108 protein-coding genes, 2 tRNA genes and 5 pseudogenes (1 of these 115 cut by a window edge) are annotated in these 109,797 nt (G+C 71.1%); 69 read left to right on the forward strand and 46 right to left on the reverse strand.

Annotated elements, in window-relative coordinates:
- The 6 genes from QM699_RS02730 to QM699_RS02755 form a co-directional block, all read right to left on the reverse strand.
- A protein-coding gene (locus QM699_RS02730) for an FUSC family protein (RefSeq protein WP_415009695.1) crosses the window boundary here: on the reverse strand, positions 1–57 show its 5' portion. It extends 906 nt beyond the left edge of the window; only the first 57 of its 963 coding nucleotides appear in the window; the start codon lies at positions 55–57; its stop codon lies off the left edge, out of view.
- Positions 58–170: 113 nt separating this feature from the next.
- Positions 171–899: an NYN domain-containing protein gene (locus tag QM699_RS02735; protein ID WP_415009696.1), complete on the reverse strand. Its 729-nt coding sequence runs from the start codon at positions 897–899 to the stop codon at positions 171–173.
- Positions 899–2,134: a lytic murein transglycosylase gene (locus tag QM699_RS02740; protein WP_415009697.1), complete on the reverse strand. Its 1,236-nt coding sequence runs from the start codon at positions 2,132–2,134 to the stop codon at positions 899–901. The genes QM699_RS02735 and QM699_RS02740 overlap by 1 nt, the downstream gene beginning before the upstream one ends.
- A gap of 113 nt (positions 2,135–2,247) precedes the next feature.
- Positions 2,248–4,467 (reverse strand): PAS-domain containing protein, encoded by a 2,220-nt coding sequence (locus QM699_RS02745; protein ID WP_415009698.1) that lies wholly within the window; start codon positions 4,465–4,467, stop codon positions 2,248–2,250.
- Entirely contained in the window at positions 4,464–5,591 is a 1,128-nt protein-coding gene (locus QM699_RS02750; protein WP_415009699.1) for an FIST N-terminal domain-containing protein, read from the reverse strand. The genes QM699_RS02745 and QM699_RS02750 overlap by 4 nt, the downstream gene beginning before the upstream one ends.
- Before the next feature lie 154 nt (positions 5,592–5,745).
- Positions 5,746–6,447, reverse strand: a complete 702-nt coding sequence (locus QM699_RS02755; protein ID WP_415009700.1) for a response regulator — start codon at positions 6,445–6,447, stop codon at positions 5,746–5,748.
- 233 nt (positions 6,448–6,680) lie between these two features.
- On the opposite strand from QM699_RS02755, the gene QM699_RS02760 reads away from it, so the two are divergent.
- Positions 6,681–6,754, forward strand: a tRNA-Cys gene (locus tag QM699_RS02760).
- A 36-nt stretch (positions 6,755–6,790) separates the two neighbouring features.
- Here QM699_RS02760 and QM699_RS02765 read toward each other — a convergent pair.
- The gene (locus tag QM699_RS02765) at positions 6,791–6,991 is read right to left on the reverse strand and encodes a hypothetical protein (protein ID WP_415009701.1); all 201 of its coding nucleotides are present in this window, start codon (positions 6,989–6,991) and stop codon (positions 6,791–6,793) included.
- Entirely contained in the window at positions 6,991–7,503 is a 513-nt protein-coding gene (locus QM699_RS02770; RefSeq protein WP_415009702.1) for a hypothetical protein, read from the reverse strand. The genes QM699_RS02765 and QM699_RS02770 overlap by 1 nt, the downstream gene beginning before the upstream one ends.
- A 120-nt stretch (positions 7,504–7,623) precedes the next feature.
- Here QM699_RS02770 and QM699_RS02775 point away from each other — a divergent pair, with 120 nt between their 5' ends.
- Both QM699_RS02775 and QM699_RS02780 read left to right on the forward strand, forming a co-directional pair.
- Positions 7,624–8,808, forward strand: a complete 1,185-nt coding sequence (locus QM699_RS02775; protein WP_415009703.1) for a TIGR03862 family flavoprotein — start codon at positions 7,624–7,626, stop codon at positions 8,806–8,808.
- A gap of 186 nt (positions 8,809–8,994) precedes the next feature.
- Positions 8,995–9,288 (forward strand): hypothetical protein, encoded by a 294-nt coding sequence (locus tag QM699_RS02780; RefSeq protein ID WP_415009704.1) that lies wholly within the window; start codon positions 8,995–8,997, stop codon positions 9,286–9,288.
- A gap of 46 nt (positions 9,289–9,334) precedes the next feature.
- Here QM699_RS02780 and QM699_RS02785 read toward each other — a convergent pair whose 3' ends face one another.
- Positions 9,335–11,146 (reverse strand): PHA/PHB synthase family protein, encoded by a 1,812-nt coding sequence (locus QM699_RS02785; RefSeq protein WP_415009705.1) that lies wholly within the window; start codon positions 11,144–11,146, stop codon positions 9,335–9,337.
- Between the two features lie 628 nt (positions 11,147–11,774).
- On the opposite strand from QM699_RS02785, the gene QM699_RS02790 reads away from it, so the two are divergent.
- On the forward strand, positions 11,775–12,155 hold the full coding sequence (locus tag QM699_RS02790) for a hypothetical protein (RefSeq protein WP_415009706.1): 381 nt from the start codon (positions 11,775–11,777) through the stop codon (positions 12,153–12,155).
- A gap of 379 nt (positions 12,156–12,534) precedes the next feature.
- Here the strand turns inward: QM699_RS02790 and QM699_RS02795 are convergent, their stop codons facing one another.
- Positions 12,535–13,572, reverse strand: a complete 1,038-nt coding sequence (locus QM699_RS02795; protein ID WP_415009707.1) for a LacI family transcriptional regulator — start codon at positions 13,570–13,572, stop codon at positions 12,535–12,537.
- Between the two features lie 306 nt (positions 13,573–13,878).
- On the opposite strand from QM699_RS02795, the gene QM699_RS02800 reads away from it, so the two are divergent.
- From QM699_RS02800 to QM699_RS02850, 11 genes are all read left to right on the forward strand, one after another.
- Positions 13,879–15,108, forward strand: a complete 1,230-nt coding sequence (locus tag QM699_RS02800; RefSeq protein ID WP_415009708.1) for an ABC transporter substrate-binding protein — start codon at positions 13,879–13,881, stop codon at positions 15,106–15,108.
- A 65-nt stretch (positions 15,109–15,173) separates the two neighbouring features.
- The gene (locus QM699_RS02805) at positions 15,174–16,067 is read left to right on the forward strand and encodes a carbohydrate ABC transporter permease (protein WP_415009709.1); all 894 of its coding nucleotides are present in this window, start codon (positions 15,174–15,176) and stop codon (positions 16,065–16,067) included.
- Between the two features lie 70 nt (positions 16,068–16,137).
- Positions 16,138–17,019: a carbohydrate ABC transporter permease gene (locus QM699_RS02810; RefSeq protein WP_415012681.1), complete on the forward strand. Its 882-nt coding sequence runs from the start codon at positions 16,138–16,140 to the stop codon at positions 17,017–17,019.
- 3 nt (positions 17,020–17,022) lie between these two features.
- A complete protein-coding gene (locus QM699_RS02815; protein ID WP_415009710.1) occupies positions 17,023–18,111 on the forward strand; it encodes an ABC transporter ATP-binding protein in 1,089 nt (362 codons plus the stop codon).
- Positions 18,112–18,217: 106 nt separating this feature from the next.
- Entirely contained in the window at positions 18,218–20,617 is a 2,400-nt protein-coding gene (locus QM699_RS02820) for a beta-mannosidase (RefSeq protein ID WP_415009711.1), read from the forward strand.
- A complete protein-coding gene (locus QM699_RS02825; RefSeq protein WP_415009712.1) occupies positions 20,614–21,369 on the forward strand; it encodes a sugar phosphate isomerase/epimerase family protein in 756 nt (251 codons plus the stop codon). The genes QM699_RS02820 and QM699_RS02825 overlap by 4 nt, the downstream gene beginning before the upstream one ends.
- The gene (locus tag QM699_RS02830; protein ID WP_415009713.1) at positions 21,369–22,502 is read left to right on the forward strand and encodes a Gfo/Idh/MocA family protein; all 1,134 of its coding nucleotides are present in this window, start codon (positions 21,369–21,371) and stop codon (positions 22,500–22,502) included. Before QM699_RS02825 ends, QM699_RS02830 begins: the two co-directional genes overlap by 1 nt.
- A 12-nt stretch (positions 22,503–22,514) precedes the next feature.
- Positions 22,515–23,546, forward strand: a complete 1,032-nt coding sequence (gene mgrA / locus QM699_RS02835) for an L-glyceraldehyde 3-phosphate reductase (protein ID WP_415009714.1) — start codon at positions 22,515–22,517, stop codon at positions 23,544–23,546.
- 48 nt (positions 23,547–23,594) lie between these two features.
- A complete protein-coding gene (locus QM699_RS02840) occupies positions 23,595–23,843 on the forward strand; it encodes a BrnT family toxin (protein WP_415009715.1) in 249 nt (82 codons plus the stop codon).
- Complete coding sequence (locus QM699_RS02845; RefSeq protein WP_415009716.1) at positions 23,840–24,130, forward strand: BrnA antitoxin family protein; 291 nt, start codon at positions 23,840–23,842, stop codon at positions 24,128–24,130. Before QM699_RS02840 ends, QM699_RS02845 begins: the two co-directional genes overlap by 4 nt.
- Positions 24,131–24,197: 67 nt before the next feature.
- The gene (locus QM699_RS02850) at positions 24,198–25,796 is read left to right on the forward strand and encodes a glycoside hydrolase family 43 protein (protein ID WP_415009717.1); all 1,599 of its coding nucleotides are present in this window, start codon (positions 24,198–24,200) and stop codon (positions 25,794–25,796) included.
- Between the two features lie 436 nt (positions 25,797–26,232).
- Here QM699_RS02850 and QM699_RS02855 read toward each other — a convergent pair whose 3' ends face one another.
- The 4 genes from QM699_RS02855 to QM699_RS02870 form a co-directional block, all read right to left on the reverse strand.
- On the reverse strand, positions 26,233–27,678 hold the full coding sequence (locus QM699_RS02855; protein ID WP_415009718.1) for an exopolyphosphatase: 1,446 nt from the start codon (positions 27,676–27,678) through the stop codon (positions 26,233–26,235).
- Between the two features lie 212 nt (positions 27,679–27,890).
- The gene (locus QM699_RS02860) at positions 27,891–28,289 is read right to left on the reverse strand and encodes a hypothetical protein (protein WP_415009719.1); all 399 of its coding nucleotides are present in this window, start codon (positions 28,287–28,289) and stop codon (positions 27,891–27,893) included.
- Positions 28,290–28,293: 4 nt separating this feature from the next.
- Positions 28,294–29,679 (reverse strand): TolC family outer membrane protein, encoded by a 1,386-nt coding sequence (locus tag QM699_RS02865; protein ID WP_415009720.1) that lies wholly within the window; start codon positions 29,677–29,679, stop codon positions 28,294–28,296.
- A 106-nt stretch (positions 29,680–29,785) separates the two neighbouring features.
- A complete protein-coding gene (locus QM699_RS02870; protein WP_415009721.1) occupies positions 29,786–30,436 on the reverse strand; it encodes a protein-L-isoaspartate O-methyltransferase family protein in 651 nt (216 codons plus the stop codon).
- Between the two features lie 149 nt (positions 30,437–30,585).
- On the opposite strand from QM699_RS02870, the gene QM699_RS02875 reads away from it, so the two are divergent.
- Positions 30,586–30,659 (forward strand) — tRNA-Gly (locus QM699_RS02875).
- 126 nt (positions 30,660–30,785) lie between these two features.
- The gene (locus tag QM699_RS02880; RefSeq protein WP_415009722.1) at positions 30,786–31,037 is read left to right on the forward strand and encodes a GlsB/YeaQ/YmgE family stress response membrane protein; all 252 of its coding nucleotides are present in this window, start codon (positions 30,786–30,788) and stop codon (positions 31,035–31,037) included.
- Between the two features lie 46 nt (positions 31,038–31,083).
- On the opposite strand, the gene QM699_RS02885 is transcribed toward QM699_RS02880, so the two are convergent.
- The 4 genes from QM699_RS02885 to dgcN all read right to left on the reverse strand — a co-directional run bounded on the left by QM699_RS02885 (position 31,084) and on the right by dgcN (position 35,013).
- Positions 31,084–32,031 carry a glutaminase gene (locus tag QM699_RS02885; protein WP_415009723.1) on the reverse strand — a complete coding sequence of 316 codons (948 nt, stop codon included), beginning with the start codon at positions 32,029–32,031 and terminating at the stop codon, positions 31,084–31,086.
- Positions 32,032–32,033: 2 nt separating this feature from the next.
- Positions 32,034–32,888 (reverse strand): D-amino-acid transaminase, encoded by an 855-nt coding sequence (locus QM699_RS02890; RefSeq protein WP_415009724.1) that lies wholly within the window; start codon positions 32,886–32,888, stop codon positions 32,034–32,036.
- Positions 32,889–32,891: 3 nt separating this feature from the next.
- Positions 32,892–33,857 carry an N-acetyl-D-Glu racemase DgcA gene (dgcA, locus tag QM699_RS02895; protein ID WP_415009725.1) on the reverse strand — a complete coding sequence of 322 codons (966 nt, stop codon included), beginning with the start codon at positions 33,855–33,857 and terminating at the stop codon, positions 32,892–32,894.
- 160 nt (positions 33,858–34,017) lie between these two features.
- A complete protein-coding gene (dgcN, locus tag QM699_RS02900) occupies positions 34,018–35,013 on the reverse strand; it encodes an N-acetyltransferase DgcN (RefSeq protein WP_415009726.1) in 996 nt (331 codons plus the stop codon).
- A 141-nt stretch (positions 35,014–35,154) separates the two neighbouring features.
- On the opposite strand from dgcN, the gene QM699_RS02905 reads away from it, so the two are divergent.
- Positions 35,155–36,126, forward strand: a complete 972-nt coding sequence (locus tag QM699_RS02905) for a glutathione S-transferase family protein (protein WP_415009727.1) — start codon at positions 35,155–35,157, stop codon at positions 36,124–36,126.
- A 77-nt stretch (positions 36,127–36,203) separates the two neighbouring features.
- Positions 36,204–37,383, forward strand: a pseudogene (gene bktB, locus QM699_RS02910) (beta-ketothiolase BktB).
- A 360-nt stretch (positions 37,384–37,743) separates the two neighbouring features.
- Here bktB and rlmB read toward each other — a convergent pair.
- Positions 37,744–38,526 (reverse strand): 23S rRNA (guanosine(2251)-2'-O)-methyltransferase RlmB, encoded by a 783-nt coding sequence (gene rlmB, locus QM699_RS02915; RefSeq protein WP_415009728.1) that lies wholly within the window; start codon positions 38,524–38,526, stop codon positions 37,744–37,746.
- A 351-nt stretch (positions 38,527–38,877) separates the two neighbouring features.
- Here rlmB and QM699_RS02920 point away from each other — a divergent pair, with 351 nt between their 5' ends.
- Positions 38,878–40,431 (forward strand): 2-isopropylmalate synthase, encoded by a 1,554-nt coding sequence (locus tag QM699_RS02920; RefSeq protein WP_415009729.1) that lies wholly within the window; start codon positions 38,878–38,880, stop codon positions 40,429–40,431.
- A 63-nt stretch (positions 40,432–40,494) separates the two neighbouring features.
- On the opposite strand, the gene QM699_RS02925 is transcribed toward QM699_RS02920, so the two are convergent.
- From QM699_RS02925 to QM699_RS02935, 3 genes are all read right to left on the reverse strand, one after another.
- Positions 40,495–41,397: an OmpA family protein gene (locus tag QM699_RS02925; RefSeq protein WP_415009730.1), complete on the reverse strand. Its 903-nt coding sequence runs from the start codon at positions 41,395–41,397 to the stop codon at positions 40,495–40,497.
- 158 nt (positions 41,398–41,555) lie between these two features.
- On the reverse strand, positions 41,556–42,728 hold the full coding sequence (locus QM699_RS02930) for a CCA tRNA nucleotidyltransferase (protein ID WP_415009731.1): 1,173 nt from the start codon (positions 42,726–42,728) through the stop codon (positions 41,556–41,558).
- On the reverse strand, positions 42,728–43,333 hold the full coding sequence (locus tag QM699_RS02935; protein ID WP_415009732.1) for a CoA pyrophosphatase: 606 nt from the start codon (positions 43,331–43,333) through the stop codon (positions 42,728–42,730). The genes QM699_RS02930 and QM699_RS02935 overlap by 1 nt, the downstream gene beginning before the upstream one ends.
- A 196-nt stretch (positions 43,334–43,529) precedes the next feature.
- Here QM699_RS02935 and QM699_RS02940 point away from each other — a divergent pair, with 196 nt between their 5' ends.
- A complete protein-coding gene (locus QM699_RS02940) occupies positions 43,530–43,769 on the forward strand; it encodes a DUF2188 domain-containing protein (RefSeq protein WP_415009733.1) in 240 nt (79 codons plus the stop codon).
- A 19-nt stretch (positions 43,770–43,788) separates the two neighbouring features.
- On the opposite strand, the gene wrbA is transcribed toward QM699_RS02940, so the two are convergent.
- Positions 43,789–44,388 carry an NAD(P)H:quinone oxidoreductase gene (gene wrbA, locus QM699_RS02945; RefSeq protein WP_415009734.1) on the reverse strand — a complete coding sequence of 200 codons (600 nt, stop codon included), beginning with the start codon at positions 44,386–44,388 and terminating at the stop codon, positions 43,789–43,791.
- A gap of 333 nt (positions 44,389–44,721) precedes the next feature.
- Positions 44,722–45,309: a dual specificity protein phosphatase family protein gene (locus QM699_RS02950; RefSeq protein ID WP_415009735.1), complete on the reverse strand. Its 588-nt coding sequence runs from the start codon at positions 45,307–45,309 to the stop codon at positions 44,722–44,724.
- Between the two features lie 157 nt (positions 45,310–45,466).
- On the opposite strand from QM699_RS02950, the gene QM699_RS02955 reads away from it, so the two are divergent.
- From QM699_RS02955 to QM699_RS02980, 6 genes are all read left to right on the forward strand, one after another.
- Positions 45,467–46,120, forward strand: coding sequence for a response regulator (locus tag QM699_RS02955; RefSeq protein ID WP_415009736.1), 654 nt, complete (start codon positions 45,467–45,469; stop codon positions 46,118–46,120).
- Positions 46,117–47,364 (forward strand): sensor histidine kinase, encoded by a 1,248-nt coding sequence (locus QM699_RS02960; protein WP_415009737.1) that lies wholly within the window; start codon positions 46,117–46,119, stop codon positions 47,362–47,364. Before QM699_RS02955 ends, QM699_RS02960 begins: the two co-directional genes overlap by 4 nt.
- A gap of 137 nt (positions 47,365–47,501) precedes the next feature.
- Positions 47,502–50,258, forward strand: coding sequence for an aconitate hydratase AcnA (gene acnA, locus QM699_RS02965; protein ID WP_415009738.1), 2,757 nt, complete (start codon positions 47,502–47,504; stop codon positions 50,256–50,258).
- Between the two features lie 172 nt (positions 50,259–50,430).
- Positions 50,431–51,084, forward strand: a complete 654-nt coding sequence (locus QM699_RS02970; protein ID WP_415009739.1) for a DUF1223 domain-containing protein — start codon at positions 50,431–50,433, stop codon at positions 51,082–51,084.
- 385 nt (positions 51,085–51,469) lie between these two features.
- Complete coding sequence (locus QM699_RS02975) at positions 51,470–51,706, forward strand: Lrp/AsnC family transcriptional regulator (RefSeq protein WP_415009740.1); 237 nt, start codon at positions 51,470–51,472, stop codon at positions 51,704–51,706.
- A gap of 116 nt (positions 51,707–51,822) precedes the next feature.
- Positions 51,823–52,083 (forward strand): hypothetical protein, encoded by a 261-nt coding sequence (locus QM699_RS02980; RefSeq protein ID WP_415009741.1) that lies wholly within the window; start codon positions 51,823–51,825, stop codon positions 52,081–52,083.
- Positions 52,084–52,103: 20 nt separating this feature from the next.
- Here the strand turns inward: QM699_RS02980 and ureG are convergent, their stop codons facing one another.
- The 4 genes from ureG to QM699_RS03000 form a co-directional block, all read right to left on the reverse strand.
- A complete protein-coding gene (gene ureG / locus QM699_RS02985; RefSeq protein WP_415009742.1) occupies positions 52,104–52,751 on the reverse strand; it encodes an urease accessory protein UreG in 648 nt (215 codons plus the stop codon).
- A 116-nt stretch (positions 52,752–52,867) separates the two neighbouring features.
- A complete protein-coding gene (locus QM699_RS02990; protein ID WP_415009743.1) occupies positions 52,868–53,518 on the reverse strand; it encodes an urease accessory protein UreF in 651 nt (216 codons plus the stop codon).
- Between the two features lie 14 nt (positions 53,519–53,532).
- Positions 53,533–54,024 carry an urease accessory protein UreE gene (locus tag QM699_RS02995; protein ID WP_415009744.1) on the reverse strand — a complete coding sequence of 164 codons (492 nt, stop codon included), beginning with the start codon at positions 54,022–54,024 and terminating at the stop codon, positions 53,533–53,535.
- The gene (locus QM699_RS03000; RefSeq protein ID WP_415009745.1) at positions 54,021–54,509 is read right to left on the reverse strand and encodes a hypothetical protein; all 489 of its coding nucleotides are present in this window, start codon (positions 54,507–54,509) and stop codon (positions 54,021–54,023) included. The genes QM699_RS02995 and QM699_RS03000 overlap by 4 nt, the downstream gene beginning before the upstream one ends.
- Positions 54,510–54,642: 133 nt before the next feature.
- Between QM699_RS03000 and QM699_RS03005 the strand changes: the two genes are divergently transcribed.
- The 3 genes from QM699_RS03005 to QM699_RS03015 are packed head-to-tail and all read left to right on the forward strand — an operon-like array spanning position 54,643 to position 56,591.
- Positions 54,643–55,074 carry a SufE family protein gene (locus QM699_RS03005; protein WP_415009746.1) on the forward strand — a complete coding sequence of 144 codons (432 nt, stop codon included), beginning with the start codon at positions 54,643–54,645 and terminating at the stop codon, positions 55,072–55,074.
- A gap of 3 nt (positions 55,075–55,077) precedes the next feature.
- Positions 55,078–56,085: a betaine--homocysteine S-methyltransferase gene (gene bmt, locus QM699_RS03010; RefSeq protein WP_415009747.1), complete on the forward strand. Its 1,008-nt coding sequence runs from the start codon at positions 55,078–55,080 to the stop codon at positions 56,083–56,085.
- A complete protein-coding gene (locus QM699_RS03015) occupies positions 56,082–56,591 on the forward strand; it encodes a DUF2380 domain-containing protein (RefSeq protein WP_415009748.1) in 510 nt (169 codons plus the stop codon). Before bmt ends, QM699_RS03015 begins: the two co-directional genes overlap by 4 nt.
- Positions 56,592–56,609: 18 nt before the next feature.
- On the opposite strand, the gene QM699_RS03020 is transcribed toward QM699_RS03015, so the two are convergent.
- On the reverse strand, positions 56,610–57,953 hold the full coding sequence (locus tag QM699_RS03020; protein ID WP_415009749.1) for an Nramp family divalent metal transporter: 1,344 nt from the start codon (positions 57,951–57,953) through the stop codon (positions 56,610–56,612).
- Positions 57,954–58,151: 198 nt separating this feature from the next.
- Between QM699_RS03020 and mntR the strand changes: the two genes are divergently transcribed.
- Complete coding sequence (gene mntR / locus QM699_RS03025; protein WP_415009750.1) at positions 58,152–58,607, forward strand: manganese-binding transcriptional regulator MntR; 456 nt, start codon at positions 58,152–58,154, stop codon at positions 58,605–58,607.
- A 26-nt stretch (positions 58,608–58,633) separates the two neighbouring features.
- On the forward strand, positions 58,634–59,809 hold the full coding sequence (locus tag QM699_RS03030; RefSeq protein WP_415009751.1) for an MFS transporter: 1,176 nt from the start codon (positions 58,634–58,636) through the stop codon (positions 59,807–59,809).
- A 54-nt stretch (positions 59,810–59,863) separates the two neighbouring features.
- On the opposite strand, the gene katG is transcribed toward QM699_RS03030, so the two are convergent.
- Positions 59,864–62,080: a catalase/peroxidase HPI gene (gene katG, locus QM699_RS03035; RefSeq protein WP_415009752.1), complete on the reverse strand. Its 2,217-nt coding sequence runs from the start codon at positions 62,078–62,080 to the stop codon at positions 59,864–59,866.
- Between the two features lie 227 nt (positions 62,081–62,307).
- Here katG and QM699_RS03040 point away from each other — a divergent pair, with 227 nt between their 5' ends.
- From QM699_RS03040 to ftsH, 14 genes are all read left to right on the forward strand, one after another.
- Positions 62,308–63,270 (forward strand): LysR substrate-binding domain-containing protein, encoded by a 963-nt coding sequence (locus QM699_RS03040; protein WP_415009753.1) that lies wholly within the window; start codon positions 62,308–62,310, stop codon positions 63,268–63,270.
- A 64-nt stretch (positions 63,271–63,334) separates the two neighbouring features.
- On the forward strand, positions 63,335–64,297 hold the full coding sequence (lipA, locus tag QM699_RS03045) for a lipoyl synthase (RefSeq protein WP_415009754.1): 963 nt from the start codon (positions 63,335–63,337) through the stop codon (positions 64,295–64,297).
- 172 nt (positions 64,298–64,469) lie between these two features.
- Positions 64,470–64,784: a hypothetical protein gene (locus QM699_RS03050; RefSeq protein WP_415009755.1), complete on the forward strand. Its 315-nt coding sequence runs from the start codon at positions 64,470–64,472 to the stop codon at positions 64,782–64,784.
- A gap of 166 nt (positions 64,785–64,950) precedes the next feature.
- On the forward strand, positions 64,951–65,244 hold the full coding sequence (locus QM699_RS03055) for a hypothetical protein (RefSeq protein WP_415009756.1): 294 nt from the start codon (positions 64,951–64,953) through the stop codon (positions 65,242–65,244).
- 81 nt (positions 65,245–65,325) lie between these two features.
- On the forward strand, positions 65,326–65,643 hold the full coding sequence (locus tag QM699_RS03060) for a hypothetical protein (protein ID WP_415009757.1): 318 nt from the start codon (positions 65,326–65,328) through the stop codon (positions 65,641–65,643).
- Positions 65,644–65,704: 61 nt separating this feature from the next.
- Positions 65,705–66,091 carry a tol-pal system-associated acyl-CoA thioesterase gene (ybgC, locus tag QM699_RS03065; protein ID WP_415012682.1) on the forward strand — a complete coding sequence of 129 codons (387 nt, stop codon included), beginning with the start codon at positions 65,705–65,707 and terminating at the stop codon, positions 66,089–66,091.
- Between the two features lie 128 nt (positions 66,092–66,219).
- Positions 66,220–66,921 carry a protein TolQ gene (gene tolQ, locus QM699_RS03070; protein ID WP_415009758.1) on the forward strand — a complete coding sequence of 234 codons (702 nt, stop codon included), beginning with the start codon at positions 66,220–66,222 and terminating at the stop codon, positions 66,919–66,921.
- A 1-nt stretch (position 66,922) separates the two neighbouring features.
- Positions 66,923–67,393, forward strand: a complete 471-nt coding sequence (gene tolR, locus QM699_RS03075) for a protein TolR (RefSeq protein WP_415009759.1) — start codon at positions 66,923–66,925, stop codon at positions 67,391–67,393.
- Positions 67,394–67,397: 4 nt separating this feature from the next.
- Entirely contained in the window at positions 67,398–68,567 is a 1,170-nt protein-coding gene (locus QM699_RS03080; RefSeq protein ID WP_415009760.1) for a hypothetical protein, read from the forward strand.
- Positions 68,564–69,886 carry a Tol-Pal system beta propeller repeat protein TolB gene (gene tolB / locus QM699_RS03085; RefSeq protein WP_415012683.1) on the forward strand — a complete coding sequence of 441 codons (1,323 nt, stop codon included), beginning with the start codon at positions 68,564–68,566 and terminating at the stop codon, positions 69,884–69,886. Before QM699_RS03080 ends, tolB begins: the two co-directional genes overlap by 4 nt.
- 50 nt (positions 69,887–69,936) lie before the next feature.
- Positions 69,937–70,530, forward strand: a complete 594-nt coding sequence (gene pal / locus QM699_RS03090; protein WP_415009761.1) for a peptidoglycan-associated lipoprotein Pal — start codon at positions 69,937–69,939, stop codon at positions 70,528–70,530.
- 40 nt (positions 70,531–70,570) lie between these two features.
- Positions 70,571–71,395 (forward strand): tol-pal system protein YbgF, encoded by an 825-nt coding sequence (gene ybgF / locus QM699_RS03095; RefSeq protein ID WP_415009762.1) that lies wholly within the window; start codon positions 70,571–70,573, stop codon positions 71,393–71,395.
- Positions 71,392–72,630 (forward strand): tRNA lysidine(34) synthetase TilS, encoded by a 1,239-nt coding sequence (gene tilS, locus QM699_RS03100; RefSeq protein ID WP_415009763.1) that lies wholly within the window; start codon positions 71,392–71,394, stop codon positions 72,628–72,630. The genes ybgF and tilS overlap by 4 nt, the downstream gene beginning before the upstream one ends.
- Positions 72,631–72,716: 86 nt before the next feature.
- Positions 72,717–74,633: an ATP-dependent zinc metalloprotease FtsH gene (ftsH, locus tag QM699_RS03105; RefSeq protein ID WP_415009764.1), complete on the forward strand. Its 1,917-nt coding sequence runs from the start codon at positions 72,717–72,719 to the stop codon at positions 74,631–74,633.
- Between the two features lie 27 nt (positions 74,634–74,660).
- On the opposite strand, the gene QM699_RS03110 is transcribed toward ftsH, so the two are convergent.
- Positions 74,661–74,882, reverse strand: a complete 222-nt coding sequence (locus QM699_RS03110; protein WP_415009765.1) for a hypothetical protein — start codon at positions 74,880–74,882, stop codon at positions 74,661–74,663.
- Positions 74,883–75,073: 191 nt separating this feature from the next.
- Here QM699_RS03110 and QM699_RS03115 point away from each other — a divergent pair, with 191 nt between their 5' ends.
- Positions 75,074–76,909 carry an ABC transporter ATP-binding protein gene (locus QM699_RS03115; RefSeq protein WP_415009766.1) on the forward strand — a complete coding sequence of 612 codons (1,836 nt, stop codon included), beginning with the start codon at positions 75,074–75,076 and terminating at the stop codon, positions 76,907–76,909.
- 263 nt (positions 76,910–77,172) lie between these two features.
- On the opposite strand, the gene gltA is transcribed toward QM699_RS03115, so the two are convergent.
- Positions 77,173–78,471, reverse strand: a complete 1,299-nt coding sequence (gene gltA / locus QM699_RS03120) for a citrate synthase (RefSeq protein ID WP_415009767.1) — start codon at positions 78,469–78,471, stop codon at positions 77,173–77,175.
- 73 nt (positions 78,472–78,544) lie between these two features.
- Positions 78,545–79,981, reverse strand: coding sequence for a glutamate--tRNA ligase (gene gltX / locus QM699_RS03125; protein WP_415009768.1), 1,437 nt, complete (start codon positions 79,979–79,981; stop codon positions 78,545–78,547).
- On the opposite strand from gltX, the pseudogene QM699_RS03130 reads away from it, so the two are divergent.
- Together QM699_RS03130 and QM699_RS03135 are read left to right on the forward strand one after the other, a co-directional pair.
- Positions 79,980–81,116 (forward strand): annotated as a pseudogene (locus QM699_RS03130) (ComEC/Rec2 family competence protein); the annotation flags it as partial. The gene gltX and the pseudogene QM699_RS03130 overlap by 2 nt on opposite strands.
- 25 nt (positions 81,117–81,141) lie before the next feature.
- Positions 81,142–82,119 (forward strand): annotated as a pseudogene (locus QM699_RS03135) (ComEC/Rec2 family competence protein); the annotation flags it as partial.
- A gap of 4 nt (positions 82,120–82,123) precedes the next feature.
- Here QM699_RS03135 and QM699_RS03140 read toward each other — a convergent pair.
- Positions 82,124–83,368, reverse strand: a complete 1,245-nt coding sequence (locus QM699_RS03140) for an LL-diaminopimelate aminotransferase (RefSeq protein WP_415009769.1) — start codon at positions 83,366–83,368, stop codon at positions 82,124–82,126.
- A 167-nt stretch (positions 83,369–83,535) separates the two neighbouring features.
- The gene (locus QM699_RS03145) at positions 83,536–83,838 is read right to left on the reverse strand and encodes a hypothetical protein (RefSeq protein ID WP_415009770.1); all 303 of its coding nucleotides are present in this window, start codon (positions 83,836–83,838) and stop codon (positions 83,536–83,538) included.
- Between QM699_RS03145 and QM699_RS03150 the strand changes: the two genes are divergently transcribed.
- From QM699_RS03150 to QM699_RS03180, 7 genes are all read left to right on the forward strand, one after another.
- A complete protein-coding gene (locus QM699_RS03150) occupies positions 83,794–84,852 on the forward strand; it encodes an FAD-binding oxidoreductase (RefSeq protein ID WP_415009771.1) in 1,059 nt (352 codons plus the stop codon). The genes QM699_RS03145 and QM699_RS03150 overlap by 45 nt on opposite strands.
- Positions 84,813–84,908 carry an FAD-linked oxidase C-terminal domain-containing protein gene (locus tag QM699_RS03155; RefSeq protein ID WP_415012684.1) on the forward strand — a complete coding sequence of 32 codons (96 nt, stop codon included), beginning with the start codon at positions 84,813–84,815 and terminating at the stop codon, positions 84,906–84,908. The genes QM699_RS03150 and QM699_RS03155 overlap by 40 nt, the downstream gene beginning before the upstream one ends.
- 98 nt (positions 84,909–85,006) lie before the next feature.
- On the forward strand, positions 85,007–86,668 hold the full coding sequence (locus QM699_RS03160) for a thiamine pyrophosphate-binding protein (protein ID WP_415009772.1): 1,662 nt from the start codon (positions 85,007–85,009) through the stop codon (positions 86,666–86,668).
- 191 nt (positions 86,669–86,859) lie between these two features.
- Complete coding sequence (locus QM699_RS03165; protein ID WP_415009773.1) at positions 86,860–87,732, forward strand: hydantoinase/oxoprolinase family protein; 873 nt, start codon at positions 86,860–86,862, stop codon at positions 87,730–87,732.
- Complete coding sequence (locus tag QM699_RS03170; protein WP_415009774.1) at positions 87,732–87,872, forward strand: hypothetical protein; 141 nt, start codon at positions 87,732–87,734, stop codon at positions 87,870–87,872. Before QM699_RS03165 ends, QM699_RS03170 begins: the two co-directional genes overlap by 1 nt.
- A 109-nt stretch (positions 87,873–87,981) precedes the next feature.
- The gene (locus QM699_RS03175) at positions 87,982–88,704 is read left to right on the forward strand and encodes an SDR family oxidoreductase (RefSeq protein WP_415009775.1); all 723 of its coding nucleotides are present in this window, start codon (positions 87,982–87,984) and stop codon (positions 88,702–88,704) included.
- A gap of 2 nt (positions 88,705–88,706) precedes the next feature.
- Positions 88,707–89,495 carry an SDR family NAD(P)-dependent oxidoreductase gene (locus QM699_RS03180; RefSeq protein WP_415009776.1) on the forward strand — a complete coding sequence of 263 codons (789 nt, stop codon included), beginning with the start codon at positions 88,707–88,709 and terminating at the stop codon, positions 89,493–89,495.
- 312 nt (positions 89,496–89,807) lie between these two features.
- On the opposite strand, the gene QM699_RS03185 is transcribed toward QM699_RS03180, so the two are convergent.
- On the reverse strand, positions 89,808–90,548 hold the full coding sequence (locus tag QM699_RS03185; protein ID WP_415009777.1) for a GntR family transcriptional regulator: 741 nt from the start codon (positions 90,546–90,548) through the stop codon (positions 89,808–89,810).
- An 83-nt stretch (positions 90,549–90,631) separates the two neighbouring features.
- Entirely contained in the window at positions 90,632–91,540 is a 909-nt protein-coding gene (locus QM699_RS03190; RefSeq protein ID WP_415009778.1) for a proline racemase family protein, read from the reverse strand.
- Between QM699_RS03190 and QM699_RS03195 the strand changes: the two genes are divergently transcribed.
- Positions 91,533–92,210: an SDR family NAD(P)-dependent oxidoreductase gene (locus QM699_RS03195; RefSeq protein ID WP_415009779.1), complete on the forward strand. Its 678-nt coding sequence runs from the start codon at positions 91,533–91,535 to the stop codon at positions 92,208–92,210. The two genes, QM699_RS03190 and QM699_RS03195, sit on opposite strands and share 8 nt — an antisense overlap.
- A 59-nt stretch (positions 92,211–92,269) precedes the next feature.
- On the opposite strand, the gene QM699_RS03200 is transcribed toward QM699_RS03195, so the two are convergent.
- Positions 92,270–92,404, reverse strand: a complete 135-nt coding sequence (locus QM699_RS03200; protein WP_415009780.1) for a hypothetical protein — start codon at positions 92,402–92,404, stop codon at positions 92,270–92,272.
- On the opposite strand from QM699_RS03200, the gene QM699_RS03205 reads away from it, so the two are divergent.
- A complete protein-coding gene (locus QM699_RS03205; RefSeq protein ID WP_415012685.1) occupies positions 92,403–92,597 on the forward strand; it encodes a Rid family hydrolase in 195 nt (64 codons plus the stop codon). The two genes, QM699_RS03200 and QM699_RS03205, sit on opposite strands and share 2 nt — an antisense overlap.
- Before the next feature lie 314 nt (positions 92,598–92,911).
- Here QM699_RS03205 and QM699_RS03210 read toward each other — a convergent pair whose 3' ends face one another.
- Positions 92,912–94,099: an aspartate aminotransferase family protein gene (locus tag QM699_RS03210; protein WP_415009781.1), complete on the reverse strand. Its 1,188-nt coding sequence runs from the start codon at positions 94,097–94,099 to the stop codon at positions 92,912–92,914.
- Between the two features lie 127 nt (positions 94,100–94,226).
- Between QM699_RS03210 and QM699_RS03215 the strand changes: the two genes are divergently transcribed.
- Positions 94,227–94,793, forward strand: coding sequence for a cupin domain-containing protein (locus tag QM699_RS03215; RefSeq protein ID WP_415009782.1), 567 nt, complete (start codon positions 94,227–94,229; stop codon positions 94,791–94,793).
- A 31-nt stretch (positions 94,794–94,824) separates the two neighbouring features.
- On the opposite strand, the gene QM699_RS03220 is transcribed toward QM699_RS03215, so the two are convergent.
- From QM699_RS03220 to QM699_RS03245, 6 genes and pseudogenes are all read right to left on the reverse strand, one after another.
- On the reverse strand, positions 94,825–95,700 hold the full coding sequence (locus QM699_RS03220; protein ID WP_415012686.1) for an Ldh family oxidoreductase: 876 nt from the start codon (positions 95,698–95,700) through the stop codon (positions 94,825–94,827).
- A 64-nt stretch (positions 95,701–95,764) separates the two neighbouring features.
- Positions 95,765–96,303, reverse strand: a pseudogene (locus QM699_RS03225) (aldehyde dehydrogenase family protein); the annotation flags it as partial.
- Between the two features lie 23 nt (positions 96,304–96,326).
- Positions 96,327–97,274, reverse strand: a complete 948-nt coding sequence (locus tag QM699_RS03230) for a DMT family transporter (RefSeq protein ID WP_415009783.1) — start codon at positions 97,272–97,274, stop codon at positions 96,327–96,329.
- Between the two features lie 28 nt (positions 97,275–97,302).
- The gene (locus QM699_RS03235; protein ID WP_415009784.1) at positions 97,303–98,010 is read right to left on the reverse strand and encodes an SDR family oxidoreductase; all 708 of its coding nucleotides are present in this window, start codon (positions 98,008–98,010) and stop codon (positions 97,303–97,305) included.
- 80 nt (positions 98,011–98,090) lie between these two features.
- Positions 98,091–99,095, reverse strand: a complete 1,005-nt coding sequence (locus tag QM699_RS03240) for an NAD(P)/FAD-dependent oxidoreductase (RefSeq protein WP_415009785.1) — start codon at positions 99,093–99,095, stop codon at positions 98,091–98,093.
- Between the two features lie 109 nt (positions 99,096–99,204).
- A complete protein-coding gene (locus QM699_RS03245; RefSeq protein WP_415009786.1) occupies positions 99,205–99,621 on the reverse strand; it encodes a dihydrodipicolinate synthase family protein in 417 nt (138 codons plus the stop codon).
- Here QM699_RS03245 and QM699_RS03250 point away from each other — a divergent pair.
- The 10 genes and pseudogenes from QM699_RS03250 to QM699_RS03295 all read left to right on the forward strand — a co-directional run bounded on the left by QM699_RS03250 (position 99,614) and on the right by QM699_RS03295 (position 108,675).
- Positions 99,614–99,880 carry an FCD domain-containing protein gene (locus QM699_RS03250; protein WP_415009787.1) on the forward strand — a complete coding sequence of 89 codons (267 nt, stop codon included), beginning with the start codon at positions 99,614–99,616 and terminating at the stop codon, positions 99,878–99,880. The two genes, QM699_RS03245 and QM699_RS03250, sit on opposite strands and share 8 nt — an antisense overlap.
- 47 nt (positions 99,881–99,927) lie before the next feature.
- The gene (locus tag QM699_RS03255; protein ID WP_415009788.1) at positions 99,928–100,620 is read left to right on the forward strand and encodes a GntR family transcriptional regulator; all 693 of its coding nucleotides are present in this window, start codon (positions 99,928–99,930) and stop codon (positions 100,618–100,620) included.
- An 87-nt stretch (positions 100,621–100,707) separates the two neighbouring features.
- Positions 100,708–101,697: a dihydrodipicolinate synthase family protein gene (locus tag QM699_RS03260; RefSeq protein ID WP_415009789.1), complete on the forward strand. Its 990-nt coding sequence runs from the start codon at positions 100,708–100,710 to the stop codon at positions 101,695–101,697.
- A gap of 118 nt (positions 101,698–101,815) precedes the next feature.
- Positions 101,816–102,622: a transporter substrate-binding domain-containing protein gene (locus QM699_RS03265; RefSeq protein ID WP_415009790.1), complete on the forward strand. Its 807-nt coding sequence runs from the start codon at positions 101,816–101,818 to the stop codon at positions 102,620–102,622.
- A gap of 67 nt (positions 102,623–102,689) precedes the next feature.
- Complete coding sequence (locus QM699_RS03270; RefSeq protein ID WP_415009791.1) at positions 102,690–103,355, forward strand: amino acid ABC transporter permease; 666 nt, start codon at positions 102,690–102,692, stop codon at positions 103,353–103,355.
- 8 nt (positions 103,356–103,363) lie between these two features.
- The gene (locus QM699_RS03275; protein WP_415009792.1) at positions 103,364–104,017 is read left to right on the forward strand and encodes an amino acid ABC transporter permease; all 654 of its coding nucleotides are present in this window, start codon (positions 103,364–103,366) and stop codon (positions 104,015–104,017) included.
- A complete protein-coding gene (locus QM699_RS03280; RefSeq protein WP_415009793.1) occupies positions 104,010–104,732 on the forward strand; it encodes an amino acid ABC transporter ATP-binding protein in 723 nt (240 codons plus the stop codon). The genes QM699_RS03275 and QM699_RS03280 overlap by 8 nt, the downstream gene beginning before the upstream one ends.
- Positions 104,729–105,967, forward strand: a complete 1,239-nt coding sequence (locus QM699_RS03285) for an NAD(P)/FAD-dependent oxidoreductase (protein WP_415009794.1) — start codon at positions 104,729–104,731, stop codon at positions 105,965–105,967. Before QM699_RS03280 ends, QM699_RS03285 begins: the two co-directional genes overlap by 4 nt.
- A 5-nt stretch (positions 105,968–105,972) precedes the next feature.
- Positions 105,973–106,975 (forward strand): annotated as a pseudogene (locus tag QM699_RS03290) (4-hydroxyproline epimerase).
- Positions 106,972–108,675 (forward strand): aconitase X, encoded by a 1,704-nt coding sequence (locus QM699_RS03295; protein WP_415009795.1) that lies wholly within the window; start codon positions 106,972–106,974, stop codon positions 108,673–108,675. The pseudogene QM699_RS03290 and the gene QM699_RS03295 overlap by 4 nt, the downstream one beginning before the upstream one ends.
- A gap of 239 nt (positions 108,676–108,914) precedes the next feature.
- Here QM699_RS03295 and QM699_RS03300 read toward each other — a convergent pair whose 3' ends face one another.
- Entirely contained in the window at positions 108,915–109,616 is a 702-nt protein-coding gene (locus QM699_RS03300; protein WP_415009796.1) for an amino acid ABC transporter ATP-binding protein, read from the reverse strand.
- Positions 109,617–109,797: the final 181 nt, after the last annotated feature.

Raw genomic sequence — 109,797 nt, forward strand, 5'->3', positions numbered from 1 at the left:
GACCAGCTTCGAGAGCTTCCCACGCCACCGCCGAGGCCGCCGTTGCCGCCAGCGCATCGCCCAGCGCCAGCCGCAGCCGCCCCGCCACCTGTCCGGCCAGTCGTTCCACCCGGCTCCGCTCCCCGTTCTCCCGCGAAGATAGAGCGGGTCGGGCCGTCGACCGCAAGACCTCAGCTCCGGCGCCGCCGCTCCTTGCGCCGGAGCCGGACGTGGCCGCCCTCGCGGCTGATCTCGAAGCGTCCGGTCGCCTCCACGAGGTCCGAGAGCTTGCCCTGTCCGAAGGTGCGGGTGTCGAACTCCGGCGACAGGTTCTGTAGCCGCTGGCCGACGCTGCCGAGCCGATACCAGCCCTCGGCATCCTCCTCCATCTGCTCGAGCGCCCGCTCGACCAGGGGCGCCGCTTCCGACGCAGGCCGGGGGCCGGCGCCGGCGTCCGGGTCGCTTGCCGCGGTGTCTCCCGGCCCGCGCAGGAGGTTCTCGGTGAAGATGAATCGGGTGCAGGCCTGGCGAAAGCTCTCCGGCGTCGTCTGGCGGCCGATGCCGATGACGTCGATCCCCTGCTCGCGGATCCGCGCCGCGAGCCGGGTGAAGTCGCTGTCCGACGACACGAGGCAGAAGCCGTCGAACCGCCCGGAATGCAGCAGGTCCATGGCGTCGATCACCAGCGTGATGTCGGTCGAGTTCTTGCCGGTGGTGTAGGCGAACTGCTGCGTCGGCAGGATCGCGTGCCGCGACAGCACCTTCTCCCACCCTGTCTGCTGGCCCTTCGAGAAATCGCCGTAGATCCGCCGCAGGCTCGCCTCGCCGATCTTCGCGACCTCCTCGAAGAGCGCGTCGGCGACTTTCGGCGAGGTGTTGTCCGCGTCGATCAGCACCGCGAGCTTGAGCGCGCCGTCCATCAGCGCAGCCGCTGCAGGAGCTCGGCGCTGGCGTAGCCGTCCGGCACCATGCCGACGCTCTTCTGGAACGCGCGGATCGCGGTGGTGGTGTCGGGGCCGATCACGCCGTCGGCTTCGCCGGTGGCATAGCCGCGCGCCATCAGCTTTTCCTGCAGCTCGATCTTCTCGCTGCGCGACAGCTCGCGGTCGCCGCGCGGCCAGGCGCCCTGGAATGGCCCCGCGCCCATGATTCGGTCGCCGAGGTGGCCGACGCCCATCGCGTAGGAGGTGGCGTTGTTGTATTTCTTGATGACCGCAAAGTTGTGGTAGACCGCGAATGCCGGCCCCCGCGCGCCGGCGGGCGCGATGATCGCCATCGGCCCGTGCTCCGGCAGGCGGCCGCCGTCCAGCCGGGTCACGCCGCGGGCCGTCCAGTCGGCGGTCGGCCGCATGTTCGAGGCGTCGGCGCTGCCGTAGTTGAAACCGGCCGGCACGCGCACCTCCATTCCCCACGGCTGGCCATGGGTCCAGCCGGAGCGGGCGAGATAGTTCGCGGTCGAGGCCAGCGCGTCGGTGGGGTCGTCCGACCAGACGTCGCGGTGCCCGTCGCCGCCAAAGTCGACGGCGTAGGAGAGATAGCTCGTCGGGATGAACTGGGTGTGCCCCATCGCCCCGGCCCAGGAGCCGGTCATGTGCGCCGGGTCGACGTCGCCCGACTGCAGGATGCGGAGCGCGCCGATCAGCTGTTCCTCGGCGAAGCTCTTGCGCCGCCCGTCGTAGGCGAGCGTCGCGAGGCTCTCGATCACCGGGATCGTGCCGCGGTTCTTGCCGAAGTTCGACTCCATCCCCCAGACGGCGAGCAGGACCTGGCTGTCGACGCCGTAGCGCGCCTCGATGGCGTCGAGCTTGGGCTTCAGTGCCGCGCGCTGCGCCTGGCCGGTCTCGATGCGGGCCGGCGAGGCGGCGCTGTCGAGGTATTCCCAGATCGGCTTGGTGAACTCCGCCTGCTTGCCGTCGAGCCGCACCACGTCGGCATTGACGCCCACGCCGGCGAAGGCGGCATCGAAGACCGCCGGGCTGATGCCCGCGGCCATTGCCTTCGGCCGGAAGCTCTCGCGCCAGGCGACGAAACTCGCCGGTTGCGGGCTTGCCTCGACGCGCGCGGGCGGTGGTGTCTGGGTCGAGGGCGGGTTCGCGCCGGCACAGCCGCCGACCGCAAGGGCGAGCGTGAGCGTCGCGAGGGGAATCCGGATCAACGATTGTCTCCTGCTCGAGGATATTTTTCAACCGATGGTAGCGGGCGACGCGCCGGGGTGAAAGCCCCGCGTCGTGGTTCACGTGCGGCGGCGGCTCCAGTGCGGCGCCGGGTTCACCGCACGGCGCGGGCGGGGTGGCAGCGCGCCAGCAGCGCGCGCAGCCGTGCCGGCTCGACCGGCTTGTTGAGCAGCGGGATCCCCAGCGCACCGCAGCGGTCGGCAAGCCGGCGGCTGCGGTCGGCGGTGACGAGGATGGCGGGGATCACGCCGTACTGCGCCCGCAGCGCAGCGATCACCTCGAGCCCGTTGCGCCCGTTGTCGAGGTGATAGTCGGCGACGATCACGTCCGGCGCGATGCCGAGGTCGGCGAGCAGGCCGAGCGCCTCGCTCGGGCTGGCCGCGTCGAGCGCGCTCACCCCCCAGGTCTCCAGCAGCCCGACGAGCGCCGTGCGCACCGAGGCGTCGTTCTCGACCACCATCGCCACCACGCCCTCCACGTCCTGCGGCAGCAGCGTCTCGGGCACGTGGCCGTCGCTGCGCGCCGGGCGCTCGCCGGCCAGCGGCACGGTGATGCGAAAGCCGGTGCCCCGACCTTCCTCCGAAATCAGCTCGAGCGGATGGTCGAGCAGGGCGCAGGCGCGCTCGACGATGGCGAGGCCCAGCCCCATTCCGCCGGCGGTGTGGCCGTTGGCGAGGCGGTGGAACTCATGGAACACCGCCTCGCGGTCGGCGGCGGGGATACCGGGGCCGGTGTCCCAGATCTCGATGCGCGCCGCCCCGCCCGCACGCCGGACGCCGACCAGCACCTTTCCGGCGCTCGTATAGCGAACGGCGTTGGCAATGAGGTTCTGCACGATCCGCCGCAGATACGAGGCATCGCTGCGCACCACGAGGCTCGATGGCACCACCCGCAGCTCCAGCCGCTTCTGCCGGGCAAGCTCGCGAAACTCGTCGCCGAGCCGCGTCAGCAGCCCGTCCAGCGGGAACGTCGCGGGCGTGATGCCGGCGGCGCCGGAATCGAGCCGCGAGATGTCGAGCAGCGCGCCGAGAATGCTCTCGACGCTCTCGAACGCACTGCGCGCCCGGCTGACCGTCAGCGCGACCTCATCCGGCGAGGCGGCGGAATCGAGCGCGGCCAGGAACAGCTTCGCGGCGCTCAGCGGTTGCAGCAGGTCGTGGCTCACCGCCGCGACGAAGCGCGACTTCGAGGCGTTGGCCCGCTCCGCCTGCGACAGCGCGCTTTCGAGCGCGACCGTGCGCTCGCGCACCCGCTGCTCCAGCCCCTCGTTGGCCGCGAGCAGGGCGAGGCGTGCCTCGCGCTCGGCGGTGACGTCGGTAAAGCTCACGACGAAGCCGCGATCGGGCATCTCCTGCCCGAAGGCGTCGAGCCGGATGCCGTTGCGCGTGGTGATCTGCAGGTCCAGCGGCGGGCGTCCGTCCGGCGTGTTGACCCACGCAACCAGCCGCGCGAAGGCGGCGGCGTCCTCCGCACGCAGCGCCGCCCGCAGGTGCTCCGCCAGCCCGGCAAACCCGGTGCCGACCCGCAGCAGCCGCATGGGCGGCATGAACAGCTGCCGCAGCCGCTCGTTCCAGCCGACCAGCCGGTTGCCGGCGTCGAAGATGGCGATGCCCTGGCCCACGTGATCGAGCGTCGCCCGGATCAGCCGCGCCTGCTCGTCGAGGAGCTTGTCGCGCTCCTGCCGCTCGAGCTGGATCAGCTCGGTGATGTCGGTCTGCAGGATCGCCGTGCCGCCGCCGGGCGTGCGCTGCTCGCTCACCTGGATCCAGCGGTCGGTGGTGGTCTGGACGTTGAACGTCACCGACTGCAGCCGATGATGCCGCAGCCGCTCCTTCAGCCAGCCGAAGCGCGTCCGCCCGGGCTGCAGCGCGAGGTGCGGGCTGCGCGCCACCAGTGCCACGTACCCGATGAATCGGAGCCCCGGCTCCAGCCGCGGCGGCAGGTCCGGCAGCAGCTCGCAGAACCGGCTGTTCGACATGACGAGCCGGTCGTCCTGGTCGAACAGCGCAAAACCCTCGCGCACCAACTCGAGCGCGTCGTAGAGATCGGCCCGCGCCCCCTCCGCCTCGCGCATCGCCTGCGAGAGGCGGGCGTTCGACTGGTTCAGCTGGTCGAGGGTGCGCTCGAGGTCGCGGGTGCGGTCGCGGACCTGATCCTCGAGCATCAGCGCCCGCTGGAAATGCGCGAAGGCCGCGCCGCTGTCCTCGGTCGACCGCTCGACCCGCGCCATCAGCACCGAGGTCATCTTGAGCAGCTTGGCGTTGCGCGTCTCGAGCGAGTCCTCCGGCGCGAGCAGCGAGGCGGCGAGGTTCACGTCGCGTCCTCGTCTGCCGGATAGATGGCGACGCCGGTCATCGTCTGGTTGACGTGGACCGAATTGAACTGCTCGCCATACGTCGAAAAGCCCACCACGTGATGCTCGGACAGGATCCGCGAGACCTCGCGCATCCCCTGCACCTGCTCGACCGCGAGCCGCCGCAGGATGCAGTCGCAGGCGAGGATCGCCTCCGGCCGGCCGCGGCGGTCGAGCGCATCGAGCGCCCGTTCCAGATGCCGCGCGATCGGCATCGGCTCGGCCAGCGTCAGCACCAGCCCCTCGTCGATCGCCGAGAAGAACACCAGGTCGCCGTTCGGCTCGACCTTCTGGATCGCCCGCACGTGGTGCTGGTCGCCGATCCGCACCACCACCGGATGCGAGGCGAAGGTGAACGGCGACAGGTGCGCCGGATCGCGTCCGATCAGCCGGGCGTACTCCTGCGCCGCCGGAGCCGCGTTCAGCTCGCGCACGACACGCCGCTCCGGCTCGGCATCGGTGACGATCATCTTGATCGGCACCGGCTCGAGGTTGTCGAACTTGAAGACCTCGATCCGGCACCGGCTGCGCAGCAGCACTAGCACCGCCGTGTCGCTGCGGAACACCCCGTCCGCCAGCACGAACGTCCGGCCGAAGTCGAGGCCGTCCCCCGCGGAGCCGCCGAACAGCGGGATCGTCCCGAGCCCGAGGCGCAGCGCCGCGACGAGCTGGTCCTCGCGCCGTGACAGCCCGTCGATGAGCAGGAAGCCGAACTCCCACCGCCACGCCGGCTCGTCGGGCCCAAGCTCTGCGCGCAGCCGCACCGCCTGCGTCGCGGCCGCCTCGGGATCGAGCGCGGCGAGATCGGGAATGATTGCCACCTGGGCCCGGAAATGGCTGGCGCGAAAGCCGACGGCGACGATCTCCTGCTCGGCATAGCCCGAGCTTGCGATCTCCCCCGCCGTGGTACAGCCGACGACAGGGGTGCCGGGGAAGATCTCCGCGCCGGCCTGCGCCACCGCCGCGCGATCCGCCAGCGGGCTCGCGAACACCACGACCAGCGCACAGGGCTCTGCCCCGAGCAGGGTGCGCAACTCGAACAGCGCCCGACGCGGCTCGCCGGCAGGCGCGTGGGCGCTCACCATCGCGGCGCCGCCGGTGCCGGCCGCCCTGGCCGGCGTGGGGTCAAACCCGTCCAGCCCGTCTCCTCCCCCCGGTGGTCCTGCGCCGCGAGCCTAGCCCATTGCCGGCGCGAGGCCAACGCCGACCGCCGGCCGTCTCGCCACCGTCCGGTCCGGTCTACCGCTGGCTGTTCAGGATCGCGGCGAAGCGGGCGTTCTGCGCGATCAGCACCGCCTGCGTCCGGCTCTGGACGTGCAGCTTGCGCAGGATCGCGGTCAGGTGCGCCTTCACCGTCGTCTCGGCGATGTCGAGTTCATAGGCGATCTGCTTGTTGAGCTTGCCCTCGCAGACCAGCTCGAGGATGCGCGCCTGCTGCGCCGTCAGCGACTGCAGCCGTTCGATGATGTCGTCCTCGTCGATCGCCACGTCGTCCGCCGGCGCGACGTAGCCCTCGGGGGTATAGGTCTCGCCCGCGAGGATCGCACCGACCGCCTCGACGAAGACCGACCGCTGGCTGTGCTTCGGCACGAAGCCGGACGCCCCGGCCTTCAGCACGGAGGCGATCATCCGGTCGTCGGAGAGCGACGAGATGACGATGATCGGCGTCCCGCCCACCACCTTGCGCAGCCGGATCAGCCCGTCGAGCCCGTCGGTGTCCGGCAGCCGCAGGTCGAGCAGGATGATGTCGGGCAACGGCGCGCCCTGCGCCCGCTCGATCCCGTCGGCGAGCGACGCGGCGGTGGCGATCTCCTGCACGCTCAGCGCCGTGCGCAGCGTGAGCGTCAGCGCCTCGCAGAACAGCGGGTGGTCGTCGATCACCAGCGCCACCCGGATCGCCGAGGCGCCCGCGGGCGGGTCTTGGTCCTTCACAGCACGCATCGTCGGGCCTCTCCCCGGGTCGGGCGCCGACTCTAGCACACTCGCGGCGCGCACCGGGACTTCTACCAAGGTCCGAGGCGCCGCGTCGACCCTTCCGGGATCTGGACCGGACCGACGTCCCCGCGGCCGGCCCGCGCCGCGTCGGGCCCGCGCCGCGTCGGGAACGGGCCGGGAACGCCGAGGCGATACCGCTTGACCGGCGCGACCGAAGCCCCTAATCCCCGGGACCGCGAGGCGACGTGGCGGAGTGGTTACGCAGCGGATTGCAAATCCGTGCACACCGGTTCGATTCCGGTCGTCGCCTCCAATTCGCTCCCGCCCTGTCGCATCGACTTTCCACAGCTCACTCGGGCCGTGCGCGGGCCTGCCACGCTGCGAAGCGGGCGTCGATGGTCCGGTGCAGGCGGTCCTCGGTTTCCGCGGTCCACGGGGCGTGGAACTCCGTTGGCTGGTTCGCGCCCAGGTCGCGGGAGATCTCCTCGGCGTAGGCGCCGCCCATGGGGGCAAGGCAGGCGGCCGCGAACGCCCGGGCCTCGGGGGACATCAGAATCCGGGACCAGCTTGCCATCGCGGCCGAAGTAGAGGTCCACCGCCGACAGGGCCCCGGCGCGGTGGCGCGCCAGAATCCGCCGCCGCGTCCGCCTCCAGCGCGGCGCTGGTCAGCCGGCGGCGCACCAGCCAGCCGAGAAAGATCGCGCCGGGGTGCGCGGCGTGCTCGGGGGGCAGGCCGAATTCGGCGATCGTCTCGGCGTGGTTCTTCGCCGCGTCGTAGAGCACGCCGCCGCCCTCTTCCGCACGGCGGGCCGCGGCTGCCGCCGCCGCCGCGCGCAGTCGCGCGGCCTGACGCGCGGACGAGCGTGCCTCCAGCCGGCGCAGCACCAGAAGGTCGAGCGCGAGATAGCCGGCGACGAACAGCGCCGCGGCCCCGATGCCGCGCAGGCTCATGCCCGGGCCCCCGGGCATGAGCAGGATCAACCCGACGCCGAGCGCCAGTCCCACCCCTGTCGCGCCCCGCAGCTCGTGCAGGACGCTGGCAACCCGTCGCGGCAGCTTCACGGTGATCCCCCCCAATGGGACGGGCCTCGGCCGCCCGCCGGAACGGCGGCTTGGGGCAGACGGTGGCCGAACGCAAGGCGAGGGTTGCGGGCGGGCGCGGCGCGGGCGATCACCGCGGCCATGGACGAACGCGTCGATGCACTGGTGGTGGGGGCGGGCCCGGCGGGGCTGATGGCGGCGGAGACGCTCGCCGCTGCCGGCGCGCGTGTCGTCATCGCCGAGGCGAAGCCCAGCGCCGGGCGCAAGTTGCTGATGGCGGGCAAGTCGGGGTTGAACCTGACGTTCGATGCCGCGCCGGCCACGCTGCTGGCCGCCTACACCGAGGGGCGCGAGGACCTTGCGGCACATCTCGCCGGCTTCGGGGCCGCCGAGGTGCGGGCGTGGGCCGAAGGGCTTGGCATCCCGCTTTTCACCGGCAGTTCGGGGCGGGTGTTCCCGGTGGCAATGAAGGCCTCGCCGCTGTTGCGCGCCTGGCTGCGGCGGCTCGACGGGCTCGGGGTCGCGCTCCGCACCGGCTGGCGCTGGACCGGGTGGCAGGAGGGGGGCGCGACGTTCGAGACGCCGGAGGGTCCGCGCCGGCTCCTGCCGCGGGCGACGGTTCTGGCGCTCGGCGGCGCGTCGTGGAGCCGGCTCGGCGCCGATGGCGCCTGGTCCGGTGTGCTTGTGGCCGAGGGCGTGCCGGTGGCACCGTTCCGCCCGTCGAACGTCGGCTTCCGCGCCGCCTGGTCGGCGCCGATGGCGCGGCACTTCGGCGCTCCGGTGAAGCCCGTGGTGCTCTCGGCCGGAGGGCGCCGCGTCGCGGCCGAGTTCGTCGTCTCGGCGCGCGGCGTCGAGGGCGGCGGCATCTATGCGCTCGGCCCGGAGCTTCGCGACGGCGCCCCGCTGCTGCTCGACCTCGCCCCGGGGCTGGAGGTCACTACGCTCGCCGCGCGGATCGCCCGGGGCCGAAAGGGCGACAGCCTCGCGAGCCGGCTGCGCAAGGCCGGGCTCTCGCCGGTCAAGATCGCGCTGCTGCGCGAACTGGCGCCCGACGCTCTCGCCGATCCGGACGGGACCGCGCGCGCGGTGAAGCGGCTGGCGCTGCCGCTGCTCGGGCCGCGGCCGCTCGACGAGGCGATCTCGGTCGCGGGCGGCGTCGCCTTCCCGGGCCTCGACGGCGACCTGATGCTCGCCGCCCGGCCCGGCGTGTTCGTTGCCGGAGAGATGCTCGACTGGGATGCCCCGACCGGCGGCTATCTTCTCACCGCCTGCCTCGCCACCGGCCGCGCCGCGGGGCTTGCGGCCGCGCGCTGGCGCAACGGGTGACGCGCCGCCGGACGGACCCGGGTGGGTTCACCGGCCTTTGCCGCGAGGCACGCTGGCGCGATCCATTGGCAAGACCGCGTGATCCGCCGGTGCCAAGACCCCCGGGGCGCCCCAGATCGTCGGGTGCCGGCGCCCGCGCCGGTCGTCCGGCCCCGCCGGACGGGGTCTCATGGAAGGAACAGAGACATGCCGAAGACCCGTCTCCTGTCCGCCCTCGCCGTCATCGCGGCGCTCGGCGGCTCCGCCCTCGCCGCCCAGGCGGCCACCGTCTCCCCCGATCCGGCGCCGGTCATCGTGGTCGCCCCGACGCACCCCTTCAGCCAGGCGCAGCGCGACCAGATGGCCTATGAGGCCGGCATCTCGCCGAAGCAGGCCCAGGGGCTGACCATCGGTCAGCTCGGCTGGCTCAAGGAGCAGCATGACGGCCGCCCGTGGGTCGCCGGCCCGGTCAACGTGAACCCGGCCGAGGTTCACTCGTAGGCGCCGCAAGGGGCTCCGGTGAGGCCGGAGCCCTGCACAGTCTCCGTCAGCTCCGGTCGAACCGGACCCGGACGTAGGAGCCGGGCGCCTCCTCCACCGCGCCGAGGACGGCGCCCGGCTCGCGGGCCGCGACCTTCCGGCCCGAGCGGACCTTCAGCCAGTCGTCCCAGTCGCCCCACCAGCTGCCCGGCGTCTCCGCCGCCCCCTTGAGCCAGTCCTCGAGCGTGGGGTTCGACATGTCGTCGTTGGTCCAGAACTGGTACTTCCCCAGCACCGGCGGGTTCACCACGCCGGCGATGTGCCCCGACCCGGACAGGACGAAGCGGACCTTCGCCTTGTTCATCTCCTTCGCCCCGCGGTAGACCGAGGCGGCGGGGGCGATGTGGTCCTCCCGCGTCGCCATGTGATAGACCGGCCCCTTGATGTCGGCCAGCGTGACCGGCTCGCCGCGCACCGTCAGCTCGCCCTTGGCGAAGGCGTTCCGGATGTAGAACTCGTTGAGATAGAACCGATGCACCCGCGCGGGCATCGCCGTCGAGTTGGCATTCCAGTAGAGCAGGTCGAACGGGAACGGGTCCTTCCCGAGCATGTAGTTCGAGACCATGTAGCCCCAGATCAGGTCGTTCGCCCGCAGCATGTTGAAGGCGTTCGCCATCTTCTCGGCGGGCATGAAGCCCTGCTCCATCTCCTCGCCGACCACCTCGAGGATGTGCTCGTCGACGAAGATCTGCAGCTCGCCCGCGTCCTCGAAGTCGTGCTGCGCGGTGAAGAACGTCGAGCTCGCCACCCGCTTGTCGCCGGTCCTGCCCATCCACGCGAGGAGCGTGCCGGCGAGCGTGCCGCCGATGCAGTAGGAGACGAGGTTCAGGCTCTTCTGCCCGGTCTCCTCCAGCGCCTTGTCGATCGCGGCGCTGGCCCCCTCGAAGATGTAGTCCTCCCAGCTCAGCTGGCCGTGGCGCTCGTCGGGGTTGACCCAGGAGACCATGAACACGGTATAGCCGTGCTCGGTCAGCCACTTCACCATGCTCTTCTTCGGGTTGAGGTCGAGCACGTAGTACTTGTTGATCCACGGCGGCAGGATCAGCAGCGGCCGGGCGTAGACGGTTTCCGTCGTGGCGGCGTACTGGATCAGCTGCAGGATCTCGTTCTGCCAGACCACCCGGCCGGGAGAGACGGCGGTGTTCCGCCCGACCTCGAAGGCATCCATGTCGGTCTGGCGGATCAGAAGCTTGCCCTTGCCGCGCTCGAGATCGGCCAGCATCATCTTGAGGCCGCGGACCAGGTTCTCGCCCTTTTCGGTCGCGGTCGCTTCCAGCACCTCCGGGTTGAGCGCGAAGAAATTCGCCGGGTTCATCGCCTCGACGAACTGCCGGGTATAGAAGGCGGCCTTGCGGCGCTCCTTCGGGTCCATCTCGCCGACGCTGCCCACGGTGTCCTGGATCCAGCCGGACGTGAGCAGATAGGACTGCTTGAGGTAGTCGAAGAGCGCGTTCTCGGTCCACTCCTTGTGGGCGAAGCGGCGATCGGGCTTCAGCATGTGCGGCAGGTCGAGGGTTTCGACCGCATCCTTGGACCCCAGCCACTTCAGCATGGCATTCTGCCAGAGCTGCTGCTGTGCCGCCCAGAATTCGATGGTCTTGTCGGCGACCTGCTGCGGATTGTCCCACATCGTGCGGTAGAGTTCGGCGAAGGTCGGCCACGTGTTGAGCGGGTCGGGGTGCTTCGGCGTGCCCTCCTGCAGCTGCCCGGCGAGGAAGCGCTGCCAGATCTGGCTGGAGATGTCGAAGACTTCCGCCATGTTGTGGGCAATCTCCTTGCCCTGCTCGGTCAGCGTCCCGGGTTCCTTGACGTTGCTCATGCGGTTTCCCCCCAATTCGTGCCCGTCGCCTTGTGACGCGGCGGCCCGGCGGATACTACAGGGTTCGCCGCCAATTGCACATCGGGGCAGCCCATGCGCCTTGCCTTCCTGCCCGCCGGACTGGCCGCGCTCGCGCTCGCGGCCTGCGAGGCGCCGACCGGGGCGGTCGCGCCGATCTCCGCCGAGGCGGCACGGGCGCCCGAGCCCGGGCTGCTCGAGACGGCGCAGTTCGAACTCGGCGCTCGCCAGCGCGGCGCCCGACGCGGAACGGCTCGGCGCGGATCGGGACGCGCTCGCCGGCCGGGCCGCGGCATTGCGGGCGCGGGCGGCCGGCCTCGGGGCGCCGGTCATGGCGTCCGACGAGCGGGCGCGACTCGAGGGTGGCGTTGCCACGCCGCCTGCCATCCCCGACCCGGCATCGGCCGGCGGGACCCCCTGAGGCGCGAGGCGGAACCAACCGTCTCGGCGCCGCATTTCCTTTCCAGGCCGAAGGCGAAGACGCATGGCGCCTGCACCGGCGACAGCTGGAAGGGGGCGCGCTCGTGAACGCCATCATCTACCTCGTGGGGCTGATCGTCATCGTCATGGCGGTCCTGTCCCTCGCCGGCCTGCACTGGGGAGCGGGGCCATGGCATCGGAAGACACGTATCGCGTCGCTGCGGCCGCCCGGGCCGCGGAGGCCGCGCCGGGGGTGAGCTACGTCGAATGGGGCGCGATCCTCGCGGGCGCCGTGCTGACCGTCACGCTCTCGCTCGTGCTCCTCACCTTCGGCTCGGCGGTGGGCCTCTCGGCCAGCTCGTTCCAGCCGGGGCAGGGGGTCTCGCTGTTCTGGTTCGGCATTGCGTCCGGGATCTGGTTCATCTGGGTGGCGATCACCAGCTTCGGGGCCGGCGGCTATCTGGCCGGGCGGCTGCGGCGGCTTACCTCGCGGCGATGGCCGGTGGCGACCATCGCGACCGCAACCTGCCGTTCGGCACGTTCAAGTGGGAGGCGGACATGCCCGCACTGATTGCCTGGCTGCTGGGAGCGCCGCTCCTCGTCGTCGTCATCATCGCGTTCCTGACCTGACCATCGCCAGAGGAGAGGCGGGCGCGCGCGGAAGGAGCGCCGGCCTCGGGGGGCATGAAGCCCCCGCTCGGCCGGCGCTTGTCGGTCGGCCGCCGTTGCGGCCTCCCTTCAGCGGAACGAGGCGCTTTCGCGCCTCGTGAGGCTTGTTTCTCCCCGCTGTTGCGGGGCCCCTTGCGTCCTGCCCGATAGGGTTTCTGCCTGTATGAACACCAAGGGGCGCCGGGGCAGGGCCGGTGACGGTCTCGAGCGTGGGAGCCGCAGACTGCGAGGGGGAGGATGCAGAGCCGGGCGGGGGAAGGTCGGCAGCCGTGCCCGCGGGGTCACGGTCCGGGGGGCACCTCGATCGTCTGCAGTTCTTCCGGGGCCACGCCGTCGAGCGTGCGGACCACGGCGTCGGCAAGGGCGTGACCGGCGGCGCGAAAGTCCTCGTGGACGGCAATGATGTCGCTCCTGAACTTCGGCATCAGGCGGAACGAGTCCTTGACCGCGAGGTCGAAGTCGCGGCCGATCGCGTAGCCTGCTGCCTCCGCCGCGCCGATCACCGCGATCGCGGCATTCGCCGAACCGCAGACGAAGCCGTCCGGGCGTCGGCGGGGCGATGCCATCATCCGGGTCACCTCGTCTTCGATCGCGCGATGGCCGCTGTCCGTGTTGATGTCGCGCATCGCCACGTCTGCGAGGTCGAGCCGGTCCACCGCCCGCTCGAACCCCGCCGTCATGTGGTGGCCGTAGGTGAGATTTCCCGGGGGCGGCAGGAAGGCGAGGCGGCGGCGGCCGCGCGCCGCCAGCCGCTCCACGGCGATCTCGGCATACCGCGCGTTGTCGAAGTCGTGGAAGGGATGCGACAGCCCCATGTCGGTGCGCCCGTGCGTCGCGAACGGCAGGCCATGCTCGTGCAGGTAGCGAACACGGGCGTCGCGCGGCTCGGTGCGCGAGAAGATTATCCCGTCGGCGGAGGCGGTCTCGACGATGTAGCGCAGCGGGTCCAGCGGATCGTTGCGCGGATTGTAGGGCGTGACGATCAGGTGGTACGGCGAGCCCGCCAGCCGCTCCGAGATGCCGTAGACGAGATGCGAGGTCGGCCCGAGCACCTCGGTCTCGACCGACAGGATCAGGCTGATGACGCTGGTCTTGCCGGTGCGCAGCCGCACCCCGGCCCGGTTGGGGCGATAGCCGATCTGGCTCGCCACCAGGCGCACCCGTTCCTTCGTCGCCTGGCCGATGTCGGGGGCGTCGTGCAGTGCGCGGGAGACGGTGGTGACGCCGAGGCCGGTCATGTAGGCGATGGTCTTGAGCGTGGGCCGGCCCGCCGCATCCCGCGGCGCACCACTCCCATCGCGTCCCTCGCCAGCCGCCATGTGTTCAATTCCCGAAGCCCGAATCGCAGCTTAGTCCGATGGTGTGCGAGGTGCAAATCTGAAACGTTACAGGAAGGAACGCGTCGATTGGTGGTGCCGTCCGCGTGGCGCGGCGAGCAAGAACGACCCGAGCGGGATTTCCCGGCAAACTACTGTTAAAAATAATATTATGTGCGGCACTGCTGTCGATCCGGCAAAGGGCGACTGCTGGAGCCGGTGGGGGCAATTCGACCATTGCCTAACTGCCGGCCGACCCGTAGCATGAGAGCTATAACGATGCAGATAAACATCATCGGGAGGTTCCTCATGACCAGACGCTCGCTGGCCGCGATCTTCGCGGCGTCGGTGGCGCTGCCGCTGGCGGCGCAGGCCGCCGATCTCGAGGTCACGCACTGGTGGACGTCGGGCGGCGAGGCGGCCGCGGTTGCGGAGTTCGCCAAGGCATTCGATGCGACCGGCAACAAGTGGGTCGACGGCGCGATCGCGGGCTCGGGCGACACCGCGCGCCCGATCATGGTGAGCCGGATCACCGGCGGCGACCCGATGGCCGCGACGCAGTTCAATCACGGGCGGCAGGCCGAGGAGCTGGTGGCCGCGGGGCTGATGCGCAACCTCGACGACGTGGCCAAGGCCGAGGACTGGGCCAAGGTCATCAACCCGCCGTCGCTGCTCGAGGGCTGCACCCTCGACGGGCATGTCTATTGCGTGCCGGTCAACATCCACTCGTGGCAGTGGCTGTGGCTGTCGAACCAGGCGTTCAAGGACGCGGGCGTCGCGGTGCCGGCCAACTGGGACGAACTGGTCGCTGCGGCCCCGGCGCTCGAGAAGGCGGGCAAGGTGCCGCTCGCCGTCGGGCAGCAGGGCTGGCAGATGAGCGGCCTGTTCAACGACCTGATCCTCGGGCTGGGCGGCAAGGACCTGTATCTCAAGGTCTACGAGGACAAGGACGCCGACGCGGCGGGCGGCGCCGACATGGCGAGGATCTTCAAGGCGCTCGGCGACGCGCGCAGCATGTCCAAGGGCTCCAACGTCCAGAACTGGAACGAGGCGACCGCGATGGTGATCGCCGGCAAGGCCGGCGGTCAGGCGATGGGCGACTGGGCGCAGGGCGAGTTCCAGCTGGCGGGGCAGGTCGCGGGCAAGGACTACACCTGCCTTGCCGGCCTCGGCGGAGCGCAGTTCATCACCACGGGCGGCGACTCGTTCTACTTCCCGGTGCTGAAGGACGCGGACAAGTCCAAGGCGCAGGAGGTGCTGGCAGAGGTGATGCTGTCGCCGGAGACGCAGGTCGCATTCAACCTGAAGAAGGGCTCGCTGCCGGTGCGCGGCGACGTGGATCTCACGACCGCGAACGACTGCATGAAGAAGGGCCTCGCCATCCTCAAGGAGGGCAACGTGCTGAAGAGCACCGACGAGCTCATCAGCCCGGACACCACCACCCAGCTCAACGACCTGATGAGCGAGTTCTTCTCCGGGTCGATGGCGCCGGAAGACGCGCAGAAGCGCTTTGCCGACCTGATCGCCAACGCCGACTGAACGCCTCGCGCCGGTCCCCCCGCAGGCGGGGCCGGCGTCACCGGAGCGAAAGGGGGGAGCGGCCCATGCCAGCGGACGGGCGACCGAGCCGGCACTTCAAGAACCTGAGCGCAAAGATCGCGTCGATCCCGATGATCCTGACGGCGGTCGTGGTGTTTCTCGGCGGCACACTCTGGACGGTGGTCTATTCCTTCACCGACTCGAAGCTGCTGCCGCGGCTGAACTTTGTCGGGCTCGCGCAGTACGAGCGGCTGTGGTCGACGCCGCGCTGGCTGGTGTCGATCGAGAACCTCGCGATCTACGGCGTGCTGAGCCTGGTCTTCAGCTTCGTGGTGGGCTTCGTGCTGGCCGCGCTGCTCGATCAGAAGATCCGCTTCGAGAACACGTTCCGGACGATCTTCCTCTATCCCTTCGCGCTCAGCTTCATCGTCACCGGCCTCGTCTGGCAGTGGATCCTGAACCCCGACTTCGGGGTGCAGCACATCGTCCGCGGGCTCGGGTGGGAGAGCTTCAGCTTCGATCCGCTCTACAACGCCGACATCGTGATCTTCGGCATCGTGCTCGCCGGGCTGTGGCAGGGGACGGGGCTCATCATGTGCCTGATGCTCGCCGGCCTGCGCGGCATCGACGAGGACATCTGGAAGGCGAGCCGTGTCGACGGCATCCCGATGTGGAAGACCTATCTCTTCGTGGTGATCCCGATGATGCGGCCGGTGTTCGTCACCACGCTGGTGATCGTCATGGCCGGCATCGTGAAGCTCTACGATCTGGTGGTGGCAATGACCGGGGGTGGCCCGGGGACCGCCTCGGAGGTGCCGGCGAAGTACGTCTACGAGTTCATGTTCCGGGCGCAGAACCTCGGGCAGGGGTTCGCGGCGTCGACGATGATGCTTCTGACGGTGGCGATCATCCTGATCCCGTGGGCGTATCTCGAGTTCGGAGGCAGGCGCCGTGGCTGATCCCGACATGCCCGCGACCGCGGTGGCCGGGGCCGACGCGCTCGCCCCGGGTAAGCTGGCCCCAGATGCGATGGATGGCCCGCGGGGGGCGCGACCGAAGCGGGCGCTGTCGCGGGGCAACGTCATGCTCTACGGCGTGCTGATCGTGGTGGCGCTCTACTACCTGCTGCCGCTCTACGTGATGGTGGTGACGTCGCTGAAGGGGATGCCGGAGATCCGCCTCGGCAACATCTTCTCGCCGCCGATGGAGATCACCTTCCAGCCGTGGGTGAAGGCGTGGGCGGCGGCCTGCACCGGGCTGAACTGCGACGGCCTGTCCCGCGGGTTCTGGAACTCGGTGCGGATCACCGTGCCGTCGGTCTTCCTGTCGATCGCGATCGCCAGCGTCAACGGCTATGCGCTGGCCAACTGGAAGTTCAAGGGTGCCGAGACGTTCTTCGCCATCCTGATCTTCGGGGCGTTCATCCCGTATCAGGTGATGCTCTATCCGATCGTCATCCTGCTGCGCGACATCGGCCTTTACGGTACGCTGACCGGGCTGGTGATCGTTCACACCATCTTCGGGATGCCGATCCTGACGCTGCTGTTCCGCAACTATTTCGCCAGCGTGCCGGAGGAGCTGTTCAAGGCGGCGCGGGTGGACGGCGCGGGGTTCTGGGGGATCTATTTCAAGATCATGCTGCCGATGAGCCTGCCGATCTTCGTCGTGGCGATCATCCTGCAGGTCACGGGCATCTGGAACGACTTCCTGTTCGGTGTGGTCTATACCAAGCCCGACACCTATCCGATGACGGTTCAGCTCAACAACATCGTCAATTCGGTGCAGGGTGTGAAGGAATACAACGTCAACATGGCGGCGACGATCATCACCGGGCTGGTGCCGCTGACGATCTACTTCATTTCGGGGAAGCTGTTCGTGCGCGGCATCGCCGCCGGCGCGGTCAAGGGGTAGGCGATGAACGACACGGGCAAGGGCGCCGCGACCAGCGTCGCGGTAAAGGATCTGCGGCTCGCCTATGGCAGCCTGACGATCCTCGACCGGCTGAACCTCGACATCGGCGAGGGTGAGTTCATCGTCCTGCTCGGGCCATCGGGGTGCGGGAAGTCGACGCTCCTGAACTGCATCGCAGGGCTCCTCGACATCACCGACGGGCAGATCTGGATCAAGGGCAAGAACGTCACCTGGGAGGAGCCGAAGGACCGCGGCATCGGCATGGTGTTCCAGAGCTATGCGCTCTATCCGCAGATGACCGTGCGGGGGAATCTGGCGTTCGGGCTGAAGAACGCCGGGCTGCCGAAGCCCGAGATCGACAGGCGGATCGCGCGGGCGGCGGAGATCCTGCAGATCCAGCCGCTGCTCGACAGGAAGCCCGCGGCGCTGTCCGGCGGGCAGCGGCAGCGGGTGGCGATCGGGCGGGCGCTGGTGCGCGACGTGGACGTGTTCCTGTTCGACGAGCCGCTGTCGAACCTCGACGCGAAGCTGCGCTCGGAGCTGCGGGTCGAGATCAAGCGCCTGCACCAGCAGCTGAAGAACACGATGATCTACGTCACCCACGACCAGATCGAGGCGCTGACGCTGGCCGACCGGATCGCGGTGATGCGCGGCGGGATCATCCAGCAGCTCGCCGATCCGAAGACGATCTACAACAAGCCCGCGAACCTGTTCGTGGCGGGCTTCATCGGCTCGCCGGCGATGACGTTCCTGAAGGGACGGGTCGGCGAGCGGGACGGCGTGCCGGTGTTCGAGGCGCAGGGCTCGACCATCGCGCTCGACCAGTACCGCGGCACCGTGCCGGCGGCGGGCGAGGTGATCCTCGGCGTCCGGCCGGAGCACGTGGTGGTCGCGCGCGGCGGCGCCGACGCGGTTGTCGATATCGACGAGCCGATGGGATCGGACAGCCTGCTGTGGCTGACGTTCGGCGGGCAGACGCTGTCGGCACGGGCGCCGGCCGAGCACGGCTTTCAGCCGGGGGAGAAGGTGGGCCTGAGCTTCGACGTGTCGAAGGCGTCGCTGTTCGACGTGGCGACCGAGCAGAGGCTGTGAGGACCGGACTTGCTGGCTGATCCCCGAGGCTCTGGCGGTGCCAGCGGCCATGTTCCCGCCGGTGCCACGGTTCGAGCGCGCAATTTCCAACGCTGGAGCGGTGCCCATGCTTGACCTGAGCGGCCAGTGGTCCCTGCGCGACGGCGGCGGGCAGCATGAGACGACGATTCACCTGCCCGGCGACGTGCATTCCGCGCTGCTCGCCGCCGGGATCATCCCGGACCCCTACGTCGGGCGCAACGAAACCGCCGTGCGCTGGGTGGCGGATCGCGACTGGCACCTGACGCGGACGTTCGAGCACGGCGGCGGGCCGGCGACGCTGGTCATCGACACGCTCGACACCGTGGCCGAGGTCTGGGCGAACGGCGAGCTGGTCCTGACCTCGCGCTCCGCCTTCGAGCCGATCGCGCAGGAGATCGGCGCGGCGCTCGTCACGGGCACGAACACGATCGAGATCGTGCTGCGCTCCGCGCCGCGCGCGGCAAATGCGCTGGCGGCGGCGCAGCCCTATCCGGTGCCGTACAGCGCCAGCAACTGCCCGATCCCCAACGGCAACATGCTGCGCAAGCCGCAGTGCGATTTCGGCTGGGACTGGGGCATCGCCCTGTCTCCGCTCGGCGCCTACGGCCGGATCGGGCTGGTCGGCGCGGAGGGTGAGATCGCGGTGCTCGGCATCGAGCAGGTCCACGACCAGGGCGTGGCCACGGTCGAGGTGACGGCGGAACTGCGCGGCGCGGCCGGCCCTGCGCGCTGGCGTGTCACGCTCTGCGGCGAAAGCGTGGATGGCGACACCGAGGACGGGCTGATCGTCGCGCGCCTCACCGTGCGCGACCCGGTGCTCTGGTGGCCGAACGGGCTCGGGGAGCCGGCGGTGCATGGCCTCGTCATCGAGGCCGGCGACGCCGCGCGCACCGTGCCGCTGGCGCTCCGCGACGTTCGCCTCGTGTCCGAGCCCGACGCCGTGGGGCGGAGCTTCGCGTTTCATGTGAACGGCCGGCCGGTCTTCGCCCGCGGCGCGAACTGGATCCCGGCCGATGCGCTGCCCGGGCGGATCACCGCGGCGAAGACCCGCGCGCTGCTGCAGTCGGCGGCGGACGCGCACATGAACATGATCCGGGTGTGGGGCGGCGGGCGCTACGAGCCGGAGTCGTTCTACGAGGCGTGCGACGCGCTGGGGCTTCTGGTCTGGCAGGACCTGATGTTCGCCTGCCACCTCTATCCGGCCACGCCCGATTTCCTCGGGCAGGTCGAGGACGAGGTGATGGGACAGGCCGGGCGCCTCGGGCATCACGTGGCGCTCTGGTGCGGCGACAACGAGCTGCTCGGCGCGCTGACCTGGTTCGAGGAGAGCCGGCGGAACCGAGACCGCTATCTCGTGGCCTATGACCGGCTGAACCGGACGATCGAGGCGAGCCTGAAGGCGGTGCTGCCGCGCGCGAACTGGTGGCCGTCGAGCCCGTCGCCCGGGCCGATGAGCTTTGGCGACACCTGGCACGACGACACGAGCGGCGACATGCACTTCTGGTCGGTCTGGCACGAGGGCCGCGACTTCGAGCACTACCGCGACGTTCGACCGCGCTTCTGCTCGGAATTCGGCTTCCAGTCCTACACCTCGCTGCCGGTGATCCGCACGTTTGCCGGCGAGGCCGACCTCAACATCGCCTCGCCGGTGATGGAGAGCCACCAGAAGAACGCCGGGGGCAACGCGCGCATCGCCGAGACGATGTTCCGCTACTTCCGCTTCCCGAAGGACTTCGCGAGCTTCGTCTGGCTCAGCCAGATCCAGCAGGGCGTGGCGATCAAGACGGCGGTCGACTCCTGGCGGTCGCTGAAGCCGCACTGCATGGGCGCGCTCTACTGGCAGCTCAACGACACGTGGCCGGTGCAGAGCTGGTCGAGCCTCGACTACGGCGGCGGCTGGAAGATGCTGCACTACATGGCACAGCGGTTCTTCGCGCCGGTGACCGTTGCGGCGATCCCCGAAGGAGAGACGGTGCGGCTGATGGCGGTGAACGACACGGCCGCGCCGGTGGAGGTGACGGTCGAGGCATTCGGCGTGACGCTGGGCGGCGCCGCGCGGCCGATCGCCACCGCGGGCGCGCGCGTCGGCACCGACGCCGCCGCCTGCATCGGCGAGCTGCCGCCGGATGCGCTGGAGCCGGGCGAGATCCTCGCCTTCCGCTGGCGCGGCTCGGACGGCTCGGCGGGCGGTGACGTGGCGCCGCCGGTGCGCTGGAAGGAGCTGGACCTGCCCGATCCGAAGGTCACGCTGGTCGTGACGCCGGAGGACGGGCGGCTCCGCGCGCGGCTCTCGGCCGAGGCGGTCGCGTTCTTCGTCACCGTCGAGGCGTCGAAGCCGGGGCGGTTCTCGACGAACGCCGTGACGCTCTTTCCCGGCCACGACGCCGAGATCGTCTTCACCCCCGACGGCGGCGACACCGCCGGCGTCCTGCTCAGTACCCGCGACCTCGCCACGAGCTTCGCCCGACCCGGAGACCCGAGATGACCGACTTCTCCTACCAGCTCTATTCGTCGCGGAACTTTCCACCGCTCGCCGCCACGCTGAAGATGGTCGCCGATGCCGGCTATCGGAATGTCGAGGGCTATGGCGCGCTCTATGCCGACGACGCGAAGGTGAAGGAGTTGACCGAGCACCTGGGCGCCAACGGCCTGCGGATGCCGACCGGGCACTTCGGCCTCGACATGCTGGAGCAGGAGCCGGAGAAGGTGCTGGCCATCGCCAAGGCGGTGGGGATCGAGACGATCTACTGCCCCTACATCATGCCCGGCGACCGGCCGACCGACGGCGCCGGCTGGCAGGCGTTCGGCGCGCGGTTGCAGGCGGCGGGCGCGCCGTATCGGGCGGCGGGGCTCGGCTTCGGCTGGCATAACCATGACTTCGAGTTCGTGCGGACGGCGGATGGCGTGCTGCCGATCACCGCGATCTTCGAGGGGGGGCCGGATCTGGAATGGGAGGCCGATCTCGCGTGGGTGACGCGGGGCGGCGCCGATCCGCTGGAGTGGATCAGGACCTATGGCCAGCGGATCACCGCGGTGCACGTGAAGGACATTGCGCCCGCGGGCGAGAAGGCGGACGAGGACGGCTGGGCCGACGTCGGCACCGGCACGATGGACTGGAAGGCGCTCGTGGCGGCGCTGAAGGGCGGTCGGGTGAAGGTGTTCGTGATGGAGCACGACAATCCGAAGGACGACCGCCGCTTCGCCACCACCTCGCTCGCCAACGCGGAGGCGCTGTGATGGACCGGCTCGGGGTCGGCATCGTCGGGTGCGGCAACATCTCGGCCGCATACTTCCGACTTGCGCCGTTGTTCCGCGGCATCGAGGTGCGGGCCTGCGCCGACCTCTCGGCAGCGGCGGCCGAGGCGCGGGCGGCGGAGTTCGGGGTGCGGGCGGAGTCGGTCGATGCCCTGCTCGCGGACCCGGACGTGGACGTGGTCATCAACCTGACGATCCCCGCGGCGCACTTCGGGGTGACGAAGGCGGCCCTCGAGGCGGGCAAGCACGTCTATTCCGAAAAGCCGTTCGTGCTCGGGCTCGAGGAAGGGCTGGAGCTGAGGCGGCTCGCCGATGCCCGCGGCCTGCAGGTCGGCTCGGCGCCGGACACGTTCCTCGGCGGCGCGCACCAGCTCGCCCGCAAGCTGATCGACGACGGCACGATCGGCACAATCACGGCGGGCACGGCCTTCGTGCTCAGCCACGGCATGGAGATGTGGCATCCGAACCCGGGGTTCTTCTTCCTGCCCGGCGGTGGGCCGATGCTGGATCTCGGGCCGTACTACGTCGCCGATCTCATCAACCTGATCGGGCCGGTCAGGCGCGTGGCCGCGATGACCGGCGCCGCGACGCCGACCCGGCTGGTGACGGCGGCGGGGCCGGTGCAGGGGCAGGAGATCCCGGTCGAGACGCCGACCACGGTGCAGGCGCTGCTGGAATTCGCCGGCGGCGCGCAGGTGATGGTCGGCACCAGCTGGGACGTCTGGGGCCACCGGCACCGGCAGCCGATCGAGCTCTACGGCACGGAAGGCAGCCTGTTCGTGCCCGATCCGAACTGGTTCGGCGGCACGGTGGAGGTGGCGGGCCGCGACGGCACGGTGCGGGAGGAGACCTGGGAGCATCCGCTCGGCGTCCCGAACGACGTGCGGCCGAACGCGGCCTTCGCCAACTATCGCACCGCCGGGCTCGCGGACATGGCTCTGGCGATCATCGAGGGGCGGGACGCGCGCTGCGGCCTCGACCGGGCGCTGCACGGCATCGAGGTGATGACCGCGATCCTGCAGTCGGGCGAGACCGGGCGCTTCGTCGACCTCACGACCACCTGCACCCGCCCCGAGCCGCTCGGCCCCGAGGCGGCGCGCGCCCTGCTCGCCTGAAGGAGAGGACGCATGACCTATGTCCCCGCCGAGGACCGCTACGCCCGGATGCTCTATCGCCGCTGCGGCGCGAGCGGCGTGCTGTTGCCGGCGATCTCGCTCGGCCTCTGGCACAACTTCGGCGAGGACACGCCCCACGCGACGAAGCGGGCGATCGTGCAGCGGGCCTTCGACCTCGGAATCACTCACTTCGACCTCGCGAACAACTACGGGCCGCCCCCCGGATCGGCGGAGACGGCGTTCGGGGAGATTCTCGCGACCGACCTCAAGGGACATCGCGATGAGCTGATCATCTCGTCGAAGGCCGGGTATCTGATGTGGCCCGGGCCATATGGCGAGTGGGGGAGCCGGAAGTACCTGTTCGCTTCCTGCGACCAGAGCCTGAGGCGGATGGGCCTCGACTACGTCGACATCTTCTATTCCCACCGCTTCGATCCGGACACGCCGCTCGAGGAGACGATGGGGGCGCTCGACGCCATCGTCCGCTCGGGCCGCGCGCTCTATGCCGGCATCTCATCCTACAGTGCGGCGAAGACGCGGGAGGCGGCGGCGATCCTGAGGGAGCTGGGCACGCCCTGCCTGATCCACCAGCCGAGCTACAACATGATAAACCGCTGGGTGGAGCGCGACGGGCTGAAGGAGACGCTGGCCGAGCTCGGCATCGGCTCGATCGCCTTCACGCCGCTGGCGCAGGGGATGCTGACGGGGAAGTATCTCGAGGGCATCCCGGAGGGCAGCCGGGCGACACAGGGCAAGTCGCTCCGCCGCGAGTTCCTGAACGAGCATGCCATCGAGAACATCCGCGCGCTCGACGCCATCGCCGGGCGCCGCGGCCAGACCCTCGCGCAGATGGCGATCGCCTGGGTGCTGCGCGACGGCGGCATCACCTCGGCGCTGATCGGGGCCTCGCGGCCGGGCCAGGTGGAGGACTGTGTGGGCGCCGTGGCCAACCTCGACTTCACGCCCGACGAGCTGGCCGAGATCGACCGCCATGCCGACGAGGAGCGCATCAACCTGTGGGCAAGGTCTTCGGAGGCAGGCTAGCCCCGTCGGCGCCGTTGCAGCGCGCAGATTTTTCGTGTACGGAAATAAGTGCGCATTCTCTGGGACGAACCGAAGCGACTCGCGAACTTAGCCAAGCATGGCTTTGACTTCGGGGGCTTGACGCTCGACTTCTTCGCGGTCGCCCAAGTCCGCCCCGTGCGGGAGGGACGGCTGCAGGCGGTGGGGATGTTGAGAGGACGCCCTGTGACCGTGATCTTCTTGCCGTTGGGTTCTGAGGGCCTGTCTGTGGTCTCGATGCGGACGTCGAGCATTCGGGAAAGGATGCTGCTGAAATGAAAGCCAAGTTCGAACCGGGTCGTGGCTATACGCAGAAAGACTGGGACGAGGTTTCCGACAATCCGGAGATCACGGAAGGGCAGCTTGCGGATTTCCGTCCCTTCGCCGAGGCCTTCCCCGATCTGATGGAGAGCATCCGCAAGACCCGCGGCCGTCCGCCCAAGGCCGATGCGAAGCTCGCTGTGACCCTGCGCCTCGACCCGGCCACGGTGGAGCGGTTCAAGGCGCTGGGGCCGGACTGGCGGGCACGGATGGGCGCGGCGCTGAAGCGGGCGGCGGGGGAGTAGCCGGCCGTCGCGCCAGACCAGCAACAAGGGTGGTCCGACGCGAGATCGGCGCCCGGGGAGGAAACGCATGATCCGCAACCCGATCCTCAAGGGTTTCAACCCGGACCCGTCCATCGTGCGGGTGGAGCGGGACTATTTCATCGCCACCTCGACCTTCGAGTGGTATCCCGGCGTGCAGATCCACCACTCGCGCGATCTGGTGAACTGGCGCCTCGTCGCCCGGCCGCTCGACCGGGCGAGCCAGCTCGACCTGCGCGGCGAGCCCGACAGCTGCGGCGTCTGGGCGCCCTGCCTGTCGTTTGCCGACGGGCTGTTCTGGCTGATCTATACCGACGTGAAGCGCTACGACGGCAACTTCAAGGACGCGCACAACTATCTCGTCACGGCGCCGGCGATCACCGGGCCTTGGTCGGATCCGATCTACATGAATTCCTCCGGCTTCGACCCGTCGCTGTTCCACGACGAGGACGGGCGGAAGTGGTTCGTGAACCAGCAGTGGCGGCACCTGACCGACAGCGTCGGCGGACGGCCGCGGCATCCGGCCTTCGACGGCATTCTCCTGCAGGAGTACGACCCGGTGGCGCGTCGGCTGACCGGGCCGATCACCAACATCTTCCCCGGATCGCCGCATGGCCTTGTCGAGGGGCCGCACCTGTTCCGGCGGGCGGGCTGGTACTACCTCACGACCGCCGAGGGCGGGACCGGCTATGACCACACCGTCACGATGGCCCGCTCGCGCAGCCTCGCCGGACCCTACGAGCTACACCCCCGCACGTTCCTCCTCACCGCCAAGGACGCGCCCGACGCACCGCTGCAACGGGCCGGTCACGGGCAGATCGTCGAGACGCCGGAGGGCGAGGTCTACCACACCCACCTCTGTACCCGACCGCTGCCTGGAACGCGGATGAGCCCGCTCGGCCGCGAGACCGGACTTCAGAAATGTGTCTGGGGCGAGGACGGCTGGCTCTATCTCGCCCATGGCGGCCTCGTGCCTGCGCTGGAGGTCGAGGCCCCCGCGGGCGCGCCGGAACCGGAGGCCGACCGGCCGGTGGCGTACCGCTTCGACGGCCCGGCGCTGCCCGCAGACTTCCAGTGGCTGCGCAGCCCATATCCCGAGCGGCTGTTCACGCTGACCGGCACGGCGCTGCGCCTGCATGGCCGCGAGTCGCTCGGCAGCTGGTTCGAGCAGGCGCTGGTCGCCCGGCGGCAGGAGCATCACGCCTATCGTGCCGAGACCCGGCTCGCGGCGTTCGCCCCGGACACGTATCAACAGGCGGCGGGGCTCACGACCTACTACAACCGCTCGAAGCTGCACGCGCTCATGGTGTCGCACGATGCGGCCCTGGGTCGGACACTGACGGTCATGTCCTGCCCGGGCGACTGGCCCGATGCGCGGCTGCGCTATCCCGCAGCGCCGGTGCCGGTTCCCGACGGTCCGCTCGATCTCGCCGTCGAGGTGCGCGGCGCCGCACAGAGATTCTTCTGGCGCGGCGGTGGCGCGTGGCAGGCGGTCGGCCCGGAGCTCGACGCCAGCGTCATCTCCGACGAGGGGGGCAGGGGCGAGCACGGCTCGTTCACCGGCGCCTTTGTCGGGATGGTCGCCTTCGACACCTCCGGGCGGGCGTGCGCGGCGGACTTCTCCGGCTTCTCGTACACGCCGCTCTGACCCGGCCCGCCGCCGACTCTCGGGGAGGGCAGTGCCGAAGGTGCGGGGGGTGCAAGCCTCGCCCCGCGGAGCGCGTCGCCGGCAGTTGTCGGATCGCGTGCGCAAGGAATCCGGCGGAATCCGCTCGTGAAAGCGCCAGGTTGCGCAGAGTTGCAAAGTAGAATGATGTTTTCGCCCGTCGAGCCTTGCGCTCACGTCGATTCAGCGTTGCATTCCGCGCATGAAGCTGCTTAAAGTCCGACAAGCCAACAAGGGGATGCTCGGGCTACGGAAAGTCCAAAAGGTCTCCGAAACTAAGACCCGACAAGGCGAACGCCCGTTGGTGCTGGCCCAAGTCTGGGGGGGAAAGCTTAAAAAGCGGCCTGTTTTGCAGGCCGCTTTTTCGCACTATGCCTTCTTGGTTTCCGCCCGTCGCCTCTGCGTCGGTGACGCAGCGCTACGGCCGCATCACCACCTCGGCAGCGCAGCCGAGCCGGGCGGCCAGGGTCTGGAGCCGGCGCTCGACGGCCTCGCCGGCGAAGCTCCACGCCTCGCCCGTCAGCGTCAGCACCAGCCGGTCGTCTTCCATCGCGAGCGCGGCATTCTCCAGCACGCCGATGGCAGAGCCCGAGAGCATGGCGCCGAGGCGCATGGCACGGCCGAGCACCGAGGCCTCCACCACCCGCTCCGGTGGCAGCAGGTCTCCATAGCGCCGGACCTCGTCGACGGGGGCGGACGCCTTGTATCGGTTGAGCAGCGCGAGCCCGAGGAACAGCCGCTCGGAATGGTCGAGCCCGGCGAAGTTGGCACGGATCACCGACTCGAAACACAGTTCGGCGCGATAGTCCGGATGCGCCCGCCAGTTGATGTCGTGCAGCAGGCAGGCAGCCTGCACCAGCCGCAGATCGGCGGCCGGGCGCGTGGCATAGAACGGCTGCAGCCAGGCGAACAGCGCGTCCCCGAAGCCCGGGCAGCGGGCCGCGACCTGCTCGAGGTGCCGGCACGCCTCGATCAGCGGGTCGAGCGTGCGCAGCGCCTCGGGCATCTGGCGGAACAACAGTCCCTCGCGCAGGCCATAGGCCGAGACGATGACCCGGGCCGGCTCGATCCGGCGCAACACCTCGACCAGCACCTCGCTCGCCAGCGGCAGCAGCGGCACCCGTTGCAGCGCCGTGCCGATCATCGCCGCCATCGCCGCCTGGTCGCGCGACTGAATCCAGCGGCAGGTCTCGACAAGCTGCGCCACCGGCGGCTCGTAGCCGTGCAGCACCTTCAGCGGGTAGTTCACCCGCTCCATGTCGAGGCGGGCGAGCGCGCGCCACGAGCCGCCGACGAGGAACAGCTGCGGCGCCTCCCCGTCGACCGACTTGCGCAGCGCCTTGACCCGGCGGCGGATGGTTTTCTCGCGCTTCTCCCGATCGGCGATATCGGCAAGCTGCAACGGCCCGAGCGCCGCGGTGGCGCACGCGCCGATCTCGCCGTTGCTGAGCCCGGCAAGTTCCATCGAGGCGCCGCCCATGTCGCAGGCCAGCCCGTTCGCCCGGGGCCATCCCAGCAGCACGCCCGCGGCCGACAGCCGAGCCTCCTCCGACCCGCTCGCCACCTGCAGCTGCAACCCGGTCTCGCGCTCGACCGCGTCGCAGAACTCCGGCCCGTCGCTCGCGTCGCGCACGGCGGCGGTGGCAACGGCGATCATGCCCGACAGCCGCATCCGGGCGGCAAGGGCGGCGAAGCGGCGCAACGCGGCCATGGCCCGCTCCCGGCCCTCCGGATTCAGCCGGCCGGTGTCGCCAAGGCCGCGGCCGAGGCCGCAGAGCACCTTCTCATTGTAGAAATACGAGGGGCTGCGCACCATGCCGTCGAAAACGACGAGGCGCACCGAGTTCGAGCCGACATCCACCACCCCGAGCCGGCTGAGTCGCGCGGGATGGACTGCATGCGATTGTAGGGGGGCCTGGCCGACCTCCCCGCGTCGGGTGACTGACACCATCCCGTCCCTGCTGGCCCCCCCCCCCGGGGCGTGCCGATTGTGTCGCATCGCACCGGGCCCGCGTCAATCGCGCCGGCCCTTGGCGGCCGACGAAAGTGCGCGGGATGACGCCGCCGGGGCGGCGGTCAGCCGCGGGCCTCGGCCTCGCGCCGCTCCTCGAGGATCTGGACGATCTCGCGGCGGATCATCTTGCGCAGGTTGCGGCCGATGCGGTCGCCCAGCTCGCCCTGCAGCTCTTCGCGCACGATCTGGTTGATGAGGCCGCGCAGCGACTCCTCGTCGAGGATCGGCGCCGTCGCGGGCTCGCCTTCGGCCGCGTCGTCGGCATCGTCGCCCAGCCCTTCGGCAAGGCCGGCGCCGGCATCGCGGCGCATGTCGCGCGTGAGCATCAGGACGGTGTCGCCGGCGGTTGCCGAAGCGCGCGCCTCGGTTTCAGCCGCGACTACCGCCCGGATCGACGCCAGCGCGTCGGCGATCGATTCTCCCTCGCCCGGCCGGCCGCCATTGCCCCTGTCCGCCGGCATCGCGCTACTTCGTCTCCCAGCGCGAGCGGATCCGGTCGACGGCCTTGGTGTCGTAGCCGCCGGGCCGCCCGTCGCGCACCGCGACGAAGTTGGCGTTCGGGTCGTAGGTCTCGATCCCGAGCTTCAGGTGCTCGACCGTGAGCAGGCCCATGGCGCGCAGCAGGCCATAGGCCGCGACGTATTCGTCGCGCACGGCCTGCACGATATCGGCATCCGCCTGCAGGCGCTCCTGATCGGCGTCGAGCACGTCGAGCGTCGACCGGGCGCCAAGTCGCGCCTCCTCGGCGACGCCCTCCGCGGCGATCCGTGCCGCGTCGGCCTGTTCCCGCCGGGCGCCGATCGTCACCTTGGACGTCTCGAGGTTGGCCCAGGCCTCCGCCACCTGCTCGGTGACGGTGCGGGCGGTGTCCTGCACCTCGAAGCGGCGCTGGTCGAGCAGATCCTGGGCCTGGCGGATCACGCTGTCGTTCTGGCCGCCGGTGTAGAGCGGCAGCTGGCCCTCGATGCCGACCTGGCCATAGCCGACGCCATCCCAGTAGCCATTGGTGTTGCCGCGCTCGGCCCCGACGGAGCCGGTCAGCGACACGGTCGGTCCCTTGAGCGCCAGCGCCCGGTCGAAGTCATAGACCGCGGCGCGTTCCGAGAACTGCGCTGACACGATCTGCGGGTGGCGCTGCATGGCGATGCGCTCGGCCTCGTCACTGGTCTTCGGAACCGCCGGCAGCGGGGGCAGGGGATCGAGCTTGCCCGGCAGGGTGCCCACCGCCTGGCGATACGACTGGCGGGCGACTTCGAGCGCGCCCTGCGAGTTGGCGAGGGTCGAGCGCGAGGCCGCGAGGCGGGACTCGCTCTGGCTCACGTCGGTGCGCGTGACCTCGCCCACGTCGTAGCGGTTGCGCGTGGCGTCGAGCGTCTCGGTCAGCCGGTCGACATCGCTCTTGCCGAGCCGCACGAACTCCTGCGTCCGCCGCACGTCGGCATAGGCGACGATGGCATTGTAGAGCACCTGCTGCTCGACGTTCGTCAGGTCGGCCCGGCCCGCGGCGATCCGGTTGGTGGCCGACGAAACCGCGGCCGCGGTCTGGCCGTGGTCGTAGATCAGCAGCGAGGCCGAGAGCGCGGCCTGGGCGTTGCTCAGGTGGTCGCCGTCCAGATCCTCGGCGCTCGACTGGGTGGTGGCGCCGACGCTGAGCCCGACCTGCGGCTTGCGGGCGGAACTGGCCTGTGGGACGCCCTCGTCGAGGCCGCGCAGCGCCGCGCGGTTCGCGTCGAGCAGCGGGCTGGTCTGGTAGGCCTTTATCAGCGCGTCCGCCAGCGACTCCGCCCCAGCGGCTCCGGCACTGACCGCCAGCAGGGCCGCAATGGCACTCGTTCTCAAGAGCTTTCGCATGAGCTGCCTGTCCTCGTGATCTCTGTCGCGGCGGAACTCTCGTGCACCTGTCCGCGCCGACGGCCCGTTGCCCGGGCTTCCACCCGACTTTATCCGCGCGTGGCGGTCAGAATTCAAACGCTTTCGTCGCCGCGAAGCCGGGCAGGACCGGCGCCGTTGCATCGAAGATACGCCTCCACGCGATGCCGTCGGCGGTGCGCAGCCCGAGCCGGGCCTGGCCGTTGCCGCCGCTGACGAACACCGCGGCCACGCGGCCACCCGGCTTCAGCTGGTCGGCCAGCGCCTCGGGCATCACTTCGATGCCGCCCTCGAGGATCATCGCGTCGAACGGCCCATGCTCCGGCGCGCCGGCCGCGAGCGGCCCGGTCTTGACGATCGCGGTGTCGACCGCGTTGCGCGCCAGCGCCTGCTCCGCCTCGGCAGCGATCTCGCCCTCCTCGACCGCCACCACGGCCTCGGCCATCGCCGCGAGCACCGCGGTCGAGTAGCCGAGCCCGCAGCCCACGTCGAGCACGAGGTCGCCCGGGCCGATGTTCAGCGCGTCGAGCAGCTTGGCGAAGACCCGCGGGTCGAGCACCACCCGCCCGCCGCCGAGGGGCACGTGCTCGCCGAGGTAGGCGACGGGCGCCAGCGTCTCGGGCACGAAGTCCTCGCGCGGCACGGCGAGCATGGCGGCGATGATGGGGTAGAGCGTGACGTCCGCGGTGCGGACCTGACGGTCCACCATGGCTTCGCGGGCGGCGGCGAAATCGGTCATCGGCAGGTTCCAGCAGTTCGGGCTCGGCGAGAGGATTGGCACATTTCCCGCGCTGCGGCAACGGCGGCCAGCCCGGGGGAGAGCCGGCGGGAGATTTCGACGCGGCCGGCTTGCGTCGCGGGAACGGCGGCGCTATGTAACCGGACGGCGCGGGTATGGTGTAGTGGTAGCGCCTCAGCTTCCCAAGCTGATAGTGCGGGTTCGATTCCCGCTACCCGCTCCAGTTTCCCTCCTGCCTCCGTTTCCAGGTCGCCGTAAACGCCGCGGATCTTTTCGCGGCTGCGGGCTTTACTCGGCGGCGGATCCCCGTGACCATCGCCGGGGTCACTGGCAGGGCGGGGAGCCACTCATGAGCGGACTGGGCTGGATCAGCTTTCTCATCGTCGGGCTTGTCGCCGGGTGGATCGCCGAGAGGATCATGAAGCGCGACCACGGGTTGCTCGAGAACCTGGTGGTGGGCGTGGTCGGGGCCTACGTCGGTGCCTTCCTGTTCCGCCTCCTCGGCCTCGCCTCCACCGGCTTCATCGGTGCGCTGGTGGTGGCGACCATCGGGTCGGTGGTGCTGCTTGCCGTCGTCGGCGCCGTGCGCCGACGCAGCTGAGTAGGCGGCGCCGTGCGCCGACGCAGCTGGAGCGGCGGCGCACGCCTCAGCCGAACACCGACCATCCGGTCCGGCGGGCCAGCGCCTCCAGCGTCAGGCCGCCGAGCCGCGAGTTTCCGAAGGCGTCGAGCCCCGGCGCCCAGACGCAGATCGACGCCTGGCCGGGCGCCACGGCGAGGATGCCGCCGCCCACGCCGCTCTTCGCCGGCAGGCCGACGCGATAGGCGAAGTCGCCCGACGCGTCGTAGAGCCCGCACGTCAGCATCAGCGCGTTGATCCGTCGTGCCCGGGCGGGGCGGACCACCGAGTGGCCGCGCAGCGGATCGCGCCCGCTGGCGGCGAGGAACAGGCCGGCGCGCGCCATCTGCCGGCAGCTCATGGCGATGGCGCAGTGGTGGAAATAGACGCCGAGCACCTTCTCGACCTCGTGGTCGAGCCGGCCGAACGAGCGCATGAACCAGCCGAGCGCCTGATTGCGCGCCCCGGTGTCCAGCTCGGAGGCGGCGACGGCCCGGTCGATGGCGATGTCGTCGTCATCCGCGAGATAGCGCATGAACCGCAGGATCTCGCCGATCGCCTCGCGCGGGGAGTGGCCGGCCATGGCGACATCGGTGACGACGATGGCCCCGGCGTTGATGAACGGATTGCGCGGCCGGCCGGCCTCGTGCTCCAGCTGGACGATGGAGTTGAACGGCGAGCCCGACGGCTCGCGGCCGACCCGCGTCCACAGGCTCTCGCCCACCCGCCCGAGCGCGAGGGTGAGAAGGAATACCTTGGAGATCGACTGGATCGAGAACGGCCGGTCGGCGTCTCCCGCCGCCGCCACTTCGCCCTCCGGCGTCACGAGGGCGATGCCGAACTGCCGCGGATCGACGCGGGCAAGCTCCGGGATGTAGTCGGCGACCGTGCCCTCGCCGATGCGCGTCGCCAGCTCGTCGTGGACCTCCGACACGATCCGCCCGAGGTCGAGCCCGCTCGCCTTCGGCCCCGCCATCGTCAGCGCGCCCGCGCCCGGCTCTCGGCGATGTAGATCTCGCGCAGCCGCCGCGTCACCGGCCCGGGCGTGCCGTCGCCGATCGCCACGCCGTCGATCTCGACCACGGGTGTCACGAAGGCCGAGGCGGCGGTGATGAACGCCTCCGCCGCGCCCTGCGCTTCCGCAATGGTGAACGGCCGCTCCTCGACCCGCGCCCCGGCCAACGCGGCATAGGCCAGCATCGCGGTGCGGGTGATGCCGTGCAGGATCGCGGTCGAGAGGTTGCGGGTGACGAGGCTGCCGTCGGCCAGCACGATCCAGGCGTTGTTCGAGGTGCCCTCGGTGACGAACCCCTCCTCGACGAACCAGGCGTCGTCGGCGCCGGCCTTCTTCGCCAGCATCTTGCACATGGAGGGGCCGAGCAGCTGCGTCGTCTTAATGTCGCGCCGCGCCCACCGGGGGTCCTGCACGGACACCACCCGCAGCCCGTGCGTCGCCGCCGGCGCGTCGACCAGCGGCCTGGCCTGGGTGAAGGCGACAAGGCCGGGCTCGGCGGCCGTGGGCCAGACAAAGTCGCGGTCTGCCGCACCGCGCGTTACCTGCATGTAGACCATGCCCTCGACCACCCCGTTCCGTGCCAGCAGCTCGCGGTGCATCGCCTCGAACCCGTCGTCGTCAAGCGGCGCGGCCATCTCGAGCGCCTCGAGCGAGCGGTGCAGCCGCGCCAGGTGCCCAGGAAAGTCGACCAGCCGGCCGTCGAGCACGCTCGTCACCTCGTAGACCGCATCGGCGAACAGGAAGCCGCGGTCGAAGACGCTGATCCGCGCCTCGCTCTCCGGCAGATAGGCGCCATTCACATAGACGATCCGGCTCACGATCTACCCCCAGAGCTGCGGTTCCGGCGGATGCACGCCGCCTGCGTCGTAGACGAGCCCGTACGGCCGGTCGGCGGCGAGCAGCAGCGGCCCGTCGAGGTCGACGACCGCCGCGCCCTGCGCCAGCAGCACGGCGGGCGCCATGGCGAGCGAGCTGCCGACCATGCACCCGACCATGATCCCGAAGCCCATCCGCTCCGCCTCGGCCCGGAGCGCCAGCGCCTCGGTCAGGCCGCCGGTCTTGTCGAGCTTGATGTTCACCATGTCGTACCGCCCGGCGAGCGCCGCGAGGCTCGCCCGGTCGTGGCAGCTCTCGTCGGCGCAGACCGGCAGCGGCCGGGCCATGTCCGCGAGCGCCGCATCCGCGCCGGCGGGCAGCGGCTGCTCCACCAGCGCCACGCCGAGCCGCAGCAGCGCGGGAGCGAGCGCCGCATAGCTCTCGGGCGTCCAGCCTTCGTTCGCGTCGACGATGATCCGCGCTGCCGGCGCCCCGGCGCGCACCGCCTCGATCCGCGCGAGATCGCCCTCGCCGCCGAGCTTCACCTTCAGGACCGGCCGCGCGGCCTGCGCCGCCGCCTCGGCGCGCATCGCCGCGGGCGTGTCGAGCGACAGGGTGTAGGCCGTCACCTGCGGCCCCGGCGCCGCCAGCCCGGCCAGCTGCCAAACCCGCCGCCCGGCGCGCTTGGCCTCCCAGTCCCAGAGCGCGCAGTCGACCGCATTGCGCGCCGCCCCCGCCGGCAGCAGCCGCTGCAGCGCCCCGCGGTCGAACGCCGCCGGCAGGCGCTCGACCTGCGCGCGCACGCTCTCGGGCGTCTCGCCGTAGCGGGCATAGGGCACGCACTCGCCCCGGCCCTGCACCCCGTCCGCCTCGACGGTCACGACCAGCACCCGCGCCTCGGTCTTGGACCCGCGGCTGATGGTGAAGGTCTTCGCCAGCGGAAACACCTCCGTCGCCACCGATACCTTCACGGCCGCGCCCCCGGGCGGGTGGCAGCGGCTTGATGACGCATCCCGACGCGCCCCGCGTCCCGCGAGGCCCCGCCGCACCCCGCGACTCCCCCGGAGCGCGGCGCGTGCCGGACGCCGCCGCCTGCGGACCGCCCACGCGCCGCCTTCGCCCGGCCGAAGGTCACGCCAGCGCGTCCACGAGGCGCGCCGCGCCCTGCCGGAACGGATCGACCGTCGCGAGGCCCAGCCGCGCCTCGGTCTCCCCGAGCAGCCGTTCCGCCGCCGCGGCGTCGAGCCCGGCGGTGTTGATCGACACCCCCGTCACGCGCACCTCCGGGTTGACGATCCGCGCCATGGCGAGCGCCAGATCGCGCAGCGCCTCCAGCGAGGGCAGGGGATAGTCCGGCAGGCCGCGCATGTGCGTGCGCGTCGGCTCGTGGCAGAGCACCAGCGCGTCCGGCTGCCCGCCGTGGATCAGCGCCAGCGTCACCCCGGAATATGACGCGTGAAAGAGGCTGCCCTGTCCCTCGATCAAATCCCAGTGCTCGGTGTCGTTCTCCGGCGTCAGCCACTCCACCGACCCGGCCATGAAGTCCGCCACCACCGCGTCGAGCGGCACGCCGCCGCCGGTGATGAGAATGCCCGTCTGCCCGGTCGCGCGGAACGTCGCCTGCATCCCGCGCGCCCGCATCTCGCGCTCCATCGCGAGTGCGGTGTACATCTTGCCCACCGAGCAGTCCGTCCCGACCGCAAGGCAGCGCCGGCCCCGCCGCCGCTTGCCGGTGGCGATCGGGTAGCGATGCGGCGGCACCCGCACGTCATGCAGCGTCCGGCCGCGTTTCATCGCCACGGCCACCAGCTCGGGCTCGTCGCGCAGCAGGTTGTGCAGCCCGGACGCCAGATCCATCCCGGCCTCGAGCGCCTGCACCAGCACCTCGATCCAGGCCGGCGAGATCACCCCGCCGCGGTTGGCGACACCGACGACCAGCGTGCGCGCGCCCTTCGCCGCCGCCTCCGCGACGGTCATCTCCGGCAGCGCCATGTCGGCATTGCACCCCGGCATCCGCAGCTGCCCGATCGCCGCGTCGGGCCGCCAGTCGCGAATCCCCTGCGCCACCTTCGCCGCCAGCGGATCGGCCGCGTCGCCGAGAAACAGCAGGTAGGGTCCTTCGATCATCGCCGCCTCCGCCCGATGCAGGGCCGAGGATATGGCGCCCCCCCGGCAACACAAGCCGGAAACGCTGCGGTGCCGGCCCGCCCGATTGCTCCCGCCGCCGGCCTGCGCCAACTTGCGGGCGAATGGCAGCGGAGGAGCGCGATGGGCAGGCTGGTGGGCGGCACCTGGGAGACCAGCCCGGTGGCGCCGGGCGCGGCGGACGGCAGCTTCCAGCGCGCCGAGAGCAGCTGGCGCAACTGGATCACCCCGGACGGCCGGCCGGGGCCCACCGGGCTGGGTGGCTTTGCCGCCGAGAGCGGGCGCTATCACCTCTATGTCTCGCTCGCCTGCCCGTGGGCACACCGAACGCTGATCTTCCGGGCGCTGAAGGGCCTCGCGGCGCACATCTCCGTCGATGTCGTTCATCCGGTGATGGACCCGGACGGCTGGGCCTTTGGCACCGACTTTCCCGGCGCGACCGGCGACCGCGTGCTCGGCAAGGACTTTCTCCGCGAGATCTACCTCGCCGACGACCCGGAGGCGACGACCAAGGTGACGGTGCCGGTGCTCTGGGACAAGGCGGCCGGCCGCATCGTCTCGAACGAATCCTCCGAGATCATCCGCATGTTGAACTCGGCCTTCGACGGGCTGACCGGCAGCGACCTCGACCTCTGGCCGGAGCCGCTCCGCCCGGAGATCGACGCGATCAACGCACGCGTCTATCCGGGCCTGAACAACGGCGTCTACCGCGCCGGCTTCGCCCGCAGCCAGGCCGCCTACGACGCGGCGGTGGCCGACGTCTTCGCGACGCTCGACTGGATGGAGGCCCGGCTCTTCGAGGCACGGTGGCTCGCCGGCGACCGCCAGACCGAGGCCGACTGGCGCGCCGCCACCACGCTCTTCCGTTTCGATCCGGTCTATCACACGCACTTCAAGTGCAACCGCCGGCAGATCGTGCAGTACCCGCGGGTCTGGGACTACGCCCGCCGGCTCTACCAGACACCCGGCGTGGCCGGGACCGTGGATTTCGCCCACATCGCGCACCACTACTACCGCAGCCACCCGGACGTGAACCCGTTCGGGATCGTTCCGGTCGGACCGGAGATCGACTGGACGGCGCCCGTGGCCGGCTGAGTCGCCCCCGCGGATCCCCCTTGCGCCGCGCGGGTGCGGGTGCGACCCTCCCGCCCGGCGGAGCAGGGAGGCTCATCATGCAGGAGATCGTCATCCTCGACGGCGCGCGCACCGCGATCGGCGCGTTCGGCGGCAGCCTCGCGGGCGTCCCGCCGATCACGCTCGCCGCCACCGCGGCCCGGGAGGCGCTGGCCCGTGCCGGCGTCGAGGCCGGCCGGATCGGCCATGTCGTCTTCGGCCACGTCATCAATACCGAACCGCGCGACATGTACCTCTCCCGCGTCGCGGCGCTCGAGGCGGGCGTGCCCGAGGCCGCGCCGGCGATGAACGTCAACCGGCTCTGCGGCTCGGGGGCACAGGCGATCGTCTCGTGCATGCAGGCGCTCAGCCTCGGCGACGCCGACTTCGCCCTCGCCGGCGGCGCCGAGAGCATGTCGCGCTCGCCCTACGCGCTCACCTCGGCCCGCTGGGGGCAGAAGATGGGCGACGCACGGGCGATCGACATGATGGTGGGCGCGCTCACCTGCCCGATGGGCACCGGCCACATGGGCGTCACGGCGGAGAACGTCGCCGAGGAAACCGGCATCACCCGCGAGGATCAGGACGCCTTCGCCGTCGAGAGCCAGAATCGCGCCCGCACCGCCATCGCGGAAGGCCGCTTCGCCAGCCAGATCGTGCCGATCGAGGTGCAGGTGAAGCGCGACATGGTGGCCTTCGCCACCGACGAGCATCCGAAGGCGACGACCGCCGAGGCGCTGGCAAAGCTCAAGCCCGCCTTCCGAAAGGACGGCACCGTCACCGCCGGCAATGCCTCGGGCCTGAACGACGGCGCCGCCGCGGTGGTTCTCGCCACCGCCGACGCGGCGCACATGGCCGGGCTGAGGCCGAAGGCGCGCATCCTCGGCTATGCCGTCGCCGGCGTCCCGGCCCGGATCATGGGCGTCGGGCCGATCGCCGCGGTCGGCAAGCTCCTGGAGCGGACCGGCCTCGCCGTCGACGACTTCGACGTCATCGAGTTCGAACGAGGCCTTCGCCGCGCAGGCGATCTCGGTCAACCGCGGCCTCGGCCTCGATCCCGCGAGGGTCAATCCCAACGGCGGCGCGATCGCCCTCGGCCACCCGCTCGGCGCCACCGGCGCGATCCTGACGGTGAAGGCGCTCCACGAACTCGAACGCACCGGCGGCAGGTTCGGGCTCATCACCATGTGCATCGGCGGCGGCCAGGGCATCGCGCTCGCGATCGAGCACCTGCGCTGATCGCGGGCTTGACGCGACGAGAGGTCTGCCACCCCCCGGCGTGCCGGGCAGGATCTCGCCGACTTGGGCAGACTTGCCGGGAAGCCCTTGAGCCACGGGGAGCGGGCCGCGTAGAACGAGGGCCACTCCTCGTTCCAAGGGACGCCGACGCGGGCGATGCCCCGGGGTCAGGGCCGGTACGTGTCGCGGCCGATCTCGTCACGGGCGGGTGCCAACAAAAAGGCGCCCGAACCGCGTCCGGGCGCCGAGTTGGAACGAGGGACAGTGAGATGAAGCAGGGCGGTTCCACGCGGCTGCTTCATCGCTGATATGGTCCTCCGGGGTGCGCCTGAAAAGGCGTGTCCAGAAAACGTGATCCGATCACCGCCGCGCTTCCGCCGCCGCATAGAGCGACACCGCCGCCGCGTTCGACACGTTGAGCGAGCCGAACGCTCCCGCCGCCGGGATGCGGGCGAGGCGGTCGCAGAGCTTCGTCGTCAGCTCGCGCATCCCCGGCCCCTCGGCGCCCAGCACCAGCCCGAGCGGTCGCCCGGCGAAGGCCCGCGCCGCCTCGGCCACGGTCCCCTCCGCGGTCCCGTCCATCCCGACGAGCGCATACCCCATGTCCGCGAGCGTCCCCATCGCCGCCGCGAGGTTCGGCACCCGCAGATAGGGCTGCCGCTCCAGCGCGCCGGAGGCCGACTTGGCGAGCGCGCCCGTCTCCGGCGCGGCGTGCCGGCGCGGCGCCACGACGGCCCGCGTCCCGAACACCTCCGCCGAGCGCAGGATCGCGCCCACGTTGTGCGGATCCGTCACCCGGTCGAGCAGCAGCACCAGCGCCGGCTCGCCCCGCGGCGCGCAGACCTCAGAGACCGAGCCCCAGTCCAGCGGCTCCACCTCCAGCGCCGCCCCCTGGTGCACCGACTGCGGGTCGAGTGGCACGGTGAAGCCGCGCGGCTCCACCACCTCGGCCTCGATGCCGGCGGTCGCGATCGCCTCGGCCAGCCGGTCGGCGGCGTTCTTCGTCACCACCAGCCGCCGCCGCACCCGCACCGGGTTCAGCAGCGCGTCGCGCACCGCATGCAGCCCGAACAGCCAGAGCGTGCCCGACTCCTCGCGCCGCGCCCGTTCCTTCTCCACCGCCCAGGCCGGCTTTTTCGCCACGGCCGCTCTCCTCGCTTGCCTGTCCGGCTGATGCCACGCGGCCCGCGGTCAGGCAACCTCGCCCGTCCGCCTCGTCCGGGTTCCGCGCGGTTGCCTCGACCGCCGAGCGGCCCGACGGTTCCCGTCAACCGTTCCCGCCGACGATTCCGGCTTTAACTCCCGCGGGTGGCGGCTATACTCTGCCGCCATGAGCACGGAGCGCATCATCGCGGGCATCGGAACGGCATCGGCCCTGGGCCGGCTTGCCGGGCTGCTTCTGCTTAGCCGCCTCTGAGCGTGCCCGGTCACGGCGCGCGCGCTCAGAGGGAGCCCGACGCGCCGAAAGAAGCTCCAGACCGAGGGTGAAATCCCATGACCGACGCAAAGGCCCAGGACCGGGTCCTGATCTTCGACACCACGCTCCGCGATGGCGAGCAGTCGCCCGGCGCGACGATGACGCTGGAGGAAAAGCTCCAGATCGCCCAGCTGCTCGACGAGATGGGCGTCGACATCATCGAGGCGGGCTTTCCCATCGCCTCCGAGGGCGACTTCGAGGCCGTGACCCGCATCGCCCAGATCGCGCAGAACGCGGTGATCTGCGGCCTCGCGCGGGCCAACTTCAAGGACATCGACCGGTGCTGGGAGGCGGTTCGCCACGCGAAGCAGCCGCGGATCCACACCTTCATCGGCACCTCGCCGCTGCACCGCGCGATCCCGAACCTCGACCAGGACCAGATGGCTGAGCGCATCCACGAGACGGTGAGCCACGCCCGCGACCTCTGCGACAACGTGCAGTGGTCGCCGATGGACGCGACGCGGACCGAGCACGACTATCTCTGCCGGGTAGTGGAGATCGCGATCAAGGCGGGCGCCACGACGATCAACATTCCCGACACGGTGGGCTATACCGCGCCGCGCGAGAGCGCCGGCCTGATCCGCATGCTGCGCGAGAAGGTGCCCGGCGCCGACACGATCACCTTTGCGACGCATTGCCACAACGATCTCGGCATGGCGACGGCAAACGCCCTGGCCGCGGTCGAGGCGGGGGCGCGCCAGATCGAATGCACGATCAACGGCCTCGGCGAGCGGGCGGGCAACACCGCGCTCGAGGAGGTGGTGATGGCGATGAAGGTCCGCAACGACATCATGCCGTACCGGACCGGGATCGACACCACGCGGATCATGCAGGCGAGCCGGCTCGTCGCCACGGTCTCGGGCTTCCCGGTGCAGTTCAACAAGGCGATCGTCGGCAAGAACGCCTTCGCCCACGAGAGCGGCATCCATCAGGACGGGATGCTGAAGAACGCCGAGACCTTCGAGATCATGCGGCCCGAGCATGTGGGGCTGAACGCCACCAGCCTCGTCATGGGCAAGCACTCGGGCCGCGCGGCGCTGCGCTCGAAGCTCGCGGAGCTGGGCTACGGCGTCGGCGACAACCAGCTGAACGACGTGTTCGTGCGGTTTAAGGAGCTGGCCGATCGCAAGAAGGAGGTCTTCGACGACGACCTCATCGCGCTGATGCAGGACACCGACACCCATGCCGCCAACGATCGGGTACAGGTAAAGCGGCTGCGCGTGGTCTGCGGCACGGATGGGCCGCAGACGGCCGAGATGACGCTGGTGATCGACGGGGTGGAGCACGAGGTGACGTCGATCGGCGACGGTCCGGTCGACGCGGTGTTCAAGGCGGTGCAGAGCCTCGTGCCGAACACCGCAAAGCTCAACCTCTACCAGGTCCACGCCGTGACCGAGGGCACCGACGCGCAGGCGACGGTCAGCGTCCGGCTGGAGGAGGGCGGCAAGATCGTCACCGGCCAGTCGGCGGACACCGATACGGTGGTGGCCTCGGCGCGGGCCTATGTGAATGCGATCAACAAGCTGCTGGTCCGGCGGCTGAAGACGGCGCCCGAGGCCGCGTCGGCCTGATCGCGGTTGCTTTCCCGACGGGCCGGGGCGCCTCGGCGCTTCCGGCCCGGTCGCTGTCGTGCGTCAGGTCGTGGGCTTCGCCTGGGCGAAAATCAGGACCGAGCGGTTGAGCGGCTCGGCCACGCCGTCGTCGGTGGTGATCGGCGCGCCGGCTTCGCCCGCATCGTCGGTGACGATGATCTCGGCCGGCAGGCCGGAGGCGATGAGGTAGCGCGCCACCGCATCGGCGCGGCGGGCGGCCAGGCGGCGGTTCGCCTCGGGCCGGCCCACCCGGTCGGTGTGTCCGACGATGCGCACCTGCGCCAGCGCCATCCCCGAGAGCGTCGCCGCGGCCACCGCCGCGCGCTCCTGCCCGCCCGGCGTGAGGGCGGACGAGGCGAAGTCGAACTGAACCTCGACCATCGGGCCTTCGGCGACGGCCGCGGTCATGGCGGCCGCGCCGTTCCCGTCGCTGGCGAAGCCGCCGTCCGCGGCGGCGGGTGAGATCCGCGCCACGCTCGGGCCGCCGGCATCGAGCTTCAGCGCCGCGAGCGCCGCGTCGAAGTCGGCGGGCGCCGCCAGCCCTCCGAGACGGCCGGTCAGGCGGGAAAGCTCGGCCTCGTTGGCGGCAAGGCGGCTGCGCAGGTCGCCGAGGGACGCATCCCGCTCGGCGACGCTGGCCTTCAGGGTGTCGAGCACCGTGTCGCGAAGCGCGATGGTGGCGCGCAGCTCGGCGTTCTCCGCCTTCGCCGCGGCAAGTGCGTCGGTGAGCCGGACGATCTCGGCTTCGGCCGCGGCGAGCCGCGCAGCGCCGTCGCTCGCGTCCGGCGCGGTCCCGCCCTTCGCCGCGGTGGACACCTGCGCGGGCAGGGTGGACGACGGCGCGGCGAGGGTCGGCGGGCCCTGGCGGTCGACGAGTTCGGTCACGACGATGCCGGCGAGAAGCAACGCGCCCCCTCCGGCAAGATACCCCCATGTGCGGTTCATGCCTGCCCCTGCCTCTTGGTCTGCTCTTCTTGTTGTGTCGAGCATAGGGAGGGCGCGTTGCTTGTGACAACGCCATTCTGGCGGGGATGCCGCGCGACTGTCGCCGAATTGGCACAGTCATGTTGCTTTCGCGGGTGGAGTTCGCCTTATGCGAGAGTTCAGCCGGCGGCGGCCGGTCGCAGGGCGGCGGCGCGCACCGCATTGGCGTCGAGTCGCAGGTCGGTGGCGAGCCACGCGGCTTCGGCCCGGCGCAGCGCGGCGCCGAGGGCCGGCCCCTCGAGGTCGAGGTCGGCCGCGGCCAGCGGCAGGCGCGCGGCGGCGCCGCGGGCGAGTTCTGCCGCAAGGTCGGCGGGCGGCGCGCTGCCGGTCGCGGCGGCCACGATCAGCGCGGCGTCGCGTCCGGCGTCGGCGCCGTGCCGCCACGCGCTCGCGGCGCAGGCGAGGCCGTCGGCGAGGGCCGAGCGGATCGCCGCGACGGCGCGTGCGTCGGCGCGCGACAGGCGCAGCGTCTCGGCCGAGCCGGCATCGCCGCCAAGCGCCGCGAGGCGGCGGCGCCAGTCGGGGGCAACGCCGGCCATCGCCTCGACATGGATGAGCGGCGCGAGGGCGGTCGCATCGGCGCCGGGCAGAAGCCGGGCAAGGATCCCGGTCGCCGCCATGGCCGCAACCGCCGGCGCGGGATCGTCCGCGGCCAGGAGCTTGCCGGTCTCGGCGCCGACCCGCTCGCGCGAGAGCCGCTCCAGGCCATCCTGCAGCGCGGCGCAGGCGGCGAGACCTTCCGGGTCGATGCCGCCCGACGGGTCGCCATACCAGGCATGGATCCGGAAGAAGCGAAGGATCCGGAGATAGTCCTCGGTGATGCGCTCCGCCGGGTCGCCGACGAAGCGCACCCGCCGGGCGAGCAGGTCGGGCAGGCCGCCGAGCGGATCGACCACCTCGCCGTCGGGATCGGCGTAGAGCGCGTTCATGGTGAAGTCCCGTCGCCGTGCGTCCTCGACGACATCCGTCGTGAAGGCGACGACCGCGTGGCGTCCGGTGGTCTCGACGTCGCGCCGGAAGGTCGTCACCTCGTAGGGGCGATGATCGGCGACGACGGTGATGGTGCCGTGCGCGAGCCCGGTCGGGACCGGGTGCAGGCCGGCGGCTTCCGCGAGCGTGATGGTGCGCTCCGGCGGCGCATCGGTGGCGATGTCGATGTCGGCCACGGGTCGGCCGAGCAACGCGTTGCGCACGCAGCCGCCGACGAAGAGGGCGCGGTCGCCCTGCGCCGTGAGGGCGGCGCAGACCGCCCGCGTCGCCGGGGCGTCCAGCCAGTCGCCGGCGATGCGCATCAGGGCGCCCGCGTGCGGTCGCCGAGCGCCTTCAGCATCCGCGCCGTGGCACCCCAGATGTAATGCGGTCCGTAGGGAATGGCGTAGTACGCCCGCCACTGGCCCTGCCAGCGCCGGCGGTGGACCTGCAGGTTGGCCGGATCGAGCACGAACTCGAGGGGCACCTCGAACACCTCCGCCACCTCGGTCGGATCGCTGACCGGCCGGAAATCGGCCGGCACGAGGCCGACGAACGGGGCGACGGTGAAGAAGGTGACGGTCTCGTGCGGGTCGAGCGCGCCCAGCACCTCGACGCTGGCCGGGTCGAGGCCGATCTCCTCGCTCGCCTCGCGCAGGGCGGCCGCGAGGGGCGAGGCGTCGGACGGATCCTGCTTGCCACCGGGAAAGGCGATCTGGCCGGGATGGTGCGTCAGCCGCGCGGCGCGGCGGGTCAGGACGAGGTTGAGCGCCGGCCCGCGCTCGACGAGCGGGATCAGGACCGAGGCGGGCCGCAGCGGCCGGTCCGGCCGGCGCACGCCCGGGTTGAGATCATAGTCCGACGAGGCCGCCGCGGGCGTGCCGAGGGCGCGCCCGATCTCGGAGGGATTGAGGCGAGGTCGGTCCATGTTGAGCTAGATGCCCCGGGATCCGTCATCCTTCAAGGGTATCCGGCTTCGTGTTCACCCGTGTTCAGGCGGGTCCGGCTCCGAATGCAGCCGGCGGCAGCGGGCCGCACTCCCGTGCATCCCCGCGACGGTGCGGGCGTTGACCTCGGCGCACGGCGGGATCAACCTCGGGTGGCGCGAGATCCGGGAGAGACCGATGAGCAAGTTGACCTACGAGATCGTGCCGCACGATGGCGGCTGGGCCTACCGGGTGAACGGCACGTACTCCGAGCCGTTTCCGACCCGGGACGAGGCGCGATCCGCCGCAGAGCGCGCGGCCGCCGAGCAGCGGATGCCGGGATCGACGGAAGGGATCTCGTGGGAGGACGACCGTGGCCGCTGGCATTCCGAGGTTGCTCCGGGCGACGACCGCCCGGAGGCCGAGGTTCAGGACTGAGGCGGACGCCGCGCGGCGGTCAGCCGTGCAGCTTCAGCGTGATCTCGGCCATGCGCTTGCCCTGGAAGCGGGCGCCGGCCAGATCCTCCTCGTCGGGCCAGCGTGACCCGTCGCCGCCGGTCAGCAGGGTCATGCCGTACGGCGAGCCGCCGCGGTACTTGTCGGTGCCCATCTGCGCCTGATAGCCATAGCCGAGCGGCACGATCAGCATGCCGTGGTGCTGCAGCACGACCTGGGTCGTAAGGATCGTCAACTCCTGGCCGCCGTGCTGGGTGGCGGTCGAGGACATCACCGTCGCAACCTTGTTGATGAGCGCGCCCTTGGCCCACAGGCCGCCGGTCTGGTCCCAGAAGTTCTTCATCTGCGAGGCCATGTTGCCGTAGCGGGTCGGCACGCCGATGATGAAGCCGTCGTAGTCGGCGAGCTCGCCCGGCTCGGCGATCGGCGCTGCCTGATCCTGCTTGTAGTGGGCGGCCTTTGCCACCTCGTCGGGCACCAGCTCCGGCACGCGCTTCACCACGACCTCGGCGCCGGCCTCGCGCGCGCCCTCCGCCGCGGCGTTGGTCAGCGCCTCCATGTGGCCCCAGCTCGAGTAGTAGAGGCCCAAAATCTTCGCCATCGTGCGTTTCCCTCCTGACTTCGGTTGCCCATACCGTAGCCGGCTCCGGGCAACAGTAAATGCGGCCGGAGTGAAACGGATTGTTTCCGCGCAGCGCAGAGCGCCCGGGTCTCGTCCCGGCGAGACGAAGCGGAGACGGGGAGAGCGCCGGCCTCGGGGGGCATGAAGCCCCCGCTCGGCCGACGCTTGCCGGTCGGCCGCCGTTGCGGCCTCCCTTCAGCGGAACGAGGCGCTTTCGCGCCTCGCGAGGCTTGTTTCTCCCCGCTGTTGCGGGGCCCCTTGCGTCCTGCCCGACAGGGTTTCTGCCTGTATGAATACCAAGGGGCGTGCGCCTCAGCTGCCCGGATAGCCGAGGCGGGGCTCGACGTCCTCCCAGGCCTCGTTCATCGCCCACGCGGACGACAGGACCGGCAGGCCGACGTGGCCGTAGGCGAAGGAGAGCTGGTGCTCGGCCACCTGCTCGCCGGAATGAGCGATCGAGGCGAGGTAGAGCGCGGCGGCCAGCCCGGTCCGGTCGGCGCCGCCCTGGCAATGGATGAGCAGCGGCTTCGGCAGGCGGCGCATGAGATCGACGAGGTCGGCCATCCGCTCCGGCCGGGGGTTTTCCCGCGCGGACAGTGGAAAGTCCGCGAGGACGAGGCCGAGCGCGCGCGCCGTCGCCGCTTCCTGCCGATACCAGTCGGCATCTTCGTGGGCGCCGCGCAGGTTCAGCACGCTCTTGATCCCGTGCTCGGCCGTCCAGCGCTGCAGGTCGGCCGGCGAAGGCTGCGCCGCGCGGTAGACCTCATCCGGCACGACGGTATGGAAGTTGCCGGTGAGGTGCAGCCAGAGCGGCCAGGCGATCGCGGCGAGCAGTACGATCCCGAGCGTCCAGCCCGCGAGCCGCCGCTGCCGGCGGGAAGGAAAGGGAACGAAGCGCATGAACTGTCCTTGGGGCTTGGGATCGTGGCCGCTGTCTCGCCGGCGGAGCTTGCGCTCCGCTTACGGTCCGTGTGCGACCCTGTGGCGACGCCGGTGCGACGGCTGCATGACGCGCGGGCGGCTTCCAGCGGCGGCCGGGCTCGCCTAAGCTCCCGCCATGCGCCTGCTCGTCATCGAGGATACCGAGGATCTGGCCGATGCCCTGCTGCGGCACCTGCGGGGCATGGGGCATGCGGTCGACCATGTGGCCAGTGTCGCGGAGGCGGAGGCCGCGTTCCGGGTGGCCGACTACGCCGCCGCGGTGCTCGACATCGGCCTGCCCGACGGCTCCGGGCTCGACCTCCTGCGGGCCGAGCGGGCGCGCGGCAACCGCACGCCCATCCTGATCGCCACGGCGCGCGACCGGATCTCCGACCGGATCGCCGGGCTCGATGCCGGCGCGGACGACTATGTGGTGAAGCCCTTCGATCTCGCGGAGGTCGAGGCGCGGCTGCGCGCCCAGGTGCGCCGGGCGACGGCGGCCGGTGCGACCGAGGTCGACCTCGGGACGCTACGGGTCGACCTGACCGGCGGCCGGGTCTTCGGGCCGGAGGGGGAGATCCGGCTGACCGCGCGCGAGTGGGCGGTGCTGGCGCTGCTGGTCGGCGCGCGCGGCCGGGTGCGCTCGCGCGCCGCGCTCGAGGAGGCGCTCTATTCGTTCGACGACGAGATCGCCGGCAACGCGGTCGAGGTCTACGTCTCCCGGCTCCGCACCAAGCTCGGCGCGCAGGTGATCGAGACCCGCCGCGGCCTCGGATACCTGGTGCCGTGACGCCCCCGGTGCGGGTCGAGACGCCGGAGCGCACGTGGTCGCTGCGCGGTCGCCTGACGCGGCGGCTGTTCGTCGCCACCGGCCTCGTGTGGTGTCTCGGGCTCGGCGCGGGGCTCGCCGTGATGGCACACGAGATGCGTGAGATCGCCGACAAGGCGCTGGCCGTCGAGGCGCGGGTCGTGGCCGAGTCGCTGGAGCGGGCGGGGCCCGCCGCCGGCGCGGCCACGACGGGGGCGGTGCAGGTGCGCGTCGTGCGCCCCGGGGGCGTGGCGGACGCGGCGCCCTGGCCGCCGCTCGATGCCGACGGCAGCCGGGAGGTGGCGGGGTGGTCGGTGGCGCGGGTGACGACGCCCGGCGGCCTGACGGTGGAGATCGGGCAGGAGGTCGCGCTGCGGCGCCGCGAGTTCTGGGAAGCGGCGCGGGTCTGGCTGCTGGTGACGGTGCCGCTGCTCGGCGTCCTGCTCCTGGCGCTGCGCCGCGCGCTCGGGGCGGGCCTTGCGCCGGTGGCGGCGTTCGCCGCCGAGATGGACCGTCGCCGGGCGTCCGACCTGTCGCCGCTGCCGCACAGCGGGCTGCCGGCGGAGCTGGCGCCGATCGCGCGGGCGCTCGACCGCTATCTGGCGCGAATCGAGGCGCTGCTGGTGGCGGAGCGCGATTTCTCGGCGAGCGCTGCCCACGAGTTGCGCACGCCGCTCGCCATCGCCGCGGCGCAGGCGCAGCTTCTGGCGGACGGGCGCGGCGGCCCGACGGCGGCGCGGGCGGTGGTGGCCGCGGTGGGTCGCGTCACCTCGCTGGTGCAGCGCCTGCTCGACCTCGCGCGGGCGGAGGCGGCGGTCGGGCGCGAGGACGACCGCTGCGATCTGCTGCAGGTGCTGCGCCTGCTGGTCGCCGATGCGCCGGAGGGCGCGATCCGCGTCGACGACGGCGACCGCGAGACGATCGAGGTCGCGGCGGACGCGGATTCGGTGGCGCTGGTGCTGGGAAACCTGCTGCGGAACGCCTGTGAGCATGGCACGGGCCCGGTGCGGGTGACGCTGGGGCCGGGGCCGGCGCTGGCGATCGTGAACCCGGTGGCGCCCGGCGCGGCCTTTCGGGAGGGCCGGTTCGCCAAGGCCCCGGGGTCGGCCGGCAGCGGCCTCGGCCTCGCCATCGCGCGCGCGGCGGCCGATCGGCTCGGGTGGCGCATCGGCCTGGAGATACAGGACGGCGTGGCGAGAGCGCGGGTCACGTTCCGCGAGCCGTGAACGCGGGCCCTGAGCGTGGGCCTGAAAATTGTATGCGACGGTATGCTTTTCGCACCTGCGGCACTTGCGAGCGGCAGCGGGATGCGTCATATCAGGGACAAGTTCCCGTCCAGCCCCATCCCATTGCCGGAGGCAAGATGACCGTCTTTGTTGGAACCGACACCGCGAAAACGCGACGCACTCTGAAGGTCGGTGGCAAGGCCTACGCCTATTACTCGATCCCGGCGGCCGAGGCCGCGGGGCTTGGCGACTTCTCCCGGCTGCCGGCCTCGCTCAAGGTCGTGCTCGAGAACATGCTGCGCTTCGAGGATGGCGGCTTCACGGTCTCGGTCGATGACATCAGGGCCTTTGCCGAATGGGCGGCGAAGGGGGGCAAGAACCCGCGCGAGATCGCCTATCGCCCGGCCCGCGTGCTGATGCAGGACTTCACCGGCGTGCCGGCGGTCGTCGACCTCGCGGCCATGCGGGACGGCATCATGGGCCTCGGCGGCGACCCGCAGAAGATCAACCCGCTGAACCCGGTCGACCTCGTGATCGACCACTCGGTGATGATCGACGAGTTCGGCACGCCGCGCGCGTTCCAGCTCAACGTCGATCGCGAGTATGAGCGCAACATCGAGCGCTATCAGTTCCTGAAGTGGGGGCAGAACGCGTTCGACAACTTCCGGGTGGTTCCGCCGGGCACCGGCATCTGCCATCAGGTCAACCTCGAGTACCTGGCGCAGACCGTCTGGACCGACAAGGACCTCGCCGGCGAGGTCGTCGCCTATCCCGACACGCTGGTCGGCACGGACAGCCACACGACGATGGTGAACGGCATGGCCGTGCTGGGCTGGGGTGTCGGCGGCATCGAGGCCGAGGCCGCGATGCTCGGCCAGCCGGTCTCCATGCTGATCCCCGAGGTGATCGGCTTCAAGCTGACCGGCAGGATGGTCGAGGGCACCACGGCGACCGACCTGGTGCTGAAGGTCGTCGCGATGCTGCGCAAGAAAGGCGTCGTGAACAAGTTCGTCGAGTTCTACGGCGAGGGGCTCGACCACCTGCCGCTGGCCGACCGCGCGACGATCGCCAACATGGCGCCGGAATATGGCGCGACCTGCGGCTTCTTCCCGATCGACGGCGAGACGCTGCGCTACCTGCGCAACACCGGCCGCGACGAGGACCGCATCGCGCTGGTCGAGGCCTATGCCAAGGAGAACGGCATGTGGCGCGGCCCGGACTACGAGCCGGTCTATACCGACACGCTGCACCTCGACATGGGCGAGATCGTCCCGGCGATCTCCGGGCCGAAGCGGCCGCAGGACTACACGCCGCTGAGCGGGGCGGCGCAGGCGTTCTACAAGACCGTCGCCGACTATCGCGGGGTCGACAAGAGCGCCGCGGCGCAGGAGATGCAGGACGAGGGCGGCGGCGTCATCGCCGCGCCGGTCGACGCGCGCAAGACGGCGAAGGTCGAGGGCGAGGACTACACCATCCGCGACGGGTCGGTGGTGATCGCGGCGATCACGTCGTGCACCAACACGTCGAACCCCTACGTGATGATCGGCGCGGGCCTCGTGGCCCGCAAGGCGCGGGCGCTCGGCCTGACGCGCAAGCCCTGGGTGAAGACCTCGCTGGCGCCGGGCAGCCAGGTGGTGAGCGAGTATCTCGAGGCGGCGAACCTGCAGGAAGACCTCGACGCGATCGGATTCAACCTCGCGGGCTACGGCTGCACCACCTGCATCGGCAACTCGGGGCCGCTGGGCGATCCGGCGATCTCGAAGGCGATCGGCGAGAACGATCTGGTGGCGACCGCCGTCCTGTCGGGCAACCGCAACTTCGAGGGCCGCATCAGCCCCGACGTGCGGGCGAACTATCTCGCGTCGCCGCCGCTCGTCGTTGCCTATGCGATCGCGGGCGATCTCAACATCGACCTGTCGACCGAGCCGCTGGCGCAGACGCCGGACGGCAAGGACGTGTACCTGAAGGACATCTGGCCGACCAACGAGGAGGTGGCGGAACTCGTCGAGAAGACCGTGACGCGGCAGGCGTTCCAGTCGAAGTATGCCGACGTCTTCAAGGGCGATGCCAACTGGCAGGCGGTGGAGACGACGGACAGCGAGACCTACGACTGGCCGCCGACCTCGACCTACATCCAGAACCCGCCGTACTTCCAGGGCATGTCGAAGGAGCCGGGCGTCATCTCCGACATCTCGGGCGCGCGCATCCTCGCGCTGCTCGGCGACATGGTGACGACCGACCACATCTCGCCCGCCGGCTCGTTCAAGCCGACGACGCCGGCCGGCAAGTATCTGGTGGAGCGGCAGATCGCGGCCAAGGACTTCAACTCCTACGGCTCGCGGCGCGGCAACCACGAGATCATGATGCGCGGCACCTTCGCCAACATCCGCATCAGGAACGAGATGCTGGACGGGGTCGAGGGCGGCTATACCAAGGGCCCGGACGGCGCCCAGACCTCGATCTTCGACGCCTCGATGGCCTATCAGGCCGAGGGCGTGCCGCTGGTGATCTTCGGCGGCATCGAGTACGGCGCGGGCTCGTCGCGCGACTGGGCCGCGAAGGGCACGGCGCTGCTCGGCGTCAAGGCGGTGATCGCCGAGAGCTTCGAGCGCATCCACCGCTCCAACCTCGTCGGCATGGGGGTGATCCCGTTCGAGTTCACCGGCGGCGACAGCCGCAAGACGCTGGGCCTGACCGGCGACGAGGTGGTCTCGATCGCAGGCCTCGCAGGCGACCTGAAGCCGCTGAGCCTCGTGCCCTGCACCATCCGCTACGCGGACGGCACCGAGAAGACGATCCAGCTGAAGTGCCGGGTCGATACCGCGATCGAGGTCGAGTATCTCGAGCACGGCGGCGTGCTGCACTACGTGCTGCGCAATCTCGCGGCCTCCTGACCTGTCCCGGGAGGGGGCTGCGGCGTGACCCGCGGCCCCCTCTCGAAGGCTTGACTGGCGCCGCGGGGGCTCGGCGGTCTACCAAAGTCGACAGGGGCAGGCCCGACAGGCTCGAATGCGTTCGCTACCGACTTTCCTTTCACTCCTTCTCGCCGCAGCGGCGCTCGCACCCGTGGCGCGGGCCGACGAGGCGCCGACGCCGGTGGTGGTCGAGCTCTACACCAGCCAGGGCTGCATCGCCTGTCCGCCGGCGGACGCGCTGTTCCGCGACTTCGCCTCGATGGACGGCGTGATCGCGCTGGCGCTGCATGTGGACTACTGGGACTACATGGGCTGGCGCGACGAGTTCGGCCGGCCCGAGTACACGGTCCGGCAGAAGGCCTATGCGCGCGTCGCGGGCAGCCGGACGCTCTACACCCCGCAGATGGTGGTGCAGGGCGAGGATCAGATGAAAGGACACGACGCCGAGGCGATCCGCGCCGACATCGCCCGCCGCCAGGGCGAGGCCGCGCGGGCGACGGTCAGCGGCGATCGGGCGGACGGCAAGCTCACCCTGCACATGGCGCCGGTCGCGGGCCCGGTCGGAGCGGCGGACGTGCAGCTCGTCTCCTACGTGCCGTCGCGCACGGTGGCGATCGAGCGGGGCGACAACGCCGGCCAGGAGATCGCCTATACCAACATCGTCACCGACTGGCGCGTCGTCGGTCGCTGGGACGGCAGCGGCCCGTTCGAGATGACGCTCGCCGATGCGCCGGCCGGGCCGCTGGCCGTGGTGGTGCAGCAGGCGCGCATGGGCCCGGTGCTGGCGGCGACGCTGCTGCCCTGAGTTCGTTCGCGCACCCGGGCCTGCCACGCGACAGGGGAGGAGACCTCTGGCCTCCCGAGAGTCGAGACGCTGACGCCAGCTGGATTTGTCCGTCGACAAATCCAGCCGCGACTGCCCTCCCGGGGGCAGTCGCGCGCGCGACCGCCGGGGCAGCCACGGCCGGATCGGCACCCTGCCGCAGAAATCTCCACCCCTGACGGCCTCCGCACGGTCCCCGCGCTCCCCGCCGTTGGCGCGGCCGAGGCAGTGCCTCGGCTTGTCGCGCCTGCTGACCCGGCCGGGTTTCCAAACAGCCTTCGAGCGGCGAGATCGCGATTGCAACCGGCGCCTGCCGCCCGCATCGTGGCGGCAAAAGCCGGCATCGTGGCCGCGAAAGGGAGAACCCGTGAACTGTGTCTTCATCCAGCTGCGCTGCCGGCCCGGCCGCACCTACGAGGTGGCAGACGCGATCTATGACCGGGAGTTTGCCTCGGAGCTGTATTCGACCAGCGGCGAATACGACCTGCTCATGAAGGTCTACATCCCCGAGACCGAGGATATCGGCCGCTACATCAACGAGCGGATCCTCGACATTCCGCACATCGACCGCAGCCTGACGACGCTGACCTTCCGGGCGTTCTGACCCCGCGTTTCGCGGCTTGCCTCCACCGCGCCGCGCCGGCACGCCCGGCATGCGCCGGGGTTGGCGCCGGTGTCGGCGAGGGCGGAGGGGAGGTTCGCGAGGGCCGGGCGGTCGACATGGGCGGGATGGGCACCTACCAGGTGTTCTCGCACGGCGGCGCGGACATCGGCGGGATGATGGGGCTCGGCAACGCGCCGGTGCCGTGCTGGCTGCCCTACTTCGGGGTGGACGGCATCACCGCGGCGATCGGCCGGGTCGAGGCCGCCGGCGGCCGGATCGCGCACGGCCCGTTCGAGGTGCCGGGCGGGGCGATGATCGCCGTGGCGCAGGATCCGCAGGGCACCCGGTTCGCGGTGGTCGGGCCGCAGGACGCCTGAGCCCACCGGCAGGCGGGTGGCTAGCCGACGAAGCCGCCCGCCGTCTCGATGAAGGCGATGATCTCCGGCAGGCCCACGCCGTTGCGGACCTGGGCGAACTGGAACGGCCGCTCGCCGCGCATCCGGCGGGCGTCGCGATCCATGACGTCGAGCGAGGCGCCGACGTGCGTGGCAAGGTCGGTCTTGTTGATGATGAGCAGGTCCGAGCGGGTGACGCCCGGGCCGCCCTTGCGCGGGATCTTGTCGCCGGCGCAGACGTCGATGACGTAGAGCGTCAGGTCGGCCAGCTCCGGCGAGAACGTGGCCGAAAGGTTGTCGCCGCCGGACTCGATCAGCACGATGTCGAGGTCGGGGAAGCGGGTCACGAGGTCGTCGACCGCGGCGAGGTTGATCGAGGCATCCTCGCGGATCGCGGTGTGCGGGCAGCCGCCGGTCTCGACGCCGACGATCCGCTCGAGCGGCAGCGCCTGCGAGCGCATGAGGAACTCGGCGTCCTCGCGGGTGTAGATGTCGTTGGTGATCGCGGCGATGGAGTAGCGATCACGCAGCCGCTTGCAGAGCTGGTCCATCAGCGCGGTCTTGCCGGCGCCGACCGGCCCGCCGATCCCGACACGGAGCGGGCCGTGTGGCGAGCGGTGGCCGGTGGCCTCGATGTCTGCCTCGATCATCCCGCAGCTCCCCCGTCGACTCATGTTGCATAGCAGCACCACCGGCGCGCGAACGCAACCGGGGGCCGTGGGGCGATCTCGCAGCGGGCGGCGTCGCAGGCTCGGCGGACTCCGCGCTAGGAGCGGTAGAGGCGGCTGTACTGGGTTTCGTGGCGCATCGCGGCGATGTCGGCGGCGACGGCGCTGCCGCCGAGCGCCTCCGGCGGGGCGGCCAGCGCGGCGTCGGCGAGACTGGCGGCGAGGGGCAGGAGCGCGCGGGTGATCCGCTGGCCATCCGTCTGGCCGAGCGGGATCAGCCGTACCCCGGCCGAGACGAGCGCGGCGGCAAACGCCTGGAGGTAGAGCGTCGCGGTCAGCGGCAGCGGCAGGCCGCGGGCCCGGGCGGCCGCGCCGACGGCGACAGGGTAGGGCGCCGCCGCGACGGCGATGTCCCAGGCGGCGCTGGTCGTCCGCGCGAAGGCCGCGCCCTGCGCCATGGTCTCGAGGTGCCGCTCGGCCGAGGGCGCCAGCGCCTCGGCCAGTTCGGCCACCGGGGCGGGGTCGTCGGCGCGCCAGGCGGCGGCGAGGAGCATCGCATCCGTCCGGCCGGCGCCGTGGCGCAGCACGTCCTCGATCCACGCCGACAGCGCCGCGCCGGAGGCGACGCGGCCGGTGTCGACCTCCCATTCGAGCCCATGGGAATAGCTGTACGAACCGACGGGATAGGCGGGTGACAACCAGGCGGCGAGGGTCTGGATCGCCTCGAGGCTTGGCGAAACTGGAGCCACCGGCGACGCGTCCATCAGTGGGCGTGCGCGTCCGGGTCGTCGGTGGCGCCGCCGGCGTGATGGCCGTGGGTGCGGCCGTGGCCGTAGGCGCCGCCCTCGGGCCGGAACGGCGCCATCAGCGGCGTCAGCGTCGCGCCGAGGCGGTGCAGCATGTCCTCGATCACGTGGTCGCGCTGCACCAGCAGCCGGCCGTCGCCGATCTCGGCCGGGGTGTGCCGGTTGCCGACGTGCCACGCGAGCCGCGCGAGGCCGGCGGCATCGGGCGCGGTGACGGCGACGAGCGGCTCGGCCGCGGCGACCACGGCGATCCGGCCGCCGCCCATGAGCAGCAGCGCGTCGCCATCATCGAGCGAGACGGTCTCGGGCAGGTCCACGACCAGCGCGGCGCCCGCGACGGTCGTCAGGCGCTTGCGGCGCAGGAAGCGGTCGCGATAGTCGAGTTCCACCCGGTCGGGCGCCCCCGCCCCGCCACCGCGGGCGACGGCCTCGGCGCGGTGCGTCGTCATGCCGCGGGGATCGCCGGCAGGGCCAGGGTCTGGGCGCCGTTGCTGCCGCGGACCTCGACCTTGCGTACTTTGCGGGCGGTGATCGTCGGGATGAACGTGCCGGCGGACATGGTGCGGGTCTGTGGCGGACCGGACTCCGCCGGGTCGGCGGGCGGGATCGCCACGAACTCGAAGGCGAGCACGCCGTTTGCGTCCGGTCCCTCGCTGAGCGGGCGCAGCTCGGCCCCCCAGAAGCCTTGCGACGGGGCGGGGCCGGAGACGCGGACGATGGCGCCGTAGAGCGAGCGTTCGCTGGTTGCCTGCGCGATGGGCAGGGGAACCGGATCGGGGACCGCCTCGCCGCGGGGATTGTAGAAGCTGGCGGCATTGCCCTCGCGACCGAGGAAGCCGGGCACTTCCATGCCGCCGCCACCGCCGCCGCAACCGCCGAGAACGGCCGCGCCCGCGAGCAAGAGGATGCCAGTTCGCCTGCGCCTGCCGCCCATCATGCCCTCCCGGATAGTGCCTCGCTCGCGCGTTGGGAAGGGCCAAAACGCCGGTGCCGGCGTGTCGGCACTGGACCGTGGCCGCACGAGCGCCTAGATCCTCGCGGGCACCCGCGAAGGGAACCCCTTGCCCATGGCCACGCCGCGCTTCGAGCAGATCGCCGACGACTTCGCCTTCCTCGACGACTGGGAGGATCGCTATCGCTACGTGATCGAGCTGGGGCGGAGCATGGCGCCGCTCGACGACGCGCTGAAGGTGCCGGCGACGAAGGTCGAGGGCTGCGCCAGCCAGGTCTGGATCGTGCCGCGGCTCGACGGCAGGGGCCGTGCGGCGCGCGTCGATTTCGACGGCGATTCGGATGCGCTGATCGTGCGCGGCCTGATCGCGGTGCTGCATGCGCTTTATGCCGGCCTCGACCCGGCGGCGGTCCTTGCCGTCGACGCGCCGGCCGAGCTGGGGCGGCTCGGGCTCGACCAGCATCTCTCGGCGCAGCGGTCGAACGGCGTGCGCGCGATGGTGGGCCGGATCGGCGCGATCGCGCAGGCGGCGCTGGAGGAGGCCTGAGCCATGGCGACGTCGCTGTACTCCCTGCTGGCCGAACGGGCGTGGCTGCTCGCCGACGGCGCGACGGGGACCAATCTCTTCGCGATGGGCCTCGAGTCCGGCGAGGCCCCGGAGCTCTGGAACGAGAGCGAGCCGGACAAGGTGCGGGCGCTCTATGACGGTGCCATCGGCGCCGGCTCGGACATCTTCCTGACCAACAGCTTCGGCGGCAATGCCAGCCGGCTGCGGCTGCACGAGGCCGAGACCCGGGTCTTCGCGCTCAACCGCGCCGCGGCCGAGATCGCCCGGGAGGCGGCTGACGCGGCGGGCCGGCCCGTGGTGGTCGCGGGCTCGATGGGGCCGACCGGCGAGATCATGGCGCCGCTCGGCCCGCTCTCGATCGAGGCGGCGGCGGAGATGTTCGAGGAGCAGGCGCGTGGCCTGCTCGCCGGCGGCGCCGATGTGCTCTGGATCGAGACGATGTCCGCCCCGGACGAGCTGACCGCAGCGGCGATCGGCATCGGACGGACCGGCGCGCCCTGGTGCTGCACCATGAGCTTCGACACCGCCGGACGGACGATGATGGGCCTGACCGCGGCCGACATGGTGGCGCTGGTCGCGGGGCTCGACCACCCGCCGCTCGCGTTCGGCGCGAACTGCGGGGTGGGGGCCTCGGACCTGCTGCGCACCGTGCTCGGCTTCGGTGCGGCCCACGCGACGCTGCCGGTGATCGCCAAGGGCAACGCCGGTATCCCGAAGTTCGTCGACGGGCACATCCACTACGACGGCACGCCGGAGCTGATGGCGGACTATGCGGTGCTGGCGCGCGACTGCGGCGCGCGGATCATCGGCGGCTGCTGCGGCACGACGCCGGCGCATCTCGCCGCCATGCGCGGGGCGCTCGTGGCGACGCCGCCGGGGCCGGTGCCCGACCTCGACACCATCGCGGCGCGGCTCGGCGCGTTCTCGTCGGCCTCGGACGGCTCGGGCGGCGACGCGCCGGCCCGCGAGCGCCGCCGGCGGCGCACGTGAGCCGGGCGACGACCGCGCTCGCCCTGGCGGCGGCGCTCGCGACCGCTGCGGCCGGTCTCGCCGCGCCCGCGCTGGCGGACCAGCGGGTGGCGGTGCCGGGATTCGAGTTCACCGACGGCTCCGGCGAGGTGCGCGACCAGCGCGCCGCCCACACGGCGCAACTCGCCCTGTTCGACGAGACGCTCCGGGCGATGCTGGAGGAGGGCGGGCTCGACGTGGCCGTGCCCGACTGCAACGGGCCGTGCTCGCCCGACGGGACGTCGTTCGAGGCGATGGCGGCGGCGACGCGCGCCACCGGCTCGAACCTGCTGCTCGTCGGCGCGCTGCACAAGATCAGCACGCTGATCGGCACGATCCGGGTGACGCTGATCGACCTCGACGCCGACAAGACGATCTGCATCCGCTCGCTCACCTACCGCGGCGACGACGCCGAGGCGTGGACCCGGGCGGCGGAGTTCACCGCCTCGGACGTGCTCAAGGCGTGCTTCGGCGGCGCGACCAGCTGACCGCCGCGGCCCCCGGGGTCAGACGCCGGCGAAGGTGTCCCAGAGCAGCTTCAGGTTCAGCACGACGATCAGCATCGCCACGGCCCACGCGGCGATCGAGACGGCGCGCGGCACCGCGAAGCGCCCCATCACGCCACGATCCGACGCGAAATGCACCAGCGGGATCACCGCGAAGGGCAGCTGCATCGACAGGATGACCTGGCTCAGGATCAACAACTCGGCCGTGCCCCCCTCGCCGTAGAGCGCGGTGACGACGACGACCGGAACCACCGCGAGCCCGCGGGTCAGCAGCCGCCGCGCCCAGTGCGGCAGGCGCAGCTGCAGGAAGCCCTCCATCACGATCTGCCCCGCCAGCGTCGCCGTCACCGTCGAGTTGAGGCCCGAGGCGAGCAGCGCCACGGCGAACAGCGTCGAGGCGATGCCGAGCCCGAGCAGCGGCGAGAGCAGCTCGTGCGCGTGCTCGATCGAGCCCACCTCCGGGTGGCCGGTGTCGTGGAAGGCGACGGCGGCCACGATGAGGATCGAGGCGTTGACGAACAGCGCGAGCATCAGCGCGATCGTGGAGTCGATGGTGGCGAAGCGGATGGCGCTGCGCTTGCCGTCGTCGGTGCGCGGGTAGGCGCGGGTCTGCACGATCGACGAATGCAGGTACAGATTGTGCGGCATCACCGTGGCGCCGATGATGCCGATCGCCACGTAGAGCATGGCCGGATTGGTGACGATCTCGCGCGAGGGGATGAACATCGCGCCGAACACCGCCTGCACCGGCGGCGCGGCGGCGACGATCTGGATGCCGAAGCAGACGAAGATCACCGTGAGCAGCGCCACGATGAACGCCTCCAGCCAGCGGAAGCCGCGGTTCATCAGATAGAGCACGAGGAACGCGTCGAGCGCGGCGATGAGCGCGCCCGCGACCAGCGGGATGCCGAACAGCAGGTTGAGCGCGATCGCGGTGCCGATGACCTCGGCAAGGTCGCAGGCGATGATCGCCAGCTCGCAGGCGAACCACAGCAGGACGTTGACCGGCCGGGGATAGTACGCCCGGCACGCCTGCGCGAGGTCGCGGCCGGTGGCGATGCCGAGCCGCGCGGCCAGCGCCTGCAGCAGGATCGCCATCAGGTTCGACAGCATGACGACGAAGAGCAGCGTATAGCCGAAGCGCGCGCCGCCGGCGATGTCGGTCGCCCAGTTGCCCGGGTCCATGTAGCCGACCGACACCATGTAGCCCGGCCCCATGAAGGCGAACAGCCGGCGCAGCCACGAGCCGTGCTGCGGCACCGCGACCGAGGCGTGCACCTCCGGCAGGCTCGGGCTTGCGGCATCGACCCGGGACAGGGGGAAGCGGGCGGTGGCTTCGGTCATCAGAGCATCCGGGCTGGCGGCGAGAGGCGCACCCGTGCGGGGCATGGCGCAGATCTGACACCGGGCGCAGAATTATGCAAGTGGCTATATTGATTGCGGCGGGCTTAACTTGTGTCACGCCGGGGGGTGTGGCGGCGCGGCGCCTGTGCTATGAGGTGGCTCCGCCCGGTGGGCGGTTGTCGGGAGCCCGGGGGAGCCATGGTGCAGGTGCAGCGGACGATTCGCCGGGAAGAGCCGCTTCCGGACGCCTCGGCGCATTCGGAAGGCTTTCGCCAGACCCGCGAGGCGCTGCGCAGCGCGCTGGTCGAGGACTATCTCGAGCTGATCGCCGACCTGATCGAGGACGGCAACGAGGCGCGGCAGGTCGACATCGCCGCCCGCCTCGGCGTGGCGCAGCCGACGGTGGCGAAGATGCTCGCGCGGCTGGTGGCCGAGGGGCTCGTCACGCGCAAGCCGTATCGCGGCGTGTTCCTGACCGAGGCCGGGCGGCGCGTCGCCTCCGAGGCGCGGGCGCGGCACCAGACGGTCGAGGCGTTCCTCCGCTCGCTCGGCGTCAGCCCCGAGACGGCGCGGATCGACGCGGAGGGGATCGAGCATCACGTGAGCGTCGAGACGCTTCAGGCATTCCGGCGGGCGATGGCCGGGCGCAACTGACGCCGCCTGTCCAAGGCCCGCCGCCCGTGTACCCTGCGCTCCTCTCGCTCTTCCTCGGTGCCTTTGCCATTGGCACGACCGAGTTCGTCGCCGCAGGCCTGCTGCCGGCGATCGCCGGCGATCTCGGCGTGTCGATCCCGGACGCGGGGTTTCTCATCACCGGCTATGCGCTCAGCGTGGCGGTCGGCGGGCCGCTTCTCGTCGTGGCGCTGGGCCGGCTGCCGCGCAAGCCGGCGCTGATGGGGGTGATGGCGCTGTTCGTCGCCGGCCACGCGCTCTCGGCGCTGGCGCCGAGCTTCGGGGCGCTGCTCCTCGGACGGGCGGTGGCGGCGGTGGCGCATGGCGCGTTCTTCGGGGTGGCGCTGCTCGTCGCCTCGGCGATCGCGCCGCCCGGCCGGCGGGGAATGGCGATCGCGATCGTCATCGGCGGCGTCAACATCGCGAACGTGGTCGGCGTGCCGGCGGGGACCGCCGTCGGCGGCGCCTTCGGCTGGCGCGCGGCGTTCTGGATGGTCGGCGCGATCGCGGCGGTCGCAGCGGCGGCGATGGCGGCGTTCCTGCCGGCGATCCCGGGCCGCAGCGGCGGGGGCGGGGCGCTCGGCGCGCAGGTCCGCGCGCTCGGCAACCGGCGGGTGGTGACGTCCTACCTGCTCATCATCCTCGCCATGGCGGCGTTCTGGTCGCTCGGCACCTTCGTGGCGCCCTACTTCGGCGAGGTGGCGGGGGTGGGGGAAGACCGCCTGCCGCTCGTCCTGCTCGGCTTCGGGTTGTTCGGCACGCTCGGGATCATCGCGGGCGGGCGCTACGCCGACCGGCAGCCGATCCGCAGCATCACCTTCACCTATCCCGTCGCCGCGCTGGCGCTGGCGGTCGCCTGGGTGGTGACGGCGCGGGCCTGGCCGGTCGGCGCGGGCGCGATCGGGCTGGTGCTGACGGCCACCAGCATCTCGGCGGTGGCGCTGCAGAACCGCATCCTCAGTGGCGCGGCCGCGGCGCCCGAGCTGGCCTCGGGGCTGATCTCCGCCGTCTACAACGTCGGGATCGCCGCGGGCGCCGGGCTCGGCTCGGCGCTGCTCGCCCGTGGAATGCCGATCGGCCAGATGCCGCTGGTGGGGGCGATCCTGCTCGCGGCCGGCAGCGCGCTCGCGGTCGTCGCCACCCGCGGCGAGGCACGGGTCGGCCGGGCGCCGCCGGCGGGGTGAGCCCGCCGGACGGCGCGAAGCCGGCGCACCCGCACGGGGCGCGCCGGCCAGGGGTCAGATGTCGAACCGATCGGCGTTCATCACCTTGGTCCAGGCGGCAACGAAGTCCCGGACGAAGGTCTCGCCCGCATCCGCGGCGGCGTAGACCTCGGCCAGCGCCCGGAGCTGGGCGTGGGAGCCGAACACGAGATCGACCCGGGTGCCGGTCCAGCGCGGCGCGCCGGTCTTGCGGTCGCGCCCCTCGAACAGCACGTCGTCCTCGGACAGCGGCCGCCACGCCGTCGCCATGTCGAGCAGGTTCACGAAGAAGTCGTTCGTGAGCGTGCCCGGCCGGTCGGTGAAGACCCCGTTCGGCGAGTCGCCGGCGTTCGCGCCCAGCACCCGCAGGCCGCCGACCAGCACCGTCATCTCCGGCGCGGTCAGCGTCAGCAGGTTGGCCCGGTCGACCAGCAGCTGCTCGGCCGGCACCGCGTATTCCGCCTTCAGGTAGTTGCGGAAACCGTCGGCCTTCGGCTCGAGGAACGCCATCGAGGCGACGTCGGTCTGCTCCTGCGACGCGTCCATCCGGCCGGGAGCGAACGGCACGCTGACCGCCACGCCCGCCTTCTTCGCGGCGTCCTCGACCGCGGCATTGCCGGCGAGCACGATCAGGTCGGCGAGCGACACCCGCTTGCCGCCGGAAGCGGTGGCGTTGAAGTCGGCCTGGATGCCCTCGAGCGCCTGCAGCACCCGGGCGAGCTGCGCCGGCTGGTTCACCTCCCAGTCCTTCTGCGGCGCGAGCCGGATGCGGGCGCCGTTCGCGCCGCCGCGCTTGTCCGAGCCGCGGAAGGTCGAGGCCGAGGCCCACGCGGTCGAGACCAGCTCGGCGGTGGTGAGGCCGGAGGCGAGGACCTTCGCCTTCAGGGCCGCCTCGTCGGCCGCGTCGATCAGCGGATGGTCGACCTCGGGGATCGGGTCCTGCCACAGCAGCTCCTCGGTCGGCACGTCCGGTCCGAGGTAGCGGGCGCGCGGCCCCATGTCGCGGTGGGTGAGCTTGAACCATGCCCGGGCGAACGCGTCGGCGAACTGGTCCGGGTTCTCGAAGAACCGGCGCGAGATCTTCTCGTAGGCCGGGTCCATGCGCAGCGCGAGATCGGAGGTGAGCATGGTCGGCGCCCGGCGCTTCGACTTGTCGAACGGGTCGGGGATGGTGTTGGCGCCCGCGCCGTTCTTCGGCTGCCACTGGTGCGCGCCGGCGGGGCTCTTGGTCAGCTCCCAGTCGTAGCCGAACAGGTTCCAGAAGAAGTTGTTCGACCAGCGGGTGGGCGTCGAGGTCCAGATCACCTCGAGACCGGAGGTGATGGCGTCGGCGCCGACGCCGCTCCGGTAGGTGCTGGTCCAGCCGAAGCCCTGCTCGGCCATCGACGCGCCCTCGGGCTCGCGTCCGACGTTCTCCGCCGGGCCCGCGCCGTGGGTCTTGCCGAAGGTGTGGCCGCCGGCGATGAGCGCGACCGTCTCCTCGTCGTCCATCGCCATCCGCGCGAAGGTCTCGCGGATGTCGCGGGCCGAGGCGAGCGGGTCGGGGTTGCCGTTCGGCCCCTCCGGGTTGACGTAGATCAGCCCCATCTGCACCGCGGCCAGCGGGTTCTCCAGCTCGCGGTCGCCGGAATAGCGCTTGTCGTCGAGCCAGGTGTCCTCGTTGCCCCAGTAGGTCGCCGCGTCCGGCTCCCAGACGTCGGCGCGGCCACCGGCGAAGCCGAAGGTCTTGAAGCCCATCGACTCGAGCGCGACGTTGCCGGTCAGCACGATCAGGTCGGCCCACGAGATCGCCCGGCCGTACTTCTGCTTGATCGGCCAGATCAGCCGGCGGGCCTTGTCGAGCGACACGTTGTCCGGCCAGCTGTTGAGCGGCGCGAAGCGCTGCTGCCCCTGGCCGGCGCCGCCGCGGCCGTCGGAGACGCGGTAGGTGCCGGCGGCGTGCCACGCCATGCGGATGAACAGGCCGCCGTAGTGGCCGAAGTCAGCCGGCCACCAGTCCTGGCTGTCGGTCATCAGCGCCTTCAGGTCGGCCTTCACCGCTTCGAGGTCGAGCTTCGCGAACTCTGCCGCATAGTCGAAATCCCGGCCCATCGGGTTCGACAGGTCGGAATACTGGTGCAGGATGCCGAGGTTGAGCTGGTTCGGCCACCAGTCGCGATTGCCACGCATGGCGGTGCTGGACGCAAGTGTCGCGTGGGTGACGGGGCATTTGCCGGCGGTCTGCTGGCGGGCGGTGTCTTCTGTGGAATCCATCGTGTCGCTCCGATCCGGGTTCGGGTGTGCTGGGGCGCCACCGCCGTCATGAGGCGGAGGCAGTCGGGTCAGGTGGGACGCGGCCCGGCGGATCGGCGAGGAGCCTCGGTCGTCAGCCTCTTGGTCATCGTTTCCCCCTGGAGGTGAGCTGGCTTGGAACCCGGGTATAGGCTCGGGTTTCGATAAGGGGAAATTGCATTTCATTCGCTTTACGATAATGTGGCATTATGAATTTCACCCTGCGCCAGCTGCGGTCCCTGACGGCGATCGCCGAGGAGGGCCACTTCGGCCGGGCCGCGGCGTCGGTGAACATCAGCCAGCCCGCGCTGTCGGTGCAGATCCGCGAACTCGAGGCGGCGCTCGGGGTCCGGCTGGTGGAGCGTGGGCGGCGCGAAGCGGTGCTGACGCCGACCGGGCGCGAGATCGTGCGCCGGGCGCGGCGGATCTTCGAGGAGGTGCGCGAGATCGAACAGGCGGCGCGCTGGCACGGCGGGCTGTCCGGGCGGCTGCGCATCGGGGTGATCCCGACGGTGGCGCCATACCTGCTGCCGCTGGCCCTGCCCGAACTGAGGGCGCGCAACATCTCGCTCGATCTCGGCGTGCGCGAGGCGCAGACCGAGCGGCTGCTCGAGGAGGTGCGCTCGGGCGGGCTCGACGCGGCGGTCGTGGCGCTGCCGGTCGAGGCGGCCGACCTGGTGGCCGAGCCGCTGTTCGAGGACCGCTTCCTGCTTGCCGGCACCCCGTCGCGGCTGGCGGCGCTCGGGGCGGATCGGGCCGCGCTGGCGGCGGAGGCGATGGAGCCGGGCCAGCTCCTGCTGCTCGACGACGGGCACTGCCTGGCGGATCAGGCGATTGCCGCCTGCGCGGTGGACCGCAGCCGGGCGCCGATGGACCTGCGGGCGGCGAGCCTCGCGACGCTCTGCCGGCTGGTGTCGGAGGGCTTCGGGGTGACGCTGCTGCCCGAGCTGGCGGCGGCGGCGGAGCGGGCGGCGGCGCCGGGGCTGGCGCTCGCGCGCTTTGCCGAGCCGGAGCCGCGCCGGGTGGTGGGCCTGGTGCGGCGCCGGCTGTCGGTCGATGACGGCTGGTTCGGCGAGCTGGGACGCATCCTCGGCGACGCCGGCCGTCAGGTGATCTCCGGCTGGACCGGGGCCGAGCCATGCGGCGCGGGCGAGGCGGGCATCCTCGCATAGCCCGCTGACATCCGGCGTGCCGTGCCGTATGCTCTCGCGCGGGGACAGAGACGCAAGGCAGGCAATGACCACCAGTTCGCGGGACATGAACGATCGGGCGCAGCGGCATCCGGAAAAGGCGCACCGGCCAGACACGCCGATCCTGAAGAAGCCGGACTGGATCCGGGTGAAGGCCCCGTCGTCGGACGGCTACCAGAAGACCCGGGCGATCATGCGGGACAACCGGCTCGTCACCGTCTGCGAGGAGGCGGGCTGCCCCAACGTCGGCGAGTGCTGGAGCCAGGGGCACGCGACCATGATGATCATGGGCGAGATCTGCACCCGCGGCTGTACCTTCTGCAACGTGGCGACCGGGCGGCCGGACGCGCTCGACGCGTTCGAGCCGGCGCGGGTGGCGGTGGCCGTCGAGAAGCTCGGCCTCAACCACGTGGTCATCACCTCGGTGGACCGCGACGACCTCGGCGACGGCGGGGCGGAGCACATCGCGCAGACGATCCGCGCGGTGCGGCGGAAGAACCCGGCGACGACGATCGAGGTGCTGACGCCGGATTTCCTGCGCTGCGGGCCGGACGCGCTGGAGGTGGTCGTGGCGGCGAAGCCCGACGTCTTCAACCACAACCTCGAAACGGTGCCGGGGCTCTACCCGGAGGTTCGGCCGGGGGCGCGGTATTTCCACAGTCTCCGGTTGCTGCAGCGGGTGAAGGAGCTTGATCCGACCATGTTCACCAAGTCGGGGATCATGGTCGGGCTCGGCGAGGACCGGCAGGCGGTGACGCAGGTGATGGACGACATGCGCGCGGCGGACGTCGATTTCCTGACGATCGGCCAGTACCTGCAGCCGACGCCGAAGCACCACGTGGTGAGCCGGTTCGTGACGCCGGAGGAATTCGCGTCCTACGAGAAGGCGGCGTTCGGCAAGGGCTTCCTGATGGTGTCGGCGACGCCGCTCACGCGCTCGAGCTACCACGCGGGCGCCGACTTCGCGCGGCTGCGCGCGGCGCGGCTGGCGAAGCTCGGGCAGGCCTGACGCGGCTTCTTCAAGGAAACCCCGGATAACCTGTTGATTTTCCTGCCGCGAGGTCTTCATCGCCCGAGTTCCGCCACGGAACCCGGCGATGGAACCCCTTGGCGGGACGTGCGTTCTCTCTATCGTTGAACACGCCAATTGCTGAAGTTCTTTGGAACAGGGGAGAGACCTCATGAAGACTGGTGTAACGCTTGCGGCTCTGATCGCGGCCCCGCTCCTGCTCGCTGCGTGCCAGCACGGCGGCACCACGCCGAGCGGCGCGGCCGCGGCCAACCTGCGCGACAGCCAGATTGCCGCGTGCAAGAATCAGGTGGCCTCGCAGAACGCCCTGCCAGCCGACCAGATGAGCAGCGTCTACGACCGCGAGACCCCCATGGGGACCTCTGTCGTCAATGTGAAGGCGCAGAACGGCACGTTCGCCTGCGAGATCGGCACCGACCTCAGCGTCAAGAGCATCACGCAACTCGCCGACGGGCGCGGCAAATAAGCCATCTTGAATTTGCGGGTGCGGGCGGTGGGCGGCCAGACGGTCCCTGCCGCCCGCGGCGTGTCCGGGCGAGCGACGAGGCTTGCCCCCGCTGGTTCCGGTTGCTAGGCCAACGGTTGCCGGCCTGGCCGTTCCCGGTCCCACCGGCGTTGAAGGAGGGTCCACGATGACCAGATGGAAGTTCTTCGCGCTGTGCGCGCTTCCCCTCGGTGCTGCCGCCTGTAGCCACAAGCCGCCCCCGCCGCCGCCCGCCCCTGTCCTGAGCGCCGCGGAGCAGGCGTGCGTCGACCGCACGATCGCCACCACGGGCGCCACCGCCGGCAACGTCTCGATCGTCGCGACCGGCGCCACGAAGTCCGGCGACTCGATCTTCACCACCAGCGTCGGCAACAGCGAGTTCACCTGCGTGGTGACCGCGACCGGCGCCATCGCGAGCTTCAGCCACAGCACCGTGCACTGACCCACGCCGCTGACTGACGCCTGGCCTTCGGAGGGCGGGCTTCCAGCCTGCCCCCGTCCCTCGAGGCAAATGACCCGTCTCATGCGTTGCTTCGCGTTCCCCCTCGTCGCTCTCGCGCCGCTGCTCGTGGCGGGATGCGCGGGGCAACCCGCTCCGCAGGGGGCGGCGCCCGCGCCATTGCCCGAGGCGACGAAGCAGCGGATGGAGGCGGCGTGCGGGCTCGCGGTGGCCGCGCACATCGACGCACCGGTGTCGGACGTGCTGCCGGTCTGGAGCGGGGCGACCCCCGACGACCGAGGGCTCGTGACGGTTGGCGACAAGGTGACGGGGCAGCAGCGGATACACTTCTGCGAAGTCAGCGCGACCGGGCAGGTCTACGCCATCCGGCACAACCTTTGAGCGGGCGGCCGTGAGCGATATCGCAGGTGGAGACGACGCGCGCGGGCCGGCAGAGTTCCGGATGCGGGTCTACTACGAAGACACCGACGCCGCCGGGATCGTCTACTACGCCAATTATCTCAAGTTCATCGAGCGGGCGCGGACCGAGGCGCTGCTCGCCATCGGGTTCCGGCAGACCGAACTGCGTGCGCGGTACGGGCTGGTGTTCGCGGTGCGCGAGATAACGGTGCGCTATCTCGCACCGGCCCGGCTGGAGGATCAACTCGTCGTGAGGACGGCGAGCGAGGCGCCCCGGGGTGCACGCCTCGAAATGGCGCAGGAGATCTGGCGCGGGGACACTCTGCTGGTGCGGGCCCGGGTCACGCTCGCCTGCCTCGGGCCGGACGGGCGTCCGTTGCGAATCCCGGCGGACGTCGCGGACGCGCTCACCCGTCTCGCGACGGTTTGACGCGGGCCTACTGGACAGAACGCGCGATTTCCGCCTACAGCAACGCAAAATGTGGTATCGTCGCCCGAGAGCCGGACCAAACACGGCTGAACTGAGGCGACCCGAGCGAGTATCCGAGACAGGCACTCATGACCCCTGACACCATGGCTGCGGCCCAGCAGGTCGATTTTTCCCTGTTGGCGCTGTTTTTCCGGGCGACCTTCACGGTCAAGATCGTGATGCTCATCCTCATCGCCGCCTCGTTCTGGTCGTGGGCGATCATCATCCAGAAGCTCATCGACTTGCGCCGCGTGCGCGAAGAGGCGCGCGAGTTCGACCAGGACTTCTGGTCCGGCGAGCCGCTCGACGTGATCTACGAGCGGATCGGCCCCGACCCGGCCGGGTCGTCGGCGCGGATCTTCGCGGCCGGCATGACCGAATGGCGGCGCTCGCATCGCAAGGACGGCGGGCTGATCCACGGGGTACAGGCCCGCATCGAGCGGGCGATGAACGTGGCGATCGGGCGCGAGTCCGACAGCCTGACCAGGGGCCTGACCTTCCTCGCGACCGTGGGCTCGATCGCGCCCTTCGTCGGGCTGTTCGGCACGGTCTGGGGCATCAAGCACGCGTTCGAGCAGATCGCGATGCAGCAGTCGACCAACCTCGCGGTGGTCGCGCCCGGCATTGCCGAGGCGCTGCTCGCCACCGGCCTCGGCCTGCTCGCGGCGATCCCGGCGGTGATCTTCTACAACAAGTTCAATCACGAGACGGAACAGGTGATCGGCGGCTATGAAAGCTTTGCCGACGAGTTCTCGATGATCCTCTCGCGCCAGCTCGACCGGGCGGCCTGAGATGGGGGTGAGCCTGCAGCCTGCCGGTCGCTCGCGGGGCGGCCGGCGCCGGCGCAACCGGCCGATGGCGGAGATCAACGTCACGCCGATGGTCGACGTGATGCTGGTGCTGCTCATCATCTTCATGGTGGCGGCGCCGCTTCTGACGGTTGGCGTGCCGATCGAGCTGCCGAAGACGGCGGCCGCGCCCTTGCCCTCGGAGCAGGAGGAGCCGCTGACCATCGCGCTGACGAGGGACGGCGAGATCCTCGTGCAGAATTCGCCGGTCGAGCGGTCGAAGCTCATCCCCCTGCTGCGCTCGGTCGCGGCCGAGCGGAAGAGCGACAAGGTGTTCCTGCGCGCGGACGGCGGCATTCCGTACGAGAGCGTGATGCAGGTGATGGGGGCGCTGAACGCCAGCGGCTTCAATGACATCGGGCTGGTGACGGAGCAGGGCGGGCCGAAGTTCGACGGCTCGGTCTCGGGCGGATAGTCACGTGACGATGCGGATCGGCACCAGGGTTTCGGCGGCCGGGCATGGCGCGCTGATCCTGCTCGCGATCTTCGGGCTGCCGTGGTTCGGCTCCGAGGAGCGCGAGCCGATTCCGGTGACGAACGTGAGCTTCGTCTCGGAGGAGGCGTTCGAGAAGGCGGCCTCTGCCCCGGACGCCCCGCGCAGCGACGAGGCGCCGCCGGTGGTGCCGGCGCCGCGCCCGGCCGAGCTGGCGCAGCCGGCGGAGAGCGCGCCCGCGGAGGTGCCCGAGGCGACGGAAGACGTGGCCACCGCGTCGCCGCCGCCACCCGCCGCGCTGGAGACGCCGGCGACGCCGGAGCGGGTGGTGCCAAAGGTCGTGACGCTGGCGCCGCCGACCGCGGCCGCGCCGCCGAAGGTGCGCCCCGCGCCCACGATCGCGCCGGAGCCCGCGCCTGCGCCGCCGGTGGACGTGCGGCCGGCCGAGCTGCCGAAGCCGGTGACGAAGCCCGAGCCCGCGGTGAAGACGGCGAAGGCCGAGCCGCCGGAGGCGCTGCCCGAGGCGTCGCCCGAAGCCGAGGACGCCCCGGAGGCGCCCGCACCCTTGGCGATCGCGTCGTCCGCGCCGCCCCGCGCCCGCCCGCCGAAGCCGGTGGCGGACACGCCGGTTGCGTCTGCGCCGAAGCCCAAGTCCGAGCCGAAGGACGACGACGAGGACGAGGCGGAGTCGACCGAGGCCGCGGTGCTCGCGGCGGTGAAGGCCGCGTCGAAGAAGCCGGCGGCGACGCCCGCGACCAAGCCGACGCCGGCGACGAAGCCGACCGTCACCGCGGCGACCGAGCCGTCGGGGCCGACCGAGACCTCGCTGCCGGTCGGCCCGCCGCTCACCGGGTCGGAGAAGGAAGGGCTGAAGCTCGCGGTGCAGAAATGCTGGAACGTGCCGGCGGGCCTGCGCGACGCGCAGAGCCTGAAGGTGACGCTGGGCGCGGAATTCGCCGCGGACGGCAGCGTCATCAACGCCTCGATCCATCTGATCGACCCGAGCCCGGCGCCGGACGGACGCTATCAGCAGGCCTATGAGGCGGCGCGGCGGGCCCTGATCCGCTGCGCCCCGTATTCGATGCCGCGCGACAAGTATGCGCAGTGGCGCGACGTCGAGATCGTCTTCAACCCCGAGGGAATGGTGACATGGTGAATCGCCTCCGGCGCAACCTTCTGATCGGCGTGCCCGCGGCGCTCGCGTTGCGGCCATGGGCCGCCGTGGCGGCGCCGCTGCGGATCGAGATCACCGAGGGCGTGGTCGAGCCGATGCCGTTCGCCGCGCCCGGCTTCGTGCCGGACGGGGCGGCGGCGACGCAGCTGGCCGCGCAGATCACCCAGGTGGTGATCGACGACCTGACCGGGACCGGGCTGTTCCGCGAGATCCCGGCGAGCGCCCACATCGGGCGGATCTCGAACTTCGACGCGCCGGTGCAGTTCGCCGACTGGAAGGCGATCAACGCGCAGGCGCTCATCACCGGCGCGGTCGGCGTGTCGGGCGACAAGGCGCAGGTGCGCTTCCGGCTCTGGGACGTGTTCGCCGAGCAGGGGCTGGGCGAGGGCCTGCAGTTCGCTGGCTCGACGGCGAACTGGCGGCGGCTGGCGCACAAGGTGGCGGATGCGGTCTACAGCCGGCTGACCGGCGAGGGCGGCTATTTCGACAGCCGGGTGGCGTTCATCGCGGCGAGCGGGCCGAAGGAGAACCGGCGCAAGCAGGTCGCGATCATGGACTATGACGGGGCGAACGTCTCGTCCCTGACCGACGGATCGGCGCTGGTTCTCACGCCGCGCCTGTCGATGGATGCGCGCCAGGTGCTCTATACCAGCTACGAGGCCGGGCCGCCGCGGGTGATGCTGCTCGCGGGCGGCGGCAAGCGGCGGGTGGTGATGAAGGATACCTCCGGCATGACCTTCGCGCCGCGCTTCTCGCCGGACGCGCGCAAGGCCGTCTACTCCAAGACGGAGGGCACCGGGTCGGACCTGTTCGTGACCGACCTCGCGAGCGGGGCGGAGACGCAGCTCACCCGCACCTCGTCGATCGACACGGCGCCGTCCTATTCCCCCGACGGCAACCAGATCGTCTTCGAGAGCGACCGCGGCGGCGTGCAGCAGCTCTACGTCATGCCGGCCTCCGGCGGCGAGGCGACGCGCATCAGCTTTGGCGAGGGGCGGTATGCGACGCCGGTCTGGTCGCCGCGCGGCGACATGATCGCCTTCACCAACATCGACGGGCCGCGCTTCCACATCGGCGTGATGCGCACGGACGGGTCGGGGGAGAAGATCCTGACCGGCAGCTATCTCGACGAGGGCCCGTGCTGGGCGCCGAACGGGCGGGTCATCATGTTCTCGCGCGAGACGCCGGGCGCAACCGGCGGCCCGGGGCTCTATTCGGTGGACATCACCGGGCGGAACCTGCGCAAGGTGCCGACGGCCGGCTTCGCGTCGGACCCGTCGTGGTCGGGCCTGCTGAGCTGAACGGTTGCAACCGGCCCGGGGGCAACCGGGCGATGGAAGGGATTGAGACGATGACGATGGTCCATTCGACGGTCAATTCGGCGGCCGGTTCGGCGGTCAAGACGGCGCGGAACGCAGCCCTTCTCCTGACACTGGCGCTTGCGGCGGCCGCGTGCTCGCGCGGCGGCAACGTGGCGGTGCCCACCGACCCGGGGTTCAGCGGCACCTCCGGGACGCTCGGCGGCGACCCGCTTGGCGGTGGCGCCGGCGGGCTCGGCGGTGTGGGCGGCCCGATGGCGACCACCTACCTGCCGGGCAGCCAGGTCGCCGACCGCGTGTTCTTCACCGTCGACCAGGTGACTCTGAGCCCGCAGGCGATCGGCACGCTGAACGCGCAGATCGGCTGGCTGCGCGCCAATCCCTCGGCGCCGATCCTGATCGAGGGCCATGCGGACGAGCGCGGCACCAGCGAGTACAACATGGCGCTCGGGTCCGCCCGTGCCAGCGCGGTGCGCAACTACATGGTGAGCCAGGGCATTCCCGACACCCGGCTGTCGATCATCACCTATGGCCGCGAGCGCCCGGTCGCCACGTGCCCGGACGAGAGCTGCTGGTCGCAGAATCGTCGGGCTGTCACGGTCGTGACTGGCGGCACCGGCGCGTGATCGGCTAGGGAAGCGTCAGGACAGCGGGAGGAGCGGCGCGGTGCGGCTGGCGGGGATCATCGGGGCGGTGCTGCTCGCCGGGGTGCTGGGGCTGCCCGGTCACGCGGCGGAGTCGGTGGCCGACATCAAGGCGCAGCTGACGGTGCTCAACGCCCAGATCGGCCAGCTGCGCGACGAGCTGGTGCGGCACGGGTCGGTCAACGGCCTGCCCGCGACGCCCGCCACGGCGCTGACCCGTCTCGACCAGCTCGAGGCGGAGCTGAAGAGCCTGACCGACCGGGTGGACGTGCTGACGAACGACATCCAGCGCATCGTCGGCGACGCCTCGAACCAGGTGGGCGACATCCAGTTCCGGCTGACCGAACTCGAGGGCGGTGATCCGGGCCCGCAGGCGGTGCCCGCGCCGCAGCTGGGCGGCGGGCTGACCGGCCCGCGGCCACGGCCGGTGGCGCCGGAGGAGCCGGCGGATACCGGCACGATGGCGGTGGCCGAGCAGTCGGACTTCGACGCGGCGGTGGCGGCGGCGGACGGCGGCGACAACGTGAAGGCGGCCGGCATGTTCGCCACCTTCCTGCAGACCTATCCCGGCGGACCGCTGACCACCGATGCGCAGCTCCGCCGCGGCGACGCGCTGTCGGCGACCGGCGACTGGCGCGGCGCGGCGCGCAGCTACCTCGACGCCTTCTCCGGCGCGCCGCAGGACGAGCAGGCGCCGGCGGCGCTGCTGAAGCTCGGCACCAGCCTCGGCAAGCTCGGCCAGACCAGCGAGGCGTGCCTGACGCTGGCCGAGGTCGACAACCGCTATCCCGATTCCGACGCGGCCGATCAGGTGCCGGCGGCGAAGCAGGCGCTCGGCTGCCAGTGATCCCGCCAGAGGCCGCAGCGGCGATCTCCGGGTTGCCGCCGGGCCGGATCGCCGTCGCGGTGTCCGGCGGCAGCGATTCCACCGCGCTCCTCCTGCTGATGCACGCTGCCGGGCGAGAGGTCGCGGCCGTCACGGTCGACCATGGGTTGCGCGCCGGGAGTGCCGCGGAAGCGGCATCGGTCGCGCGGCTCTGTGCCGAGAGGGGCCTTGCGCACGCGACGCTGCGCTGGGCCGAGCCGGGCGGCGCCGGCAATCTGCAGGCGCGGGCGCGCGAGGCGCGGCGCCGGCTGATGGCCGACTGGGCGCGCGGCGAGGGGATCGGCGACATCGCGCTCGGGCACACGCTCGACGATCAGGCGGAGACCGTCGTTCTGCGGCTCGCGCGCGGGTCCGGCGTCGACGGGCTGGCGGCAATGGCGGCGGTCGTCGAGGCGGAGGGCGTGCGCTGGCATCGGCCGCTCCTCGGGGTGCGGCGGGCGGCGCTGCGCGACTGGCTGGCGGGCGAAGGGGTCGGCTGGATCGACGATCCGTCGAACGCCGATCCGCGCTTCGACCGCGTGCGGGTGCGCACGGCGTTGCCCGCGCTGGCGGCGCTCGGGCTCGGGCCGGAGCGGCTGGCGGCGACGGCGCGCGGCATGGCCCGCGCCCGCGAGGCGCTGGAGCAGGCGACGCGCGCGCTGGCGCGGGGCTGCCTGACGGACGGCGGGGCGGGCGACCTGCTGCTCGACCCCGCGGGGCTGACCGGCGCGCCGGAGGAGCTGCGGCTGCGGCTGATCGCCGGGGCGCTCGGCTGGGTGTCGGGCGAGGCGTACCGGCCGCGGCTGGCGCGGCTCGAGGCGGCACTGGCGGCGATCGAGGGCGCCCGGGTCGGCCATGGGCTGACGCTGCACGGCTGCGTGCTCCGTGCCCGCGCCGGCCGGATCGCGATCCGGCGGGAGCCGGCGCGGGTGGCGGCGGCCGTCACGCTGGCGGTCGGGCGCTGGGACGGGCGCTGGGAACTGGTGGGCGAGGCGCCGTCGGGGGCGGGCCTGACCATCGGCGCGCTGGGCGCCGGCGGTCTCGCCCGGCTGGGCGGACACCCGGCCGGGCTGGCGCGCGAGGCGCTTGCGACGACCCCCGCGATCTGGCGCGCCGGCGAGCTGGTGGCCGCGCCGATCGTCCGGCCGGAGGCGGATTTCGGCTTCCGCCGGATTGCCGCGTCCGGTTCACCATTGCCCGACACGATCCCGCGTTGAATCCGCGGCCCAAAAGCTTATGTTAGCGCGAACGACCCGCGGGCCCGCGTGCCTGCCGCGTGCGGTCGATCCCTGGAGACGTCGACGTGGGTAACACCAAGAATATCGCCTTCTGGATCATCTTGTTCCTGTTGATGGTCGCGCTCTTCAACGTCTTCTCGAACGGCAGCCGCACGTCGATGGGCCGCGAGATCAGTTATTCCGACTTCCTGAACCGGGTGGAGGCGAACCAGGTTTCCTCCGTTCGCCTCGATGGTGAGCGCATTGCGATCACCACAACCGACGGCGCCCAGTTGCAGACGATCCAGCCGCGCGGCAACGACGTGATCCCCGACCTGCGCGAGCACAAGGTCGAAATCCAGGCGGCGCCGCAGGAGCAGTCGGGCTTCGTCTCCGCGCTCGGCCTCTGGCTGCCCTTCCTGCTGCTCATCGGCGTCTGGATCTTCTTCATGAACCGGATGCAGGGCGGCGGCCGTGGCGGCGCCATGGGCTTCGGCAAGTCGAAGGCGAAGCTCCTGACCGAGAAATCCGGCAAGGTGACTTTCAACGATGTCGCCGGCATCGACGAGGCCAAGGAGGAGCTGGAGGAGATCGTCGAGTTCCTGCGCGACCCGCAGAAGTTCTCGCGCCTCGGCGGCAAGATCCCCAAGGGCGCGCTCCTCGTCGGCCCTCCGGGCACGGGCAAGACGCTGCTCGCCCGCGCCATCGCGGGTGAGGCGGGCGTGCCGTTCTTCACCATCTCGGGCTCGGATTTCGTCGAGATGTTCGTCGGCGTCGGCGCCAGCCGCGTGCGCGACATGTTCGAGCAGGCGAAGAAGAACGCGCCCTGCATCGTCTTCATCGACGAGATCGACGCCGTTGGCCGCCACCGCGGCGCTGGCTACGGCGGCGGCAACGACGAGCGCGAGCAGACGCTGAACCAGCTCCTCGTCGAGATGGACGGCTTCGAGGCGAACGAGGGCGTCATCCTGATCGCCGCCACCAACCGCCCCGACGTGCTCGACCCCGCCCTGCTGCGCCCCGGCCGGTTCGACCGGCAGGTGCAGGTGACGAACCCCGACATCAAGGGCCGCGAGAAGATCCTCGCTGTCCATGCGCGGCGCGTGCCGCTCAGCGCGGACGTCGATCTGCGGGTGATCGCCCGCGGCACGCCGGGGTTCTCGGGCGCCGATCTCGCCAACCTCGTGAACGAGGCGGCGCTGATGGCGGCGCGGACCGGCAAGCGGTTCGTGACGATGATGGATTTCGAGAACGCCAAGGACAAGGTGATGATGGGCGCCGAGCGGCGGTCCATGGTCATGTCCGACGACGAGAGGAAGCTCACGGCGTTTCACGAGGCGGGGCACGCGGTGGTGGGCCTGAACGTGCCGCAGCACGATCCGATCCACAAGGCGACGATCATCCCGCGCGGCCGGGCGCTCGGCCTTGTGCTGTCGCTGCCGGAGCGCGACCAGCTGTCGGTGACGATGACGAAGTACAAGTCGATGATCGCCATGGCGATGGGCGGCAAGGTCGCGGAAGAGCTGGTGTTCGGGTCGGAGAACGTGACCTCCGGTGCCGCCAGCGACATCCAGCAGGTGAGCCGGATCGCGCGGGCGATGGTGACGAAGTTCGGCATGTCGCCGGCGCTCGGCAACATCGACTATGCCAACGAGCAGTTCAGCTATCTCGGGCCGCAGGGCGGCGCCGTGAACGCCGGGCCGGACACGCAGGAGATGATCGACCAGGAGGTGCGCAAGCTGGTCGACGAGGGCTACGAGACGGCGAAGCGGATCCTGACGGAAAAGCGCGACGACCTCGACCGGCTGGCGAACGGCCTGCTCGAATACGAGACGCTGACCGGCAAGGAGATCACCCGGGTGATCCACGGCCAGCCGCTGAACCGCGGCGGCGAGGACGAGGACAAGGACGAGAGCGCGAGCGGCATCGCCGCGATCCCGAAGACCGGCAAGGCGGCACGTCCCTCCCGCGACGACGGGCTGGAGCCCGAGCCGGCGAGCTGACGGCCCGGCCCGCGAGCCGGCGGCGCGCTAGTCTGCGACCCCGGCGCGCTCCAGAATGCGGCGGACGCGCTCCATCACCTCGGCAAGGTGTTGTGGCGCGTCGAGCATGTCCCGCTGGCCGAGCGACAGGATCGCGTCTTCGGCGGTCAGCCCGACCCGTCGCGCCAGTGCGCTCAGCACCACCTCGTGCGCCCGGAGTTGCAGGGAAAGCGCCTCGACGGCGTGTGACAATTGCTCGGTCTTGTCCATCTGTCCTCCGGAATCGCGCTGTCGGAAGGTAGCACAGCCCATGCGTGCGTCGAGCGCGCGGGTGGCTGCGCGGCCGCGAGGGTTTGCCTTTGGCCGACCACGGCTTACCATTGGGCGATGACCCGCAGAGACACCCGCCCGGCGCCCGGACACGGCCCGCTCCCAGCCGCCCGATGGCCGGGAGCGGCCGCATGATCCGCCGTCGCCTTCCCGGCCTGATCGACCCGTTCGTTCCCGCCGACGGGCCGCCGCCGGATCGGTTCTGGCGCTTCATGGCCTGGGTCCTGCGCGGGGCGCTGCCGGCGGTCTGGCTGTCCGCGGCGGTGTCGATCGCCGTCGGCGTCACCGAGGTGGTGTCGGCGCAGCTGGTCGGCTGGCTCATCGACATCGCGCAGGCGCATGGGCCGGCCGGGTTCGTCGCGGCGAACTGGCCGATCCTGCTCGGAGCCGTCGGCTTCTTCCTGCTGCTGCGGCCGGCATTGCTCGGGCTCGGGGCGGCGCTGACCAGCCTGACGCTGGGGCCGAACCTCTATCCGCTGGTGCTCGCGCGGCTGAACCGCCACACGCTCGGTCAGGCGCTGTCGTTCTTCGACGACGACTTTGCCGGGCGTATCGCCCAGAAGCAGCAGCAGACGGCGCGGGCGATCACCGATGCGGTGAGCGAGACGGTCAACACCTTCGGCCTGGCGGTGACGGCGATCGTCGGCGCGATGGCCGTGGTGGGCCGGATGAACCTGTGGCTGGCCGTCGCCATGCTGGTCTGGCTCGCCGGCTACGTGCTGCTGATCCGGCACTACATGCCGCAGGTGCGCGCGCGCTCGACGGCGCGCGCGGCGGCGCGGGCGGTCGTCACCGGGCAGGTGGTCGACACCATCACCAACATCGCGACGGTGAAGCTCTTCAGCCACCGGCTGCACGAGGACGAGGCGGCGCTGCGTGCCCTTCAGGGCTATCGCGGCGCCACCGTGGCGTTTGGCGCGGTCAGCTCGGCCTTTCGCTTCTGGCTGATGGCGCTGGCCGGGGCGCTGTCGGTGGCGCTGATCGGCGGGTCACTGCTGCTCTGGACCCGGGATCTCGCCACCGCGGGCGATATCGCGACGGCGGGCATCATCGCCACCCGCATCGCGCAGATGTCCGGGTGGGTGTCGATGGCGGCGATGGGGGTCTTTGCCAACGTCGGCGAGATCGAGGACGGCATCCGCACCCTGTCGCCGCCGCACGCCATCACCGACGCCGCCGAGCCGCGCACGCCGCCGCAGATCCGCGGGGCGGTGGACTTCGACGACGTGGCCTTCGGCTATGGCCGGCCGGTGCCGGCGCTCGACGGCTTTTCCCTGCACGTGCGCCCGGGCGAGCGGGTGGCGCTGATCGGGCGCTCCGGCGTCGGAAAGAGCACCGCCGTCTCGCTCCTGCTGCGGCTCTACGACGTCGAGGGCGGGCGGATCCGCCTCGACGGGGTGGACATCCGCGAGATCCCGCAGGACGTGCTGCGCGCGCAGATCGGCATGGTCCGGCAGGAGACCGCGATGTTCAACCGCTCGGCGATGGAGAACATCCGCTACGGCCGGCCGGAGGCCAGCGACGATGAGGTCTTTGCGGCGGCGAGGCGGGCGGAGGCGCATGACTTCATTCTGGGCCTGCGCGACTTCAAGGGGCGCGAGGGGTATGCCGCGCACCTCGGGGAGCGTGGGGTGAAGCTCTCGGGCGGCCAGCGCCAGCGCATCGCGCTCGCCCGGGTGATCCTGAAGAACGCGCCGGTGCTGGTGCTGGACGAGGCGACCTCGGCACTCGACAGCGAGGTCGAGGTGGCGATCCAGGAGACGCTCGAGACGGTGATGGAGGGCAAGACGGTGATCGCCATCGCGCACCGGCTGTCGACCATCGCGCGGATGGACCGGATCGTGGTGATGGACGAAGGCCGGATCGTCGAGGAGGGCACGCATCAGGCGCTGCTGGCGCGGCGCGGGCTCTACGCCCGGTTCTGGGAGCACCAGTCGGGCGGGTTCATCGACGTGGCGGCGGAGTAGGGGAGCGCCGGCCTCGGGGAGCCTTTCGGGCTCCCGCTCGTCCGGCGCTGCGTGACAGGCCGCCGTTGCGGCCGGTCACTCAGGAGCCGCGCTGTTGCGCGGCGAGTCTTCGTTCTCCCCGCCTGTTGGCGGGGCCCCTGCGACTGCCCGACAGGGTTTCTGCCTGTATGAATACCGGGCACATCGAGTGCAGCCGGATGGCGGTGCAGCGGGCAGCGTTTGCAGGGCGATGGAGGCGCGTTGCGGCGCCTCCGGCTGACGGATCAGCGGTCCTCGACCTCAACGTAGTCGCGGCGCGTCGGGCCGGTGTAGAGCTGCCGCGGGCGGCCGATCTTCAGCTGCGGATCCTCGAGCATTTCCTTCCACTGCGAGATCCAGCCGACGGTGCGCGCGAGCGCGAAGATCGGCGTGAACATCGAGGTGGGGAAGCCCATCGCGTCGAGGATGATGCCCGAGTAGAAGTCGACGTTCGGGTAGAGCTTCTTCTCGATGAAGTAGGGGTCTTCGAGGGCGATGCGCTCGAGTTCCTTGGCCACCTGCAGCGTCGGGTTGTCCTCGACGCCGAGCAGACCGAGCACTTCGTCCGCCGACTGCTTCATCACCTTGGCGCGCGGGTCGAAGTTCTTGTAGACCCGGTGGCCGAAGCCCATGAGCCGGAACGGATCGTTCTTGTCCTTGGCCTTGGCGATGAACTCCGGGATGCGGTCGGGCGTGCCGATCTGGCGCAGCATCCGCAGGCACGCCTCGTTGGCACCGCCATGCGCCGGCCCCCAGAGGCAGGCGACGCCGGCAGCGATGCAGGCGAACGGGTTGGCGCCGGAGGACGAGGCGAGGCGCACCGTGGAGGTGGAGGCGTTCTGCTCGTGGTCGGCGTGCAGCGTGAAGATCCGGTCCATGGCGCGGGACAGGATCGGGCTCACCACGTAGTCGGTGGCCGGCACCGAGAAGCACATGTTGAGGAAGTTCGAGGCGTAGTCGAGGCTGTTGCGCGGATAGACGAACGGCTGGCCGACCGAATACTTGTACGCCCACGCGACGATCGTCGGCATCTTGGCGATCATGCGGATCGTCGCGACCTCGCGCTGCCAGGCGTCGTTGATGTCGGTGGAGTCGTGGTAGAACGCGGCCATGGCGCCCATGGTGCCGCACACGATCGCCATCGGATGCGCGTCGCGGCGGAAGCCGCGGAAGAAATACGACATCTGCTCGTGCAGCATCGTGTGGTTCGTCACCCGGCCGACGAAATCCTCGAGCTGGGCCGCGGTCGGCAGGTCGCCGTTCAGCAGAAGGTACGCCACTTCGAGGAAGTTCGACTTGTCGGCGAGCTGCTCGATCGGGATGCCGCGATAGAGCAGCTCGCCCTTGTCGCCGTCGATGTAGGTGATCGCGCTCTCGCACGACCCCGTGGACGTGTAGCCGGGATCGAAGGTGAAGACGCCGCCGTCGGAATACAGGTGGCGGATGTCGATGACGTCGGGCCCGATCGTGCCGCTGTAGATCGGCAGATCCAGCGTCTTGTCGCCGATCGAGAGACGTGCGGAGTGGTGCGCCTGGTTCGTCATTGTCGTCCCCTCTGTCGCAGGCACCGCACGGCGCGGTCGCCATGTTCGTTGTGCGGCGGCAAGGGACGCGACGTCATGCGCCCGTTGCCACCGAATTCACGCAATCCTCCATCCGAGCGAGGCTTTCCGTCCGGCCGAGGATATCCATCATGTCGAAAACGCCCAAGGACACGGTGCGGCCAGACAGCGCAACACGAAGGGGCTGGGCGACCTTGCCGAGGCCCAGTCCCTCGTCGGTGGAAAATTCGCGGACGGCCGTCTCGAGGCCTTCGGGAGTCCAGTTAGCCTCTCGCAAGCGCGAAGTCAATTTTTCCATCATCCCGGCGGGCGCGGACGCCAGCGCCTTCGCTCCTGCCGCGTCGGCCGAGAACGGGCGTTTTCCGAGAATGAAGCTCGCCATATCAAGAACTTGGGGCAGGGTCTTGGCTCGCTCCTTGAGTCCCGGCATGGCGCGGAGCATCTGCGCGCGCTCGGTCTCGGTCAAGGGGGCGCGTTTTTGCGCTGCAAGAAAACCTTCGAGCTCGCCGAGCAGCGTCGAGTCGTCCATCGTCCGGATGTGCTGGCCGGACAGGCTCTCGAGCTTGGCGAAGTCGAAGCGGGCCGGCGCCTTGCCGAGGTGGGTGAGATCGAACCACTCGATCGCCTGCGCGGTGGTGAACAGCTCGTCGTTGCCGTGGCTCCAGCCGAGCCGGGCGAGGTAGTTGCGCATCGCCTCCGCCGGATAGCCCATGTCGCGGTAGGCATCGACGCCGAGGGCGCCGTGGCGCTTGGAGAGCTTCTTGCCGTCCGGCCCGTGGATCAGCGGGATGTGCGCCATCGCCGGCACCGGCCAGTCCATGGCGCGATAGATCAGCGTCTGGCGGGCAGAGTTCGTCAGGTGGTCGTCGCCGCGGATGATGTGCGTGACGGCCATGTCGTGGTCATCCACCACCACCGCGAGCATGTAGGTCGGCGTTCCGTCGGAGCGCAGCAGGATCAGGTCGTCGAGCGTCTCGTTCTTCCAGGTGACGTCGCCCTGCACCAGGTCGCTGACCGTGGTCTCGCCGTCGCGCGGCGCCTTCAGGCGGATGACGAACGGCGCGTCGGGGGCGGTGGCCGGGTCGGCGTCGCGCCAGGGCGAGCGGAACAGGGGCGGGCGGCCTTCGGCCTTCGCCTGCTCGCGGAACGCCTCGATCTCCTCCTGGGTGGACCAGCACGGATAGGCGGTGCCGCGGGCGATCATCTCGCGGGCGACCTCGGCGTGGCGGGGGGCGCGGTCGAACTGGCTGATCGCGTCGCCGTCCCAGTCGAGACCGAGCCAGCGCAGGCCCTCGAAGATCTTCTCGGTCGCTTCCGGCGTGGAGCGGGCGCGGTCGGTGTCCTCGATGCGCAGCAGGAACGTGCCGCCGGTGTGCCGGGCGTAGAGCCAGTTGAAGAGCGCGGTGCGGGCGCCGCCGATGTGCAGGTAGCCGGTCGGCGACGGTGCGAAGCGGGTCACGACCGCGGCGGACGACAGGGGGGCGGAAGGCATGGGCTTAACCTCCTGGCAACCATGCGGGCGGCAGGACTGGTCCTTAGGACAAGAGCGGCGGCGAGGGCAAGGGAAGGTGGACGGAAGTCGGGCGTACGGGCGGCTGGTCGAGGCGATCGAGGCGCAGCGGCCGGCCTTTGCGCTGTGGCTGCCGGTGCTGTTCGGGATCGGGATCGCCGTCTATTTCGCGCTGCCGGTGGAGCCGGCGGGATGGGTGCTGGCCGGGCTGGGGCTCGCGCTCGCGGGGCTTGCGGCCGGGCTCTGGCCGGCGGGGCCCTTGCTGCGGGTGGCGCTGCTGGTGCTGCTGCTGCCCGGGCTCGGGCTCGGGGTGGCGGCGCTGCGGGCGCGGACGGTCGCGGCGCCGGTGCTGGCCTATCCGGTGATGGCGACGGTGTCGGGACGGGTGGTCGGGCTCGACCGATCGTCCTCCGACCGGCCGCGGGTGCTGCTCGACCGGGTGGCGATCTACGGCATGGATCCGGCCCGGGTGCCGGCGCGGGTGCGGGTGTCGGTCGATCCCGCGACGCCCGCGAGCCTGCTGGCGCCGGGGCTCCGGCTGATGATGCAGGCGCGGCTGACACCGCCGCCGGCGCCCTCGGAGCCCGGCGCGTTCGACTATCGCCGGCAGGCGTGGTTCGAGCGGCTGGGCGCCGTGGGCTATGCCCGCGGGCCGGTGGTGGAGGGCGAGGGCTCCGACACCGGCAGTTTCTCGCAGCTCGCCTTCCGGGCGCGCATGGCATCGTCGCGGCACATTCAGGCGCTGGTGCCGAACCAGGGCGGCGCGTTCGCCGCGGCGATCCTGACCGGCGACCGTTCGGGCATCGACCGATCGGTGGAGGATGCGCTGCGCATCTCGAGCCTCTATCATATCGTCTCGATCTCCGGCCTGCACATGAGCCTGCTGGCGGCGGCGGTGTTCGGCCTGATCCGCTACGGGCTGGCGCTGGTGCCGCCGCTGGCGCTGCGCTGGCCGCTGAAGAAGATCGCGGCCGGCGTGGCGCTGCTGGCGGGGCTCGTCTACCTCGTGGTGTCCGGGCTCGATGTGCCGGCGCAACGCTCGTACGTGATGACGGCGGTGGTGCTGGTCGCGGTGCTGATCGACCGGCCGGCCCTGACCATGCGGGCGGTGGCGCTGGCGGCGCTCGTGGTGCTGGTGTTCGCGCCCGAGAGTTCTGGTGCAGCCGGGGTTCCAGATGTCGTTCGCGGCGACCGTGGCGCTGATCGCGGCGTTCGAGGGCCTGCGCGGGCGGGCGTGGTGGAGGACGATCCAGACCGCGCCGGGCTGGCGCTATCCGAAGCCGGTGATCGGGGTCGCCATGACCTCGCTGGTCGCGGGGCTCGCGACCGGGCCGATCTCGGCGTTTCATTTCAACACGATGACGCAGTACGGCCTGGTCGCGAACCTGCTCGCGGTGCCGGCGATGGGGCTCGTCGTCATGCCGGCGGCGGTGGTGGGCGTGCTGGCCGCGCCGTTCGGGCTCGACTGGCTGCCGTTCCGGGTGGCGGGGCTCGGCATGGACTACGTGATCGCGGTGGCGCGCCTCGTCGCGGGCTGGGGCGGGGCGGTGACCGGCGTGCGTGCCGGGCCGCCGGTGAGCCTCGCGCTGCTGGTCATGGGCGGCATCGTCTTCGTGCTCTGGATCGGGCGCGGGCGCTGGGCCGGGCTGGGGCTCGCGGGCGTCGGGCTGGTGCTCTGGGCGGCGCACGGCAGGCCCGACGTGGTGATCGCCGACGACGGGCGGCTGTTCGGCTTCCGCACGGCGGCAGGGCGGGTGCTGAGCGGCACGGGCAACGGCTTCGCCGCCGAGGCGTGGCTGCGCGACGACGGCGATCTCGCCTCGCCGCAGGAAGCCTATGGCCGGGGCATGCTGAAGCGGGTCAAGCACCGCATCCGGGCGGACGTGCCCGGCGTCGGGACGGTGCTCTACGTCGGCGCGACCGAGGCCGAGGACGGGCTCTGCGAGACGGCCGCGGTGCTGATCGCGCCGAACTGGGCGGAAGCGCCGCCCGGGCGCTGCCTCTTCGTCGGCAAGGAGCGGCTGCGGCACGACGGCGCGCTGGCCATCCGGTTGACGAAGACCGGCCTCAGGGTCGAGGGCGCCCGCTCGGCGAGCCGGGGGCGCCCGTGGACCGGGTGAGGCGTCAGGCCAGGACCTCTTCCTCTTCGGCGCGGTAGCGCTCGACGAGGGCGCTGGCGTTGGCGAGCACCTTCTTCACGCCGCGGGCGGCCTGACGGATGCGCTGCTCGTTCTCGACGAGGCCGAGGCGGACGAAGCCCTCGCCGTACTCGCCGAAGCCGACGCCGGGCGCCACCGCCACCTCGGCCTCGCGCAGCAGGATCTTCGAGAAGCCCATCGAGCCGATCTCGGCGAACGGGGCAGGGACCGGCGCCCAGGCGAACATGGTGGCGGGCGGCGACGGGATTTGCCAGCCGGCGCGCGCCATCGAGTCGATGAGCACGTCGCGGCGGTGACGGTAGATCGCGCGGATCTCGCTCACGCAGTCCTGCGGGCCATTGAGCGCGGCCGCGGCGGCGACCTGCACCGGGGTGAAGGCGCCGTAGTCGAGATAGGACTTGATCCGGGTCAGCGCGTCGACAAGCCGGCGGTTGCCGACGGCGAAGCCCATGCGCCAGCCGGGCATGGCGTAGGTCTTGGAGAGCGAGGTGAACTCGACCGCCACGTCCTTCGCGCCGTCGACCTGCAGGATCGAGGGCGGCGGGTTGTCGTCGAAATAGATCTCGGCATAGGCGAGATCGGACAGCACCCAGAGGTGATGCTTCTTCGCGAAGGCGATCAGCTCCCGGTAGAACTCGACGTCGCAGACCTGCGCCGTCGGGTTCGAGGGGAACGAGACGACGACGGCCACGGGCTTCGGCACCGAGTGCATCACCGCCCGCCCGAGCGCGCGCAGGTACTCCTCCGGGTCGAAGCGGCCGTCATGCAGTGCCGGCACATGCCGCAGCGTGCCGCCGGCGATCATGAAGCCATAGGGGTGGATCGGATAGCTCGGGTTCGGCACCAGCATGACGTCGCCGGGGGCGGTGATCGCCATGGCGAGGTTGGCGAGCCCCTCCTTGGAGCCGAGCGTGGCGATCACCTCGGTCTCCGGGTCGAGCGTCACGCCGAAGCGGCGGGCGTAGTAGCCGGCCTGGGCGCGGCGCAGCCCGGGGATGCCCTTGGAGGCGGAATAGCGGTGGGTGCGCGGGCGCTGCACCGTCTCGACCAGCTTGTCGACGATGTGGCGGGGCGTATCCATGTCGGGATTGCCCATGCCGAAGTCGATGATGTCCATTCCCTCGGCGCGCAGCTTGGCCTTGAGCCGGTTCACCTCGGCGAAGACGTAGGGCGGGAGGCGCTTGATGCGGTAGAACTCTTCGTCGGCCATGGCGGTGCTTCGCGGGCTGGGGGCGGGAGCGGCCTTATACGCTCCGGGGGATGCGAAGGACAGGCCGAAGTTGCCCGTTCCGGCCGGGCCGGGACAGCACGTTGGTGCCGTTGCGGGCGGTGGCGGCCGCCCGCGCCACCGCCTGTCCTGCCCGATGTGCCGGGGTTTCAATAGGCCGGCCGGGACCGCTCGGCGCCGCGGGGCCCGGAGATGGCGCCGTCCCGCTCGTCCGCCGCGGCCCGGGCGCCACTGACGATCAGGGAGACGTCGTTCGGGCCGATGACGAAGCGGCAGCCGAGGGCGTGGAGGTCGGCCCAGCCGCGGCCGGCGCCGCAGATCGTGCCGAGGAGCGTGCCGTTCGCCGTGGCGAAGGCCTCGATCCGGGCGAGGAGCGCCTGCGGCTCGGGTTCGAGCATGCGCTCGAGGTGGGCGATGGAGCCGGCGAGGTCGTTCGGGCCGACGAAGATCATGTCGATGCCCTCGACGGCGGCGCGGCGCTGGAAGGGTCGGGGCTGATGCTGCCGATGCACCTCGGAGCGGAGGGGAGCGCGCAGATCGGCGGGCTGATCGGGGCGAACGCCGGGGGAAACCAGGCGTTTTGCTACGGCATGATGGCGGACCTCGTGCTCGGGCTCGAGGTGGTGCTTGCGGACGGCACCGTCTGGGACGGGATGCGGGCCGTTCAGAAGGACAATGCCGGGTATCCGCTGCGGCGGCTGTTCTGCGGCTCGGAGGGCACGCTCGGGGTGGTGACGCGGGCGGTGCTGCGGCTCCATCCCGCGCCGGTGCAGCGGACGACGGCGCTCCTGGCGCTGGCGTCGGTCGGCGATGCGGTGGCGTTCGGGACACGGCTCCGGGCCGAGGCGGGCGAGTTTCTCGCCGGCCTCGAGTTCTTCTCGGAGGTGGGGCTGCGGCTGGCGGAGAAGCATGTCCCCGGACTGTCGCTGCCCCTCGGCAGCCGGGGCGGATGCTACCTGTTGGTCGAGGCGACGGCGGGGTCGGGCAAGGTGCCGCTCGACGAGATCGTCGGCACGGTGCTGGAATGGGGGATGGAGGCAGGGCTGGTCCTCGACGGCGCCATCGCCGCGTCGGAGGCGCAGCGCACGGCGTTCTGGAAGCTGTGGGAGGAGCAGCCGGAGGGGCAGCGGCTGGAAGGGGCGCAGCTCGAGCATGACATCGCGGTGCCGCCGGGGCGGATCGCCGGCTTCATCACGGCGGGGGCCGCCCTCGTCGACGCGCTGCTGCCGGGGGCGCGGATCAATCCGTTCGGGCATCTGGCGGACGGGAACATCCACTACAACCTGACGCCGCCGGAGGGGATGGTCGACTTCGCCGGGCAGGGGCCGGAGATCGGGCTGGCGCTGGCCCGGCTCGCGCAGGGGATGGGGGCAGCTTCGCTGCCGAGCACGGGCTCGGCCGGGCAAAGGTCGCCCTTGCCGATGCGCTGCGGCCGGAGATCGAGCGCGATCTCAATCGACGGCTGAAAGACGCGCTGGACCCGACGGGGATCCTGAACCCCGGCGCGGTGGTCATCGGCTGAGCCGCAAGCCGGGCTTTCCGATGGTCCGGATTTCTTGGTTTCCCGGACGCCCGGGGCAAGGCAATGTCTGTCGCAGCACGGGCGTGGAGGGACAGGGCATGCGGAACGGCGGGCAGCTCCTGGTGGAGAGCCTGGTGGCCCTCGGAGCGACGAAGAGCTTCGGGGTGCCGGGCGAGAGCTATCTCGCCGTGCTCGACGCCCTGCACGACACCAGCGGCCGGCTCGACTTCGTGCTCTGCCGCAACGAGGGCGGTGCGGCCTTCATGGCGGCTGCCTGGGGCAAGCTGACCGGGAGCCCGGGGATTTGCTTCGTGACCCGGGGCCCGGGCGTCACCAACGCCTCGATCGGCGTGCACACCGCGATGCAGGACAGCGTGCCGATGCTGCTCTTCGTCGGGCAGGTCGGCACCGACATGCGGGGGCGCGAGGCGTTCCAGGAAATCGACTATCGCGCGGTGTTCGGCACGATGGCGAAGTGGGCGGTCGAGATCGACGACGTGGCGCGTATCCCGGAGATCCTCGGCCGCGCCTGGACGACGGCCGTGACGGGGCGGCCTGGCCCGGTGGTGGTGGCGCTGCCCGAGGACATGCTGACGAGCCTGACCGGCGCGGCGCCGCTGACCGGGCCGGCGAGGGTGGCGGAGCCGGCGCCGCTGGCCGAGGCGGTCGAGGAGGCGCTGGCGCTGCTGGCCGGGGCCGAGCGGCCGCTGGTGCTGATGGCGGGGGCGAACTGGAGCGCGGCGGGGTCCGCGGCGCTGCAGGAGTTCGCGGAGGCGTCGGACATCCCGGTGGTGGCGGCGTTTCGCTATCAGGATCAGGTCGACAACGGCTCGCCCATCTACTGCGGCGAGGCCGGCGTCGGGATGCCGCCGCATGTCAAGGCGTTGGTCCGGAACGCCGACGTCATCCTCGCGATCAACACCCGCTTCGGCGAGATGACGACGGACGGCTATACGCTGCTCGACGTGCCGATGCCGAAGCAGACGCTGATCCACGTGCATGCCTCCGACCGGGAAATCGGCAAGGTCTACCAGCCGGCGCTCGGGATCCACGCGGGGCCGAATGCCTTCGCCGCGGCGCTCCGGCCGGTGCGGGGCGGCTGGGCGGCGTGGCGGGCGAAGGGACGGGCGGACTGGGAGGCGGGGTTCGACGCGCCGGCGCAGCCGTCGCCGGTCGACATGGTGGCGGTGACGGCGCACCTGCGCGACGTGCTGCCCGAGGACGTGATCCTGACCAACGGCGCCGGCAACTTCACCGTCTGGCCGAACAAGTTCTTCAAGTTCGGGCCGAAGGCGCGGCTGCTCGCGCCGCAGTCCGGGGCCATGGGTTACGGACTGCCGGCGGCGGTGGCGGCCAAGGTCGCCTTCCCGGAGCGGGTGGTGGTCTGCTTCGCCGGGGACGGCGACTTCCAGATGACCTGCCAGGAGCTCGGCACGGCGATGCAGGCGGGCGCGCAGCCGATCGTGCTGGTGCTGAACAACGGCATCTACGGCACGATCCGCGCGCATCAGGAGCGGACCTATCCCGGGCGGGTGTCGGGGACGACGATGGAGAACCCGGACTTCGTGATGCTGGCCCGCGCCTACGGCTATCACGCGGAGCGGGTCGAGCGGACCAGTGATTTCCCGGCTGCGTTCGGGCGGGCGCTGGCGTCCCCGACCGGCGCGGTGCTCGACCTCGCCATCTCGCCGGAGGCGCTGACGCCCCGGCAGACACTGAGCGAGATGACGGCAGCGGCGCTGAAGGCGAAGCGCGCCTGACGCCGCCGCTCCCTCCTGTCCGGCAAAACACGCAAAGCCCTCCCCCCGACGCCTCCCGGCACGTGGGGAGACAAGGAATGCTTGCCGATCGGCCGCCGTTCCTGGTTCAGGCGGACGGGCTTCGCAGGCAGGATCCTCCGCAACGACGGCCCGGCGCTTCCGGGCCGCAGATCGACAAGGAAGACCCCTCGATGACCGGGCAGATCCGACTGGGCGCAGATATTGGCGGCACCTTCACGGACATCGCCCTCGATGTCCGGGGCAGGCTCTATTCGACCAAGGTGCTGACGACCTACGCTGCGCCCGAGCAGGCGATCCTCGACGTGATCGAGATGCGGACGGAGAGCCGCTTCGAGCAGTACGACCTGAACCTGCGCCTGCCGACGCCGCTGGTGCCGCGGGAAGACCGCTTCACGGTGAAGGGGCGGATCGGGGCGCAGGGGCAGGAGCTGGCGCCGCTCGACGAGACGGGGCTGGCGGCGATCGCAGACAGGATCGCCGCGGAGGGGTTTGGCGCCGTCGCGATCGGGTTCATCCACTCGTACATGAACCCCGAGCACGAGCGGCGGGCGCGCGAGATCATCACGGCCAGGGTGGACCTGCCGATCTTGATCTCGTCCGAGGTCTCGCCGCAGATGCGCGAGTTCGAGCGGTTCAACACCGTCTGCGCCAACGCCTACGTCCGGCCGCGGATGGCAGATTACCTTGCGCGGCTGCAGGTGCGGCTGAAGGAGAGGGGCGCCGGCTGCCCCGTCTTCATGATCCACTCCGGCGGCGGGCTGATCTCGGTCGAGACGGCCGCGGAGTTCCCGGTGCGCCTCATCGAGAGCGGGCCGGCGGGTGGCGCGATCTTTGCCGCCGACGTGGCGCGGCGGTTCGCGCTGGAGACGGTCGTCAGCTACGACATGGGCGGGACGACGGCGAAGGTCTGCCTGATCGAGGGCTCTCAGCCGAAGACGGCGCGGACCTTCGAGGGCGCGCGGACCACGCGCTTCTGCAAGGGGGCGACGCGGCAGAGGACCTGCGCTCGGGCAAGCTCGTCGCGCCGTTCGGCACGGCGGTGATGGACGCGATGCCGGAGCAGGAGGTGCCGGGGTTCTTCCTCGTGCTGCCCAAGGGGCATCGGCGCGTCCGGCAGATCGCGGCCTTCTGCCGCCGGGTCGAAGGCGAGCGCTGGCAGGAGCTGGAGCAGGTCGACGCCTGAGGCTGCGACCCCGGTGCCCCGGCCAAGGACAACTTGCCGATCGGCCGGCGTTCTTGATGTTCGCGGCGCGGCGGCTGCTGCAACGTCGCGGGGAAAGCGGAGGGATCGCATGGCACTGGCACTGGTGACCGGGGCGACGGGCGGGATCGGGCGCGCGGTCGCCGTGGCGCTGTACGGCGTCGGCTACGAGGTGGTGGCGATCGGGTGGCGGGCCGAGGCGCTGGCGGAACTCGAGGCTCAGGGGATCCGCGGGATCGCGGTCGATGTCGCCGACCGGGCGGCGCTGCGGGAGGCCGTCGCGGGGATCGAGCCCGACGTGCTGGTCAACAACGCCGGGGGGATGCCGCCCTTGGCAAACTTCTGCGACACCGCCGAGGACGAGATCGAGCGGGCGATTGCGGTCGACGTCGGTGCGGTGCTGGCGCTGACGCGGGCGGTGGCGCCCGGAATGCGGGCGCGGGGCAGGGGGCACGTCTTCTTCACCGGCTCGACGGCGGGGCACGCGGCGTTTCCGAACTATGCCGTCTACTGCGCGACCAAGGCGGCGGTGGGCGGCTTTGCCCAGGCGCTGCGGCTGGACCTCGCGCCCTCGGGGGTGCGGGTGACGGAGATCGTCGCGGGGCGGGTCGAGACGGGGCTCTACCGGGGCGTCGTCTCCGAGACGGCGCGGGCGGCGATGTATGCCGGCGGGTCGGCGGTGCAGCCGGAGGATGTCGCGGCAATGGTTCTGGCGGTGCTGGCGCTTCCGCCGGCGGTCGACGTGGCGCGCTTCGACATCCTGCCGACGCAGCAGGCGACCGCGACCGGCGGGCCCGGGAAGAAGGACGGATGAGGATGCGGGGACTTTCCATCGTGGTGGTCGGCGGCGGCGCCGGCCTCGGGGCGCTGATCGCGGAAATGGCGGTCGAGGCGGGGGCGAGCGGGGTCGGGATCGTCGACCTGAATGCGGCGGCGGCCGAGGCGGCGCTGGCGCCGGCGCGCGCGGCGGGGCTGAAGGTCGCGGCTGCCGCCTGCGACATCCGCACGGCGGCGGCAGCGCACGGGGCCTTCGCAGCGGTGGCGGGGGTGCTCGGGCGCGTCGACACGCTGGTCAATTCGGCGGCGATCTATCCGCGCAAGCCGCTGCTCGAGATCACCGACGCGGACTGGGACGCCTCGACCGCGATCAACGTGAAGGGCAGCTACCACATGATGGTCGCGGCGGTGCGGCAGATGCGGGCGCAGGCGCCCGTCGGGCAGGTGCGGGGCCGGATCGTCAACATCACCTCGGTGGACGCCTTCAAGGCGCACCCGCAGAATGCGCACTACGCCGCGACCAAGGCGGCGGTGACGAGCCTGACCAAGAGCTTCGCCCACGAGGTCGCGCCGGACGGAATCCTGGTCAACGCGGTGGCGCCGGCCGGCATGGCGACGGAAAAGGCCAAGGCCTCGGGCTTTCTCGCCGAACTCGCCAAGGCGAGCCCGCTCGGGCGCGGCGGCGAGCCGCGGGAGATGGCGGAGTGGGTGCTGATGGCCGGGGGGCCGAAGAACACCTACATGACCGGCGAGACGATCATCGTCTCGGGGGTATATCTACGCGTGAGGGAGCTCTCATATCGAGCCCGCGCCGAGAGAGCCTCCTGACCAGATCTTCCCAATATGGGAAGGTGCGCCGGTGCAGACTATCGCATAGTCCACGTTGCGCGGTTTCTGGGAGCGGGAGCCGCGCGGAAATGCCTCTGCGGACCTGGTATCGGACTGTCAGCGAACCGGGGTGGAGCGGCCCCGCGGAGGCGAAGGCTCGATTTCGTCGGTGACAACCAGGTGGTCTTCGATCTCGGGGGCAAGCGGGCACTGACAGTCGACATGATCCATCGCCTGCCCCGGGAGCGGGGCGCGCCGGCGGCGGCGCTGGCGGTGCCGTATGCGCTGGCGGCCTGAGCGGCCGACCGCGGCCTACTGCTGGGCGTTGGTGCCGAGCCGCATCTCCGAGGCGATGCTGCGGTCGAGGTACTGCATGAAGCGGCCCTTGAACTGCATGGCGTGGGCGTGGGCGGCCTGTTCGGCGCGGTCGGCGTCGCGGGCGCGGATCGCTTCGACCATTTCCGTGTGGCCCTCGGCCAGCTTTTCGACGGTGAGGCCCGGGTCGCTGCGCTGGAAGGCGAAGTGGAAGTGCAGCATCCGCCGGCCTTCGTCGAGCACGCGCTGGTAGAAGCCGGTGAAGTAGCGGTTCTTGCCGGCGCGGGCGATCGCCATGTGAAAGGCGTAGTTCGACTCGATCATCGGCAGGGAGTCGTCGGTGTCGAGGCTGTGCTGCGCGCCCGCCTCGTAGCCGCGCTGGGCGGCGACGATCTCGCGCAGGTCCTCCTCGGTGCGGAAGTGGGCGGCCGAGCGGGTGGTGACCCGCTGCAGCAGGTCGAGGGAGTCGAGGAATTCGGGCACGCTCTGCATGTCCATCGGCGCGACGATGGTCGAGCGGTTGGGCAGGATGTGGACGAGCCCCTCGCTCGACAGGCGGACCAGCGCCTCGCGGATCGGCGAGCGGGACAGGCCGAAGCGGTCGCTGAGGCCGACCTCGTCGAGGGGTGAGCCGGGCGCCAGGGCGACGCGGAGGATGTCCTGCCGGAGCTGCGTGTAGACCCGGGCGCTGCCTGTCTCCTTCTGCTGGACGGTCTCCAGCGCGACGGGCGTTGCCATGGTTCTTCCTTCCGTTGGGTGACGCCCCTCGCGCCCGCGCGACCCGGATACCATGCCGGGCCCTTCGCGAACAGCCGCGCCGGTCAGGCGAGGAAGCCGGTGGCGTAGGGCTCGGTGTCGTCGACGAAGTGGGTCGAGGTGCCGGTGGAGTAGGCCGAGCCCTCGACGCTGGGGATGATCGCGGGCAGGCCGCAGTCGAGGGTGACGTGCCGCTCGACGCGGCCAGTGAAGGTGGAGGAGATGACGCTCTCGTGGACGAAGGTGTCGCCGACGTCCTGCTCGCCACGGGCGGCGCGGAGCGCGACGCGCGCCGAGGTTCCGGTGCCGCAGGGCGAGCGGTCGACGATGGTGGGCAGGGTGATGACGACGGAGCGGCCGTCGCCGCCGGCCTGCGGCGCGCCGGTCCACATCGTGTGGTGGACGCCGCGGATGGCGGGGTTGTCGGGGTGGACGATCTCCGGCAGCAGCGCGACGAACTGGCGGGTCATCCGCTGCAGCGTCTCGGGCGCGTAGTCGGCGCAGTCGCGGTCCGTCTCCTGCGGCTCGACGATCGGGTAGAAGTTGCCGCCATAGGCGATGTCGAAGGTGAGGCGGCCGAGTTCGGGGTGGTCGATCACGACGCCCCGCGCGACGACGAAGGACGGGACGTTGCTGAAGCGGACGCCCGTCACCTTGCCGTTCGGGGCGCGGGTATAGTGCGCCTCGACGACGCCGGCGGGGGTGTCGAGGCGCAGCACGCCGGGGGTCTTCGGCGTGACGAGGCCGCGCTCGATCGCGAAGGTCGTGGTGCCGATCGTCGCGTGGCCGCACATCGGCAGGCAGCCCGAGGTCTCGAGGTAGAGGACGCCGGTGTCGCAGTCGGGCCGGGTCGAGGGCACGAGCATGGTGCCCGACATCATGCCATGGCCGCGCGGCTCGCACATAAGGCGGGCCTCGGCGTCGAGGCGGTGACGGAGGTGCTGCTTCGCCGCCGACGGCTGGCGGGTGGTCATCGTCGACGTGAATGTCGAGCGCGGCGAGGCCATCGCCGCCGAGCTTGGGGGCGAGTTCCACGCGCTCGACGTCTCCGACGCCGTGGCCGTCGGGGCGCTGGTCGCGGACGTGACCGCGCGGCTCGGCGTGCCGGCGGCGGTGGTGAACTCGGGCGGCCTGCTGCGGAACGCCACCCGCATCACCACGATGCCGATCGAGGAATTCGACCGCATTCAGGCGGTCAACGTCCGCGGCACGCCGCTGGTCGGGCGGGAGTTCGCGACGCGGATGGCCGAGGCGGGCGGCGGCGCGATCATCAACCTCTGCTCCATGACCACCTTCCAGCCCTGGCCGCAGCCCGGCTATGCCGTGTCGAAGACCAGCGTGAAGATGCTGACCGAGATCATGGCCGCCGAGCTGGGGCCGCAGGGCGTGCGCGTCAATGCGGTGGCGCCGGGCTTCACGCTGACGTCGGCGATGAAGGGCCGGATCGAGCGCGGCGAGCGCGACCCGTCGCTGATCCTCGCGCGCTCCGCACTCGGCCGCATGGTCGAGCCGTCGGAGGTGGCGGAGGCGATCTTCTTCCTCTGCTCGCCGGCGGCGGGCGCGATCACCGGCGTCACCCTGCCGGTCGACGCCGGCTGGCTCGTCCGCTCCACCTACCTGACCGCCGCCGCCCAGCCCGCCTGAGCGCCGGCCCCGTCTTCCTCCCTGAACTCGGCCCCGGCTTGTCCGGGGCCGCTTCTTTTTCAGTAGCCGAAGAATTCCAGCATCAGGTCCAGCTGCGAGTCGAGCATCCCCGTGCCGTAGCGCACGTCGCACTCGGCGGCCGCGGCCGCGCAGACCCGCGACGCCCTCGACAAGGTCGAGCGCCTGCTCGGCATCGCCGGTTCGGGCAAGGCGTCGATCCTCTCGGTGCAGGTGTGGCTTGCCTCGATGGACGACTTCGCTGAGATGAACGCGGTCTATGACGCCTGGGTCGACAAGGACAGCCAGCCGGCCCGCGCCTGTGGCGAGTTGCGTCTGGCGCGGCCCGAGCTGAAGGACGAGGTTCTGGTGATCGCCGCCCGGGCCTGAGGTGGGCGCCGTCCAATGCGAGACGGGCCGCCGTGAGACGGGCCGACGTGAGACGGGCCGACGTGAGACGGGCCGACGCGAGACGGGCCGACGCGAGACGGGCCGCCGGTCTCCCCGGCGGCCCGTTCGCATGTGCGGCTCACCCGCCGGCATACGGCCGGCGCTCGTGTCAGGCGGCGCGGGCGAGCGCGTCGCCGAGGGTGGAGACGATCTGGTCGATGTGGCTCTCCTCGACGATCAGCGGCGGCGACAGCGCGATGATGTCGCCGGTGACGCGGATCAGCACGCCCTTCGCGAGGCAGTCGACGAAGACCTCATAGGCGCGCGCGCCCGGGGCGCCGTCGCGCGCGGAGAAGCTCGATGCCGGCGATCAGGCCGACGGTGCGGATGTCGACCACGTTCTTCGCCGACTTCAGCGAATGGATTGCCGCGTCCCACTTGCCCTGCAGCTCGGCCGCGCGGGTGAACAGGCCGTCGCTCTCGTAGATGTCGAGCGCGGCGAGGCCGGCGGCGCAGGCGATCGGATGACCGGAATAGGTGTAGCCGTGGAACAGCTCGATGGCGTTTTCCGGGCCGGTCATCAGCGCGTCGTGTACCTTGCGCGAGGCAAAGACTGCGCCCATCGGCACCACGCCGTTCGTCAGGCCCTTGGCCGTCGTCACGATGTCTGGCGTCACGCCGAAGAAATTCGTCGCGAAGGGCGCGCCGAGGCGGCCGAAGCCGGTGATGACCTCGTCGAAGATCAGCAGGATGCCGTGCTTCGTCGCGATCTCGCGCAGCCGCTCGAGATAGCCCTTCGGCGGGACGAGGACGCCGGTCGAGCCGGCGACGGGCTCGACGATGACCGCGGCGATGGTCTCGGCGCCGTGCAGGTCGACGAGGCGCTGCAGGTCGTCGGCGAGTTCGGCGCCATGTGCGGGCTGGCCGACGGTGAAGGCGTTCTTCGCGAGGTCGTGGGTGTGGCGCATGTGGTCGGCCGGAATCTGCGGGAAGACCCGGCGGTTGTTGACGAGCCCGCCGACCGAGATGCCGCCGAAGCCGACCCCGTGATAGCCGCGCTCGCGGCCGATCACCCGGGTGCGGGTGCCCTGGCCGATGGCGCGCTGGTAGGCGATGGCGATCTTCAGCGCGGTGTCGACGCTCTCGGAGCCCGAGCCGGTGTAGAAGATGCGGTCGAGCCTGGCGCCGTCCGGGCCGGGGGCGATGGCGGCGAGGCGCTCGGCGAAGTCGAAGGCGATCGGGTGGCCCATGTTGAACGAGGGCGCGTAGTCGAGGGTGGCGAGCTGGCGGCTCACCGCGTCGGTGATCTGCTTGCGGGCGTGGCCGGCGTTGCAGCACCAGAGGCCGGCGGTGCCATCGAGCACCTTGTGGCCGTCGGCCGACGTGTAGTGCATGCCCTCGGCCGCGACGAGCAGGCGCGGCGCCGCCTTGAACTGCCGGTTGGCGGTGAACGGCATCCAGAAGCTGTCGAGCTTCGGCGTGTTCGGGCGGTCGAGCGGCATCGCGGTTTCTCCCTGACTGATGAGGGGTATAGGACACGTCACGAGAATCCAAACAAGTCTGTTTCTAATTGCTTGCAATATGTTGATTTCATATAGTTAGATCGGGTTTGTTACGGAATATCGAACAGTGGAAACACGCCCTGCAACTCAGGTCGACCTTGGCGGCCGCCTGCGGCATCTGCGGATGCTGCACGGCCTCTCGCAGCGTGAGCTGGCCAAGCGCGCCGGCGTGACCAATTCCACCATCTCGCTGATCGAGTCGAACGGCACCAATCCGTCGGTCGGGGCGCTGAAGCGCATCCTCGACGGCATTCCGGTCGGGCTCGCCGAGTTCTTCGCCTTCGAGCCGGAGCGGCCGCGGAAGGCGTTCTATGCCGCCGAGGAACTGGTCGAGATCGGCAAGGGCGGTGTCTCCTACCGGCAGGTCGGGGAAACCATGTTCGGCCGGTCGCTGCAGATCCTGAAGGAGTGCTACCAGCCGGGGGCCGACACCGGAAAGGTGCCGCTGAGCCACGAGGGCGAGGAAGGCGGCGTCGTCATTTCCGGCCGCCTCGAAGTGACGGTCGAGGACGAGCGCCGCATCCTCGGCCCGGGCGACGCCTACTGTTTCGAGAGCCGCCGCCCGCACCGCTTCCGCTGTGTCGGCGCCGTGCTCTGCGAGGTGATCAGCGCCTGCACGCCCCCGAGCTTCTGAGGCCGAGTGTCCGAAGCCGGGCTTCTGACGCTCAGGCGAACAGCGCGCGGATCCCGTCCGTCACCGGGATACCCCGCTCCGCCGCGGCGTCGCGGTGGCGATAGCGGCGGTCGGATGGCAGGCGGTCGACGCCGGCCGCCCGCTCGGCAAAGCCGGCGTTGCCGCCGCGGGCCGGGTCGACGACGAGGAGGAACTGGCCGGTCTTCGGCGTCTGGTTGTCCGGATGCGCGGCGAAGTCCATCTCGTGCGAGAAGGCGCCGCCGGTCAGCGCAGATGCCAGCACCTCGACCATCAGCGACAGGGCCATGCCCTTGTGCCCGCCAAAGGGCAGGGCGCCGCCGTGGGCGAGAATCTCGGCCGGGTCGTCGGTGTCGCGCCCGTCCCGTCCGAGGCTGGTGCCGACCGGCACCTTGCGGCCCTCGTTGCTGGCGATCCGCAGGTCGCCGTTCGACATGGTCGAGGTGGCGAGGTCCAGGATGACCGGCCGCGCGCCGGCGAGCGGGAAGCCGAAGGCGATGGGGTTCGTGCCGAAGACGTTGCGGCTCGCCCCGCGCACCGTCACCGTCGGGCCGCCGGACACCACGGTCAGCGCCACCAGCCCGGCGTCGGTGAAGGGTTCGAGGTCGGGCCAGAGCGCGCTGAAATGGTGGGAGTCGCGGAGCGCCACCGTCGCGGTCCCGGTCTCCGCCACCATGTCCCGGATCGTCGGCACGGCGCGGGCGAGCGCCGGCTGGGCATAGCCGCCGCAGGCGTCGACGCGCAGGAGCGCCGGCGCCACCCTGTCGAGCACCGGCTCGGCGCCCGCGTCGATGGCGCCGCTCCGAAGCGAGGCGCGGCAGCCAGGCACCCGGAAAACGCCGTGGCTGTGGCTGCCGTCGATCTCGCAGACGAAGCGGCTGCCGGTGATCGAACTCGTGGATCAGCGTGTCGCCCTGGGTCATCTCGCCCTTGGCGTGCATCGGCGCCAGCCGTGCCGAGCAGCCGGTGCCGCAGGGCGAGCGGTCACAGCGGCCGGGAGAGATGACGACGGTGTTGCGTGCCACGAGCCGTCCGGCCTCGCGGCGCACCGGCCCCATGAACTCGGTGTTGGTAAGGCCGGCATCGCGGGAGTGTCGGGATGCGCGACGGCAAGCTGCGCCGCGGCGGCGGTCTTGATCCGCTGGCCAAGCAGGCAGAGGTCGCGCGCCTCCGACGGCTCGATGGCGAAGCCGAGGGCGGCGGCGTCGACCAGCGCATAGGTCATCCCGCCATAGGCGACGCTGACCGGGATGGTGCCGAGCCCGTCGACCTCGACGGCTGCGTCGATGTGGTAGCAGAAGGCCGGCTGGTTCACGAGCCGCACGCCGGTGTCGAAGGCCGCGCGGGCGGCGCGCACGGCGGCGTCGGCGTCGGCGGCGGTGGCGGCGGGGATGTGGTGGACGACCTCCTCGGTGGCGGGGTCGATCACCGGGAACGTGCCGCCCTCGGCGGGAGCGACCCAGGCGCCGTCGATGTAGAGCTTGGTCTGCATGGTTCCTCGCAAGGCTTTCAGGATCACGCCGCCTTCGGCCCGGAGGCTTCGGGCGCGGAGCGGATGGGGTTCGGTTGAAGGGGAGGCGCCGGGGGCGGGCGACGCCGGGCGAGGTGGGCCTCGTGCCAGACGGTGTAGAGGCCCGAGCCGACGATGATCGCCGCGCCGGCGATGGTCAGCGGGTCGAGCCGTTCCTTGAAGACGACGACGGCGAGGAGCAGCGCGAAGACGAGGCGGGTGTAGCGGACCGGGGCGAGCAGCGACGCCTCGCCGATGCGGGTGGCGGTGACGAGGAGAAGGTAGCCCGTCACGGTGACGAGCCCGCAGGCGAGCGCCAGTCCGGCGACCCTGGGAGTGGGCAAGAGCGGCCACTCGCCGAGGATCAGCGCCATCGCGACCGACGCCACCAGCAGGGCGGCGAAGGCGGCGGCGGAGAGCTGCAGCGAGCCCATCCCGCGCGGCACCCGCCGGGTGACGAGGTCGCGGACGGCAAAGCCCGCGGCGGCGAAGACCGCCCAGAGCGAGGCGGGCTGGAAGCCGTCGAGGCCGGGGCGGACGACCATCAGCACGCCGACGAAGCCCGCGGCGATGGCGGTGGCGCGCCGCCAGCCGACCGGCTCCTTGAGCCAGAGCGCGGCGCCCAGCGTCAGAAAGAGCGGCGTCGCCTGCATCACCGCGACGGTGGTGGAGAGCTCGGTCGCCGCAAAGGCGAGGACGATGGCAATCGAGGCCACCGCCTCGGTGACGTTGCGCAGCACCACCGGCACCGCCAGAAGGTCGCGGGTCCAGAACGGCTCGCCGCGCACGAGCATCAGCCCGCCGAAGACGAGGAGGCCGACGACGGCGAGGATGCCGAGCACCTCCGACACCGGCAGCGCGCCGGCCAGCACCTTCACCAGCGCATCCTCGATCGCGAAGACGAGCATCGCGAGGGCGAGGATGGCGGCGGCGCGGAGATTGTCGTTTCTCATCGGGGCGGGACCTGAGGGCGGTGCGGGGCTAGAGGCTTCGGGTGACGCCGCCGTCGACGACGAGCGTCTGGCCGGTGACGTAGCTCGCGTCTTCGGAGAGGAGGAAGGCCGCGGCCTTGGCCTGCTCCTCCACGCGGGCGATGCGCTTCAGGGCGGCGAGATCGCCGTACTTCGCGACGTCGAGGCTGTCGGTGAAGCCCGGCGCGAGGCAGTTCATGCGGATGTTCTTCGGGCCGTACTGGTCGGCGTAGAGCTTGGTGAAGGACGCGACGCCGGCCCGGTAGACGCAGGAGGCCGGGAACCAGAGCGACGGCTCGAAGGTCGCGTAGGTGGTGACGTTGACGATCGAGCCGCCGCCCTGCGCCTCCATGATCGGCGTGACGAGGCGGGCCATGCGCACGACGAACTTCACGATCATCTCGTTCGCGAGGTCCCAGTTGTCGTCGGTGATGTCGAGCAGCCCGCCCTTCGGCGGGTGGCCGGTGTGGGTCAGCACCGCGTCGATGCGGCCGTAGGTCGACAGGGCCAGCCCGACGATGCCCTTGAGGTCGTCCGCGCTCTGGGCCACGCCGCGGCGGGCGACGCCGCCGAGTTCGGCGGCGAGCGTCTCGCAGCTCGTCGACGGGGGCATGAGCGCGACCTTGTAGCCGCGGGCGTGCATCTCGTGGGCGACGGCGGCGCCGATGCCGCGGCCGCCACCGGTGACGAGGCAGACCTTGTCGGTGGTGTCGGTCACGGGCGGATCTCCTCAGAAACGGTCGATGCGATCGGGGTGGAGGTCGAGCGGCGGCGCGGCCCCGGTGATGAGGTCGCCCATCAGCCGGGCCGTGGTGGCGGCGTAGGTGACGCCAAGGTGGCCGTGGCCGGTGGCGACGAAGACGCCGGGCGTCTTCGCGGACGCGGACAGGATCGGCACCGTGTCGGGGAGGGCGGGCGGTGGCCCATCCATTCGGTTGCGTTCTCGGCCCGCAGGTTCGGCAGCGCCTCCCTGGCGCGCCGCACGGTGATCTTCGCCCGGCGATAGTCGGGCGCGGCGTCGGGGCCCGCCATCTCGACGGTGCCGCCGACCCGGATGCCGCCGGCGGTGGGCGTCACCATGAAGGCCTTTGCCGGCCAGATGATCGAATGCCGCATGGAGAGGCCGGGCGCCATGATCTGCGTATGATAGCCCCGCTCGATCCGGCCGCCGAGCGCGGTGAAGCGGTCGGCCAGCGCCGTGACCAGCCGGTGCGGGTCGCGCAGCGAGCGGTTCTGCGGAAAGATGACCGCGAGGCCGATCGTGTCGGACAGCTCGGGTTCGAGCGCCCGGATCGCCTGCCGGCCGATCACCTCGTGGGGAAAGCCGAAGCGTTCGAGGATCTCGATGTGGTCGCGGTCGGCCTTGAACTCGGCCTCGTCGGTATAGAGCGACAGGCAGCCTTCCTCGGTCGGCTCGCCTTCGAGGCCGGTGTCGCGCAGGAGCGGCAGCAGGTCGTCATAGACCCGGCCGCAGAGTGCCGCGCCCTGCGCCTCGAGCGCGCGAAGCTTCGCGGGGCGGGAGGCGGCCAGGAAGCGGGCGAACCACGGCACGAGCTTCGGCATGTAGGCGGGGCGGACGCGGATCGGGCCTTCGGGGTCGAGCATCCAGCCCGGCATCTGCTTCCAGACCGCGGGGCGGGAGGCCGGCATGAACTCGGTGACGGCGATCGAGGCCATGTTGCCGTAGGAGGCGCCCATGCCGACCGGGCCGCGGTCGACAAGAACGACGTCGCGGCCGCGCCGCGGGAGGTCGTGCGCGATCGCGACCCCGATGATGCCTGCTCCGACGACGACGCTGGTCATAGTCCCGGCTCCCCTTCCGGTCCGATCCCCGGCGCGCAGGACTCGCGCCGGGGATCGGAGCCGGTCTTACACCAGCCCCGAGTTATTGTCGGCAAACGAACGACACCTGTCACCACGCGAGGATCGGCTCCATCGCCTTGCGGAAGGCGGCCTTCTCGTCGTCGGTCAGCGGACCGAAGGGCGCGCGGCACTCGCCGACCGGCGTGCCCTGCACCTCGCAGCCGTACTTCAGCTTCTGCACGAACTTGCCGGACTCGAGGATGTTCATCGCCTCGTAGAGCTTGGCCATCTTCGCCCGCGCCCCCGCGAGATCGCCAGCCTTCCAGGTGTTGTCGAGGTCGACGCAGGCCTTGGCCATGCAGTTCGCCGGCCCGCAGATCCAGCTCTCCGCCCCCCAGAGCATGAAGTCGAGCGCGATGTCGTCCGAGCCGGAGACGAGCTGGATGCGGCCCTTGTAGCGGGTGGCGATGGTCACGGCGCGCTGCAGGACGCCCGAGCTTTCCTTGATCGCCCAGCGGATGAACACGCGCCTCGCCGCCGAGCTTCGGGACGAGGCGGACCTGAAGACCATCGCCCGACGGCAGAAGGAGTTCGAGGCAGCGATCCGGACCGGCAACTATCTCTCGATGTCCGGCGCGAACAAGGCCTTCCACATGGCGATCGCCGCCGCGGGCAGGAACGCCTATCTCGCGGGCTTCTACGACCGCCTGCTCGACCAGGGCCGCAGGATGCTCCACCTCCACTTCGACTTCCTCGAGCGGACGCCCGAAGGCCCGGCTGATTGACGGGTCGGACGATTCGGGCATTCTTCTTGTCGACAAGAGGGAACGCCATGACTGTTACTGCTCCCGAACGCCGGCGCGGATCCGGCGTCAAGATGGTCTACGACATCCTGCGCGACGAGATCCTCGACCTCGCGCTGCCGCCGGGTAGCCCGGTGGACGAGGTGGCGCTGGCCGACCGCTTCGGCGTCTCGCGGACGCCGGTGCGCGAGGCGCTGGTGCGGCTCGCGGGCGAGGGGCTGATCGAGACGCTGCCGAACCGCTCGACCATGGTCTCGACCATCGACTACCTGAACCTCCAGCCGTTCTTCGACGCGCTCGTCCTCATGTACCGCGTGACCGCGCGTCTGGCGGCGCAGCACCACCGGACCGAGGATCTCGAGGAAATCCGCGCACTTCAGGCGGATTTCATCGCGGCGGTGCAGGCGGAGGATGCCATCGCGATGATCGCCACCAACGCCGCCTTTCACACCGCGATCGCCGAGGCGGGGCGCAACCCCTACTTCAACGCGCTCTTCGCGCGCGTGCTCGACGAGGGCCGCCGCCTGCTGCGTCTCTACTATCGCTCCTACGACGACCGCCTGCCGCGGGGGAACGTCGAGGCGCACGACGAGATCGTCGCCGCCATCGCCGCCCGCGATGCCGCCGCCGCCGACCGGCTGTCACGCCTGCATGCCGAGGCCATCGTCGTGCAGATCCAGCGCCTCTTCACCCGCGAAGAACCACTGGATCTGCCGCTGTGAATGTTGTATGCAAAAAGAATGCAATACGCATGACGGAACCTGCGTGACGGGGGCATCGGCCGCCGCGCCGCGCCGATGGAGTGTGAGATGAAGGCTTCGATCTTCTCGGGCGTCGTCCCGGCGCTGATGACCCCCTGCCGGGCTGACCGGACCCCCGACTTCGACGCACTGGTGGCGAAGGGCCGGGCGCTGATCGCGGCCGGCATGTCGGCGGTGGTCTATTGCGGCTCGATGGGCGACTGGCCGCTCCTGACGGATGCGCAGCGCATGGAGGGCGTGGCCCGCCTCGTCGCGGCGGGCGTGCCGGTGATCGTCGGCACCGGCGCGGTCAACACCGCCGCGGCGGTGGCGCTGGCCGCCCATGCGCAGAGCGTCGGTGCGCAGGGGCTGATGGTCATCCCGCGCGTCCTGTCGCGGGGGCCGTCGATCGCAGCGCAGCGGGCGCATTTCAAGGCGATCCTCGCCGCGGCCCCGGACCTGCCGTCGGTGATCTACAACAGCCCTTATTACGGCTTTGCGACGCGCGCCGATCTCTTCTTCGCGCTCAGGGCCGAGTATCCGAACCTCGTCGGCTTCAAGGAGTTCGGCGGCCCGGCCGACCTGCGCTACGCGGCGGAGACGATCACCAGCCGCGACGACGACGTCTCGCTGATGATCGGCGTCGACACGGCGGTCTTCCACGGCTTCGTCAACTGCGGTGCGACGGGCGCGATCACCGGCATCGGCAACGTGCTGCCGGCCGAGGTCATCCACCTCTGCGCCCTGTCGCGCGCCGCCGCCGCCGGCAACGTCGAGGCGCGGGTTCGGGCGAAGGAGCTTGAGGAGGCGCTCGCCGTTCTCTCCTCCTTCGACGAGGGGCCCGACCTCGTGCTCTATTTCAAGCACATGATGGTGCTGAAGGGCGACGCGGAATACGCGCTCCACTTCAACGAGACCGACGCGCTCAGCGAAAGCCAGCGCGGTTATGCCGAGGCGCAGCTGGCGCTCTTCACCACCTGGTATGCCGGCTGGAGCCAGCTGCCGGGCGCGGTCCAGACCTATCGCCGCTGGTCCGACAAGGTCGCCGTCGCCGCCTGACGCCCATACATCCCGGCCGCGGGAGCGCGGCCGGGAACCCGGCCGTGATCGCCGCCGCGCGGCCGGGACCACGAGACGAATGTCCGAGGCGGAGCACGCAACAGGGATAACAGCTACGATGAAGACCTCCGCTCTCGTCCTCGGCCTCCTCGCCGGAACGGCGCTCGCCGCGCCCGCCATGGCCGACAAGCTCGACGACATCATCTCCTCGGGCACGCTGCGTTGCGCGGTGGTGCTCGACTTCCCGCCGATGGGCTCGCGCGATGCGGACAACAATCCGATCGGCTTCGACGTGGACTATTGCAACGACCTCGCCAAGGTGCTCGGCGTCACGGCCGAGATCGTCGAGACGCCGTTCCCCGAGCGCATCCCCGCGCTGATGTCCGACCGGGTCGACGTTGGCGTCGCCTCGACCTCGGACACGCTGGAGCGGGCGAAGACGGTGGGCTTCACCGTGCCCTATTTCGCCTTCGAGATGGTCGTGACCTCGAACGACAAGTCGGGCATCAAGACCTTCGAGGACATGAAGGGCAAGACCGTCGGCGCCACCGCCGGCACCTACGAGGCGATCGCGCTGGAAAAACAGGTGAAGGAATGGGGCACGGGCGAGTTCCGCCCCTACCAGACCCAGGCCGACGTCTTCCTCGCGCTCTCCCAGGGCCAGCTCGACGCGACGGTCTCGACCTCGACGGTCGCGAACGCCAACGTCAAGACCGGCAACTTCCCCGGCATCTCGGTCCAGGGCAAGGCGCCCTTCGACATCGACTACGTCTCGCTCTTCGTCGCCCGCGACGAATACGGGCTCCTCAACTACCTGAACCTCTTCGTGAACCAGCAGGTGCGCACCGGGCGGTATCAGGAACTCTACGAGAAGTGGGTGGGCGGCAAGGCGCCGGACCTCACCGTGCCCGGCGTCTATCGCTGACGGCCACCGTCTCCCGCCGGCGCGGGCCCCCTCGCGCCGCCGCTCCCTGCCCGCAAGGTGAGGCGGCATGTTCAAGTACACCTTCCACTGGAACCAGGCGCTCAAGTCCCTGCCGCAGATGCTCGACGGAGCGCTCGTCACGCTCGAGGTCGCGCTGCTCTCCATGGCGATCGGGCTTGGCTTCGCCATCCTGCTCACCCTTTGCCGGTCGTCGGAGAACCGCGCGCTCCGCGGGGTCGCCACCGGCTGGGTCGAGGTCGCGCGCAACACGCCGGCGCTCTTCCAGATCTACATGGCGCATTTCGGGCTCGGCAGCTTCGGCATCCACCTCAGCCCCTATGTCGCGCTCCTCGCCGGCATCAGCTTCAACAACGCGGGCTATCTGGCCGAGAATTTCCGCGGCGCGCTGAAGGCGATCCCGCCGACCCAGACCCGCGCCGCCCGCTCGCTCGGGCTGACGCCGCTGCAGGCCTTCCGCTACGTCGTCATGCCGCAGATGCTGCGCATCGCCTACCTGCCGACGACGAACCAGATGGTCTGGGCGATCCTGATGACCTCGCTCGGGGTGACGGTGGGCATGAACACCGACCTCGCCGGGGTAACGCAGGAGCTGAACGCGCGGACCTTCCGCACCTTCGAACTCTTCGCCATCGCCGCCGTCATCTACTACCTGATCGCGAAGACCGTGACGCTCGCCGCGCGCCTGCTTGCCGCACGTCTCTTCCGGTACTGAGGGGCCCCATGTTCCAGACCGCGCTGACCCTCAAGGACATCGCCTTCCTGATGCAGGGCGCCGGGATGACCCTGCTCATCACCGCGGTCTCTGTGGCGGCTGGCACGGTCCTCGGCATCCTCTTCGGGGTGATCCGGGTGCAGGCCGGGCCGATCCTCGCCGCACCGCTCACCTTCGTGCTCGACATCTTCCGCTCGGTGCCGCTCCTCATCCAGCTCGTGGTGGTGAACGCCTTCCAGTCGATCGCCAAGGTCGGCTGGAGCCCCTTCACCGTCTCCTGCCTGGTGCTCGGGCTCTATACCTCAGCCTATTGCGCCGAGATCGTGCGGGGCGGGATCGAGGCGGTGCCGGCGACGACGCGCCGCGCCGCGCGCTCGCTCGGGATGACCTGGCGGCAGGACATGGCCTATATCGTCGCGCCGCTCGCGCTCCGGGTGTCGGTGCCGGCCTGGATCGGGCTGACGCTTGGGGTGATGAAGGATTCCGCGCTGGTGCTCTGGCTCGGGATCATCGAGCTGCTGCGCGCCTCGCAGATCCTCGTGACCCGGTTGCAGGAGCCCCTGATGATCCTGACGATCTGCGGCGCCATCTATTTCCTCATCAGCTTTCCCGTCGCCCGGCTCGGCGGGTATCTCGAACGACGGTGGTCGCCCCATGATTGAGATCGAAAACGTCCGCAAGTCCTTCGGCCTGCTGGAGGTGCTGAAGGGCATCGACCTGACCGTCGCCCGCGGCGAGGTGCTGACGGTCATCGGCGGGTCCGGCTCCGGCAAGTCGACCCTGCTCACCTGCATCAACGGGCTGGAGCCGATCGATTCAGGGCGCATCCGCATCGACGGGACGGAGGTCCACGCAAAGGGGACGGACCTCAACAAGCTGCGCCGCAAGGTCGGCATCGTGTTCCAGCAATGGAACGCCTTTCCCCACCTGACGGTGCTGGAAAACGTCATGCTCGCCCCGCGCAAGGTCCTCGGCCTGTCGAAGGCCGAGGCCGAGGAGATCGCGGTGCGCCAGCTCGGCCATGTCGGCCTGGCGGAGAAGCTCAAGGTCTACCCGAGCCGCATGTCCGGCGGCCAGCAGCAGCGCATGGCGATCGCCCGCGCGCTCGCCATGTCGCCGGAATACATGCTCTTCGACGAGGTGACCTCGGCGCTCGACCCGATGCTGGTGGGCGAGGTTCTCGACACCCTCCGCATGCTCGCCTCCGAGGGGATGACGATGATCTGCGTGACCCACGAGATGAAGTTCGCCCGCGAGGTCTCCGACCGGGTCGCCTTCTTCCATCAGGGGGTCATGGCCGAGATCGCGGCGCCGGATGCGCTCTTCGGTGCGCCGCAGAACCCCGAGACCCGGACATTCCTGGCGGCGACGCTGTGAGCGCTGCGCCCGATGTCATCGTCATCGGCGCCGGTGTCGTCGGCCTCTCGGCGGCGCTGGCGTTGCAGGCCCGCGGGCTTACCGTCACCGTCCTCGACCGCGAGGGGCCGGCGGCCGGCGCCTCCGCCGGCAATGCCGGGGCCTTCGCTTTCACCGATATCCTGCCGCTCGCGTCGCCGGGGCTGCTGCGCAAGGCGCCCGGCTGGCTGCTCGATCCCCTTGGCCCGCTCAGCATCCCGCCGCGCTATGCACTGAAGGTCGCGCCCTGGATGCTGCGGCTCGCCCGCGCCTGCGCGCCGGAGCGGGTCGCCGCCTCCGCGGCCGCCCAGACCGCGCTCATGGATCTTTCCAAGGCCGAACTCATCCCCTTCCTTGCGGCCACCGGCACCGGGCCGATGCTCCGCAAGGAGGGCAACCTGCAAGTCTACGAGGGCGAGGCGGAGTTCGCCGCCTCGCTGCCCGGATGGCAGGCCCGCGCCGACCACGGCATCGCGTTCCGCCACCTGACCGCGGCGGAGATGGCCGGGGTCCAGCCCGGCCTCGCGCCGCGCTTCACCCACGGGACCTTCACGCCGGGCTGGTATTCCATCGCCGACCCGCGGCTCTACACCCTCGCCCTCGCGGACCGCTTCCGTGCGCAGGGCGGCACGCTCGAGCGGGCCGAGGCGACGGCGCTCCTCCCGGTCGAGGGCGGCGTCGAGGTCGCGGCCGGCGAGACCCGTCGCGCCGGCCGTGTCGTCCTCGCCGCCGGCGCCTTCTCGCATCGCCTCGCCCACACCCTGGGCGAGCGCATTCCGCTGGAGGCGGAGCGCGGCTACAACACCACCCTGCCGGCAGATGCGCTCGACCTGCGCACGCAGGTCACATTCGGCGGCCACGGCTTCGTCGTCACCCGCCTTTCCACCGGCATCCGCGTGGGTGGGGCGGTGGAGCTCGGCGGGGTCGACCTGCCTGCAAACTTCGCGCGCGCGGACGCGATGCTGCGCAAGGCGGCCGCCTTCCTGCCCAGCCTGCGGACCACCGGCGGCGAGCAGTGGATGGGCTTTCGCCCCTCGCTGCCCGATACCCTGCCGGCGATCGGCCCGGCCCGCGCCACGCCCCGCGTCACCTATGCCTTCGGCCATGGCCATCTCGGGCTCACGCAGTCCGCCGGCACCGCACGGCTTGTCGCTGACCTCGTGACGGGCGCGGCCCCTGCGATCGACCTCGCCCCCTTCTCGCCGCAAAGGTTCTGAAGCCCATGGCTACGCATACCTTTTCCTGCATCGACGGCCACACCTGCGGCAATCCCGTTCGGCTCGTCGCCGGCGGCGGGCCGCGGCTCGACGGCGCGACGATGCTGGAGAAGCGCGCGCACTTCCTGCGCGACTACGACTGGATCCGCACCGGGCTGATGTTCGAGCCGCGCGGCCACGACATGATGTCGGGCTCGATCCTCTATCCGCCGACGCGGGACGATTGCGACGTGGCGGTGCTTTTCATCGAGACCTCCGGCTGCCTGCCGATGTGCGGCCACGGCACGATCGGGACCATCACCATGGGGATCGAGAACGGCCTCATCACCCCGCGCGCGCCGGGGCGTCTCGCCGTCGACGCGCCTGCGGGGCGGGTCGAGATCACCTATCGGCAGGAGGGCCGCTTCGTCGAGGAGGTGCGCCTGACCAACGTCCCCGGCTACCTCCACGCGGAGGGCCTGACCGCGGAGGTCGAGGGGCTCGGCGAGATCGTGGTCGATGTCGCCTACGGCGGCAACTTCTACGCCATCGTCGAGCCGCAGAAGAATTTCCGCGACATGGCCGACCACACGGCGGGAGAGCTGCATCGGCTGGTCCCCGAAGCTCCGCGCCGCGCTCAACGCGAAGTACGAATTCGTCCACCCGGAGCACCCGGAGATCCGCGGCCTCAGCCACATCCAGTGGACCGGCGCGCCCACCGTTGCGGAGGCACACGCCCGCAACGCCGTCTTCTACGGCGACAAGGCCATCGACCGCTCCCCCTGCGGCACCGGCACGTCCGCGCGCATGGCCCAGCTCGCCGCCAAGGGCCGGCTCGCCGTCGGCGACGAATTCGTGCACGAGTTGATCATCGGCTCGCTCTTCAAGGGCCGGATCGAGGCGGCGGCCTCCGTCGGCGGGCATCCCGCCATCGTGCCGTCCATCGCCGGCTGGGCGCGGTTGACGGGGTACAACACCATCTTCATCGACGACCGCGATCCCTTCGCCCACGGCTTCGTCGTCAGATGACCGCCGCCCTGCGCATCCTCCCCGGCACCGCCGCCGGCCCGATCCTCGCCACGCCGGAGCCCCTGAGCTTCTGGGGCGGCGTCGATCCGGCGACGGCGCGCGTCATGGACGTGCACCACCCGCTCCATGGCGCGACGATCGCCGGTTCCATCCTGATGATGCCGACGACACGCGGCTCCTGCACCGGGTCGGGCGTGCTCCTCGACCTTGCGCTCACCGGGCGCGCGCCCGCCGCGCTGGTCTTCGAGGAGGCGGAGGACGTGGTGACGCTTGGCGCGATGATCGCCGCCGAACTCTACGGATGCCGCGTGCCGGTGTTGCGCCTCGCCCCTGACGCCTTCACGGCGCTCGCACGGGCCGAGGCGGCGGAGATCGGCCCGGATGCGATCCGCGCCGGGGGCTTCACCCTGCCGATCGCCGAGGTCGACCCGGCGGCGCTGGCGCTCTCCGACGACGACCGCGCCATGCTCGACGGGCGCGACGGCCCTGCCGTGGCGCTTGCCATGCGGGTCATCGCGGCCATGGCGCGGCTGCAGGGCGCCGAGGGGCTGACGGACGTCACCCGCGGCCATATCGACGGCTGCATCTACGCGAGCCCCGCGAACCTCACCTTCGCCGAGACGCTGGCCGGCATGGGTGCCCGCGTCCGGCTGCCGACGACGATGAACGCCATCTCCGTCGACCGTGCCCGCTGGCAGGAGCAGGGGGTGCCGCCCGACTTTGGCGGCCCGGCTGCGCGGCTCGCCGACGCCTACGTGCGGATGGGCTGCCGGCCGACCTTCACCTGTGCGCCCTACCTGCTCGACGCGCCGCCGGTGGAGGGGGAGGCCATCGCCTGGGCCGAGTCGAACGCGGTCGTCTATGCCAACAGCGTGCTCGGCGCGCGCACGGCGAAGCACCCGGATTTCCTCGACCTCTTTATCGCGATGACGGGCCGTGCGCCGCTCTCGGGCGTCTACCTCGACGAAGGTCGCCGGGCGCGGCGCGTCATCGACGTGGAGCTGCCCGAGGGGGCGGACGATGCGTTCTGGCCGCTCGTCGGCTATCTTGCGGGCCTCGCGTCGCCCGACCGCATTCCGCTGCTGCGCGGCCTCGCCGGCGGGCGCCCCCGACCCGACGACCTGAAGGCGTTCTGCGCCGCCTTTGGCTCGACCTCCGCCGCGCCGATGCTGCATATCGAGGGCGTAACCCCGGAGGCGGCCGGGGCAGGGGAGGCGGATCGCACCGCCATCACCGCCGTCGACCTCGCCCGTGGCTGGCAGGCGCTCGCCGCCGGCCCTGAGGAAGTCGATCTCGTCGCCGTCGGCAGCCCCCACGCCTCTCTCACCGAATGCCGGGCGCTCGCCGCCGCGCTCGCCGCCGCGCTCGACGGCGGGCCACGCGCGCCCGAGGTCGCCGTCATCGTCACCGCCGGGCGCGACACAATCGCCGCGGCGGAGGCCGAGGGCACGCTCGCCCGTCTTGCCGCCGCGGGCGTGCAGGTTCTCCCCGATCTCTGCTGGTGCTCGATCCGTGCGCCGCTGCTGCCGGAGCGGACGCGCGCGATCCTGACGAACTCGGGCAAGTATGCCCACTACGGCCCCGGCCTGTCCGGGCGGCCCGTGCGCCTCGGCAGCCTCGCCGACTGCGCCGCCGCCGCCCGCACCGGCCGCGCGCCCCGTGGCCTGCCACAGTGGCTGACCTCCCGGAGCCCGACATGACCATCGAGACGACCAGAAACCGCTTCCGTCTCGCCTCTGCATGACGGAAGCGGGCGCCTCGTCGCCTTTGGCCCAAGCTGCGGAACGATGTGGAGGAGCGCGTTGCCGGCGCCGCGGCCGACGTCACGCCCCGCCCGCGGGACTGGCAACCCGCGGATTGGCAACCCGCAGACTGGCAACGTGAAGATCGCCGACGCTCCAGCCCGCATCATTGCAGGCCGGCGCCGTCGTGCGCTCCGCTAGACTTCCTGCAGGCCGAGGAACTGGCGAAGCTCCGGCGTCTGCGGCGCGGCGAAGACCGCTTCCGGCGGGCCGAGTTCGTGGACCTTGCCGAGATGCATGAACATCACCCGCGAGCAGACCTCGCGCGCGAAGCGCATCTCGTGCGTGACCATCATCAGCGTCATGCCCTCGCGCGCGAGTTCCTTCACCACCGCCAGCACTTCCGCCACCAGTTCGGGGTCGAGCGCCGAGGTGATCTCGTCGCACAGGAGCGCGATCGGCTCCATCGCCAGCGCGCGCGCGATCGCGACCCGCTGCTGCTGGCCGCCCGAGAGCTGGTCGGGATAGCTGTCGAACTTTCCCGCGAGGCCGACGCGATCGAGCATCCGGCGCGCCATCGCCTCGGCCTCGTCCTTCGGCGTCTTCTTCACCACCATCTGGCTCAGCATGACGTTGCGCCCGGCGCTGAGGTGCGGGAACAGATTGAACTGCTGGAAGATCATTCCGACCTTCAGCCGAAGCGCCCTGAGCGCGGTCTCCTGTGGCAGGAGAGGGGCGCCCGCGACGTTGATCGAGCCGGAGTCGATCGTCTCGAGCCCGTTCACGCAGCGCAGCAGCGTCGATTTCCCCGATCCCGACTTGCCGATGATCGCGATCACCTCGCCCGGCTCGACCGAGAGGTTGGTCCCCTTCAGGGGGATCCATCCGCTCGGCGTCACCGATCCGCCGCCGGCCAAGCCCGTCGGGGTCTATGTGCTCGACGAGCGGTCGCGGGATCCTCAGGTCATCGACCTGGGAAACCGCATTCGCGAAGCAGCGCGTCGATGCCCGAAGATTTCACCGGACGCGACCAGTCCGGGGCCGGACGACGAGTAGGTCTGCAACGGGCGACGCCCAGCG

Origin of the sequence: Amaricoccus sp. (assembly GCF_047602525.1) — a bacterium.
Taxonomy (GTDB): domain Bacteria; phylum Pseudomonadota; class Alphaproteobacteria; order Rhodobacterales; family Rhodobacteraceae; genus Amaricoccus.

Excerpts from the sequence above, each read along its gene's own strand:
- QM699_RS02735 (WP_415009696.1), bottom strand. The coding sequence starts at position 899 with ATGGACGGCGCGCTCAAGCTCGCGGTGCTGATCGACGCGGACAACACC.
- QM699_RS02750 (WP_415009699.1), bottom strand. The coding sequence starts at position 5,591 with ATGGTGAGCGCCCACGCGCCTGCCGGCGAGCCGCGTCGGGCGCTGTTC.
- QM699_RS02755 (WP_415009700.1), bottom strand. The coding sequence starts at position 6,447 with ATGCGTGCTGTGAAGGACCAAGACCCGCCCGCGGGCGCCTCGGCGATC.
- QM699_RS02765 (WP_415009701.1), bottom strand. The coding sequence starts at position 6,991 with ATGTCCCCCGAGGCCCGGGCGTTCGCGGCCGCCTGCCTTGCCCCCATG.
- QM699_RS02775 (WP_415009703.1), top strand. The coding sequence starts at position 7,624 with ATGGACGAACGCGTCGATGCACTGGTGGTGGGGGCGGGCCCGGCGGGG.
- QM699_RS02780 (WP_415009704.1), top strand. The coding sequence starts at position 8,995 with ATGCCGAAGACCCGTCTCCTGTCCGCCCTCGCCGTCATCGCGGCGCTC.
- QM699_RS02785 (WP_415009705.1), bottom strand. The coding sequence starts at position 11,146 with ATGAGCAACGTCAAGGAACCCGGGACGCTGACCGAGCAGGGCAAGGAG.
- QM699_RS02790 (WP_415009706.1), top strand. The coding sequence starts at position 11,775 with ATGGCATCGGAAGACACGTATCGCGTCGCTGCGGCCGCCCGGGCCGCG.
- QM699_RS02795 (WP_415009707.1), bottom strand. The coding sequence starts at position 13,572 with ATGGCGGCTGGCGAGGGACGCGATGGGAGTGGTGCGCCGCGGGATGCG.
- QM699_RS02800 (WP_415009708.1), top strand. The coding sequence starts at position 13,879 with ATGACCAGACGCTCGCTGGCCGCGATCTTCGCGGCGTCGGTGGCGCTG.
- QM699_RS02805 (WP_415009709.1), top strand. The coding sequence starts at position 15,174 with ATGCCAGCGGACGGGCGACCGAGCCGGCACTTCAAGAACCTGAGCGCA.
- QM699_RS02810 (WP_415012681.1), top strand. The coding sequence starts at position 16,138 with ATGGATGGCCCGCGGGGGGCGCGACCGAAGCGGGCGCTGTCGCGGGGC.
- QM699_RS02815 (WP_415009710.1), top strand. The coding sequence starts at position 17,023 with ATGAACGACACGGGCAAGGGCGCCGCGACCAGCGTCGCGGTAAAGGAT.
- QM699_RS02820 (WP_415009711.1), top strand. The coding sequence starts at position 18,218 with ATGCTTGACCTGAGCGGCCAGTGGTCCCTGCGCGACGGCGGCGGGCAG.
- QM699_RS02825 (WP_415009712.1), top strand. The coding sequence starts at position 20,614 with ATGACCGACTTCTCCTACCAGCTCTATTCGTCGCGGAACTTTCCACCG.
- QM699_RS02830 (WP_415009713.1), top strand. The coding sequence starts at position 21,369 with ATGGACCGGCTCGGGGTCGGCATCGTCGGGTGCGGCAACATCTCGGCC.
- mgrA (WP_415009714.1), top strand. The coding sequence starts at position 22,515 with ATGACCTATGTCCCCGCCGAGGACCGCTACGCCCGGATGCTCTATCGC.
- QM699_RS02845 (WP_415009716.1), top strand. The coding sequence starts at position 23,840 with ATGAAAGCCAAGTTCGAACCGGGTCGTGGCTATACGCAGAAAGACTGG.
- QM699_RS02850 (WP_415009717.1), top strand. The coding sequence starts at position 24,198 with ATGATCCGCAACCCGATCCTCAAGGGTTTCAACCCGGACCCGTCCATC.
- QM699_RS02860 (WP_415009719.1), bottom strand. The coding sequence starts at position 28,289 with ATGCCGGCGGACAGGGGCAATGGCGGCCGGCCGGGCGAGGGAGAATCG.
- QM699_RS02865 (WP_415009720.1), bottom strand. The coding sequence starts at position 29,679 with ATGCGAAAGCTCTTGAGAACGAGTGCCATTGCGGCCCTGCTGGCGGTC.
- QM699_RS02870 (WP_415009721.1), bottom strand. The coding sequence starts at position 30,436 with ATGACCGATTTCGCCGCCGCCCGCGAAGCCATGGTGGACCGTCAGGTC.
- QM699_RS02880 (WP_415009722.1), top strand. The coding sequence starts at position 30,786 with ATGAGCGGACTGGGCTGGATCAGCTTTCTCATCGTCGGGCTTGTCGCC.
- QM699_RS02885 (WP_415009723.1), bottom strand. The coding sequence starts at position 32,031 with ATGGCGGGGCCGAAGGCGAGCGGGCTCGACCTCGGGCGGATCGTGTCG.
- dgcN (WP_415009726.1), bottom strand. The coding sequence starts at position 35,013 with ATGATCGAAGGACCCTACCTGCTGTTTCTCGGCGACGCGGCCGATCCG.
- QM699_RS02905 (WP_415009727.1), top strand. The coding sequence starts at position 35,155 with ATGGGCAGGCTGGTGGGCGGCACCTGGGAGACCAGCCCGGTGGCGCCG.
- QM699_RS02920 (WP_415009729.1), top strand. The coding sequence starts at position 38,878 with ATGACCGACGCAAAGGCCCAGGACCGGGTCCTGATCTTCGACACCACG.
- QM699_RS02925 (WP_415009730.1), bottom strand. The coding sequence starts at position 41,397 with ATGAACCGCACATGGGGGTATCTTGCCGGAGGGGGCGCGTTGCTTCTC.
- QM699_RS02930 (WP_415009731.1), bottom strand. The coding sequence starts at position 42,728 with ATGCGCATCGCCGGCGACTGGCTGGACGCCCCGGCGACGCGGGCGGTC.
- QM699_RS02935 (WP_415009732.1), bottom strand. The coding sequence starts at position 43,333 with ATGGACCGACCTCGCCTCAATCCCTCCGAGATCGGGCGCGCCCTCGGC.
- QM699_RS02940 (WP_415009733.1), top strand. The coding sequence starts at position 43,530 with ATGAGCAAGTTGACCTACGAGATCGTGCCGCACGATGGCGGCTGGGCC.
- wrbA (WP_415009734.1), bottom strand. The coding sequence starts at position 44,388 with ATGGCGAAGATTTTGGGCCTCTACTACTCGAGCTGGGGCCACATGGAG.
- QM699_RS02950 (WP_415009735.1), bottom strand. The coding sequence starts at position 45,309 with ATGCGCTTCGTTCCCTTTCCTTCCCGCCGGCAGCGGCGGCTCGCGGGC.
- QM699_RS02955 (WP_415009736.1), top strand. The coding sequence starts at position 45,467 with ATGCGCCTGCTCGTCATCGAGGATACCGAGGATCTGGCCGATGCCCTG.
- acnA (WP_415009738.1), top strand. The coding sequence starts at position 47,502 with ATGACCGTCTTTGTTGGAACCGACACCGCGAAAACGCGACGCACTCTG.
- QM699_RS02980 (WP_415009741.1), top strand. The coding sequence starts at position 51,823 with ATGGGCGGGATGGGCACCTACCAGGTGTTCTCGCACGGCGGCGCGGAC.
- ureG (WP_415009742.1), bottom strand. The coding sequence starts at position 52,751 with ATGATCGAGGCAGACATCGAGGCCACCGGCCACCGCTCGCCACACGGC.
- QM699_RS02995 (WP_415009744.1), bottom strand. The coding sequence starts at position 54,024 with ATGACGACGCACCGCGCCGAGGCCGTCGCCCGCGGTGGCGGGGCGGGG.
- QM699_RS03000 (WP_415009745.1), bottom strand. The coding sequence starts at position 54,509 with ATGGGCGGCAGGCGCAGGCGAACTGGCATCCTCTTGCTCGCGGGCGCG.
- QM699_RS03005 (WP_415009746.1), top strand. The coding sequence starts at position 54,643 with ATGGCCACGCCGCGCTTCGAGCAGATCGCCGACGACTTCGCCTTCCTC.
- bmt (WP_415009747.1), top strand. The coding sequence starts at position 55,078 with ATGGCGACGTCGCTGTACTCCCTGCTGGCCGAACGGGCGTGGCTGCTC.
- QM699_RS03020 (WP_415009749.1), bottom strand. The coding sequence starts at position 57,953 with ATGACCGAAGCCACCGCCCGCTTCCCCCTGTCCCGGGTCGATGCCGCA.
- mntR (WP_415009750.1), top strand. The coding sequence starts at position 58,152 with ATGGTGCAGGTGCAGCGGACGATTCGCCGGGAAGAGCCGCTTCCGGAC.
- katG (WP_415009752.1), bottom strand. The coding sequence starts at position 62,080 with ATGGATTCCACAGAAGACACCGCCCGCCAGCAGACCGCCGGCAAATGC.
- QM699_RS03040 (WP_415009753.1), top strand. The coding sequence starts at position 62,308 with ATGAATTTCACCCTGCGCCAGCTGCGGTCCCTGACGGCGATCGCCGAG.
- lipA (WP_415009754.1), top strand. The coding sequence starts at position 63,335 with ATGACCACCAGTTCGCGGGACATGAACGATCGGGCGCAGCGGCATCCG.
- QM699_RS03050 (WP_415009755.1), top strand. The coding sequence starts at position 64,470 with ATGAAGACTGGTGTAACGCTTGCGGCTCTGATCGCGGCCCCGCTCCTG.
- QM699_RS03055 (WP_415009756.1), top strand. The coding sequence starts at position 64,951 with ATGACCAGATGGAAGTTCTTCGCGCTGTGCGCGCTTCCCCTCGGTGCT.
- QM699_RS03060 (WP_415009757.1), top strand. The coding sequence starts at position 65,326 with ATGCGTTGCTTCGCGTTCCCCCTCGTCGCTCTCGCGCCGCTGCTCGTG.
- ybgC (WP_415012682.1), top strand. The coding sequence starts at position 65,705 with ATGCGGGTCTACTACGAAGACACCGACGCCGCCGGGATCGTCTACTAC.
- tolQ (WP_415009758.1), top strand. The coding sequence starts at position 66,220 with ATGACCCCTGACACCATGGCTGCGGCCCAGCAGGTCGATTTTTCCCTG.
- tolR (WP_415009759.1), top strand. The coding sequence starts at position 66,923 with ATGGGGGTGAGCCTGCAGCCTGCCGGTCGCTCGCGGGGCGGCCGGCGC.
- pal (WP_415009761.1), top strand. The coding sequence starts at position 69,937 with ATGACGATGGTCCATTCGACGGTCAATTCGGCGGCCGGTTCGGCGGTC.
- QM699_RS03110 (WP_415009765.1), bottom strand. The coding sequence starts at position 74,882 with ATGGACAAGACCGAGCAATTGTCACACGCCGTCGAGGCGCTTTCCCTG.
- QM699_RS03115 (WP_415009766.1), top strand. The coding sequence starts at position 75,074 with ATGATCCGCCGTCGCCTTCCCGGCCTGATCGACCCGTTCGTTCCCGCC.
- gltA (WP_415009767.1), bottom strand. The coding sequence starts at position 78,471 with ATGACGAACCAGGCGCACCACTCCGCACGTCTCTCGATCGGCGACAAG.
- gltX (WP_415009768.1), bottom strand. The coding sequence starts at position 79,981 with ATGCCTTCCGCCCCCCTGTCGTCCGCCGCGGTCGTGACCCGCTTCGCA.
- QM699_RS03140 (WP_415009769.1), bottom strand. The coding sequence starts at position 83,368 with ATGGCCGACGAAGAGTTCTACCGCATCAAGCGCCTCCCGCCCTACGTC.
- QM699_RS03145 (WP_415009770.1), bottom strand. The coding sequence starts at position 83,838 with ATGATCTTCGTCGGCCCGAACGACCTCGCCGGCTCCATCGCCCACCTC.
- QM699_RS03160 (WP_415009772.1), top strand. The coding sequence starts at position 85,007 with ATGCGGAACGGCGGGCAGCTCCTGGTGGAGAGCCTGGTGGCCCTCGGA.
- QM699_RS03165 (WP_415009773.1), top strand. The coding sequence starts at position 86,860 with ATGACCGGGCAGATCCGACTGGGCGCAGATATTGGCGGCACCTTCACG.
- QM699_RS03170 (WP_415009774.1), top strand. The coding sequence starts at position 87,732 with ATGGACGCGATGCCGGAGCAGGAGGTGCCGGGGTTCTTCCTCGTGCTG.
- QM699_RS03175 (WP_415009775.1), top strand. The coding sequence starts at position 87,982 with ATGGCACTGGCACTGGTGACCGGGGCGACGGGCGGGATCGGGCGCGCG.
- QM699_RS03180 (WP_415009776.1), top strand. The coding sequence starts at position 88,707 with ATGCGGGGACTTTCCATCGTGGTGGTCGGCGGCGGCGCCGGCCTCGGG.
- QM699_RS03185 (WP_415009777.1), bottom strand. The coding sequence starts at position 90,548 with ATGGCAACGCCCGTCGCGCTGGAGACCGTCCAGCAGAAGGAGACAGGC.
- QM699_RS03190 (WP_415009778.1), bottom strand. The coding sequence starts at position 91,540 with ATGACCACCCGCCAGCCGTCGGCGGCGAAGCAGCACCTCCGTCACCGC.
- QM699_RS03200 (WP_415009780.1), bottom strand. The coding sequence starts at position 92,404 with ATGCCGAGCAGGCGCTCGACCTTGTCGAGGGCGTCGCGGGTCTGCGCG.
- QM699_RS03210 (WP_415009781.1), bottom strand. The coding sequence starts at position 94,099 with ATGCCGCTCGACCGCCCGAACACGCCGAAGCTCGACAGCTTCTGGATG.
- QM699_RS03230 (WP_415009783.1), bottom strand. The coding sequence starts at position 97,274 with ATGAGAAACGACAATCTCCGCGCCGCCGCCATCCTCGCCCTCGCGATG.
- QM699_RS03240 (WP_415009785.1), bottom strand. The coding sequence starts at position 99,095 with ATGACCAGCGTCGTCGTCGGAGCAGGCATCATCGGGGTCGCGATCGCG.
- QM699_RS03250 (WP_415009787.1), top strand. The coding sequence starts at position 99,614 with ATGAACACGCGCCTCGCCGCCGAGCTTCGGGACGAGGCGGACCTGAAG.
- QM699_RS03255 (WP_415009788.1), top strand. The coding sequence starts at position 99,928 with ATGACTGTTACTGCTCCCGAACGCCGGCGCGGATCCGGCGTCAAGATG.
- QM699_RS03260 (WP_415009789.1), top strand. The coding sequence starts at position 100,708 with ATGAAGGCTTCGATCTTCTCGGGCGTCGTCCCGGCGCTGATGACCCCC.
- QM699_RS03265 (WP_415009790.1), top strand. The coding sequence starts at position 101,816 with ATGAAGACCTCCGCTCTCGTCCTCGGCCTCCTCGCCGGAACGGCGCTC.
- QM699_RS03270 (WP_415009791.1), top strand. The coding sequence starts at position 102,690 with ATGTTCAAGTACACCTTCCACTGGAACCAGGCGCTCAAGTCCCTGCCG.
- QM699_RS03275 (WP_415009792.1), top strand. The coding sequence starts at position 103,364 with ATGTTCCAGACCGCGCTGACCCTCAAGGACATCGCCTTCCTGATGCAG.
- QM699_RS03280 (WP_415009793.1), top strand. The coding sequence starts at position 104,010 with ATGATTGAGATCGAAAACGTCCGCAAGTCCTTCGGCCTGCTGGAGGTG.
- QM699_RS03295 (WP_415009795.1), top strand. The coding sequence starts at position 106,972 with ATGACCGCCGCCCTGCGCATCCTCCCCGGCACCGCCGCCGGCCCGATC.